Source organism: Vicinamibacteria bacterium, assembly GCA_035570235.1.
Lineage (GTDB): Bacteria > Acidobacteriota > Vicinamibacteria > Fen-336 > Fen-336 > DATMML01.
In genome coordinates this window covers 1-115,343 of sequence record DATMML010000064.1, presented here as the reverse complement: position 1 = coordinate 115,343, position 115,343 = coordinate 1, and the positions used below count along the sequence as shown (strand labels likewise).

Here is a 115,343-nt window from a genome sequence, read left to right as displayed (position 1 = left end):
ACAGGGCCGCAACGCTCTGCCTGCGGCGTCGGCGGCGCTGATCGCGTTTCCCCTGTCCGTGGCTGTCACCCTTCTTCTGCTGCCCGTCTGGTACCTGTGCCGCGCGCTGCCGGTCGACGAGACCTCCGCCTCCCGTCTCCTGCTCACCCATGCCGGTGGAGCGCTGCTCACGGGCCTGGCCGCCGCCTACCTCGGAGGAGCTCTAGCTCGCCTCGCCGGCTCCACGCGCCCTGGTGCGGGGATCGAAGGCTCTTACGCGACCCGCTCCACAGGGGTCATAGCCGCGGGGGTCCTGGTCTACGTCCTGGCCGTGTCCTTCCACTACGTGCTCCTGGGCGTGGATGCCACTCGGCGCGCCGAGCAGCACTCCATGGAGCTCTCGATCCTGGCCCGCGAGGCGGAGCTCAGAGCGCTGCGGGCCCAGGTCCACCCGCACTTCCTTTTCAATAGCCTGAATTCCATCAGCGCGCTCGTGTCCATCGATCCCCTGCGCGCCCGCGAGATGTGCATCCTGCTCGCGGAGTTCTTCCGGAGCACGCTCGCCCTCGGAGAGAAATCCACGGTGACTCTGGAGGAGGAGGTCGCGGTCGCCCGGACCTACCTGGCGATCGAGGGAATGCGGCTCGGCACGCGGCTGTCCGTCGACGAGTGCGTCGACGAGGCGGCGCGGGGCTGTCGGCTGCTGCCCCTCCTCCTGCAACCGCTCGTCGAGAACGCCATCCGGCACGGCATCGCCACCTGCCCGGAGGGCGGTGTGCTGCGCATCGAGGCCCGCACCGACGGGCAGCGCATGCGCATCAGTGTGGAGAACCCGTTCGATCCCGATGCGCCGCGCCGGCCCGGGGTGGGCGTCGGGCTCGCCAACGTCCGACGCCGGCTGCTGGCGGCCTACGGGGATCGCGCGCTGGTCGAAGCTGTGCGCGGCGCCGATCGTTTCCGGGTGGCGATCTCCATGCCCGCGGAGGTTGTGGAGTGATTCGCGTGCTGATCGTCGACGACGAGGCCCCCGCGCGGGCCCTCCTCCGCGAGATGCTTGCCGGGGAGCCGGACGTGGAAATCCTGGGCGAGGCCGCCACCGGGCTGGAAGCGGTCAAGGCGGCGACGGATCTCGAGCCGGAGGTGGTTTTTCTGGACATCGAGATGCCGAAGCTTGACGGCTTCGAGGTCCTGGAGCTCCTAGATCCCTCGATCGCGGTCGTCTTTGTCACCGCCTACGATAGCCATGCCCTGCGCGCCTTCGAAGTGCACGCGGTCGATTACGTGCTGAAGCCCTACCGGGCGGCGCGCCTTCGCGAGGCCTTGGCGCGCGCCCGCGCTCGGGTGGGGGAGCGGCCCGACGCCACTCTCCTTGCCAACGCCGCCCGTCGGCCCGGAGAGTACGCGCAGCGGGTCGTGGTGAAGGACGGCGCGCACATCCAGGTGATCCCCATCGAGCGGCTGGACTACGCCCAGGCCCAGGACGACTATGTCGCCCTGCGCACGGACGGGAAGACGTTCCTCAAGACGCAGACCCTGGCAGGCCTCGAGGCGAGCCTTGACCCGTCGCAGTTCGTCCGCGTCCATCGCTCGTTCCTCGTGCGTCTCGATCGCATCCGGGCTCTCGAGCCCTACGGCAAGAACGACCACGTGGCCATCCTGGCCGACGGCACGCGCGTGCCGGTGAGCCGGGAGGGATACACCCGCCTCCGGGAGCTGCTGGAGTAGCCTTCATCTGCCCGTGGCCGCTGCGGGTGCTCGTGGGCCTCGCTGCCGTGGACCCTCAGGAGCGGGACGGCCGGGCGGTACTTGTCAATATGTCCGGCAAGGGTGATCCGCCCGTACCCGTCCTAGACGGGTTCAGAGCGCCCTTCATGAGTCGCTTCGGGCGGGCGGGACCGCCGATGACCGGATCTTCCGGCCGGTCTGCCGGTGTCGGTAGACTTCACGGCCGCTTCTGCCGCCCGCGAAATATGCTTCAATCGAAAAGGTCTTGACCGTGGGGACTTCCCTAGAGGCCCCAGATTGCGGGCAAACCATCGATGAGTCACATGAGCCCGATCGAGATCGCCGTCGCGCTCGCCGGGGACTTGCTGATCCTGGCGGCCGTGGTCGGGATTGTCATTCGGCGGCGCTACCGCAACTGCCCCACGTTCGTGCTGTACCTGGGGGCGGTGCTGACGTTCGACCTCCTGGTGATTTTCGGGCCAGCGTGGTTTTACACCCGGATGCCTGGGTCCTGAAGGAGGTCTTCGTCGCCGCCCTCCGCTTCGGGGTGGCTCTCGAGCTGTCCTTCCGGACCTTCCGCGCGTTCCCGGGAGCGCGGTCCACGGCGAGGGGCGTCGTGCTTCTACTCTTGGCCGTGACGTTTGCTACGGTGTTGGCCGTGACCGGGGATGGTAGCCAGAGCACGGCCTCCACTCCCCCTACGTTCGAGCTGACCGCGGGACGCATCCAGCCGCGCTTGGTGAACGGGACCATCTGGTTGTTCACGGCCATCGCGGCCACGATCCTCTGGTACCGGCTTCCCGTAGATCCCTTTCACAAAGCCATCCTGATCGGGTTCGTACCTTACCTGCTCTTCTTCACCATTGGCCTCAACGTTCTAGACAGCTATGGCTGGGACCTTCGGACCCTCGTGAACTACGCGGACGTGGGCGCCTATATTGCTCTCATGGCTTACTGGGCGCGCGCGGCTTGGCTGCCCGCTCACGAGAGCCAGGGGGGCCCTCCGCGAACATTCTACGAAAACCCTTTCGTGAAGGACCCTTTCCTAACAGTGATGCTGTGGCTGCTGCTGCTCACGATCGTCGTGGTCTGGCACTTTGCCCAGACCCAGAGGAAGACGCGGACGAGGTTCAGCGAGTTCATAGTCCAGGAATGCGGCCAGATGACGGATGTCTGAAGTCCGCGATGAGCTGCCCGGGACGCGCCGATTCATAGCTGACGCCAGCAGAAGCTGCCCTCAGGTGAGCATCCGCCGAGGGCTCTACTTAGCAGGAGGCGGTCAGAGTGCTCGAGCTCAGCATGTTGGGACCAACGCCATTCTGTCAACCGAAACGGCAAGCGGCACCTGCTCCTTAGCCCGCGGCTGGCGGCGGGGTCGGCGTGCCCACAGCCGTCGACCGGGCGGGGAGGAACAAACGGACGCCCAGCGCCATCAGACCTCCGACGAAGAGGTAGACCACCGAGGTGGCGCTCAGGCACGCGCTCATGCCCCAGCGCTGCGAGACGGCCGCCATGGCCACTGGAGCGGTGCCGCCGCCCAGCCAGCCGATCGCGTTCATCGCCCCCACCGCTGTTGCGCGACGGTTCAGCGGCACCACGTCGTAGAGAGCGGCCCAGATGTTGGCGTCATAGACCCCCTTGAAGCAGCCGAAGCCGACCATCGCCAGGACCAGCACCGGCACCGAGAGCGTCCAGCCAGTGACGAAAAGAAAGGGTACTCCGGCCAATAGGCCGAGAGCCTGCGTCATCATCCGGCCACCGTGGTGGCGCCGGACCCAGCGGTCCGCGAGCCACCCTCCGGCCAGGACGCCGGCTATAGACGCGATCTGGATCCACGCTGTCGCGTTCAATCCGGCCATTGACAGGCTCATCCCGAACTTGCGGCCCAGGAACGACGGCATCCAGGTGAGGAAGATCGCGGCCACGAAGTTCGCGCCCAGGAAGACGGCGACGAGCACCCAGACGATCGGCAGGCCGAAGACGTCGTGGATCGCCCCCCGTAGGGTCGATGTCTCCACCCCGACGTCGGCCGGTGCGAGATCCGCCCGCCCCCGCTGCGGCTCGCGCAGGAATCCAAGTAGGGCGATCCCGAGGACGACGCCTGCGGCGCCGAAGACGTAGAAACCCGAGCGCCAGCCGTAGTGCTGCCCGAAGAAGCCGGCCGCGGTGCCACCCAGCACCGTGCCCGCGTAGACGCTCGATTGGTGAAGCGCCATCGCGCGCGAGCGCGTCTGTGGCCCGTGGTAGTCGGCGATGAGCGACATCGAGGCGGGGAAGTAGAAGGCCTCGCCGAAGCCCTCCAGCGCGCGGAAGATCACGAGGTGCCAGTACCTCGTCGAGAGGGCGGTGGCCAAGGTGACGAGGGACCAGAACACGAGGCCCCCGATGACGAGCCCTCGCCGGCTGAACCGGTCGCCCACGAAGCCGGCGAGTGGGAGGGCGAGGGCGTAGATCCACATGAAGAACCCGCCCACAATTGCGAGCTCGACATCACCCAGGCCCATCTCTGCCTGGAGCAGCGGGAACACGGAGAAGATGGCCTGCCGGTCTGCGTAGTTCAGCAAGCAGACCCCCCACAGCATCACCACGACCCACCAGCGATAGGATAGGAGGACGCCGCCGCGCATGCCGCCGCGCATTCTAGCCGGAGTTGGGGCCCGCGCCCGAAGCAACGGGAACTTCCGCTAGGCCGCGAAGAGGCGGTGGCATTCCGGAAACGACGTGCCCACCGTCAGATCGTCGCGGGTCAATTGCCCGGATCCGTCGCAGCTGCGAGAGCGTCGCGGAGAGGTCCTCGCGAGACTCAGTGGCCTCGCTAGTTGTCAAGAGCATGATTCGAGGGTCTAATGCGTGTCGACGGAAACGGGGTCAGTGTTGGTTGTTCCAGCGAACCGCGGTCACGGAGCGCCTGAAGCGCTGCTTCGCAGCGTGTTTTGAGGGCGCGCCGGCTCGGGGAGTAGATTGTGGTTGATGCAGGACCTGGGGGCCCCAGGCGGGGCCTCGCCATAACGTCTCTCGTTCTCGGAATCCTCAGCATACCGACCATAGGCCTCGTTGGCGTCGGTGCCATGCTCGGCATCGTGCTCGGCGTCGTTGCCCTGGTGAAGGCGAGGAATGCGCCCGCCGAGTACGGGGGGAAGGGCCTGGCGGTGACGGGGATCGCGCTCTCCGCGCTCTCCGTCCTCGTGATGCCCTTCGTGCTGGGCATCATCGCGGCGATCGTCATACCGAGCGTCCTGCGGGCGCGGGTAACGGCGAACGAGTCCGCTGCCATCGCCGACGTGTGCACGGTGGCGGCGGCCGAAACCGCCTACGCTTCCGCCAACGGAGGCTATTACGACACGCTCGAGTGCCTGGCCAAGCCGACCGCCTGCCTCCCCGGGCACTCCGGTACGGCGATGCTCGACGGCCAGCTGGCGACGGCGACGGTCAAAGGTGGGTATCGGCGCGTTTTCCAAGGTGTGCCGGCGACATCGGGCGCCCGCCCGGCTGCGGGGTCGCAATCCAGCCTGGCACACTATGCCTACGTGGCCATCCCCGTCGCACCGGGACAGACCGGTGTCCGCTCGTTCTGCGTCGATGACAGCGGCCGAATCTGCTACCTGGCCGACGGCTCTGAGCCTCCGGTCGTTGACGGCGCCTGCCCAACGAGGTGCACGGACCTGCGCTGAGCCAGGGGCGGGGGCCGCGAGCCCCACCGGGAGAGGCCGAAATAAGTCTCAAGGGTCCTCCAGGCGAGCTGGTCGGCGGCGGCCATGCCCACCGCAATCCCCGCCCTCTGGAGCCGCCGGCCCAGCCTTCGATTGCCGAGGAGCATCTCGAGAGCTGAGGTCTTGGCGAAGGCCTCCTCGGGAATAGCCGGTACGCCAAAGGCGAGACGGGTGAGGTCCGGGTCCTCGAGGTTGATGAGAGCGGGGCGGTGCTTGCGGCTGAGATGGACGAGGGCAGACCGCAGCAGCTCGCTCGCAACCAGGTCCACGACGGAGGTCAGCAGCACGACCAGCGCCCGACGCGACTCGAGCTTGGAAACCGTCTCCACGGCCAGGTCATAGGCGGGCTCGGTGAGGCGGGCCGCGAGGTCATAGAGCGCTCCATAGGCCAGGGCAACGCCCCGGCTGCCGGAGCGGACACGAATGACGCGCTCGATCCGGTCGGAGAATCCGATCACGGTGACGCGGTCGCCCCGGCTCACGGCGATCCGGGTCAGAGCCAGCGCCGCCGCTAGAGCGTGGTCGAGCTTGCTGCGTGCGCCATCGAGGGAGGTCATGGCGCGCGCGCAGTCGAGGAGGATCACGAGACGCGTCCCCCGCTCCCAGGTGTCCTCTCGCGACAAGAGCCGCTGGTGACGGGCCGAGGCCTTCCACTGGATGCGCGTCGGGGGGTCACCCGGCCGGTACTCCCGCAGCGCATAAGGCTCGGTCCCCGCGCTTTGTATTCGCAGCGGGGCCTGACCCAGTTCTCGACGGTCGGCGAGGGCGAGCAGCCGACCGACGCGTCCCTCCCAGCGGGTCTGGGGGTAGACGCGGCGCTCATCGGGAGAGAGCAGGTCCCGCTGCGACCAGGCCAGGCCCCAGGGTCCCAGCACGCGCACCGTGAGCGGCCCCACGGTGTGCTCACCACGCCAACGAGGAAGGATCTCGTACCGCCATGACGCCTCGTCGCCGGGTGCCACCGTGAGACGGTGTCTCAGGGGACCGGCCGCGAGGCCAGGATGAAGAGCCTCACGAGCAAGAAGGATGACGCGGGCGGGGGAGGAGACGCGGACCTCGACGGCAGCTCGAGCTCCCTGCACGAGGAGGGGTGGCCAAAGCCGTCTGGCGGAAAGGGGCACGGAGGCGGCGCGCCGTGCGTCGATCACCAGCGCGGCTACGAGGAGGGCATCGAGGACCACAGCGCACGCGGCCAGCCACGGTACCGCCACCGCGACCGCCACCGCGAGCGTGGCCAGGCCGACCACTATGAATGCGCGGGCCGCGGGCATCGTTCAGCGCGGGACCTCGACGGACGCGGCCGCCTGGTCTAGGACTTTGCCGATGGTGTGGCCCTCGAGCTCCGACTCCGCCCTGAGAATGAGCCGATGCCCCCAGCAGGGACGAAGAAACCGCTTGATGTCGTCGGGAAGGACGAAGTCTCGGCCAGCAAGGAGCGCGCCGGCGCGGGCGGTCTCGAGGAGCGACAGAGCGCCGCGGGGGCTCACGCCGAGGTCCACGTGCGGCGACTGGCGGACACTGGCGGCAAGCCGTGCGAGGTAGGGGAGCAGCTCGGGAGCCACGTGCGCCTCGTGCGAAGCGGCGCGGAGCGCGCGGGCTTCTTCGGGAGCGACGAGAGGGTCCGGTGGGGGGGCACTGTTCCATCCCCGTAGCTGGTTGCTCGCCGCCTGGCGATACAGGTCGATCTCGCCCGCCTGGTCGGGAAGCCCCATCTCGATCCTAAGGATGAAGCGATCGAGCTGCGCCTCCGGAAGCGGATAAGTCCCCTCGAACTCGACAGGGTTCTCGGTAGCCATGACGAAAAACTCAGCTTCCAGGGGATGCAAGACGCCATCGATCGTGACCTGGCGTTCCTGCATTGCCTCGAGGAGGGCCGACTGCGTCTTGGGCGGCGTGCGGTTTACCTCGTCAGCCATGAAGACCTGGGTGAAGACGGGGCCTCGAACAAGGCGGAAAGTGTGGGAAGAGGAGTCGAAGACGTTCATGCCGATGATGTCGGTCGGCATCAGATCGGGCGTGAACTGCACACGCGAAAAGCGGAGGCCCAGGCAAGCGGCGAAGGAGCGGGCCAGCAGTGTCTTTCCGATACCGGGGACACCCTCGAGCAGAGCATGTCCTCCCGCCATGTAGGCCACGATCAAGGCCTCGGCCGCGGCGTGCTGTCCGAGGACCAGGCGGTCCAGGGCCCCCACGACTCTGGCTGCGGCCTCGAGAATGCGCTCCTTCGCGACCGTACCGCTCATGCGCTCTTCCCCTTCCCGGATTGTGCCTCTCCCACGCACCGCGCGAGCTCCAAGAAGCCGCCCGCATCCGCCCGGGTGTCGTCTGGGAGGGCGAGGCGTCCATCCAGCTCCCGCGCCCGAGAGAGTAGAAGTCGGGCTGCGGCGTGCTGGTGCCCGAGCCGGTTATGGAGGGCGCCCAGCGCCACCAGGAACGTGGCCGCGGAGCCGCGAGCCACCAAGGGCTCACTCCAGACCGGGCCGAAGTGGCGCGCGACGGCGACGACGCCCAGCACGTATACGAAGGCGACCTGCAGGAGGTAGAGGAGAAAAATGCGCTGAGGTCCGGTCTCACCCGGCCCGAGCGACGCGCGCAGGCCGTGGTGGAACTCGTCAAAGACCCACCTGTCGCCCAGTCTCTGCAGCAGCGTCTCCAGGAGATCCGCGTTGCCGGGCTCACCGAGGCGGGCGTTGGAGAAGGCATCGGCGGGTAGAACCGTGACGTGGCCGCGCGAACGGGGAAAGGTGAATGCCGTGGGTCCGCCCCGTCCGTCGCGTAAAAGGACGGTCGCGCCTGTCGGCAGTCGGGGGACGCGCCTCGGCGCTTCAATCCGGACGGGCCGAAGGCCATCTCCCAGGAGCGGTTCGGGTGCGAGGCTCCACTCCTCGGAAGCATATTGCCGCCACCGGGACGGATTCAGGGGGGGCCGTCCTCGCCGGTCATCCCAGGCGAGGTCAAGAGCGTCCGCCACGGCCGACGCGGACGAGTCAAAGACATCGGCCGAGTAGGCAAACACGATGTCGCGACCCGTGCCGAGATGGCGACCGATCCCTCCGGACAGATCTTCGAAGCCCAGCTCCTGCCAGGGGAGAGCCAGGACGAGGACCCCTGCCACGACGGGTTCGTCGAGGGCGTGATCCAGGAGGGACACGCGGCAGCCTCTCTCCTCCAAATACCGACGCGCGGCAAGCCAGCCCCGGCTGCCCCGCGAGAGCACGCTCGCGTCCGCGCTCCCTTGTCCACCGAGTAGGAACACCGCGGACAACGTCATGGCTCCCGCGACGACTGCGGCCGCGATGACCGCGTGGGTGTCCCTCATGGGAGGGCCTCCTCCAGCCCCCTAAGGAAAAGCCGAAGGCGCTCGGAATCAGGGCGCTCCGCACCGTAGAGCAGCCGGTCCAGGGCCCAGGCCTGGGGTGCTAAGTCACCCCGGTCGCAGCGGACCAGCAGTTCGCGGCTCGTCCAGGACTGGTCCACAGGGATGGCGGAGACTGATCGCGCGAACCACCACCAGATCGCCTCTAGGGCGCCCGCCACGTCGCCCGCAGCGAGTCGGCGGTCGATCTCCAGTCTCCAGGCCGCGCGATCGCGCTCGGGTACGCTGGCGGCCCTAGCGGGCAACAACTCCGGCGCGGCCGGGACCATACGCCGGGCCCTCCGGGTCTGAACGACCATCCGCACCAGCGCGGCGACGATCAAGACGAGAACCAGCGCCAGGAGAACACTCACCAGAGGCCCGAGCTTTGTCGGGATGTCGGTCAGGCCCCGGAATCCAGGAAACGAGCGGCGAAGCCATTCCGCGAAGGCCTCGGCGAGCGCCCTCAGGTATCCGCCCCAGCCCGGCGGGGGGACCGTCCGGTCGACGCCGCTTTCCACGAGGACCCTCTCCACAAGGTCCATCGGCGCCCGCTCCGTCATGGTTCCGGCCTCTCCGTTGCCGGTGGGGAGGGTAGTGGCCCCGCCTCCGCGACCGAGATCCCCCGCGTCGCCATGACGTGAGCGATCGCCACCTCAAGGTCCAGCCCCTCTTTACGTCGCTTGACGTCGAAGAAGAGAAGGGCGATCCCGAAGGACATGTAGAGATAGACAGCAGCCTGAATGAGCATTCCGAGCATCGCGGAGGGCACCTGTACCCACGCGAGGCGCCTCATCATGGTGGCAGGATCCATCCGCTGCCCGCCTGCCAGGTCGCGGAACATCATGACTTGCTGGATGGCGACCAAGGGGAGCTGGATTACGAAGTTGGCGACCTGGCCGAGCAAGATCCCGACGAAATAGATCAAGAAGGCTTTGAGCCGTGGGTCGGCCTCCAGGTCACGAAGCGGGTTGTAGCGCGCCAGCTCGCCGCTCCGTCGCAACGCACCCGTTCCAAAACGAGCCTCCTCGACCATGACGGGGAGCGCGAGGCTCAAGAGAAGGCTCCAGTAGATGCCCGGCACCATACAGAAAATAAGCCCGAAGCCGATCACGATCGTTTTCAGGATTAGTGTGCCGAGCACCCTGGGTCGCAGGACGAAGAGCCACGCGCGGGCCATCGACACCTCTCGCTGGGCGAGAGCGTTCAGCGCCGCGACCACCAGCACGCTGTAGCCCAGCAAGTAGACCGTCATCACCACGAGCATGGCGACGGCGCTGGCAACGAAGCCCAGGAGGACAGCCCCCGGGGCCGGGCCCGTCCGGCCCGGAAGAATCATGTACCCAGAGAAGGACAACTGGATCAGCGGGAGCGCGCCCCCGGCCAGGGCCAGCGGGATCGCGACGGCCGGATAGATCCGTCGGAAATGTTGCCGCGCATGCCGCACGGCCTCATCCAGCAGAAGCCGGAACGACAGGGGCTGCGTTGGCGGTGGGACGCTCGTCACGGGTTGTGCTTATCCAGCCGAGGGTTCCAGGCGACCGTCAGGAAGAGGGTCTCGAGGCCCAGGCCCAGCCCCGCTTTGAGCGGCGCGGGGATCGCGGGCGCGGGGGAGACCACAGCCTCGACGAGACCGAGGAGGAGAAACCAGGGCAGGCAGCCGAGCAGCAGCACGAGAGCCTCGCGGCTGGCACCGCGCACGACCTCACGGCGCGGGCGATCCCCGGCGGCGACGAGGGCCTGGCCGAGGCGAAGCCCCCCCGCGGCGGTGGTGAGGACGAGCGTGATCTCGAGCGGCCCGTGGGCCGCGACGAACGCCAAGAGGTTGCCGGCGAGGCTGTAGTGGGCTGTGGTGGCGAGGATCACGCCGAGGAGGAAGCCGTTGAGGAGGACGACGTAAAGGGAGCCGAGGCCGAACAGAGCGCCGCCAGCCCAGCCGGTGATGGCCACGGTCATATTGTTGGTGGCGATGCCCGAGGACGAGACGACCGGCGGCACGGCGCTCACCAGCGACTCCGTCCAGAGGTGGCCCCGACGCAGGCCCTCGACAGCTTGCGGCCCCAGGAGCGCCGTGCCCGCGCCGGGCTGCACGGTCGCGAGAGTGGCTCCGAAGACAAGTGCCGTGGCGAAGAGGGCAGCCGCCACGGCAAGATGCGGAAGGTGGCTGCGGTAGGCCAGCGGGAACGTTCGACTGAAAAACTGGCGCAGCGGGGGCAAGCGGTCACTGCGGTCCCAGTGCAGCCAATGGGTGCCTTGGAGCGCTAGAGCGAGGAGGCGGCGGGCCGCCCCGCTATCGGAGAAGCGGGAAGCGGCGAGAGCGTGATCGTGAAGCACTTGGCGGTACTGAAGCGCGGCCGCTTCAAGGTCGCTGTAGCGGACCTTCTCCCGCTCCTTCTCGGCCGCACGCAGCCGGGCCTCGAATTCGTCCCAGAGAGGAGACCGGAGCCGAACGAACTGCTCATAGTCCATCTCACATCCTCTCGGCCTGCAGAACCCGCCGCAACGCCTCGACCGGGTCCTTGCTTCGGTCGATCTCCGAAGCCATGGTGGGGTCGTCCCGCTCGATACAGGTGAGGAGCTGGCGAGCAAGGCGTTCAGCGCGCCAAGGCTCCAAGTCCGAGACCCGGCGCAGGAAGTTCTCAAGCAGCGCGGACTCCTGCGCGTTCCATCCCCGCGGCGTGCGGTGGACGACGGTCTCGCGAGTGGGCGCCTGCGTATGTACCACGAGGGTTCCCGCGAGGCGGTCCCCCAGCCGTCGCGCCAGGGGGTCCATTACGATGAGCGGTACCCCGACGACGAGGTCCACACTGCGCACGGCATTTCGGATGAGGAAAGCTGCCGTTCCTGGCCGTCCTCCCTCCCGCGTCACGACGCGGAGGCTGAGCGCCCATTTGCCCAGCGTCTGCCCCGCCCGCGCGACCTCCACTCCGGCGAAGTAGCCATACTCGATGATGAAGAAGCCGACGAGGAACAGCGCGAGCATCCACCATCGGGCCCGTCCTCCAACCGTCGAGCCGACGATACACGCGATGCCCCAGATGACGACAGCGATTCCAATCACGAGATAGTCGAGAAAGCCCGCCAGAGCGCGACTCCCCGCCCCGGCGATAGGGAGGTCCAGGGGCACGTTGTCTAGGCCAAGGACTGTCGTTTCCGATGGGCCACCAGAGCCCTGGCGCTCCAATGCCTACCCCCTCAAGTGAGATTCCAAGTCTCCGTCGACGCTTGGAGCGAAGGATAGCACCGAGTGACCCTCCTCCAGGGACCCGGGGACGGACAGCGCTTACTCTGGGGTCAACGTGCGCTTGAGAGCCTGCCTTTGACAGGAGCGTTGCGAGAACAGGGGGCCCAATTCAGCCCCTCGTGCCACGCCACGCACATGAGGAGGGAGGTCCTGGCCTGGCAGGACCGCTACTCAGGCCCCGATCCGACCGCCAAAGCATGCTTCATAAACATCGCAGGACTCGGTTGGGATCCGCCAGCTGGCCGGGAGCCCCAAGCAGGATCCGGCTCGCGAGGCCAAGCTCGCGGAACTCTACATCTTGATGGCTGGGCCAAGCAGTTGTCTTAGTGCCTGGACGTATTCGGTGAGGGCATGGCGGCCGGCTTCGGTCATTCGATAGAGGGTCTGCGGCTTGCGCAACACGAACTTCTTTTCGACGGCCACGTAGCCGGCTTCTTCGAGCTTGAGCAGCTGCGCGCCCAGGTTGCCGTCTGTGGATTCAGTCTTGGCGCGCAGCCACTTGAACTCGGCCTTTTCCACCCCGCTGAGCAGCGATAGCAAGGCTAGGCGCAGCCTGCCGTGAACCACGGGATTGAGGTCGGGCACGTCAGGCATTGATTGGCCGGCGCCGCTTGCGCTCTTGCGCGTCGGCGATCATGCCGTAGATACCGAACAGGATCTGGCAGAGAAAAATGGCGACGAGAAACACGAACATGCTCTGCGCGTCGGTGCCGAAGCAGGCCGCCACCGCCGTAACCCACCACACGACTGCGCACGCCGCCTGAGCCTTCCAGCGAAGGATCAGGGCGGAGGCTCCGTTCGCCATGCCAAGGATAGCCGATATGACGGCCACGAAAACATGCAGATCGGTCAGTCTTCCACTGAAGCCGAGGGCTGGAAACAGCAGGAACAGGGAGATTGCCAAGGCAATCCAGATAGAGCCGATTGCCCGGCCCAGAGTGGTCTCCGGGTGATCGCCCCCCTTCGAGGAGGCACCGACAAAGGTAACAATGGCCGCGATCAAGGTAGTCACTGGCCAAGCCCAGACGCCGTGACCCAGCGTGGACCAGGCGATGGCGAGATAGTAAGCAGCACCCCACAGGACGAACGTCCACCCCCAGCTCTCTGTGCTCCGGCGTCCCTCGGCGATCATGCTCTCGATGAGGCTCAGCCTCTCCTTCAGCTCCTGCTCGGTGGCGTGGTCTTGCATGGCTACTTCTCCTTGAGGAAGCGCGAACCGCCGCGCACTGCCTCCGCGTCGCTCCCACGGCTGCGCGGGAGCGTGCTCTTCGTTTACGGCAGATGTTGAAGCAGCATGTCCACGCTGCGATGAGGGGGATTGCCGCCAACGGTCGCCTCTGTGACTTCGTGCCATTCGCCCTTGCTGGTTAGCTCCATCGTGTTGACGACGTGAGCTGGCCCGGCCGTAAAGCTCCAGGAAAAACCGTTGGCGGGCACCAGGAGCTCCGTGTCGAGATAGTGGCCGTCGTGGTACGCGCGGAAGCGATAACTATGGGAGGCGTCGTCGTACGCGATCGTGGCGAGCGCGCTGAAGACAACCTTGCCGTCAGCGCTTGTGCTCGTGCCTTCGATGAGCAGGACGAGGCCGTCCAGCTTGTACTCCACAACCTCCGTCTGGGTGAGATGAAGCCCTTCGCCCGGTCCGCGAAAGACGGTCGCAGGCCCCGACCAGTGGCCGGCCAGAAACGAGAGCTTGCGCATAGCCTCGTGTTGAGCGTCGACGCTGTTTGAAACCGGCGGCTGCGCGGCAAGCGGATGACTCAACGAAAGAACGAATGTCGCTGCGAGCACCGCTGTGGAGAGGAAAAGCGGAAGAGCAAGGGTGGGAATCGCGGTCTTCATTCGCGCTCCTATGGGCAGAAACCAAACTGCAGGAAGCTTCATAGGGGGACAGAGTACTCTATAAAATAGAGTAAGTCAAACACTTTGTGAGGTGGCTTAGTCGGAGGAAATGAAGGTTAGACGCTCACAGGCACGACGCGAAGGAGCTCCTCGAGCTCCTCGGGCGAAAGGAGTGTGTAGCCCTCGCCCTGCACGTGGTAGACGCCGGCCCCGTTGGGGGCAAGCCGAATTTCTCCAATAACGGTCGAACGGTCGGCGGCGAAGACGAGAGCGTTGGGAGCGTCGCCGAGGAGCCTCCAAAGGACCTCCGGAAGGCGTACCGTCCCATCTTCATCGAGGCCCCCGGCAGCCGCGAGAAGGTCATTGACGTTCATCAGCGCGCTCGTCGGAAGCTCACCCGCGGGCTGGCCCGGGGCCGGAGCAGGGTTGGCCAATGGCCGCCGTTGCGGAAGCGCTCGAGCGTCTTCAACTCCATGAAATAGAAGGCGTTACTCCTGAAGGCCAAGGCGGTGTGGGCTTCGGTGGCAAGTGGGGCCGAGTTGTACTGCGCGCAGGGCCTTCAAGGCGTCGGTAGGGGGTGAGGGCAGTTTGAGCACACAGACAAGGCCCTACCCCTGCTCCTTCATGGCACTACCGCTCCTTCGACGGCCAAGAGGAGGACGTAGCCCCCTCGGCGGAGCTCAGCAAGCTCGGCTGCGGTCGCTTCCGCAAGGAAATAGCCGGCTGCCTCCGCGGGAGGAAATGGCTGGCCGTCTATGAGGAGGATCGGAAGCGAGGCCTCCCCTCCGGTGACCTCAGCCTGGAAGACGACATGGTCCCGACGACGAATGAGCCGCATGCAGCGAGCAAACCTCGGCCAAGGGTCTCACACAGACCCTTCAGGACAGGTCCGATCTCAAGACCGCAAACGCACGCTACTTGGGCTTTGGCGGGCCGCCTATTGCCCGGGGCGCGCTCCCCACGGGGCCTCAGGCCTTAGCCTGAGCCGCCTTTGCCCTCTTCTCCATCTCCCCCGGAGGCACATCTTCCACGTGCGTCCCGATCCACCAGATGTTGCCTTGCGCGTCCTCGACCCCGGCGCCCCGATCGCCGTAAAAATGCGTGGTCGGCTCCTGCGTCGACCGGGCTCCCGCGGCCAGGGCCTTTCGGTACGTGGCGTCGACGTCGGGGACGTAGAGGTAGACGGCGTTCGGGTTCGGTTTCCATTGGTCGCGCGCTTGGCCGATCATCACCATCGAGTCGCCGATGCGTGCCTCCGCGTGGCGGATCGAGCCATCAGGGTCTGCCATCCGGAAGGTCTCCTCCGCCCCGAAGGCCTGCTTCACGAACTCGAGCAGCTTGGCGGCGTTTGCGACTGTGTAGTACGGCGTGACCGTGTGGTAACCCTCAGGGATCGGCTTCACTTTTCCTGCCATATTCGTTCGCCTCCTTGACACACCTACACTGCCCGAAGACTGGGCCCCGAGGATTGTAAAAAACTGACGCCTAGTCGGGTAGCGGGACGTGGTTTTGGTGGTCGCTCTTCCAGGCGAGGTAGGTCGTGGGACTGAGCCCCGAGAAGGCACGGAAATCGTGGATGAAGTGAGCCTGGTCGAAGTAGCCGCAGGAGAGCGCGACGTCCGTCCAGTCGACCTCCCGCGCCCGATGAACGAGGCGCACCACCTCCTGGAATCGGCGCACCCGGCAGAAGAGCTTGGGCGTAAGACCCACCTCGTCGCGGAAATGGTCGATGAAGCGTCTCTGCGACAGGCCCACGGCGTTCGTGACGTCGGCAATCCTCCGTGCCTGGGGTACGGCTTCGAACTCGCGGAGAGCAAAAGCCACCGCCGGGTGCCGCGCGAAAGACCGTGCGGTGGCCAGAAGCGCCTGCTCCAGGACCCGGAGCTTCGCCTGGGGGGTGGGAGCGGTGAGGATCCGCTCGCGCATCTCCGCAGCCCTCGCTCCCCACAGGGTGTCAAGGTCCACCTCGAGATTGTGGAGCTCTCCCGCGGGAACGCCGAGGAACGGGAAGGCTCCGCCCGGCTTGAAATGGACGCCGATCACCGACGCTTGCTGGGAGGTGTCGAGGACCGAATACTCCGAATGGGGCCCGGCAACCACGGGGCGGCGGAAGGCGGGCTGGTCTTCCCGCAGGTTCACCACGAGCTCCACGGTGCCCATGGGAAGCAGCCGCTCCTTAGCGTGCGACGGAGCGTAGCCGTCGTACAGCCAAAGCAGGTCTACGAAGTCGGAGAGCGGCGCGGACGGAGTGTGGTGAAGGCGGATCACGATCGGAACCCCCGACATCGTAGCTCAGCGACGCCAACTAGGGGAGTCGCACCCGGGCGAGTCCGCCAGCAAGCGTGTCGTGGAGTAGTACCGCCAGCCTCGGGCTCTAGGAGAGAGGAGCTTAGGGTGGGATGGGCGTTCTTTCAGACGCTCAGGTGTTGGCGCACGACGCTGTCGGTCAACGCGGCTATGGAGCCGCCGGCGACGCACCGGCCCTTTTCAAGAATGCAGAATTCACTCGCCACGCGCCGGGCGAAGCGGAGTTGCTGCTCCACGACCAAGACCGTGACCCCCGCTTCCCGGTTGAGCCTGAGGATGACGTCGCCGATCTCGTGCACGAGATTGGGCTGAATCCCTTCCGTGGGCTCGTCGAGGATGAGCAGCGTCGGCTCCAGGACGAGCGCGCGGCCGATGGCCAGCTGCTGCTGCTGTCCACCGGAGAGGTCGCCGCCGCGCCGATGCAGCATCTGCTTCAGCATGGGAAACAGCTCGAAGACGTAGGCCGGAATCGAACGCACGCCGGCTCTGTGCGCGCCAAGGCCGACGCGCAGATTCTCCTCGACCGTGAGATGCGAAAATATTTCCCGGCCTTGGGGCACGTAGCCGATGCCGAGGCGGGCGCGCCCCTCCGCGGGAAGCCTGCGCAGATCGGTGCCGCGGAAGCGGATCTCCCCGGACGACGCCGGCAGGAGGCCCATGATGCATTTCAGGAGCGTGGTCTTTCCCATGCCGTTGCGGCCCATGAGACACGTGCACGCTCCCATGGGCACGGCAACGTCGACGTCCCAGAGCGTGTGGCTGCCGCCGTAGGACTGGTTCAGTCTATTGACCGCGAGCACGCTCACGCTCCGAGATACACCTCGATGACGCGCGGGTCGCTCTGCACCTGGTTCATGTCACCGTCGGCCAGGACGCGCCCCTCGTGGAGGACGGTCACCCGCCTCGCTATCGAGCGCACAAAGTCCATGTCGTGCTCCACCACGATGAGCGTGTGCTCGGCTCGAAGCGAGAGGAGCAGCTCCGCCGTGCGCTCGGTTTCCTGAGGTGTCATGCCCGCCACGGGCTCGTCCACCAGCAGCAGCTCCGGCTCCTGCATGAGGAGCATGCCGATCTCGAGCCACTGCTTTTGCCCGTGGGAGAGGGTGCCCGCCATCGCCGCGTGATAAGGGGTGAGCCCGATTGTCTCGAGTACGGAGTCGATGCGCTCGCGGTCGGGCGGATTCAGGCGAGCGAGGAGCGTCCGGCAGAACGACTTGTCGCCCGAAAGAGCGAGCTCCAGGTTCTCGAACACGGAGAGCTGCTCGAACACGGTTGGCTTCTGGAACTTGCGCCCGATCCCCGATTCGGCGATCTCGGGCTCGGAGAGGATCAGGAGATTGACATCCGGCCCGAACCAAGCAGAGCCGTGGTCCGGACGCGTCTTGCCCGTCACCACGTCCATCATCGTGGTCTTGCCGGCGCCGTTGGGACCGATGATGCAACGCAGCTCTCCTGGCTCCACGGTCAGGGAGAGGCCGTCCAGGGCCTTGAAGCCGTCGAAGCTGACGGTCAGGTCCTCGAGGCGGAGCATCTTGCGTGAGGCTTCAGACGGGGGCGCCGTCATTTCGCCTTGATCACGGCCGACACGCCCAACTGGGGTTGATGGGTCCACGCGGCCGGAGTAGCCTCTCCGGCCGGACGCGACCGCCAGGGGCGCGACAGGAGGCCCATCAGCCCACGGGGCAGGAAGACCGTCACCAACACGAAGAGGGCGCCCAGCGCGTAGAGCCACACCTCCGGGAGGGCGCCCGTCAAGAATGTCTTGGCGTAGTTCACTAGAAAGGCGCCCGCCGCGGCTCCTACGAGCGTTCCTCGCCCTCCGACCGCCACCCAGATGACCACCTCGATCGAGTTGATGGGCGCGAACTCGCTGGGATTAATGATGCCGACCTGGGGCACGTAAAGCGCGCCCGCGATGCCCGCCACCACGGAGGAGAACACGAACACCCAGAGCTTGTAGGACTCGACCCGGTAGCCGAGGAACCGGGTGCGGCTCTCCGCGTCGCGGATGGCGCGGATGACGCGCCCGGCCCGGGACCGCACGATCATCCGGGAGGCGAGGTAGCTAGCCGCCAGGGCCGCCGTCGTGACCACCAGCAGGACGACCCGGGTGCTGTCCTGGTGGAGATCGAAGCCCAGAATGTCCTTGAAGTCCGTGAAGCCGTTGTTGCCGCCAAAGCCCATGTCGTTTCGGAAGAACGCGAGCATGAGGGCGTAGGTGAGCGCCTGCGTCATGATGGAGAGATAGACGCCCGTCACCCGCGAGCGAAAGGCGAGCCAGCCGAACACGACCGCCAGGGCCGCCGGCACCAGCGCCATCATCACGACCGCGAACCAGAAGCGGTCGAATCCCAGCCAGAACCACGGCAGCTTCTGCCAGTTGAGGAAGACCATGAAGTCGGGAAGCAGCGGGTTGCCGTAGACGCCGCGGGGGCCGATCTGGCGCATGAGGTACATGCCCATGGCGTATCCGCCGAGCGCGAAGAAAGCGGCGTGACCCAGGCTCAGGATGCCGCAGTACCCCCAGACCAGATCGACCGCCAGTGCCAGCATCGCGTAGCACAGGTACTTGCCGGCGAGGGTAAGGGTGTAGGTCGATAGGTGCAGCGGCGAGGACGCGGGAGCCACCTGGTTCAGGACCGGGACGCCAATCGCCACCGCCGCCAACAGCAGCAGGAACACCGCGCCGCCCGGGTCCTCCCGCGGCGGGATCCATAGCCGCGGAGCGCGCATCATTGGGCCTCCGCCGCCCGGCCGACTTGGGGAAACAGCCCCCGCGGCCGGCGCTGGATGAAGAGGATCAGCGCCACCAGGACGAGGATCTTTCCGAGCACCGCGCCCGCGTACGGCTCCAGCAGCTTGTTGACGATGCCCATGGCCATGCCGCCGATCAGCGTGCCCCAGAGATTGCCGACGCCGCCAAACACGACCACCATGAACGAGTCGATGATGTAGGACTGGCCGAGGTTGGGGCCGACATTGGTGAGCTGGCTCAACGCCACCCCGGCCACGCCCGCGATGCCGGACCCGAGACCAAAGGTCATGGCGTCCACCCATTGGCTGCGAACCCCCATGGCCCGCGCCATCGCGCGATTCTGGGCTACGGCCCGGATGTCGAGGCCCAGGCGGGTCCGCTTCAGAACCATCACGAGTATCGCAAACACCAACATCGTGAAGACGATGATGTACAAGCGGTTATAGGTGATCGACAGCGCTTCGTTGAGCTGCAGGGTGCCGCTCATCCAGGCGGGCGTCTCGACCGCCCGGTTGTTCGCCGAGAAAATGGACCGCACCAGCTGCTGCAGGACAAGGCTCACGCCGAAGGTCGCGAGCAATGTCTCCAAGGGCCGGCCGTAGAGAAAGCGGATGATCGTGCGCTCGAGGACCACCCCCGCCGCCCCGGCAACGAGAAACGCGGCCGGGATGGCGATGAGGACCGAGGCTTCGACGTGATTCGGCATCGACTGCTGCACGACGTACGTGGTGTAGGCTCCCAGCATCATCAGCTCGCCGTGGGCCATGTTGATCACGCCCATGACGCCGAAGGTGATCGCGAGCCCGATGGCCACCAGCACGAGCACCGACCCCAGGCTCAGGCCGAAGAACAGCGTTTCAACCCCCGAGTACACGGCACGCTTCTGATCAATCGTGCGAACGGCCGCGGCGGCCGCCTTTCTGACCGCGGCATCGCTTTCGGCGGACGTGCCGTCCGCTGACTTCTCGAGCAGGCTCGCGAGCCGATTGCGGACGTCGGGCCTGAGCCTGTGGGCGAGGGCCGCGATCGCCTCCAGCCGGGCCTTGGGATCGCTGCCGTCCAGCGCCGCGAGCGCCAAGCCGGTCTCGATCTCTCCTTTCACGGCGGCATCCTTCTCGAGGCCGACCCTCTTTCGCATGAGGGCGATGCTCGGCTCGTCCAGCGCGCGCAGCATCTCCCGAACGGCCCCGAGCCGCACGGCCGGATCCGTGCTCGACAGGTCGAACCGCGCGAGCGCGATCTTGAGCTGCCGGCGCAGATGATTGTTCGTTCCGATCTTGGCCAGATCGTCCCGGGTCGCGGAGCCGGCGTCCTTCTGCGAGCCGGGATCGACGAGCTCGAGCGACGCCAGGCTCTCGTCCGTCGACTTGACGATGAGGATCTTCTGGTCCGACTGGCGAACGCAGAGCCGATCCTCGAGCCAGGCGGCGAGGACCGGCCGCGCGCTCGGATGGCCGCCCTCGCCCAGACGCTCGACGATCCGTTCCTTGTCCGGAAAGCTGGCCTCGCGCAGCTCTCCGAGCGTGGCCAGGAAGCTGTCGTCCTGGGGTTGGGCGAGCGCGGGAAACAGGAGCGCGAGACCCGCCAGCAGCCAGAGCGGCCTCGGCGGGTTGGCCATGCCCGCTCCTCGACCGGACCGACGCCCACGCACATGTCGCCGATCGAGGAGGGGCATGAAAGGTTACTTGTAGTTCTGTCCCGAACAAACCTTCGTTATCGTGTTGAAATTACCGCATTTGAGCGTTACCCAATCGGCGGCGATGTCCTTGCTGCCTGTCAGGTAAGGCGACCAGGCATCGCCGGGAACCAGGGCCGTGGTCTTCCAGACCACGTCGAACTGACCGTCGGCCCGCACTTCCCCAATGTAGACAGGCTTGGTGATGTGGTGGTTGGGAAGGACCCTGGCCACGCCACCCGTGAGGTTGGGCACCTCGAGGCCGGGGAGGGCGGCAAGCACCTTCTCAACGTCGGTCGAGCCCGCCTTCTGGACCGCCTTCACCCACAGGTTGAACCCGATATAGTGTGCCTCCATCGGATCGTTCGTCGTCCGCTTGGGGTTCTTGATGAACGCATGCCACCGCTCGATGAACGCCTTGTTGGCGGGTGAGCTGTTGCTCATGAAGTAGTTCCAGGCCGCAAGGTGGCCGACGAGCGGCTTGGTATCGAGACCGGAGAGCTCCTCCTCACCCACCGAGAACGCCACGACTGGAATGTCTTCCGCCGAGATCTTCTGGTTGCCGAGCTCCTTGTAGAAGGGCACGTTGGCGTCGCCGTTGATCGTCGACACCACCGCGGTCTTCTTACCGGCGGAACCGAACGTCTTGATGGCGGCTACTCGCGTCTGCCAGTCCGAGTGACCAAAGGGGGTGTAGTTGATCGAGATGTCGGCAGGCGCCACACCCTTGGCCTTGAGATAGGCCTCCAGAATCTTGTTGGTGGTGCGCGGGTACACGTAATCGGTCCCTTCGAGCACCCAGCGCTTCACCCCGACTTCCTTCATCAGGTAATCGACCGCGGGAATAGCCTGCTGATTGGGCGCCGCTCCCGTGTAGATCACGTTCTTCGACGACTCCTCGCCCTCGTACTGGACGGGGTAGAAGAGCAATCCGTCATCCTTCTCGAACACGGGCAGCACGGACTTTCTGGACACCGAGGTCCAGCATCCGAAGACCACCGCGACCTTGTCCTTCTCGAGGAGTTGACGGGCTTTCTCCGCAAAGAGCGGCCAGTTCGATGCGGGATCGACCACGACGGCTTCGAGCTTCTTGCCGAGCAGTCCCCCCTTCTTGTTCTGCTCGTCGATCATCATGAGAACCGTGTCTTTGAGGGTGGTCTCGCTGATCGCCATCGTTCCCGAGAGGGAATGGAGAACGCCGACCTTGATGGTGTCCTGGGCCGATCCGGCGCTCGGGAGAGCCAGCGCCAGACCAAGCGACAGGGCGGCCAGGAACAAGTGTCTACGACTCATGGCTTAACTCCTTTATGAATCGGGATCGAGGACTCAAGACCGTGCCTCCGCGGGACATCCTTGTCATTTAGATCTGCACCTGGAAACCGACGCCGAACTGCTGGTCGTTCGGTTGTACCGCGCTGAAGTCCTTGTGGAGGTAGAACAGCATCACGCGCGCGTTGAATTCCTTGACCAGGTAATTCACGTTGACTTCGATGGTCTTCTGGTCGTAGTCACGGTCCTTCGCCGTGATGCCATTGCTGAAAGTCGCCTTGGCGAACTTGCCGAGGATCTCGAACCTCCGTGTCGTGCCCTTCGCGGGGGGGAAGAGATAGCTCGCCAGCACGTAGCCACCCTTGTCCGTGGCGTAGCGCGCCTGGTAGCCGCCGAGCCCGTCGTACTTCGCGTATTCGGCCTCGATCGAGAAGGCACTGCCGCCGCTTAGCTTCTTCTCAACCAGGAAGTCGCCGCTGTAAGCCTTGTTGCTTCCCTGGGCCTTGTCGCTGCCCTGCACCTGCCCGGCCGCCCCGAAGGCGAGAACGTTCTTCTCGCCGTAGTACGTGCCGTTCATGTAGTAGCCGGGCTCCGGATCCCAGAGATCGACCTGGACCCGGCCGGCTCCGATCAGCTTGCTGACCCCGGTGGCGGAGGTGCCGTCGTAGGCGCCGGCCGCGACCTTCACCTTGCCGAACTGGCCCCAGTACAGGGCGCCGTTGTCGCGACCGGTGGCGACGAACGGATAGCCATCTTGGACGCCGTCGGTGTACACGTCCCAGTGGTTTGCGTAGTACGGGCCATAGAGGTTCGCGCGGTCGCTCGGTGGCAGCATCCGACCGACCCAGAAATTGACCTGGTCGGAACACTCCAGACGCGCGACCGCGTCGAGGACCGTCACGTGATTGCCCGATCCGTCGTACTCGGTGTTGAACATGAGCTTGATCTTGCGGGTGACCGAGCCGTTCACGTAGAGACGAACGCTGTTGAGAAGAAAGGAGTCTGTGGAGCTCCCGCCGTCGGGTGAGTCGTGCTGGAAGCTGGTTCGTACACCACCTCCCACCGAGACGCTGGGGAGTGGGGCGTCCTCCGCTCGCAGCGGCGCGGACGCCAGCACCAGGGCACACGCGAGAAGAGCAGTTGCTCCATAGCGCGCAGAAGCCGCGGAGTGTTTCCCGATGTAGATATCGATCACTGTCCATCCTTTCGCGTGGGCGCGGGAAGGGCGAACTGACAAACCTCGTGTCTTTTGGGCAGCACCACGATCGAATCCTTGCCCGGTCCACCGAAGGTCAAGATGAGCTCGCACGTGGCCGTCTCCCAAGATGGCGCGCCTGTCACGGACTTCAGGACCGCCAGAACCCCACCTGCCAAATCGCCGAGGAGCTGGCCGAGACACGCGCGCACGAAACGAAGAGTTGGACGTCGGGTGCCTAAGAATGCAAGCTTGAGACCGGGTCCCCACCGGCCTAGAATGCGGGCGCTAACACCAATGTGAAGCGTTAGTTAGCGAGGCTATCGGGCAGCACCAAGATGTTAAGACGAGCTGACAGAATTGTAGTATCGTGAATTCAATGTGACCTTAATGTCCCAGTCAGATGGAGAGACCACTCACCTAGGGGAACCCCAATGAGTCGGCCGTCGAGAGTCGCGAGCCCCTTGAGGAGCACCCACCATCGCTCGTGACGCAAATGTGCGATGAGCCCAAATAGGTAACACAAATGTCACGGGTGGCGTTTCAACCGGAGTGCCCAAGGCGGTCGGACCCGGCTCGACGTACGGTCGCTCGGGCACGCCACCCTGACTTGCGTCCAGCGGCTCAGCGACCGTGCACGAAGGCTCTGAACGCCAACCTCGGAACGCCGGCACCAACGCCAAGAGGGCCCCTTCGGGCATTCGGAAGGTCGCGAGGCACGCCTATTGCTGATCAATTCGACATTGGGTAGTGCACCTCCCGTGTGTTAACGTCTAGCCAACCTTCCACGAGGCGCTTGCGTGCATCTAACACCGCGCGAAATCGACAAACTGCTCATCTTCAGCGCGGGCGAGCTCGCTCGAAAGCGTCGCGCGCGCGGCCTGAAGCTGAATCATCCGGAAGCGGTGGCCCTCATTACGTCGGAGATCCTGGAGCTCATCCGCGACGGCAAGTCCGTGGCCGAGATCATGAGCGTCGGCCCGACCATCCTTCCCCAGGATGCGGTCATGGAGGGCGTCGCCGAGATGATCGGGGAGATTCAGGTGGAAGGGACGTTTCCCGATGGCACCAAGCTCGTGACGATCCATCAGCCCATTAGGTGAGGTCATGATCCCCGGAGAATATTTTTTTGCCCCTGACCCGATCGAGCTGAACGCCGGCCGAGCGACGAGGCGCCTCGAGGTGGCGAACACCGGTGATCGCCCGGTTCAGGTGGGCTCGCACTTCCATTTCTTCGAAGTGAATCGTTGCCTGTCGTTCGACCGCCCAGCAGCATATGGCATGCGCTTGAACGTCGCCTCGGGCACGGCCGTTCGCTTCGAGCCCGGCGACACGCGCGAAGTGGAGCTGGTGGCCATCGGCGGGTCCCGTGAGGTGATCGGCCTCAATCGCCTCGTCGAAGGCGCGCTCGATGACGCCGCCGTGCGCGCCGCCGCCCTGGAGGCCGTAGGCCGCTTCCTCAAGCCGTCACCATGAAGATCGATCGCCTGACCTACGCGAACCACTACGGCCCGACAACGGGCGACCGCATGCGGCTGGCCGACACGGAGCTCGTCATCCGGATCGAGGCCGACGCCACGGTCTACGGCGACGAGGCAAAATTCGGGGGCGGCAAGGTCATTCGCGACGGCATGGGGCAGTCGGCGACGGCCAGCCGCGGGGCGGGCTCGCCCGACCTCGTTATCACGAACGTGGTCATCGTCGACAGCTCCGGGATCCGAAAGGCGGACGTGGGCATACGCGACGGCCGCATCTCCGGCATCGGAAAGGCCGGCAATCCAGGCGTGATGGAGGGCGTATCGCCCGAGCTGATCATCAGCGGCTCGACCGAGGTGCTGGCGGGGGAGGGCCACATCCTGACCGCAGGCGCCATCGACACCCACGTCCATTTCATCTCGCCGAACCAGATTCCGGAAGCCTTTTACGCTGGCATCACGACCCTCATTGGCGGCGGGAGCGGACCCGCCACAGGAACGAAGGCCACGACCTGCACGCCCGGCGCGTGGAACATCCGCCGCATGTACGAGGCGGTGGAGGCGTTTCCGCTCAATTTCGGGTTTCTTGGCAAGGGCAACGCGTCCGGTCCGGAGTCGTTGCGGGAGCAGATCCGCGCGGGCGCGCTCGGCCTCAAGCTCCACGAAGACTGGGGCACTACGCCCGCCGCCATTGACCAATGCTTGTGCGTGGCCGACGAGTTCGACGTTCAGGTGGCGATTCACACCGACACGCTGAACGAGGCGGGGTTCGTCGAGGACACCATCCGCGCCATCAAGGGGCGGACGATCCACACGTATCACACCGAGGGTGCAGGTGGTGGCCACGCTCCGGACATCATCCGCCTCTGCGGAGAGCCGAACGTGCTGCCCTCGTCCACGAACCCAACCATGCCCTTCACGCGCAACACGCTCGACGAGCATCTGGACATGCTCATGGTCTGCCATCACCTGTCGCCGCACGTCCCCGAGGACGTTGCGTTCGCCGACTCGCGCATCCGCCCGGAGACGATCGCCGCCGAGGACGTGCTGCACGATCTGGGCGCCATCAGCATGATGTCCTCTGATTCGCAGGCGATGGGGCGGATCGGCGAGGTGATCTGCCGCACGTGGCAGACGGCGGACAAGATGAAGCGTCAGCGGGGCCCGTTGAGCGGGGAGACGCCGGGAAGCGACAACCTGCGCGTTCGGCGCTACATCGCGAAGTACACCATCAACCCGGCGATCGCGCACGGCATCGCGCACGAGGTCGGGTCGATCGAGGTCGGCAAACTGGCGGACCTCGTACTGTGGAAGCCGGCGTTCTTTGGCGTCAAGCCAGAGTTGATCCTCAAGGGTGGGTTCATCGCAGGGGCGATGATGGGCGATGGCAACGCGTCGATTCCGACGCCGCAGCCGGTCGTGGGGCGGCCGATGTTCGGGTTCTACGGCGGGGCGCTGAACGCGTGCAGCCTGAATTTCGTCAGCCAGGCCGGCGTCGCCTCGGGCGCCCTCGCCGGGCTGGGGCGCCGGGCAGCCGCGGTCCGCGGCTGCCGGACGCTCGGAAAACGCGACCTCGTGCTCAACGACGCACTGCCCAAAGTAGAGGTGAATCCGGACACCTATGAGGTTCGCGCGGACGGGCAGCTGTTGACGAGCGAACCGGCCGACGTTCTACCTCTCGCGCAGCGGTATTTTCTTTTCTAGGGGGACCGCGTTGGCAGGCATCAACTCAGGCGCCACGACACCAACCGTGACGGTCATTGAAGGGACACACCACGAGGACTCACTGCCCGAAGCCGCCCGGGGCTACGCGCTGGACACCATAACTCTTGGCTGGGAGGACCGTGTGCACGTGCACGGCCGGCGGCGGTCAGATGGCGGGGTTGAGTTTGGCACGGCGCTGCCGCGGGGGACGATTCTTCGCCAGGGCGACTGCCTCGTGGTCGACGCTGCCCGCACGGTGGTGACCGTCGTCGAGCGGCCGGAACCCGTGTTCGTGATCGAGCCGCGGACCCAGCAGGAGTGGGGCTTGTTTGCGTACCACATCGGCAACCGGCATCAGCCGCTGATGATTGCCGAGCGTGCGATCGTGTGTCCGGACGTCGCGGGCGTCGAGCAGCTGCTGGAGCAGCAGCACATCCCCTATACGCGCGCGACGTTGCCGTTCACGCCTGCGACGGCCGTCGCCCCCCATCAACATTGACGATGACGCTGGTCGCCCTGCTGCACCTCTGCGACAGCCTGTTTCCGATCGGGGCTTTCGGCTACTCGGACGGCCTTGAAGCGGCGACTTCCGCGGGGCGTGTCCGAACCCCCGGCGACCTGCGCGCATGGCTCGACGTGTGTCTCGATGAGACCCTCGGCCGCGCCGACGGTCCGACCATGCTCCAGGCATGGGCGGCCTTCACCAATCGTGAGTGGTCGGCGCTCGGCAGGCTGGATGACGAGATCCACGCTTTGCGACCGGCGGCGTCAGCGCGTCATTCGAGTCATGCGATGGGCCTGCGGCTGGTGACCACTTGGCACGCGCTCTATCCCGATCCACGCCTGGAGGAGGCACTCGAGCTCGCCAATCGCAGGATCATTCGGCCGACGCTGCCGGTCGGGTTTGGCTGCGTGTCGGCGGCGGCGGGAGTGGCGAAACTTGATGCGGCCGCGGCGTTTGCGTACACGCGGCTCGCGTCAACGATCTCGGCGGCGATGCGCTTGATGTCGATCGGACAAACGGATGCGCACACCCAGCTGGCCGCCGTCCTCAAACGGGTCCCGGCCGTGGTGGAGGCCATGGCGGGCCGAGCCCGGGCCGAGTCGTTTACGCCGGCCATGGACATCGCCCTCATGGCCCAGCGGCACCTCCATTCACGGCTATTCCGATCGTGAGCCGCACCCCCCTACGGATCGGGATCGGCGGACCAGTGGGATCCGGCAAGACCGCGCTCGTCGATTCTCTCTGCAAGGCCATGCGCGAGCGGTACCGCCTGGGCGTCATCACGAACGACATCTTCACGCGCGAGGACATGGAGTTTCTGGTTCGGAGCGAAGCCCTGCCCGCCGACCGCATCATCGGCGTGCAGACCGGAGGATGCCCCCACACGGCCATTCGGGAGGATGCGTCGATGAACTTCGACGCTCTCGACGAGCTCTGCCACCGGCATCCTGATCTGGCCATCGTGTTCCTGGAGAGCGGGGGGGACAATCTGGCGGCGAGCTTCAGTCCGGAGCTCGTGGACGCGTCGATCTACGTCATCGACGTATCGGGCGGCGACAAGATCCCACGCAAAGGCGGACCGGGGGTGACACGGTCCGACCTCCTGGTGATCAACAAGATCGATCTCGCACCGCACGTGGGCGCCAGCCTCGACGTCATGGCACGGGACGCGAAGCTGATGCGACGCGATCGGCCGTTCGTGTTCACCAACCTCAAGAACGGTGCGGGCCTCGAGAATGTGGTGACGTGGATTCGGCGTGATCTGCTTTACGAAGATGTCGCCGGCTAGTCTAGTGATGCGCGGGTCGGCCGAACCGCTTGTCGAGAGTCGCGATCGCCGTTCCCTGTCGACGATCGGCCGGCATGCCAGGCTCGAGCTGCGGTTTGCCTGTCGGAACGGTCGAACCGTGCTGGCAGACGCGTACGCGGAGCCGCCGCTCCGCGTCGGCCGGTGCTTCCGAGAGGGCGAGGGACTTCACGTGATTCTCGCCTCGTCCGCCCCGGGCGTCTTCGGCGGCGACTGCTTCGAGCAAAGGATCCGTGTGGAGCGGGGCGCGTCGGTGCGGCTGACGTCCCAATCGGCCTTGCAGGTGCATCCCAGCCCTGAAGGGAGCGTGGCGCGGCTCCTGAGCACGTATTACATCGGGCATGACGCCCGGCTGCAATGCCAGTGGAAGCCGCTGATCCCATTCGCAGGGGCCCGGATCGACCAACGGATCGAGATAGACCTCTCCGACAGCGGCTATCTCTACTGGAGCGATGCATTGATGAGCGGGCGGAAGGCGCGGGGCGAGCAATGGATGTTCGCCACCCTGGCCCACGAGCTGGCGGTGTCACGCGCTGGTTCGCTCGAATACCTGGAACGCTACCGGGTCGAGCCCAGCGAGGAAGACGTGTCCCGGCCGTGGGTCGCCAGCGATGCCTCGTATCTGGGAACGACGCTGATAACCGGACGCCAAATCGACGCAGCCGTTGTGGAGGGTCTCCACGAGGAGCTCGAGGCTTTCGGGGGGATGCGGGCTGCGGTCGACGAGCTCGACCGGCGTTTCCTGCTCGTGCGTTTGCTGGCCCCATCCGGCCCCCGCTTCCACGAAGCACGGGCTCGAGTAGGGCGGGCGCTGAATCCATGATGAGAAGGAACAAGGTTCCGCGCTTGGCGCAGACTCAGTAATCTCCGATAATCAGCCGCGCATGGGAACAGAGGCTTCATCCCCGCGGCCCGAAGGGAACCTGGGAGAACAGGACCTGCCCGATCTGGTCCTGGACCTGAGTCGGCGCCTTTGGACGGGCGTGCTGATCCTGGGTCGGACAGCTGTGGAAGTGCGTGTGAGCTTGAAGGACGGCAGGATGGTCTTTGCCTCCTCCTCCGATCCCGACAGCCGGCTGGGAACGCTCCTGCTGCGGCGGGGCGCCCTCACCCTGCGGCAGCTCGTCGACGGGTCCAAGGCCATCACACCCGGCAAGCGGCTGGGGACCATCCTGGTGGAGCAGGGCACACTTGCCCCCAAAGACCTCGTGCGGGCGGTCGTCGACCAGACCCAGGAGATCATCTACGGGGCGTTCCAGTGGACTGAAGGGCGCTATCGGCTCGACGAGGGAGCGGAATCCCACGAGTCCATCACCCTGAACATCAACACACCGAGCGTGATCCTCGAGGGCATAAGGAGGATCGAGTCCTGGACCCGAATAGAGCGCGCGGTTGGGGGGTTGGAGGCGCGCTACGTGCGCTGCGGGGGCCAGGAGGCCACGATCCAGCAGATGAGTCTCTCGCCTCAGGCTATGGAGCTCGTGGCTTCCCTGGGGGAGGCCCGCGACGTCGAGTTCCTCTGTGCGCAGTCCCGCCTTTCCAGCTTTGAGGTCTGCCGCACGCTATGGGCTTTCCGGGTCATCGGTGTCGTCAGGCGCGTAGCGGTGACGACAGAACGGCCCCTCGATGATGACGGCTTGGAGTTCGTTCTCGATTCGTGATGATTCCTCCCCTTCAGTCGAGAGCAACCCAGGAGGCCGCGAATCGTCAATGACCTCAACTTACGCCATACTTCCGATCCTGCTAACACTCTCTGGCGGTTCGTCACCCCCCAGCGTATGCCGCAGCCTAGGGGCCGACGAGCAACTCTTGAAGCGCTTAGGGAGCTCGCCAGGAGAGACGCTGACTCTGAAAGACATCCTGCAAGTCGTGCCGGGACCAATGAGCCCCAGTGACTCCGATACACCCCATCGCATGTTCACGTGGTCTGGGCGAGTGATTGACGGCGAGTGTGAGTGCTGTACGACATTCGTATTCGACACTGGAAGTGCCGACGACGCGCGCGGTCTGACGGCGGTGATTGTGAAGCGAACTTCGCACAGAGCGATCGACGCCATCGACGAACTGGATCGACTAGTCCGCGCGACAGGCGCTCCTCCGAAAATCCGGTCTGAAGTCCTGGCGAGTACCAGACCTGGCGCCCCGCCTGACTCCTTTTCTTGGAACTCGGTTGACGAAACGCTGAACGTGGATGCCCAGGTTTACAAGTCCTCTGTTGGCTGGACCGCAGCGCTCCATTTGACGCGAACACCGAGGGGACGACGATCACGTAGTCCACCGCTCCCGTGAGGTGCCGCCGAAGCGCGGAGGGTGCGTTTTATCTACTACAACGCACGACCCCAAGTAGGACGCTTCGTCTCCCGAGATCCGATCGGACCAAGAGTTCGTCACCGCTATGATCGGCGGCTGGAGGAACGCCAACAAACCACTCGTTGACCGTCTCACAATCATTGACACATTCCGCCCCCTAGACCGGGCTTGTCCTCGGCGCCCCCAATTCTCTCCGCCTAACCGCGCCCGACCCCGGGCGGGGCGACCTCACGACCACGAGGACCTGCTCAGGGGAAGTACTTGGTCAGGTTATCCCAGTAGTGTTCCTTCCAGCCTTGGGCGAGATGATCCTTCAACCCCTCCGGAAAACCCCTGTGATCCAGGATCACCCGGGTCCCGGAGCCCTGTGCCTTCAACTCAAACTTGGCGATGGAATAGGCGCCCTCGGGCCAGCCGACGGCGCGCCAGGCCTGAACAATCCGCTGGTTGGGCACGAGCTCGACGTTTCGTCCCACGATGTGGCCGCCGAAGCACGAGAAGTCCCCGCCGGCTTCGCGATGGATCTCGGCCGGAAGGCCCGAGAACGTGTTGAACTGCTTGGCGTCCAAGAGCGCCTCGTAGACGCGCTGCGGACTCGCGTTTAGGTCGATCTCCTGGTGGATTGAGATTGACGCCGAGGCCGCCTCGACCGCTTTGTCTTCAGCTGAGGGCTTTGGGCGAGGCCCGGGGCCGAGGCCAACCGTGGCCAGACCACCAAGTAGGATGGCTCCGGAGATCACGAGCCCTCGTGACCTTGCGCTCACGAGGGTCACCACCCTCGGCTTCACATTTTCATTCATCACCACTTGCCCCCTCAGTTCTGGCCGCAAATCCTGACAACTTGTTTACTGTGCGCTAGATAGACGACGCGATCGGTCATTGACTAAGTAAACCATATGGTTTAATATTGAGTTTAGTGAGGTCTCCCCATGCTGTCAAGTGCTTCCTACAGGAGATCTAAAGCCGAGGATCGGCTCAACCTGGTCTTCCGGGCCCTTGCCGACCCCACTCGGCGGGCCCTTCTCGGTAGCCTCGCTCAGGGGCCGACCAAGGTGACCGATCTCGCCGAGCCCTTCAAAATGTCCCTCCCCGCGGTGTCCAAGCACCTGAAAGTCCTGGAGCGCGCCCGGCTGCTCGTCCGGGACGTCGATGGCCGCGTCCACCGGTGCTCGCTCGGCGCGGAGCCCTTGCGGGAGGCGGACCAGTGGCTGAGTCGCTACCGACCCTTCTGGGAAGAAACCCTCGACGCACTCGCCCGCTATGTCGAGCAGGACAAGAATAAGCAAGACGGCGGTCGTTGAGTCACGGAGAAGTGATGGGCAACGAGAATTCCAAGAACGCTCCTCCGCTCCGGCCCCTGAGCCTGGAGGTTCGCAGGGTGATTCGTGCCACGGCCGACACCGTCTTCGAGGCCTGGACCCAGCCCGCCCACCTCAGGGAGTGGTGGGGTCCCCGTGACGTCACCTGTGTGGATGCGCAGATCGATCTGCGGGTCGGCGGCCGCTACCGCATCGGCAACCAACACCCCGACGGGAGGATCGTGTGGATCGTGGGGGAATTCGAGGTCATCAAACCAGCCCACGAGCTCGTCTACACGTGGCGCCTGGAGTCAGCTTCGCAACCGCCAGAGCGGGTTCACGTTCGCTTCGAGCCACATGCCAACGGGACCGAGGTCATTGTCGTGCACCAACGCATCCTTGACCCAAGCGTCCGCGATCGGCACCGGGAGGGGTGGCACGGCTGTCTCGAGGGGTTGGCGGAACACCTCGAACGGCCATTTGTCCAGTAAGTCTTGCCGGAGGTGATCAGCAAGCGCCCGGTCCTGCCGGCCCAACGTGCAAGGGCTTCAGACGAGCGGGCAGACACAAGGGGGGTTGGCGAGAGTGGCCGCCAACCCTCTAGTGCCTCGGCAACCACCTCACAACGGCGTCCTGGGTCGAGCCTTCCTCGTGGCCCTTCTCTTCGCGGGGAGTCCCGATACGAAATCGACGCCCCGCTGAACCCATCTTGCGAGTGCCGTCTCGGTCCGAAAGCCTGCAGGATCGACGCACACGAAGCCAGCCAAGGGCCGCCCAGCGAATTTCATCGCCCGCACGTGCGGCTGAGCCAACGCCCACTCGCGCGCTTCAGGTCCCACGCGAACCATTAGCGCTGTGCTGGTGACGCCGCAACACATGCCGCCGCTCACAATGAAGGACAGTCCTCCGACCATCCTCTTCTCGACGACGTCCCGCCGACGGGAGAGTATCCGCCGCACTCGATCAGCCGTCTTATTGTCGTAGCCCATCGCCCGGACTCCCTCCCATTGCTGCCTCAGGCCGCTCACATCTCTCGTCCGCGACTCGGGGGGCAGCCTTGTAGAGAGGAATTCCACCTGGCTCTGTTCCACAGGGCAGCTAAGATGAGCCTCTCGGTCTGCGGCAGCCGCTGCGGGGCCGATGCCTCATCCTTTCCATCCTCGTGAACACGCCAGGCTTCCCGCCTGGTAGCGGGTCAAGCGCTATTGTCCTATGAGCCTGGCGATCGCGCGGGTGATGTCGACTCGCCCCGCTAGGCTACCGCCACTCTCTCTTTCTGCACTAAAAGACAGAGGGCGGACGAAGCCAGCGCCAGCGACCGCCGAGGAGCGACGGCCCTTCTGGCCACAGCAGAGTGTCCCAACGTCGAGGGGAAGCGTGACGCTCACGGCCCAGTGGTCGGCCGGGCTGCACCCGGTTCGTGCTCGATCTTGAGCGTGTAGGTGAATACCACAGCGTTCCGCGTCGAAGTGAGGGCGCAGTGCCTTTTATATTTATACTCGCTCTCAGCCAGCAAGATGGCCGCTTCCGTCAGCAATTGCTTCGCATCTTTCCAGGAGGGTCCGTCGGCCGTCGGCCCTGGACGCGGTTCAGACTCGCCCTTAACGCAGCTGTTGACATAGTGGATCCACTCTCTAAATTGCGGCTCAAGCGGCGATATGCCAGCGTCAACTCCACCAGCCTCTCGGAACTCAAGTGGGATCCCGGCACCTTGAGCGCGCGGTCGCATTTCCCACACATGCGCTCGGCTCACCTCCTTTGCCGACTCGAGAGCTACGTCCACCTCGGCTTCTCCGCTGTCTTCAGGCGCTGTCCCTAGGTACTTGCGAGTGTGGATTTGAATAAAGTCCGTATAGGGCAAGTCAGACTCGCAATACTTCGTAACCACGAAGGCTTCTACGAGATCGGGTAGTTCAAGCCAGCGAGCATGCCTCACAATGGCAAATTCGTGATCACCCGAAGCCACTCTCGTCAAGAGAACGGAACCTGCTGTTCCATCTGCGAAGCTGGGTGTCCCGGTTACAAACAGGCATACGAACCGTTGGCTCTCCGGACGGTCCCGGATTCTCTGGAGCTTGATGGCCAGCTTCCCGGGGTGGCCAGGAGAGGATTCGCACACTTGATTTGGAATGTAGAACACCGTCTGGATTTCAGGTCTGCCAAACCCTCTTTTGCTCGTGCTCGTCCCGGAGTTCCAAGCGCCAGAAAGCAAGCCGCGAATATTTCCTTCTTGTTGGTCTAGGTCGAACTGGCGCCGGGCAGCCCCCTCGTGGCCGAGCCAGGACTCAAAGTCAATCCATTCGTCACGGCGGTGCGTGACGAGGAAACCAAAGGGCACCACCGCAAGAAGAATGCATGCAACAGTGGAAATCTTGAGCAGAGTCAGGAAGCTGCCGGCCGATCCGGCCTGAGCCCTGCTCACGAGGCCCCCTTGGATCAGAACGAATACGACGTTCGCTGCCAGAAATTGTAAGGAGATGGCCCCCCCTAGGAAGGCCTCCAGGCTCTCGCCACAAAGGTGAAAATGATGGAACGTGTTAAACGCAATGAGGATAACCAAAGCGAACGTTGCGGGGAGATCGGCAAAGAGGGCGCTCTGCAGAAAGGCTGCCTTTTCAACTGGATCGTCGTGGCGTCCATAAAAGAGCACGTCGGAGAGGAGCAGCATTGCCGAGATGAATCCGGCAAACCACAAATGCGCGTCAAGAAGCTGGTGCAGCGAGGGATGGAGATGCCACAACACAAGACAAACTGCTGCTAGTGCGGCTGAGAGGCCTACGCCCACAAGGCACAACAGTGTCATCCATCTATGGAAGCCGAAGTCACCAACAAACGGAGAATTGAAATGGTAGTAAAGCGCGAACAGCCCCGTCCATGAGATCGCAGCGAGTTCCCATCCTTCCCAATGCTGAATCGGAGGCGAGGCCGGCAACCAATGGGCGCCAAAACCCACGAGGCTCAACAGGGCGCCGCTGACGATCATGAACCATAACGATGAGGAAACACGTAACCAGCTCACTACTAACCCCCTAGCTAAACGCAGCCCCTTCCCTGATCGTAGAAAGGGGGCACTGGGCGCGCAGGTCTACTTGATCCGGGAGTATCAGCAGGGCATCGAGCGACGCGAGTAGGGCAAGGTCGCACGGATCCGGCAGATATTGAACCCAACCCATTCCCCGTGGCCGGCCAGGTTGATCATTTCGCCTGGATCCAGTCTGCTTCCCGCGCCGGGTCGCAGTCGTTCGAAGGCACGGCGCACTCAAAGATCGCGCTGATGGGATGGACTTCCCAGAGGGTGAACCTCTTGGGTTGCCCGCCCTGTGTATGGCTCGGGTCGTCGTTCACGGTGTGTATGTTGTCGTACATGAGCTGTCCGCGGACCAAGAGCTTGGTCCCATCAGTCTGGATGTTTTTCCAAAGGGTGAGGTTCCAATTGGGGGGCCGGCCTTGAGGGATGGGTTCTACCACCAGGGACTCGAACTCGGTGCCTTCAGCCGTCTCCACAATGGGGAGGTGCACGTCGGTTTCGTCGGCGCTGGTGAGACGGCAATTGACGGACTCAGCGCTCCCCTTGACGAGGTTTCTTTCTGGGCTGATGAAGCCGGCCACCTGCACGAGGGTGCCTTCACTGATCTTGCGGCCCCCACCCAGGTCGAGGTCCACGAGAACGCCCCGATCGGTTATGTCGGCGCCCTGCGCAATGCCCTTCTGATCCGTACTACCTTGCAGCGCCCGCAGGTCAGCGAAGGTGAGGGTGACCACAGGACCGTCCGGGAGTACCGTTCGCTTGCGGTTGTTGAGGAGTGCGTGTGGGGTGCCTGGAGAGTCACAGCCGTCGGGTGTGCAATCGCTCAGCGAGGCGGCACAAGGTCCGGAGCTGCGCGAACGCGCCTTGGCGGCCCGAGCCGCAAAGGGAGTGGGGTGGTGAGCAGGCTGCCTTTCCGCTCCGGCATTGACGTTCCCTGCAAGAACCCAACCTTCATCGCCCTCGGCCGTCCGAACGTGGAGGTAGCCATTCTGGGGGTTCGTATCCAGGACGGTCAACGGCGTCGAAGCAGGAAGGTGCTTCACCAAGGCCGCCGAGACGTCGTGATCCTTGCGCAGATTCGATGACCGAGCGACTGTGGCCACTGAATCGGCGATAAGCACCGAGCTGAAGAGGAGCAACGGGGCGCCTGCTAGCAAGACGGCGCGCCACAAAAGGGGCCTGAGGATCTGTTTCATGGACGCCTCCAAGCGTTAAGAACCGGTGTGAGAGCTATCAACGGGTCAACCACAGTTTCGTTCCTCCCCCCAAGACACGCCGCCAAGTCGTTGTCCTGCTTCATCTTGGAAATGCCTCGTCGGATTGTGCGCCCGGGCGGGGTATCCATTCGAGGCTATAGTACTCACCTCGATCTCTTGCCCACGGATCAAAGACGTTGACTACCGGCTGCAACTCGCGCTTCAACTCCGGAATCGTCCTCATGAGGACGCGCTTCAATGGAGACACCGGCTGTTTGTGACCATTCGGGGTGCCCTTTTCGATCACCTCCGGTCCTGGGCCATTGTGGTTCACCCAGTCCAGACCGAGCGTCGTGTAGAACTCGGGCCGAAAGCTGGACGTGAAGAAGCGATCGCTGAACAGGCGCCTGGATGCGTTCAGTACGAAAACGATAAACTGAGTTTCGGAGATCGCGAACCCATGCGGCCGCGTTGACTCCGCGAGCCACCCGACGACGGTATCCACATCTTCGATGTTGTCGATCAGTGTTCCGTTCGGGCTTCCCAAACAATCGTTGATGGGGGAGCGGTCCTCGTTTCGTTGCGCGTCCGTGATCACCTTCGATGAATCACACACGTGTTGGCCGTAGAGCTCGCGGAGTGACTTGACCATCTCCTCCTGCCCGGGTCGTTCGGGCGAGTCAGGCGGCAAGCGACGATCCATGAAGTCGTCGTAGCTTGTAAGCTGCCGAAGCCCATACTGTCGCCGAAACTCGTTGAAGCGAGGCACCCCACGCTCCCGGTCACGAATCAAATCCAACGCTGCCACGTCGATCTGATGCGTGTCACTCTCGAGTCTCGACATCCGGAGGTTCTGTAGGAATAGCGGATGATTGTGGAGGGTCAGCAAACCCAGTCGCTGACGGCCCATGCTGAGTGCAGAGTTGGCAAGGCCGATCGAGTGCATGACGTCAGTGGCCTTGCCGCGAAAGGTCGCTGCCAGGGGGATTTTGGCTACGATCGTGTTTGGATCCTTTTCCAGCCGACGGTACTCAATTAAGTCCGGAAGTAATGGATGCAGCCGATACACCGTCACGAATTCCTCTGGAAAGTTGAAGGGAGATCCGAAATGGTTGACTCCGCCGTTCGTGTATGCGGGGTCTGTGATGTCATAGTGGGGCACTCTGCTGCCCAGACCAACAATACCCGGCCCGGAGGCGAGCACCGAATACCACTTCAACGCGCCTTGCGCGTCCTTAGATTCCCCAAGGGCACTCACCAAGAGGCTTAGCGCCCTTGAGACCTGTTCGTCACCGGGGCCTAGCAGGCCATTCCAGTTTGCGTTCATTCCTTTGTAGAGGGGTTCGTTGTAAAGCAGTTGGGGTGTCCATTCGGTGGTGTGGATCTTGGCGATCTCGGCCGATACCACTAACCGGGCTACGTCGAAGAGTTCGGCAGGTGATACATCCTTATAGCGAATGATCCGCGAGGGGTCCGAGGGGTTCCGCAAACCGCAGTCCGCCAGCGGCGTTTGCGCTGCCACCTTCCGGTACTCATCGACAAACGCGTTGTGCTCTCTGGCGAACACGTTATGAAAGAAGCTGAGTCCGATCGTCCAGTTGTCCGGGAATCCGGTGGCCTCCTGTCCTGTCCATTCGGGATTGATGGGATCGCCAGGTTCGAAGAGAGGGAGGTAACCCGGGCCGGCCGAGCCCGGGAGGGGATCGAGACGTAGTTTGGCGGGATCGTTTCGATCGAGCTTGACGCGGTTTCGCGAAACGTCATCGTATCCATAGAGCTGTGATGCGTCCCACCAAGCCGTATTGTTGTTGCGCATGGTCTTCGGCGCCCGCGCGAGATAGTCCTTGCCGCCGCTCACGAAGTGCTCCGGCTCCGCAGCCTCCTCAACGTACGCTTTGTCGATACGGTCCCCTGGTCGGCACCCAAGCCGCTGGATCTCATCCGCGGTCAAGGGCGTCTCGACATTGTTGTAAAGCCGGGCCTGGCATCCCACCGGCATGAATTCAGCGTGGTTGTGCCCCTCCACCAAATGAGAAAACCAATCGTGGGTCATGAACTGAATCCAAAACGCTGCGAGCACGTTCAGAAATGCTGCCTTCTTGTATTCGCAGTTTGCGGATGGAGGGTTGTTAGGAAGGCCAAGTCCTTCGTTACAAGCCTCCGGGTGTGATTGCGATCGAGTAAATAGCTTCCTACTCACGACTTGCGGATCAGGCATGAGGAGGCTCAGTCGGTTGCCGTGGCGGTTCTTGGTCAGCTCGTTCCGACCCAGGTCCGGGAACGTGGTGTCAAACTCCACGTTGCGCGCGAAAAGCTGCCCGGAGGAGCCCATGAGAGGATTCAAGATGTCGTTACAGATCCCTGTCGGAGTCCGGCTGCGGATCAGATCCCCCTTGCAGACCTGAATTCCATCACCCCCAACGCTCTGATAGTCGGGATGACCGCTGGGCAGCCTCATCTCAGGCCAGACCTTGATAGTGGGACCAGCAACAGCAGTTCGTCCGGTAACGTACTCTTTATAGGTCTTGTTGTTGTCGAAAAGATTGAACCTGAGCAGCTCGATGCGCTCATACTCCAAGTCGAACAAGGCTCCTGTTAGGCCACGAAAGGACGGCCCGCTGCTCGTGATCAGTCCGGTTGGTCTCGATCTGAGGTCGCCGGTGCCCCAGTATTGCGACCAGTCCACCCAGGGCGTGAGACGCAATTGCAGGGCCTTCTCACCCCCGCGGCACAGCGCAGTTGCCACCGGGACCTTGCCCTCAAACCGACGGTCGCGCGTCTCCGCCATGTCTGGAAGTCCGTCGCGGGCCATGCTGGCGCAGGCCTTCAGTGACTCGAATTCCTCCTTTGGATTACCTTCAGTCGCTCCAAGGCAAGGCTGAAGCACCAAAAGTCCAATAGGGAACAGGAGAAGACGGAGTATTGTCATGCCAGCCTCCGGCGTAGGAATGCGAACAGCCACTGTGGTTCTCGAGCGGCAAACAATCCAGTGTTGGCCCACGATAATCTCCTGCCCGTCTTCTTCCCTACAACCGCCGCCGTCATCGCTTCAACCCGCGGCAAGTGCAGCAAGGTCAAGCGTAGGCGAGGTGGCGCGAGGGAAGGCCCTCCGACCTTCACGACGAGGCCCTGAATCGGGCCGCGAGGCAGCTGACACAAGAGGTCTAAAGCCGTGCCAGAAGCAGCCGGTAAGACATTGGCGAGAGCGAAGGCGACGACAGGGATTCCCCTCGACAGGTCGCTCACGGAATGCTCTTTTGAACCGGCTGCAAAGCCGTCAGGACGACCGTTCCGATCTCAGGGAACTGCGTTGCGAAGAGCGTCGCCAGCGGCAGCAACCCGTAGGTCAGGAGGCTCGAGACGAAGGTCCAATCCCAGCTCACTCTCCCCGGGGGCGTGCCCGAAATCCGGCTGATCACCTCGTCCCGATCGATCTGGACGAAGACCATCACAAGCGCACCGATCACGCCAAGCATGACTACCCAAGGAAACCCGAGCAGGTGCCGCTGCGGCTGGAACGGGAACGAGGAAACAACACCCAGGATGAGGAAGAGGCCGATCATCACAAAGAGCAGGCAGTTCCTGAGATGTGCGAGCACCTCGCGGACGCAGAGGGCCACGAGAGTCGCCAGGAACTCCTCGCCTCGAGAGAGCCACTCAAGGGGCGGATCCGGTTTGTCGGAATCTCTCGTCGCCAGCATGACGTTCGGATGGCCAGTCCAGAACGTATCGAGGAAGTCAATCATGGGGGCCGTCAATCCGACCAAGAACTGCCAAGTGCCACTGCCAGACCATGTCGTGGCCGCTTTTGGTTCGCCGACCTCGTTCTCGAACATCACCTCCGTCGCCGCGGACCCACCGAGCGCAGTCACTAGGACTAGGAGCGGGCCCTTGCAGTACGGGTAGCGGGTCTCAAGGTCGTTCTTGACGGCGCCCAATCCATCGTCGAGCCGCCTAGCGAGGCCAAGCGGCTCACCCAGCTCGAGCATCTCAGGAACCGCGGGCGAGTACCTCGCCTCGAAGGTGCGGGCAAGCCTCGGCGAGAGACGGCTGTAGGCCGCAACGATCGGGTGGGCACTTAGACGCCGCAGCAAATCCTTGAGGGACGACCAGAGGCAGACAAAACGAAGCAGCGACAGTGCGACCAGGCCATGGAGCAACAGGAACGAGAGCTCGCAGCCCGCGTCGAAGACAGGACCCTCGATCGTCGAAAGGCGCTGGCGCAAATTGAGGCAGAAAGCACCAAAGATCAGGCCAAGGACGGGTACCGCGAGCCGCCACGGTGGCAGCAACAGAGTGCCCGGCCCAACAAGCCACCCGAGGGCTGCGCGCTCGCCGTCGATGGCACCCTTGGCGAGTCGCTTGATCTCTGGAAGGCCGTCCGCTCCCAAGACCGGATGAGGAAGACTGAGCCGGCGCAGCTGAAGGAAAGCCGCAGCGTAAAAGGCAGCGCCGAGCAGAAGAAGCGGCACCAAGGGGGACACGCCGTTCCCGGGATTTGTGGCCCGCTCGACGTAGAACAAGAGCGCCGCGCGAGTCTGGAGGTCCACTGAAAACAGCCCTTGCAGAACGGCCCATGAGTACCAGAGAAACCAGGCGGCAGCGCTGCAACCGACGAGCAGAGCGCCAAGGAGCAGCCCTGACGCGATGCCTTTTTGCCTGTTGTCCTCCTCGCTGACATTCACGTGGCCCCCCTTCTTGGACCACGTGAGGGCGGCTGCGCTCAAGCCCGACCAGACCGTGCATGAGGCGAGTCCGATGGCGCAGAACGCGACAGCCACGAGCCCGGCCTTACCCCAGCCCAGACCTGCGGGCCACAGCTTTCCAGGTCGAATCAGGCCCAACGCAATGAGGAGGACGGGAGCGCAGACGGCATAGAGCGAGCTCAGTACGCCGAAGCAGACAAACAGATACGGCTGCCGCTCAGCATGGCCCCGGCAACCTAATGAGCTGAGGAGGGGCCAGGGCTTCTCCTGGCGCTGAAAGCAGTAGGCTAGCCCATGAGCCAGGCCGATGAAGGTTAGAACACCGAAGGCGGCCAGTGCGAATTCGGAGGGGTGGAGCGCGACGGGGACTTCAGACAGGTTGCCATGGCTCGGGGGTTTCCAAGGCTGAACATAGGCCAACACGTCAGAACTCGGCTTTGCGGTCGCAAGTGGCCATATCGAGCCTCGCCCCACGACGCTGAACCAAAGCGGAGGACGGCAGCCGTCTGGACAATCGAGAGCCTGGGGGACCGCGTAGTCCACGAGATTCGGGGGCGCGGGGGAATAGCTGAGCGGATTGCCCTCCTCGTCGTACCCCAGCAGGGCGAGAGTGGCGTTGTAGACACCTTGTGTGTTCGTCGTCGGAAGCTGTAGACGCATACGAGCGCCTTCGAACGGCAGCGTCCAAGACTGCGTACCGTTGAAGACGGGGTAACTCGAGACCACGATCGCGCCGCGCATGTAGCGGGCGTAGTCCGGGTGAGCATAAAACAAGTCACTCTCGAGCGTGAAGAGCACCACGTCGGGGCAATGTCTCGCGATCTGCTGCGCGAGGAACAGCTTGTCGCGGGAGTCGGTTGCCAAGAGCCCGACGTAGGAGACGCGCTCACGACCAAGGACGTCAAGGATGTTTGACAAGGCGAGATCCACCTCGCGGGACGTCGGCAATGGATCAAACGTCGGGAGGAGGTCCGCCGCGTCGAGAGGCTCGTCGAAGGAAAGGCGGAGCGACAAGCTTGTGGCGGAAGTGCTTGTTTCTGGCGGTGCTTCGACCCGATCGCTCGCGTAGGCACTTCTTAGGTGGGCGATGTGGAGCGGAAAGCGAAGGACAAGCGCGTCTGCTTGCTGGGTTGACAGGTAGTCACTGAGAGCACGACCGTAGTCGGTGTTGGACTCGACAAGTAGGGCAGCTAGCCGTTTTCCGAGGGGGCCGCGCTCCTCGAACAGGCCATAGGTGTCACTCATATAAGAGTGCATCTTCTCAAGCACCCAGGTATCAGGTGCGACCGTTGCTCGAAAGGTCACGCGGTTCGGTAGAACCTCTTCGATTCGTTTGCGCACAATGCTGGTGGCGCTCCCCGAGACGATGCGTAGGCACTTTGCATTGTGGTTGGCGCGGCCCCAGGATCGGATGGCACTAACCAGCGACGCGGTTGACCCTGAAAATGACGGCCCCAGGATCGGGATAGTCCTGGCTCCATCAGGATTCCAGTCCCCGATTACCTTTAACGCCGCCAGGAGCGCTCTGGTATGGATCCCAGAGGTGGGTGTTTCTCCCACGAGGAAGAGCACTAGAAGCTCTTGTTTGTAGCTTGGTTGTGGACCGGTGCGGCGGAGCAGGACGACCGCGGGCGCTTCCTCATGATTAAAGAGCCCTATTCGATGAAGCCTTCCTCCGGAGACCTCGGTTGTGGGCCTCCAAGGTACCGAGTATCGATCGAGTACGTAGCCGCTAGCCGCAGTCGCGCTCTGGATGGCGTCAAGGAGCGGATCGAACAGCCAGCCGGCATGCGAATCGATCGGATCCGGCAGGGTGGCGATCAAGAAGCGCACGTCAATCGATTGTTTCTCGGCCTCTTTCCGCAGGGCGGGCAGCGTGGCCGCCGCAGAGTCGAGATCCGGTGTCAAGAAGCGGGCAAGAACCGAGACGAACTCCGCTTTGACAGGTGAAGTCGGCAGGATCGGGCTGGGAGCCTTAGGGATGTCGGTCTTCCCCTTCGTGGGGGTGGCCCGCGAGCCTAGGAACTGGGGTGAGACCACGCCCCCGAGCAACGCAACAATGAGGAGCCACAACAGGGGCTGGTCACGCTTCATTGGTCTCCATCCTTGGACTCCAGAGGGCTCCGACGAACCAAGCAGCAGCTAAGGCCACATCCAGGAGAGCCTAGTCGTAAGGGACCTGCCTCGCCCGCCAACTCGAACCACAACGCTGACGCAAGAGTGCAGCCCCTGGGGCTCAGTCGATGCGCGGGCCTGGAAGAGACTAGACCCTGCCGACCGCCTGAGCCGGTCGTTTCCTCTCGCCGTTAGCGAGGGCTCCCCAGGAGCGGGTCCGCCCGCTCTGTTTGCTGAAAAGGCTCCTTCACGGAGCAAACGGCACCGTTGGATTGGCGTCACCCGGCGGCGGTACGGCCCCTGCCTGCCTGGCTGCCTCGTCGAGCTGCCGTGAAACAGTGGCGAACAGGTCCGTCAAGCTGGCCGGAATGCGATTGCCACCGAGCCGCTCAGCCAACTGAAAGCCCAGCGCCCGATAACTCTCGAATTGCGCTTCGGTGAAGAACTGGTCGGCCGTAGTCTCGTGGGGGAAGGTCTTCGAGGTACGAGAATAGGCCAGGACGTCGATGGGCACGGCCGTTGCCAGGAGCGTTGGCTTCAGATAGAGAAGGTAGCCGGGCGGCGTGCCGAGGTCGACTAGGTCATAGCGGATCCTGGCCAGCGCGCAGGCAAGCCCGTGCTGGCCTTCCGCGCTGCGAGCCAGGATTCGGATCGGCTGGTCGAACTCGATCGGAATTCCGAAGTCGATGCGCACCTTGCGGATCAGGTTGCCAAGGTCCTCGAAGTCATGCCCCGGGTCCTGCCCGGCGTCACTGGCCACAATGAGCCGGCAGCGCCGCAGCACCATCTCGTAGATCGCCAAGTTCTCGAAGTGACCGCCGTCGGAAAGGCTCACGTATGCGTGCTGAGCGTCCGTTTCGCTGAAAAGGTCGGCAAAGAGCGGCTTCCAAGCGTGCCGCGGCCCACTGAAGCGGTAGACACGCTCACCATTGCGGTTTGGGTTGCCGAGCCACGCGCCCAAGCGGACGTTGAAAAGCGTCATCAGAAACGCTACGAGTGGGGACGAGTGGTAGCCCGAGCTCGGGTTCGCAGCGGCACCGGAGATTGTGACGGCTGTGCCGAGCGAAATGCCGTTCGGGCCCCCGTACTCGGACGTCGGGCGATAGCCGTCGTGGAAATTGCCACAGTAGAGGGGCGTCATCGAGAAGGACTCGGCTTTGCGCTGCTGCCAGGCGAGGTTTTCACCGCTTCTCACCAGGTTGAGCGTGACGTTGATCACGGAGAAGGGCCGGGGCGAGATGTCGTGGGCCAGCTGAGGCAAGGGCACGTCGTCGTTCGCGTCGAAGCCGGTAAACGGATTCGGCCGGCGGTGTGTGTTCGAGGCGCCCAGGTAGGCGCGCACGAGCCGGTTGCGGTAGAAGCCATGGAGGGAGAAACGGTTGACGTTCACGACCCAGCCGAGTAGCCAGGACAGAAGGGTGCAGCTGGCGGGCACGATCAAGAAGCGTCCAACGAGGGTGACTACCTCTGGGAAGGAATAGCAGACAAGCGGGACGTGGGGCACTAGGAGGGCGTCGCGACCAGTTGCCAGCCGGCCAGCCCAGGCGCTCAGCTCGGCGAGGACCAATACAATGCCAGCCAGCGTGGCCGGAGCCAGGAGGCGCAGCCCCCAAGCCGCCACGGGCGACGGCGTCTGATGCCGTGGCTCGCTGCCCCCGGGGGTACGAGAACTCGCCCCTAAGAGAGCCGTGATCAGGCCCGTCAGGCCTCCCGCGGCAGCCACCAATTGGCCCGTGATGGCCGTCAGCATATGACCGCCCAGCACAAGCGCGCTGATGCCGATCCAGCCCACGGAGAGGAGAAGTACCCATCCGGAAAGACGTGCCCACCACTCGCGGTCAGCGTTGCCGAGCTCAGGTGTCCAGGTGCTTGGAGTGGGGTCGCGCGGGTCGCGCTCACCCAGGCTGGCAAAGGCCACGAACAACGTCCGTGCCAGCAGGTAGAGCCCCAGCAAAATCGGGACAGCGAAGAGCACGAATCGGCGCGGGTGCTGCTGCACACCTGGGAGCCAGGCGCGCGCGACTAACCCTAGCAGCAACGCCGCGACGCCATTAGACAGCACGAGGGCGACGATCTCCGCGCGGGCAGGCGGCTGAGCCTCGTGTGCCCCCGTCGAGAGGCGCGCTGCGAGCCAACCTCCCAACGGGATGACGATGTACCAGAGTGCGCAAAAGATCCACAGCTCGGGCCCCTCAAAGCCCCCGCCCATCCACCGAGCCGCCAGCGACAGGAGGAGGGCCGAGAGCCAGAGGGGGAGCACGCCGAAGAGCAGTATCAGGGGAGGTTGGCCTCCATCACGGCGAAGCCGGTAAATCGCCAAGCTGGCCATGAGCGCCGAGAGCAGTGCGAACCCAAAGGCCACCGCACCCCAGGTGAAGTCGGAATAGGCCTGCGCGGCCACGATGAGTGCCACTTGAGGAACCGCCACGACGGCCGTCAGGGCCGGCACGAGCACCAGCCAGTTAAGGAGCAAGTTGCGGACGATCATGGCGGCGGCGCTCCAGGTGTCGGCTGAGAAGAAGCCAAGGCGCGGTGTGAGGTAGTTGCTGTACTCGCGCAGGTGGTCGATGGGCCGGGGCTCGGGGGCGAGGGGACGGAATCCGGCCATGCGTGCGGGCCTCGCTAACTGCTCGACGACCTGCGGCAGTGGCTCCCGATGCATCCAAGCCTTCAGCCACCCCGCGATGTAGCCGCCTCCAGACACGCTCGACAGGTAGTCGAAGTGCTTCAACACTCCGAGGTTGGCTAGCGCCTGAAGCACGCCCAGGTTGAAGGTGGCGCTGCGAATGCCGCCTCCGGAGAAGCAGAGGGCCGATAGCTCCCGCCCCTCGGGCAGAGTGCCGATGTGTGTGTAGAGCTCCTTGAGGTCCCTCTTGGCAGCTTCTTTCAGGCCGTCCTGCTTCCCGAGGTGCTCCAGCTCTTTCTCCAGCACCTCAGCGATCTTCACGGGCTCAGCCATTCATCCTCCTGCTCCTCACCTAGCGCAACGCGGCAGCGAGATACACGCTACCCGCAACAGCGATCAGCACCGACCCATAGCGGCTCAGGACTGCGTCGGGTCCATTCGACAGCCCGGTACGCCGCAACAAGCGGAGACCGGCAAAAGCCGGCAGCACTACCGCCTGATGCCCAATCTCAACCCCCGCGCTGAAGGCCGCGATCGCCAGCAAAGCGCTCACGGTCGGAAGGCCGGCCATGGCCTCAAGCAAACCACCGGCGAAGCCAAGGCCGTGAAAGAGTCCGAACAGGAACGCGACTACTAGGCGGCTGCGGCCGCGGCTGCGCTCGGGCCAGAGCACGTTCTGCAGGGCGACGCAGACGATACTCGCCGCGATCATGGGCTCGACGAATGCGCCGGGCAGGCGCAGCAGGCCGAATGCGGCTAGAGCGAGAGTTAACGTGTGCGCCAGCGTGAACGCCGCAACGACCTTCACCAAGTCCCAGAGCGACGCCACCGCCAGGACCAGTGCCGCGACAAAGAGCAGGTGGTCGTAGCCGGCCAGAATGTGCGTCATTCCGTGGCGCACGAACGCAGCCAGAAGCCCCACCTCCGTGGCGTGCGACGAGTCCTGCCAATTGAGCGGCCCCCGCGACGTGAGCAGCGAGCCCTGCTCCGGCCGCTCCCCCGCCCGGCCGATGCTCACGATGTAGCTGGCCTCCCATGGGTTGCCCGGCGCGAACTGGAACTCGCGGAGAACGTTCTGCTGTAGCTCGATGTGTGTCGGCTGAGCGCGGGTCGGTCCATACTCGAGCAGGTAGCTCGGCCACCCGCCTGTGTACCGCTCGGGCCCCTCTAGGACGCGCCCCGTCAGGGCGCAACCATCGGCCACGACGTGCAGGTGTGAAGCCAAGTAGTCGCCGTGCGTACGTAGTCTCAGCGGCAGCGCCGCCTCGTCGGGCGAGGCCTGGGCGGAGGCGACGAGCACTTCCTCGAGCGGGACGGTTGCGCGCACTAGCAGCCGGTCCTGAAGGATCTCGACTGCCATGCGGCCCTGCGCGACGGGGTGCCCTTCGGCGAGCTGGGCAGCCGCCAGCAGGGCGGTCAAGACACAGAAGCCCAGCCAGGGCTGGCGGGGGGCCGACTCAGCGGTGCTCATGGAAGGCGTCGTAGTGCGGGTTGAGGTCGGCGGCGAGCGCCAGCCAATGACGCCCTTCCGCGGCGCGGCCAGCGGCCAGGTGGATCATGCCGGCGCGGAAGCAGAGGTGCGCGTCCCGGATGCCGCCCTGGAGCGCCGTACGCATCGCATCCAGCGCCTCGCTGAAGCGACCAGCGCGGTAGAGCGCCCAGGCCAGCGCGTCCTGCGTGGGAACGCCGCCGCGCAATGCCGCGTCCCGACGCGCCCAGCGCAGAGCCTCGTCCGCGTCCGGGCGTGCGTCCGCGAAGAAGCCCGCCAGGTGGTGGAAGTAGTGCACTTCACCGCGCCCCACGGACGCAAGGTAGCCCCGCAAGGCTCGGTCGTGCCAGCCGCGTGCGGCCTCAGGACGGCCGATGAAGGCCAGCAGATCGCCGAGCGCCTGCTCGATCTCGGGCCGCGCCACACGCGCCACCACCCGCTCGTAAAGCGCCACCGCCTCTTCGAAGCGCCGTTCTGCGGCGCACAGCTCGGCCAAGTGCTCCGCAACCCGCCAATCCCCGGAGTAGCCGCGCTCGGCGCGCGCGTAGTGCTGCTCCGCCTCGGCGTGACGGCCACGGCTGAGCGCGAGCTGGCCACGCTGCAGTTCGACCCAGGCGTAGGCGCGCATCTCCTTGGCGGTGAGCTCGTCCTCGGCCTGGGCGTACAGGGCGTCGGCGCTCTCGCTAGCGCCCCTGAGGGACTCGAGGTGTGCCAGCCGTTCGAGCACGTCCCAATCGCGGCGAACGCGCAAGGCTTCCTCGCAGTGCAGCCGTGCTCGGGCGTAGTCGCCTTCTTGCAGGGCCAGGTCGGACCGCAAGGCCTCGGCGCTCGGGCCCGCGATGCGCGCCGGCAGCCGCTCAAGGTCGGCGCGCGCTTCTGCGAGTCGGTGGAAGCGAAGGGCGAAGTCAGCGGCGAGAAGAAGCAGGTCGGGCGCCGGGCCGAGGCCCTGGAGGTTCTCGGCGGCCGCTGCGCGGGCGCGGGCCTCGTCGGCCGTGCTCCCCGTGAGCGCCGCCCGGCGTTGGAGCAGCGCCACTTGGCGAGTGGCGCGCTCTAGAGGGGAAGGTGCGATCAGCCTCGGACCGAGGGCGAGGAGCTGGGCGTCGAGACGCTGCAGGTCGGTCGCATAGTCGGTCAGCCGTGCCTGCGATTCGTCGGTGCGCAGGACTAACGCAGCGCATGCGCCGAGGACGACAAGGACGAAGGCCCCCCCGCGACGGACGCGGGGGGCCGTGGTCACCATGGCTCGGCCAAATAGGGAAACGCCGTGAGGAACGGTTTGTCGTTCTTGAGCGGGTTCGGCGGCGTCTTTGGTTCGATGGGCGCGTGTGCCCACAGTTCCGGGTCGTTGAGCGTCTCCACGTTGTACTTCTTACCGTTTAGCTCCGCCTCCATATCGAGGAAGAGCGAGAGAAAGCGCGTGGCGACCTGGTCTTCTGGCCTCCGTCCGAAGGGCCAGGTGCCGGTCGTGTCCATGTCGATCGCGCAGACGTTGGGGATGAAGACCTCGAACGTGCGGCGCAACGGGATCTTCAGGTGGTGCTTATTCCAAGTGTCGTCGGGCATGTTCAGGCGCTGGAAGATCATCTTCTTGACACGCGGAAAGGCCTCTGCAGCCAACGCGTAGGTCTTGTGCACCGAAATAGGTGAGTTACCGTGGTCGAAGGCCGTCTTGAGACCCAACGCGCTGACGGAGGGCCCGAACCCCCAGCCCAGGTGCGCGAGGCGCGTCACGAAGTGCTCCGCGAGCCAGAAGTTGTCCGCGCCCACCTGGCGGTCGTCCTCGCGCTCGTTGAGCGCCGCGTCGGCGAACGCTTGGCCATCGGTGTCCACGAGCTTGTATTTCTCGAGTTGGGCGTCGGGCGGGCCGTGCAACGCGTCGCTGGACTGCTCGAGCCGCGAGATCAGGACGCCGGCGGCCAAGCCTCCAGCCATCAGCGCAAGACCCGCCAGCCGGATTACCTTGTGTCCGCCCCGCATCGCTGCTGGCGCCGGCCTTCCGACCAGAAAGAGCAAGAGCCCAAGCACGATTACAGCGCCCCCCGTGACCCACGGATGGCGTACCCAGGCCGGCCCGCGCGGGCGCTGGCGGTCGTCCGGAATCGCCATGATCCTGTGCGCTGCCTTGAGCACCCAGCTCTCGCCCCAGGTGTTCACGAGCCGGTCGATCTGCGGGGTCTTGGTGACGAAGGAGAGAGGGAGTTCCAAGATCATTGAGTTGACGTTGCGCCCGGCTTGGGCGTCCTTACCGCTGTAGACGAAGCGGTAGTTGCCGTTGGCGTCCTTGAGGTAGCCCTTGCCGTTCCAGGTGTACGGGCCCGGAGGCAGATCCTCCTTCACGCCACTGCCCAGGTTTGGTTTCTGGGGGTTGAAGTTGAAAAGCGTGTTGCCCTCCAGCTCGAGGAGCGTCTTGGGGATGGGCAGCTCCCTCAGCTCCTTCGGCGCCGAGACTGGCACGTGATAGAACTGGGGCGCGTAGTTGATAGAGCGGAAGAAGCCCGGTAGGTCGTTGAAGAATGCGTCGTCGCGCCCGCCGACATAGACCTTGAGCACCTGCCCGTCGGGGCTCTTGACGGTCGTGACCGTGTTCGTTTCAATGGCCTTTTCGAAACTGCCACTCGGGAAGCCCAGGAACACGAGCGATGCTTTGCCCGCGGCGTCGACGGTCAAGCGCACTTCGGCCGGCTTCGCGTGCAGGTACTTATCCTTGACCGTCTCGAAGTAGGCCAGCATGGCCTCAAGGCTCTGGTCATTCTCGAGCGGCGGGGCCGGGCGCGGGCCGGGATAGATCCGGACCCGGTAGAGCATATCGGTGTCGAAGGCGCCCGCCCTCGGGACCGAGGCAAAAGTCAGCGCGATGACCACTCGCTCACCGCCAGTCTCGTCGTCGGCGGGAAAGCCGAAGATGTCGTAGAGGTCGGCGGCGCTGACCTGCACGTCGGAGAAGATCGAGTTGATCGCGTTAGGGTCGTTGTGATCAGCGGCACGCGTGGCACCTGTCGCCAGCAGGCACAGCGTCACCGCCAGGGAAATCCAGGGCACCCGTCGATATCGCATGATCGCTCCTGCGGGCCTTCCTTCCGACACCCGCCGTCAACGTCACCAACTACGGCACGAAAAAAGGGCGCGTGGGACAATGCGGACCCCTTGAGCCGTTGGTTTCGTGGTCCCATGTCTGGGTCTCTCGGACGCCAAGGCTATGACGACGCCTGGTTCAGCATCACGTCGGCGGCCTTTTCACCGATCATGTAGACTGCGCTCACGATGAAGAAGCCCGGGATACGCGGGAAGACCGAAGCGTCCACGACGCGCAAGCCTTCGGTGCCGTGCACCTTGAAGTCGCCCGTCAACACGCCGCCCTCCGCACGCGAGCCGATCGGGCAGGTGCAGGAGGCGTGGTGGCCCCAGGCGTTGTCCTTCACGAACTGGGCGAGATCGTCTTCGGATTGAACCTCGTCCCCGGGCACCTCCTCCGCGGCGATCAGCTTCTGCTCCTTGAGCTTCTTCGTCATCGTGCGTACAAACTTGATGCCCGCGACGACGGAGGCGAGATCGTCGCCGCTCGCGTCGCTGCCTTCATCGAAATACTTGAAGTCGACGAGCGGCGTGTCGCGCGGATCACCTGAGCGGAGGGTCACTTGGCCCGCGCGGTTGTTCGTGTGGGCCTTAAGGATGGCCCAAGTGAGGTAGTTCAGATTCTTGGCGAAGACGGTGGAGTACCCAGGATAGTAGCCCTTGAATAGGCCCAGCAGCGCGAAGCAGAACAGGTCGGGCAGGGGCCGGTTGGCGGCGGCGCGCTTGATGACGGCCAGGACCGCGCCGTTTGTGCTGTAGACGCCCTTGCGCGAGCGGGCCCACTCTCGGTACTGCGGGTCGCCCTGGGCGAATGTCGCGTTCTTCAGCACCCACCAGGCGGGGAAGTTCATGCGGTTGACAACACCTACCTCGTAACGGTCCTGCAGGTTCCGGCCCACGCCCGGCAGGTCTACGCGCATGGTGATGCCATGCTTGGCGAGAACGTCCTTCGGCCCGACCCCCGAAAGCATCAGGAGCTGTGGTGTGTTGAAGGCCCCGCCGCTCAGCACGACCTCGCGTGAGGCGCGCAGCTCGCGGCGCTCGCCCGGCGCGCTGCTGGGCTTGCTATGGGCCTTGTAGAGCCGCGCGCCCTTCAGGTATTCGACTCCTAGGGCGCGGTTGCGCTCGTCGAAGACGACACGCGTGCAGAGTGCGTCCAACTCGATCCGCAGTCGATCGGGGTAGCGTCGGGCTACGTCCAGCACGCGCTCGCGGGCACCCATGCGCTGGTGGCCACAGGTGGAGAGGGGTGCGTAGCGAATGCCCTCGGCCCTCTGCTGCACCAGTTGCCAGTCGTTCGGGTCGGCCCAGCTCTCGAAGGTTTCGAAGAACGACTTGAGCCTCGTGACCGGGTTGCCCAGGTACTCGAAAGCGTCGTGGGCCGATTCGGTAATGACCTTGACGAGATCGTCATCGTCGAGCGCCGCGAGGGGGATGGCCTTCTCCGTGTGCAGCCAGCCCGTCCAGCCGTGCCGCGAGGGGTTCAGGCCCAAAAAGCGGAGGAAGCGGTCGACGGGGCGATGGTGGCAGTTCTCAAGCCGCTCGAAGTAGGTGCGCATGCGGTCCGCGCCCCACGATGCATCGTTCGCCACCCGGGCGAGCTCGTTCCAATCGGCATTGTGCGGGTAGACCGTGATCATCGCGTTGTGCGCCGTGCAGCCCCCCAGCGCGCCGGCACGCGGGTAGAAGACGCCGTCGCTCTCGGGCACGAACTTCGGGTCCCGCCGCTGCCGGGCGAGGTCGCCGTAGTGACGCACGAAAAAGGCCCACCCGATGGCCTCGTTCTCCGAGGCGAAGGCGTGGAATACAGGCACGTCGTAGTCGTCGGGCAAGCGGTGCCCGTCGGGGACATGGGGGTCGCCACCTTGCAGCTGGCGAGGGTCGCCCCCGGCCTCGAGGAGCACGACCGTGCGGCCCGCTTCGGCCAGCCTGGCGGCGAGCGTGCCGCCACCTGCGCCCGAGCCGACCACGATGTACTCGCAGTCGGCCTGCCGATCAGCCATGGCTCGCCCTCCTCAGAAGGTCTTCAGGAACTCGATCAGAGCGCGTTTGTCGTCGTCCCGGAGGCCGGGCTCCTCCGCGAAGCGGTCGGTGCCGAAGTAGTGGCCGCGGTTCACGACGAAGTCGGGGCATTTGCTGAGGGCGAGCAGCGTCCCCGGCTCAGGCTGGCCGTCTTTGAGCTTCCCGACCAGGTTGGCGAAGACCTGCCTGGCTTGTTCGTCAGTCGCGTTCGCGGGCAGTGCCTCTAGGTCGTGCTTGACCTTGCCCAGAAGATCAACCACCTGTTTGCCGTGCACCAAGCTCGTGCCGGCATCGTCCGAAGCCGACACTAGCTCTAGGTTGGCGAGCAAGTTCACTGGCGTGCCCTTGGGAATCGGCCCGATCTCGATGCCGCTCTCCCCGAAGACTGCCGGCAACCAGCGGCTTCCCCAACCGAGCAGAGGCTGTAGAGCGCTGGGCAGGAAGCCGGCCGGGACGCGCAGGTAGCTGGTGGCCGTGGTGCGGTCGATCCGGCCCGGTACCTTGTCCCCGAGCAGGTCGTCCTTGTCCCTTTTCTCGGGCCACAGCATCTTCTCGATTGAGTCCTGGAAAGAGCGCAGGCGGGCATCGACGGACGGGCTGGGGTCAAAGAGACCCACGCTGTTGTTGAGGAGGAAGGGTGCGGTGGACCAGAGGCTGACAAGCGAGGCCGGACGCGTGTAACCCCGGCCCCCCGCCGGCATCTTGTAGGTCCACGGCTCTCCGGTATATGGGTGGTGCACTGTGATCTCACCGACCGATGGCAGTTCCTTGTAGGACTGCGAGGAGAAGTTGTCCCAAATGCTGCCAGCAATGGCGTTCGTGGCCAGGGTGCTGCAAGCGTTGGTCTGCAGTAGTGTGACCGGCACGCGGAACTCGCTCGAGAGGAAGTTGTTCTCGAGGAAGTCCTTAGCCTGGACGATCTGCCCCATCTGCCGCTTGAAGTCGTCGGTCTTGGTCCAGTCCCAGTACCGGTTCCAGCAGCCCAGGTACTGCGCGCCGTTGCAGCCGTCGGGGTCGAGGCCTATGGCGGGCGAGGGCAGCTTGCTCGAGTGACAGCGCGCGCAGCGCTCGGCGAAAACCTGCTTGCCGCGGGCGAATCTTGGCATTTCAGTAGGAAGGTAGTCGAGCCCGCCAGGGATCTGCTTGAGTTGTTCGGGTGCATTGCTCTGCAGGAATCGCAGGCCATCCTTCAGCCTGTGGGGCTCCGTGCTATTCAGGAAGAAGAGGGCCAGGTTCGGGGTTTGGGCCTCGGTAGCGAGCCAGTAGGCCGAGTTCTTGCGCGCCACCGCGATTTCGATCCGCGTGGTAGGCTTGCCGCCCACTAGGGCGTTGAAGTGCAGCAGCCACTCTTCGCTGAACAGACCGATGTTGAGGTACACACGGTTAAGTGCCCCGAGCGCGCCGACAGAATCGCTGCCATCCTTGAGCACGCGCGGCGTCCAGACGGTGTCGGGTCTCTGGAAGAACTCCGTGAGGGGTCCGGTCTTGACGTAGTCGTTGAACTGCGCGTTGTGCAGGCCGCCACCCGCGAGCGTCTCCTTGCCCCAGCGTTTGGAGTGCTCGAGGCGTGCCTTCAATGAGTAGACGGCGTTCATGGTGCGGGGGTTATTGATGTAGTCGGTGGATACCAGCGAGGTGTCGAGGGCACCCGGCCTCGAGGTGTGGAACAGCTGGTAGGGGAAGCTGGACGGATCGGCTTCCCAGGAGAAGATGCGGTCGATCCAGAAGTACTGGGCGCCGACGTTCGAGCTGAGGTCCGCCCACTCCGGGCTCTCGGGGTTGCGCGGGGGGTGCACCGGGTTCGGACCCACGTGGCAAAAAGCGCAGGCCATGCCCACGCGGTACGGCTTCACGAGATTCTTCGACAGGTAGTAGCTGGGGTCCTCGTAGTAGCGGACGGGATCCCACTTCTGAGCGGCGGCCTGGTCGAAGGCGGGGTTTGGGAAGAGGCGCAGTCCGACGATGCCCGTGCCGTAGCCGTAGTACGAGCCAACGGGCAGGTTCTTGCCACGCGCGCCAAGCGCTACGCCCGGGTATTTCTTCTCGTTCTCGAACGGATCAGCTGGGCAAGGGTCGCTACGCTTGTCGAGCCACAGCCCGAAGCGCTGGGGGTCGGGGCCCTTCGCCTTCTCGAAGCAGGGCTCGTTCACTAGGCCGAGATAGTTCCACCGGTTATCACGGCTGAACTTGAGCTTGGGGTGGGAGGAGACCGTCTTGAGGAAGTCGAGCGTTCCCACGCTCTTCTTTGAGATCGCGTCCCAGAAGCGGTCGTTGCCCCCGGTCCAGACGAGCCAGGTGTTGCGCCCCTTGATCTCATCCGAGGTTAGCACCACATCGCCGTCCATGTGGCGGAAGTAGTCCTCATCGGCGGCCGGGAACGATTCCGCTGGACGGTTCGCCAGGCGCGCTTCGTCGAGCACCTGGCCAGGCTCGGGCGCGCGGTTGCAGCCAACAAAGTTTGCCAGAGCAATCAGCAGTAGCGCGGCCAGTGACCGGGCTCTACCGCCGCCGTTCATACCCATAGTCGTGCTCCTCGCGACTCCTGATCCGCGGGTGGACTTGGGGCAACCGGGCGAGCCGCGACACATTCTCTTTCGGTGTCCCACACCGTCGTCTAACGGAGAGTGATCCAGGCTTTGGATCGACGGGCGCAGGCTGGCGGGCCTGCTTGCGGTTCGGGCACAGGTGCCAACTTCGCCCAAAGATCGGCATACCTACGCGTAGGTGAAATGGTGAAGAGGGGTCCAGCGGACTAATCCCCTTCAACGAGGTGAAATCGGTCTTTTTTCGGAGGGAACCCGGCGGCATCTTACAATGCGTGTCAAGGGGAAACGAATCTTGGATATCCAGCAAACTCGGGCCTGGTTTGACGAATTCGGAGGCGGCTGGGCCAGCGGGTGTCTTGAGAGTTGGAGCGGCCGCGTCGCGGCCCCTTGGCTCGGCAAGCTCCCCTGAGAGCCCTAGCCGATGGTCCTCGGCCGGTTGCCCGAAAACTCCCTTTTCCCGGTCGGGCAACTCGACCGTCTCCGGAATCGCCATCAGCCCGAGGTTAAGCACCGGCGGCGAGCCCTCCCCGTGTCTAGAAACTTCCAGTATTTGCATTGGTGGAAGCCGACTCCACTGTCAATCAGCGCGTGGCCGTCCTGAAGAAGGCCAAAAGCGAAACCACGAGCAAAGCGTGAGTGACGAAGACCTTCTCGTAGAGCACGATCGCGGTAAGCCATCCCGGGTTGTAGGGCTGGGCCTGAATGGCGATCAACGCCACCGTCAGGCCGGTGCCAGCCACAAGGAAGCTCTGAACGTCGCTCAGCCCGACCTTCAGGAAGCCCACGACCAAACCGAGACCCGCCACGAACCAGGGGACGATGTTCCCCTGGATCAACAAAGCCACGATCACGGCCAGAACCAACCCTCCGAGGAAAGCCCACTTAGCCAGGGTTTTCATTCACTCTTCTCCTTGGACCACGTGACTCAGGGCCCGCATGGTCAGACGAATGCGCTAAGGGGTAGCCCAGTGCCAGGACCCTGACGAAGTACCAAAGCCGGATTGCCTCCGACATTCGGCTCTGGTGGTCCGCGGGGATCACTTTGGACCATAGCTTGAGGCGGCCAGCGGCCCGAGGAGTGTCGCTCCTCGGAGTCGTAGCGGAGTATGCACACGGGTTGGGCTCAAGACCGTTGCCCGTCGACGTCCGGAGGCACGTCCGGCCGCTTCACCCTTCCGTATCCTGGGCAACTCACTGCTCCTTCGGTGCGATCGGAGGGGTATTCACTAGTTCCGGAAACCCAGCAGTAAAGCCCGCTGGGTCCTTGTCTTGCAGCGCGAGTCGGAGGGCGTCCAAGTGCAGCGCGAAGTCGCTGGGGGGGGCCGACGGCTCCGCCGTCAAGGCTCGAGCCCTAGCAGGTTGAAGAACCGGAGGCGGCGGGGCACTGGGTCGATCGCTGCGTGCCGTGGCGCTCAGGGCGGCAGCGACACTGCTGATGTTCGCGGAGGCGATCCTGGACCCGAACATCGGCAATTTGAACCATTCCAAGATGAACTTCAGGATGGAACAGTGGTCGAACCGAGCTGACACGACAGCTCCCCGCTCGGCGAATGGAGAAACGATGATCGCCGGGACTCGCAGGCCGTAGGTCGTGAACCGGTCGGCTTGGACCTCCTCGGGGGCGAGATCCGGGGGTTGGACGTGATCGAAGAACCCTCCGTGCTCATCGTAGGTCACGATCAGCACGCTCTTGTTCCACACATCCGGATTGGAGATTAGGGCGCCGTAGACCTCGGCAATGAGCTTCTGCCCAAGCTCGATCCTGTCGGGCGGATGATCGTCGTTTGGTTCGCCAAAGGGCCGCGTTGGGATGTGTGCTGCATAGTCGTAAACGGGTTCGATCCAGGTCACTCTTGGTAGGTCGCCTCGCTGTGCGTCTCGCACGAAGTCCTGGAGTTTTCGGATGTGAAAAGCGTTTCCGATGTGTTTTGTAAGATTGCCGATCAAGAGGATGAGGGGCAGCGCACCGGCGTAGACGGCCCAATCGCCATCCAGAAAGTCGAAGATGGATGTCATGTCTAGGAAGTGATCCTTTGGCCCACCCCGCAGGCCGTTGGAGTGCCCGCAGACACTGTAGAGGCGGTTGGGAATCGTGTCGGTTGGAATCGCGGAAAACCAGCGGTCGCACACCGTGAACTCGTCAGCCAGGAAGTAGGTTATCGGCAGCTCCTTCCGGGTGTAATAGGCTAGGACGTCCTGAGGTGAGGTCGGCGCCGGGGCGACACGCTCATAGGCCTGAATGAAGCCCCCCATCTTGTCCATCTGGATGGCGACCGAGTCGGCGTCATGCGGAACGTCGGGCGCAAACGAGCTTGCCCGCGTCGTCTCACTGATTGGACGGACGGCATGCCTCACACCCTTGGAGTCGAGATTAGAGAAGAAAGGGTCGATGCCGTCGACGTTCTTGCCCTCAAGGCGCAACGACCCAAGGACATGATCGAACGAGCGGTTCTCGAGCATGAGCACAATCACCCGATCCAGGTTGCTGAAATCGAAGGCCGGCATTGTTACCTCCTTGCTAGAGCTCTGGCACGAGGTCTTCTGAGCGGTCTGTTGAGACCTGGCCGACGATGATGCGAGGGTCCGAATGTGTGATGGCCGATCGCGCGCCAACCTCAGCCGTTCGCTCGCCCGGCTTATTCGGAGCGGGATATCCTGGCTCGCCGCAGGCTGACCTGGAACAGCCGTGACCGCCGTCTGGGAGACCCTGGACGTGTGAGGCCAGCGTGAAACGCGCAGCTTGACGGTGGTGTCGGTGCGGGCTGCTTGGATCCGGCCGGCCGCGGCGAGCGGGGAAGGAACCTGCCCGGTCGTCCGCCTTTCGCCGCCGTCGGCCTTCTAGGCCGGCGGCACGCGAGGGGCGCCGCAGGCCCAGCGCGGCAGAATGGACCGGCTGCGGATCGCCGCGTCCGATCGCGATAGCGGCTAGCGCGAGAGGCAAGAGGCTAGCCCCCCGGCTAGGTGTGAAGAAGTGCTTTGGGGCCGTGGGGACCATCAGTCATGCCGTTCGTGGATTCGGTATCGCCACGATCGATCGCTAGCGTGGGAAGTTCCGGAGTAGCCCAGGCGTCAGGACGTGGACGCGCTCCGGGTGGCCAGCAAGCTGAGTAGCAACCCGACTCTGGTACCTGTCCACATTCAGTCCCGGGATCGTAGTGAGTGTGAGGTGCGTGGGGTCGAAGAAGTCTTCCCAATGATGAAGGATGACTTCACGGGCTTGAAGGCTGGAGACGATCCCTTCGGGTCGGTCGACAGCGTCATAGTTTCCCGTGCAGAGGAGAGCTAGGTCGACGGCCCGCTCAGCAATGACCGCCCCCGGCATCTGGGCCATCTGGCCTCCGACCGGAGCATCTTGGTAGTAGATCCGGAAGGCCGGTTGGCCCGACTGCATGAAGTCGATGAGGTAGGCGAGCACCTCCCCCTCCAAGTAGTCCTCAGCTCTCAAGGGCGGGGACACCAGGTCCGCGGGCAGGCACCCGGGCCAGAAATGAATGGCGTGCAGCACTTGGGGTGGGTGCTTGGAGCAGTACGCACGCACGCGGATGCGCCCCTGGGTACCCGGGATGTCATACGGACCGCCACGATCGCCCGGCCAAGTGACACACCCGGGGAGCACCGGTTCGCTGGCGCAGTTGGTGAAGTCGACGTAGTTGTGGCCTGCCTCATTGAGCGCTACAACGCGCGGCCCAAGCCCCGGGTAGCCGGCGAGCAGGCGCCTGGTCGTGACACTGCCGATGACGTAGGCCTGCGGAGCCTTCGCCATGAAATAAGGAACGTCCATGAGGTGGTCATAGTGAGCGTGGCCTACCAGGATAGCCCGCAGGTCCGTGGCGGCATCGTTGATGTGGTGAGCGGCATAGAAGTGATCCAGCGTGGGCGTCCGCGGAGTGATCTTCCCGGTGAGGCTTATCGGGTCGGGGCTCGAGTAAAGGGGGCCAAACATAAGAACGTCAGTGCCTCTCCTGATTAGAAATCCACCCACTCCGAGGAAGCGCACCTGGACCCTGTTGGGATCGGGAGTCTCGTCGTTCTTCTCGAGGGCATGCGGCAAACAGCCAAGCGTTAGGGAAGCGAGCGTGGTCACCACGCCCAGGAGATGCCTGCGAATCGTGCCTCTTTGCCTCTCTGTAAGATGCCCGGCCGCGACGTGAGTCTGAGTGGGCCCACGGGGGTCCGGCGGCCCCGCCCCTGGCGGTGCCGCCTCAAGCGCCCACATTGATGGGACCCCGCCAGTCGGCTGCCCAGCTTGAGGCAAAGAAGCATCGCTCGAATGGTTGGGCGCTCGCGGGAAAGGGGCGTTGCGCAGTCTCACTTGCCGAAACCCAGCTTCTTGAAGGGCTCGAATTCCGCGGCATCGAAGACGATGCCGGCTTGAAACCAGTGGATGTCCTGAATGAACAATAGGTTGTAGTAGTCCTGTCCTCGGTAGTATCGGACATCGAGCCCCCACCCGCGGAGCCAATCGGGGTTCCAAGCCGCCTCGAGGAAGATGGCCAGACGTGAGGATCCGTTGCCAGGCGAGTAGAGAGCATTGAGCGGGGCGTTGGGCTGCGACACAAACGTAGCGGGCGGACCAGAGGCAATCTTGTCGATGTAAGAAATCAATCCGGTCAGCCTGGCGGAGCCGGACACGATTTTGTGACCATCGAGGATTCTGCTTTCGTATTCGACGACGCCGGACACCCGATTGTCTCCGTACAGCGGCCGAAGCACTGGGTCGAGGGCGGAGATGCCGAAGGGGTGAAACCAACCGGGATGAAATTCTCCATAGGCTCCTACGGCAAACGTGTGCTTCACCGGGTCGACGGTTGGCTGGTCCGGGTCGGGGGTCTGGCTCAAGTAGTACCGTTTCGAGACCAAGCCCAGGCGAAAGTAGTTTGTAGAAAAGCTCCCGTTCGGATAATTGATCCTCACGTCTTGAATTCGGCTTGGTACTCGGCACAAATCCGCGCGGTCCAAAATCCCAGGTGAATAGATGCACTCGTCTTGGCCATTCGAATGGTGCCCAATGGTGCCGTGCAGCGTGAACATGCGACTGTGGAAAGGATCGACTCTCTTCGCCCAGACGACCTGGGCATCGAACTTTGGCATCCAGGAGAGCGTCTTGATGGGGTCGGAAGTGTCACTCCGATTGCGAAGGCGAATCATTGGAGTGAATGAGATCGCGGAGACGCGAGTGCTATGGCCGCACTTGAGGTCATAGATCTTCTTCACCGTGTCATAGAAGAAGAGGTGGGGAGCGATCTGGGCTTCGACGACCAGTCCGTGCCCGCCGAAAAACAAGGTCGAGCGTTCCAGCACGTTGGGGTTGGGGTGAGACACGGGCTGGGGCGGGAGGACCCGAGGTTCTTCGAGGGGACATGGGGGCGAACTAGAAGGAGTACCCCTAGTGTCGGGAAGGCTCCCGGCAGCCAGCGCCCGGGCAGCCTGCGCAGATGCACCGTCGTTGTTGATGGTGACGGCGGTCACGATCTCCTGGGCGCCAGCGGTAGGGAGCAGGGCAAGCGCGAAGCCCAATGCTCCAAGGAGCTGCGCCATGCGTGGCGGTGCGGCCGATCGAGGCGACACGCGCCTGTACCACGCGCCCGGTCTCTCGGGCTCGTCAGTCACTGAACATCGATTGTGTAGACCCATGACTCCTAAATGAGTCCCAACCCCGGGGACCGCAGCCAAGCCAAATTGAGACGCTACAAGGCGGCCGACAGGTTCGTGCCGTTTGGAGTGCCGAGCCCGGTACACGGATCCCACCCCGGGCCGGCCGGGTACTTGCCTCGAAGGGTCCCAAAGATGTCGTTGTTTCCATTCACAACATCTTGAAAGGCGTTTGCCGAACTGGGCAGCCCGTAGAGGATTGGGTTTAGGAAGCCCAGCGGCCCCTTGCCTTTACCAGCGCGCTGCTGACTAATGAGGGCCAGAAGGCCAGCCCAAAGGGGCGCTACGGCACTGGTTCCCCCAAGCACCTTCGAAGCGCCCTGAATGAGCACCTGATATCCCGATGCCGGATCGGCATTTCCCGAGACGTCGGGAAGTCCCCTGCCTCCCTTGCTCTGTTGGGGAACGTTGACTTTCAGTTGGTACGCCGGTCTGGCAAAAACGTTGCTTACGCCGCCACCGGTGGCGCCGCCCTGAGGGCCCCCGTTCCAAACGGTTTCGCTGCTCCCCGAGCCGGTCGCCTGCAGGGTCGTCCCCCCACACCCAAGAGCCCAGGGGCTGGAGGCAGGGAAGTCCGCGTGTGTCACCCCATCCCACTCGCTTTTGTCCATGTCTGCCGAGCCGTTGTCGCCCGCGGCAGCGCACACCGTCACACCGACAGCCGCTGCCTCCTGTAGCGCCTGATCGAGCCCGGTGAGCAACTGTTGCGTGGAAGACTCCTCCGGCCCACCCCAGCTGATTGAGATGAGCGAGGGCTTTCGAACATCGTCATGGATGGCCGAAGTGAGTGCCTGGATGAAACCGTCCGTCGTGTTGGTGCCGAAATACACGACGATGTTTGCTTTCGGTGCCACTGCACCCGCGACTTCAATGTCGAGCGTGACCTCACTGTCCGCGTTCAGGTCTGGCCCGGGAACGTTGGCACCCCCGTCCACCCCTACCGCGTTGACGTTGGGCGTTGCGAGGCCCAGTCCTGCAAAGTAGGAATCAAGGTCCGTCTTGCTGTAACCAGCACCCGTCGCGCTGCCCTTGTTGTTGACGTCGTTCAGCTCGATGAGCCCGATTGTTTGACCGGTCCCGTCGAGACCAGCGGGAAAGTTGTAGAGCTTTGCGACCTCAAGCGGCGAGAAGCTGCGCAGGGAGCCGTGCGCCGAGTCCTTCCTTTGCCCTCCCTTCTGTCGACCCTTGACACTGCGCAGGACTCGATAGTGAGGCGTGACCGCCGGCCGGTCGTCCAGCCCGAGAACCCGTTCGACCACGCCGGCAAGCTCCTTTGGCAGGTAGATGGGACCCCGGCGGCCTCGATAACTGACGGCGCCCGCCCGGTAGCGTTTCAGGGTTACGCCAAAGGCGGTGCTCAAGTCCGCCACCCTTCCCACGAGCTTTACGGTTCGCCTAGCGATACTGACTTCCGAGACACTTAGGTTGTGATCGTGAGCAAAGGCGTCAATGGCCGAAATGTCGGCTTGTTCCGCACCCCCAAGCCGTCCGAGCTCCTCGCGCGTCAGGTAGGTTCGTTCGTCGAGCCGCTGGGTCGCCATTTGGCTCACCCTCTGCTCCAGCTGGCTTCCGGTGCGCCGCCGCAGCTGGAGGGTGATCTCAACTCTCAGATCGGGGTCGACGCTGCCAACGACTTTCGCACTCCGCAGGGGGCTACGCTCGCTGCCGGGGAGCGGCACCCGAGACTTGGAACCGGCGTTACCAGTCCGATCCTTCTTTTGGGCCATGGTTCAAGCCTCCACTATCCCCTTAGCGCGAGCGGCGACTGCCCGCACAGGAACTGGCATGGTCGTTTCCCCACAGCAGCGGGTCCGCCCCTACGTATAGATGAACCAGTCCGGCGAGTCCTACCGAAGAGACAGCGTTTGATTGGCAGCGCTTGCGCACGCTCTGGGCCCGCTGGAGGGACCGGCGGGTGCGGGTTAGCGCGGAACCTACACTTGAGCGCAGTGAATGTCAAGATATTTCACCAAAAGCGACCGTTCAGAAGCAACGATGCACGTGAACCGTAATGGAAGAGCCGCGATTGTTGCATCCAAGATTAGAAAACGTATTGATGTCAGTCGTTACTACAACCCCCACCTCGATCGTCGTGTGATTGCACAAGAGCAACCCCGAAGCACGAAAGGGCTTGGGTTCTGCGCCACTTACGCTCGACAGCTCCGTCAGTCTTGGCGCCTCAGGCTTCCCGCCCGCTCCAAGAACATTGCGTGATCAGAACTCTTCGCGCCCTATCGAACCCTTGCCGCGTGAGTAGACGAGTTGCGACAATGAGGACGCCCGCTTCGGACGAGTGCATGATGATCGTCTTCCCGCTTCTCCCTGCCGACTGTGCAGGAGGCCGGTCTCTTCGACACGTCGACTTGCATCCCGAGATGTAAGGAAGGCGGGCGCGGCAGGCGAGTTCCATTCGGCATTTCACAGCGTCACCCCAAAGCAAGCCCCCAACCACCTCACAACTACTTCTCACGGCCCACCTGATGCACGCGTCCCTCGGCGTCGACGAGCAGATCCTGGCCGTCAATCGTCACGCGCCAGAAGGGCAGATAGGGAGACGAGCCCTCACGGTACGCGAGGACCGCGGCGGACTGCTTCGCTGTATCACGCCCGAGAAAGTGGAGCGCCCGGGCGATGGCGTCCTTGTCAGACAGCACCGGCCGTGCCTTGAAGCGCGCGGCCTCCATGAAGCCGCCGCTGTACGCGTTGATGAGCACGGCCAGCTCCGCCGGGGCCTCTCCGCGCGCGAACGGGACGATGTAGTAGCCACCGCGCTGCGGATTGACGAGCAGGGGCCTCTGCGGTTTCAGGTTCCTGAGGTCAGGAAACGAGGGGACCTTCGAGAGATCTGTCTGCACTGCACGCTCTGCCAAGGCCGTCACACGGTCGATGGGAATCAACGGGCCGACGACCGGCAGCAGCTTGGCGATCGCGACGCCTTTGATCTTCGGAGGCTCGATGACCGCCACGAAGTTTCCGTTGTACGCACTTCCACTCTTCGCGACGGCCCCGAATTCGGCATACCACTGCGAGCCCGAAAGAAACCGTTCGACTGGGGGATCGCCAAAGACCAGCGGCTGATCGACAATCAGCACGTACTGCAGCGTCACGGACGGGTTCGTGCGCGGATCGAGATCCGTGACAATGCCCTTGATCGCTATCCAGTGCTCATGGTGCGTGGCAATTGCATTGTGTGTGTTCGTGTTGAGCAACGCCGCCACCGGATAGTGGTTCGTATTCATCCAGAACGCCACCGAATGCATCAGACTCGGTGCGTTCGCATTGGAGAATACGACCCAATGGCCTCCCGCTGGCGGACAGAGGGTCATCATCGCATCTTTGAGACCGGCGGGATCCGTATCCCAGCTCCCTTCGACTTTGTGGGCCTGAATCCCGTCCCACACATCTGCTTGTAGGAGCGTGCAGGCCCCGGCCGGATAACCGCCGACCACCATCTGGCCCGTGGCCGCGCCGCACCAAGTCAAAGCCTCCTCGCCGTGATCGGGTACCGTGACAAACACACTGGTTTGGGCCGTCGCGGGCACCGCCGCCGCCAGTAATAGGACGAAGACGAAGGGCATGGACTGAAGTCGTGTTCTCATAGGTTCCTCCACCTATGGACAAGTCGATGGGGCGGTCATGATGGTGATCGACTGATGCGCGTTTTTGTAGATTAGGTATCCGTAGCCGTCGATCGTCCGCTTCCATACGTCTACGAAGAACGTGTGCGCGCAATTACATGTCGGCGTCCATCCGGCGGCCGGACCTCTGAAATGGTTGACGCCGTGCCAGAGGTGCGGGCCATCCGCGTTCACGTGGCTCGCGTAGCTTTCGGTCGCAATCACTGTTGATGCGGCGTTGTGGCCGAAGTAAGCCGTGACTCCGTAGCTGAGAAGCGCGCCATTCGGATCATTGGCCGTAATCTCGACGTCGTACGCCGTTCCCGAGGGTGAGCTCACCAGTGCGCAGACACCGAGTGGAGTGACTGCTCCGTGTAGGAAGATATTCACCAGATCGACATTGGGCGGGTCATTGTCGATCTTCACCGTCAACTGGTTCTTAGCGGGCGGGAGCAGCGGGGTGAGCGGAGTCCATGTCGAGGGCGGGACGAACGTGAAGATCTCGACTGTGAACGTGTACATCCCATTCACACCGCTCGGCCAGCGCATCATGAGGAACGGCGGTACCCAGCGCTCAGGATGAGCGGGATACTCGACCGGGATCTCGTACCGGCCCGACCCGTCCGGTGCAATCGCTGCTGTTTCGTACAGGCTCGTGACGGGATTCCATCGGGACGCGTTCCAGGTCTGCATGAGCGGTGTGGGAGGGGAACCGTCCTTTGACACGTTGACGCGATAGTGGGTAGCTCCCAGGCCTTTGAAGTTCGTGAAGTTCCCAAAGATGTTCAGCGTTCCACCGAAGGGCGAGTCCTTGACCTGCATGAAGTATCCGGGGGGCGTCGTAGCGTAACCATCGACAATGCTGGTCGACGGAACATTGCCGACGGAAAGGAATACAGGCTCGCCCATCGGCAGCGTGCCGAGATCGGCGCGCACGACGCTCGAGTTGCTGGTGACGTACGCTGCGCCGCCGATGGCGTTGAGTGAGATGCCCGAGGCTTGCGCCGGAAGTCCGCTGATAGCCACCGCGCTGATCGATGTGGGGAGGTCAACACGGAGCACGTTGTTGGCGGGCGCGCGTTGGACCAGAAAGAGCGCGATCTGGGCGGGGTCGGTCCAACTCAGGTAGAAAGGACCGGTCAGTCCGGTGACGACGTTGCGAATACGGGCGCGCAGCGCGACGTCGATCTCCGCGAGGCGCGCGGGTGTCTGCTCCGTCACGTAGGCGCGCGTTCGATCGGCGGTGAGGGCGAGACCGACAGGATGGCCGAGGCCCGACATGATGGTGGTCTTGGAGCCCGTCGCGAGCTCTATCTTCCACAGACGACCGGCGTCGAAGCCAATGACGTATGCGGTATCCGTGGCAATATCGAGAACAATCTGGTGTGGCGCACCCAGATTGAAAGTGATGAGCGTTCGAATGCCGGTGGTGAGATCCACGCGCCATAAGGCGCCGGTGGTACCCGGGTCATCGCGCGTGGTGACATATGCGACGCCGTGATCGGTGTCGAGCGCCACATCTTCGGGGTGGCTGAAGCCGCCCGCGACCGTAGTCACCGGACACGGCGTGGTGGCGTCGCAACCCGGGGTGAGAGTGATGCGTTTGAGCGCGCCGGTGTTCCACTCCGTGAAGTAGACGGCGTTGCCCGATGGATCAGCCGACACGCCAATGGCGGCGTTGAGCCCGGTGGCAATGGTGGTGAAGGCATATGTCGTTTGACACAGCAGGCTGAGGAAGAGCGCCGTCAGGACACTCCACGCTTTTTTGTGAATCGCTGGGGATGTCTCTCCGCATAGGGTCATGGCGTCCTCCTGCCGTACTGGGCGGCTCCAGGATCAGGGAGCCCCTTCGCTGACGGCGTCAATCGATGCTCACCCTGGCCAACCGCAAGGCATTCGGGGACCAGGCGGCCGATCAGAGCCGTGAAACCGTCGTTCGCTTCTGGAAAGGAATCTCTCAAATCAGGACACTGGCCTTGCTAGAAGCTTGGTGGGACCGGAGGTACAAACGTTTCAGTAAACCTTGGGCCGAAACGAACCAGGGGCCCGCACCAACTAGAAGTAGGAGGGCACAGTAAGCTTCGGTAGGGCTGCGCCAAGTGGTGGCGGATCAATGCCCTGGATAGGGGCCTCTTGCGCCCGGCCTTCGCTCTCCCTTCTTGGTCCGGGGTCCCGGTCTTGAGAAAGAACCACGCCCACTGCCCTTGGAGCACCGAACGATGGATGGCCCGGCACGCGAGGGCAGCGGTGAACGCGCGAGAAGGTGGCGCCCAGGGGCTGACTGTCGGACCGCACTCGGCGCCTCTCAAACTCCTTGCCGTCGTTGCCCTGCAACTGAGACTCCTTTGTGCAGGACTCGCTACCGGATAGCCGGGCCCTGTGAGGCCCTTCTTCTGGGAAGGGACTAGGGCAGCACGATGTCGTAGACCTCGTTTTCGGGCAGGCGGATCTGGGCCCGGTAAAGGGTGGCCCGCCCCCGCTTCACCAGGATCGTGTAGGGTCCAGGCTGCAGGCGAGAGAGATAGTAACGCCCATCGTCCGCAGTCAGAGCCCGCCCGCTCTCGTGGCCCTGTTGCTCCAGGACCACCCATAGCGATGCGGCGGGCCTTCGCGAGGGCGTGAGGACAGACCCCCGGACGCGGGATGCTGCATCTTGCCCTGTCGTGGTGGTGGGAGCGAGGCCGGCCAACAGGAGAACGACGGCACAGGCGGAGAGGAGAGCGTGTCTCACTGGAGTCCTCCGTTGTCGGTGTGGGCAAGAGCTGCCTGAGCCGCCACTGGTCCCGTGGGTTGCACCGTGCGAGCTTCTGTTGCTCGATCTGGCTCCTGAACCACGTCGTACTCAACAAACGCACCGTGGGACTCAAGACGACCGGTTCGATCGGACGGCGTGATGAGTCCGCGCGCGGTCTGGTTAGAGGGCGATGCGATGTCGCGGACAATCAGTGAGTACGAGCCCGGGAAGACTCCGTCGAAGGTGAACCTCCCGTCGTCGCCAGGGCTCGCCACGTTGCTGTTGCCAGCTACCAGGTACACCTCGTATTGGCCTGGGGCATCCGACGCCCCGGCGCGCCTCACTCTTCCGCTGATTGTCCAACGAAGGTGCGCCTCCGAGGTTCGATGCTCGACTCCGAACTTGTCTCTGAGGTCCTTTAGGTTCTTTTCTTGATCCTTGATCCGCGCGAGATACGGCTTCTCGATCTGGGGAAGGATGCCAATGTAGGCCACGACGACGGATCCGACCGCGCTGATGAGGGTGGCTAGCACCGCGAGCCTAACGTTGCCTTGTGATTCCGGCACGGCCACCTCCACGGCCGGGTTCTTGCGCTCCGGCCTTCCCTTTCCTGTTTGGTGCGGGGATCCCTCGGAGCGTTTCAGAAAGCGGCCCTCTCATCCTCGGGATGTTCCATGGACGCAAGATCTGAAGAGCACAGCAGTGAAGCGTTGCAGAAGCTAACGACCGGGGAAGGACGCGACTTACGGAACCCGGGAGACTTCGGGAGAGCGCTCAGGACTGCGTGTGTAGAGCACGAAGGGGGCCCAGTAAAAGGGCTTGCGGTAAGCGCCATCGGAGCGCAGCAGGCAGAGTTTAGCCTCGCGCAAAGCCTCCGCGGGCGACTCGCCCTTTCTGATTCCCCGGTAGAGGTCCACCATCAGCTCCGAAGTGGAGGCATCCTCGACGTTCCAAAGCCCGGCGATCACACTCCTCGCTCCGGCGCTAAGGAATGCCCAGGCCAGACCCACGAGCCCTTCCCCTCTATAGATGCGCGAGCCGGCGCTGCGGCAGGCGGATAGCGTTACCAACTCGGCTCGGAGGGGGATCTCCATGATCTCCCGACCGTAGAGTTTGTAGGCGTCGTCCTTCCTCGAGAGGATGACCGCCGAGTCGAGGGGGATGTCGGGGTTAGCCTTGGCGTGGGCGGCAAAGTGGATGAGCGAGAAGTGCCCGGGGTCCGCATTCCGGTAGACGAACGGATTGGCCTGTGCGCCGGAGTACACGACGCGCTCCAAGGGATCGAACTGGTCGGCGATGCCTCGGACCTCGCGGTCGGCCCACGCGAGGGGCGGGAACTCCTCGTCTGGCGCGAGGGGGTTACCTATGATGAGGACGGCCCTCCGGCCCACGCGCCGGCGGGAGGGCGTTGCGCCGGCGGCGAGCAGACCGAGCGAAGGAGCCACTCCGAGCGTCACGTCCTCGATCAAGTAATGAGGCTTTGGATCCGGGCGAACCAGCGTCTCGAAGCTCAGCGAGTGGAGCGGGCCGTCGGGGATTACGATCACCCGCGAGCCACGCGGGATCAGGGGCTGAACAGGACCGAACAGCGCATGGTACAGCCATTGTGCCTCGGGGGCCGCTTCGACGACTAGATCGCGCGAGCTCCGGATGCGCTGCTGGTGGCTGGCTACGTGCTCACGAAGGATCTCCTCATCTGGAAGCACGTGGAAATCCTGCCGGTTCGGCGTCACCAACCAAAGGAAAGAGCGCTTCGAGGCCGTCGAGTAGCACAAGAGCACGGCGTCGAGGGTTTGCGCCAGCTCTCTTAGGCGCTCTCCCTCGATCCTTAGGACGGAATTGTCGGTCCCGAGCCTTTCGCGCATCAAGCGTGCCCGGCCCTCGTCTGCGACCTGCAGAGCCTGCCACGGGAGTCCTGCTTGGACCAGCAGGTCCACGTAGCCTTCGTAGAAGTGCTTCACGCCCGAGAAGAACGAGATCTTGTCTTCCGCCTTCCGCAGCTCGGAACGGGACTGCTCCATGATGGCGAAGGCTTTCCGAAACTCGGTTTCCGCCTCGAGGGGCCGCCGAGCTCCTGCCAGGAGGTGGGCCAGAGCCGCCCGAGCTTCCCAGTGGAGCTCGGGGTCGTCCAGAGGAGCGTCGATGACCTGGCGGTAGATCGCCTCGGCCTCGGACCGGTGGCCACGTGCAAAAAGGATCTCGCCCTGCGTGAGCATCGAGCGCAGGGTTCCCAGGGCGTCTCCGATCTCGCTCGCCATACTAAGAGCCTCCCGCACGTGAGATTCCGCCTCGTCGTAGCGCCCTCGCTCGAGGGCGAGGATCCCAAGGTTTGCGAGAAGCGTGGACGTCTCGCCCCTGTCACCCAGCGTGCGCGCAATCGGCAGCGCCGAGTCATACACTTGAACGGCTTTCGTCAAGTCCCCCAGTCGATAGTAGGCGTTACCCGTCACCGTCAGGCCCGCCAAACGGTCTCCGGTATAGCCGCGGGCAAGGGCGAGCGAGTCCGCGCGTCGAAGAAAGTCAAGCGCTCGCTCGAAGTCGCCCAGTTTGTAGTGGCACCAGCCGAGGTTGACCAAAGTCTTGAGGGTAATGTTCTCGGCCTTCAGAGCGGAGGCAAGTTCCAAAGCCTTCTTCAGCCAGTCCGCCCCCTCGTCATACCGGCCGTTTCTTAGGCAAAGGTTTCCGAGGCTCCCGGCGGCCATGGCCTCGAGGAAGGGTCGCTTTTCGGTGCGAGCGATGGCGAGTGCCTCACGGAAGAGACGGTCGGCGACCGGGTAGTCGCGGCCAAGCGAGGCGCAAGTGCCGCTTCGCAGGAGGACATCGGCGACGAGCTCAGCAGCGGCCAGCTGGCGGGCAAGGCGGTCGGCGGCCGCGAGGTCAGCTGCGGCTTGGCTACGCTGCTCCGCTCTTTCCGCAGCCAGGCACTGCGCGTAGCCTCGCGTCATCAAGGCCCGGACGTGAGTTGACTCGAACGTGAGGCCCGCTGGTGGCTCCGCCACGACAGTAGACAGGGCCTCGGCGTTGCGTCGTTGGCTTACCAGGACCTCGGCTTTCAGGATCCGGAACCGCCATTGCCATGCCGCGTCCTGCGGGCGGCCAGTCCGGCGCAATCCCTCCTCGGCACGCCCCTGGGCGGCCTTAAGATCGCCATGTTGGAGGTCCTCGTATCCAGTCCGCTGGAGTGCCTCTAGCTCAACCTCGCTCCTACACGCTGCGAAGCCAAGGAGGAGTAGAACGACCGACCGCTTCACGGGTAGACGCTGCCATTGCCCCCCACGTCGCCGCAGACCATGACGCCGCCGACCGGCGATCCCATGTGAACGCGCACCATTGTGAGGTGCCGTGACGACGGAGTGATCAGGTATTCTCCCAGAAAGACATCCCCGAAGCCTGGGACCTTGATCGCACATCCACTGCTTCCATGGGCGTGTAGGGTCGTCCCACTCAGATCCGGAGTAGCGAACAACGATGAGAGGAGCGGGCGACCCTCGGTCGCGTTAGGGTCCTTGCTGTCGCCGTCCCGCGAGCCGACCTTCTGCCACTCCTTTTGTAGCCGGAGGAAGGTATCGCATTCCAGGAGGGGGGTTTCAGCCTTGAGTTCGATCGGGAAACCTTCAATGCGCAAGTTTACGAAGTAGCTCCCGCGCGGCAGGATGCCGATCTCGTTTGTGCCGTCGATGTCCTGCGATGACGTGAGCTGGGCAACGACTCGGTCTGCAGTAACCACGCCGCGGATGTTCAGGTCGTCGACGATGACGGTGGTGACCGTGTTGTGGATGGAGCCGTTGGCGCTCCCGATCACAACGCTGGAGGCGGCGCCGAAGGACATCAGGTTCGGGTATCTGAAACCGTCTACTCTCGCGGCGGCGCGCCCGCCGATGGATGGAAGCGAAATGCTGGCCTGGGCCTCGAGGACCGCACTGTCCGGCCGGGTGATCGTGCCGGCGAAGGCTAGCGCGTTCGCCCGATAAATGAACCGCCGGGCACCTCCAGTCTTTGCGCTCATCTTTTCGTATCTCCTCTCTCTAGACGATCGAAGGTGAAGTGGTAACGGGCAAAGGCGGATGCTGGAGCCGAGCCGGCCGACGGATCGAGCCCAGCGACCGCGACAACATAGGCCCCTGGCCGAAGGCGTTCAGTAGGGACTAGGATTTGAAGCTCGTCTCCAGCAGGCGGAGCGGGAAGTACAGCCGATATAACCATTTGGCCGGCGGCGTTCCGGACCTCGCAGAGGTACGAGGGGAATGAACGGTCGGAACTCTTGCTTAGCGTCAGCCCGACCATTCGCTGCTGACCAGAAACGGTGACGATCGGCAGCTCGCTCCGGGAGATGGAGAGAAAGTACCAGGGGGCAGACTGGAGGGCCGTGCCCTCTCGGAGTCTGTCCTTCAAGGATGGCAGAACGATCAGGCTCTGGTAACCCACGACGCCGAGGAGAACGAGAAGAGCGGCGGCTGCTCCGAGTGGAAGGGGCCAGAACAGGGCACGCTTTCCCGTCCACCAGGGTCCACGGTTCGGCTCATTGCCCTCTTGCAGATTCACCGCGAGGACCGACTTCGCGTTTTCCAAGAAGATGGCCGCGGCTCGCACCTCCTCCGCGCATTCCGGGCAGCTGAAGAAGTGTTCCTCGTACTGGTCCCTCTCCTCAGGGGTCATCTCCCCCAGGACGTAGCTTTCGGCAGCTCTGGTGCTTGTCGCTTCCTCGTGATCCATGATCACCCCCCCACGGATCGCCGGGAAGGCCGGCGACCAGCTTCAGAGTGCGAAGCGGGCCCCTGTTCCTGCTGCAGGTAGAGGGCCCGAAATTGGTTCTTGGCCCGGTGGATCAAGACCCGGAGGTAGTCTCGGCTGACACCAAGTTGCTGACAGACTACGTCCTTTTCGTGCTCCGCCAAGAACACGGCGCGCAGCAGCTCACGGTCCTTGGGTGGCAACCCGTCGATCACGCGTCGCACCGCGTGCTTTCTCTCCTCGGTAATGAGCCGCATCTCCTGATTGGGCGTCGGGTCCGGAAGGGGAGCTGGTTCCACGAGAGGCGGTCGGTGGCGGCCCTCGGCGCGGCCAAACTCGAGCAGCACGTTGTTGCAGACGGAGCTGACGAAGGCGCCGAGCGACCCTGGATCCCGCAGTCCCTCCTGAGAGCGCACCACCCGGAGCACCCGAACGAGCGTCTCCTGAAGGACGTCCTCAGCGAAGGAGGAAGAGCGTTGCCGCGCCCTTACCTTGATAAGAATCAGCTCGGCGAAGTAGGCGTAGAAGTGCCTGCCGGTCTCGCGGTCCCCGCCGCGCAGCCGTTCGAGATAAACGGCGTCGAAGACCTGCCGCGCCAAAGCCACTCTCTTAGGTCGGAACCGGATTGTAACCATAAAGCGTGTTGTTCCGCCACAATATCCGGGAGCAGCCCAGCCGCCGGCCCGGCTACACCCCCCCGCTCATTGGTGAGCTTGCCCGTTGGTTCGTTACCCCTTTCTGCGGTGAAACGCTTGTGCCCCGAGCCCCACCAAACTCGTGCGTGAAGCTGCTTCTGTTTGATCGGCTCAAATTTCAAATTTCGACGAAAGGGAGGCGAACGTGAGTGTCCGAATCAATCACCAAGAGATCGTAAAGAAAGCGCTAGAGAGTAAAGCTGTGGACTTTGCGGCCATCGGAAAGCTGGTTGCCGAGCTAGGACCTTCAGTGTCGCTCGCCGACGAGCCTTGGGAGGGCTTCTGCGGGACCATGCGGTACTTTGTCCATGTCCTCATCGTCCACGGTAACACCGGAGGTCCGGTCGAGAACCTGGGGGCGCTTCGCGCTGCGACTGGCGAAATACAGTCGTAACCGACCGCCAATTGCGGGGGAGCGTGGCGATGGGGAGGCCCACGACGGAGTCCCGGCCCGGAACAACCGCGAGCTGGAGCACCGCGGACTTGGCAAGGCGCCTCAGCCATGCTCTCGACATAGCGAAGCAGGCGGTGGACCGGCTCGCGGCCAAGGGGTACACCGACCCCAGCGAGCCGGGACACAGCCTCCGTCCCGAAAAAGTGATAGCCGAGACGGCCCTTCTCCTGCTGAGCGCCTCAGCGGCGGGCGAGTATTCCGAAGTGAAGGAACGAATTCGCTGCCTCGCTCAGCGCCTCATCCCCCTTGCGCGCTGCGAGCGCATGCTCCTGGCATTATGCGTGGAGCCCGCCTTGGCCATTGACTATGCGCAGGCGCACATATGCCTGACAAGGCTTGGTTATCTGGATCCGGGCTTTGACGCCGTGCTGGGGCGGAGTCTTGAATCCCAGGTGCGCGCTGGGCGCGAACGTTTGCCTCACCGCGTTCTCGAACAGCGGTGGCTCGAAGTGATGTGGGGCGGTTCACGATCAAATTCTGGCGTGGAGCAGCGGGCAGCGGCCCGAGACTCGGTTCTAGGCCGGCGCATGGATTTGCTTAGCGGTAGCCGGGACGACGTTTACGCCTTCACACACGCCTTGATGTACGTGACCGACTTGAATCTCCTACCGCGCAGGTTGCCCCGCCCCATTTCGGCAATTCTTGCAGAAGCGGAAGCGGCGCTCGGCCGGTGCCTGGACGAGGAGGACTACGACTTGGGCGGGGAGGTCATTTTGGCTTGGCCCCTCACCGGAGGACCGTGGAGTGCCGCCGCAGCTTTTGGTTTCCGCGTGCTTGCTCGCGTTGAGGACCGGGCGGGCTTCTTGCCTTCGCAAAGCACGAAGTTGCAACGCCTTGATGAGCTGAAGGGCGATGAGCGGTCGGACTACCTGCTCGCGACCGCGTATCACACGGCCTACGTGATGGGTCTGCTGTGCGCGGCCGCGCTGCAGCCCGGAAGAACGCCGCCCGTAGAAATCCCGCCCGGTAAGCTCACAGCGGATGGCACCACCAAAATCCTTCAGTGTCTGGATGCTGATGGACACAGGACGCATTGGCGGGAAGAATTTGATCGACTCGCGACCCCCGAGCGGAACGCCATTGCGGGGCTCCTGCTCGCTATCGCCCTGCGCCGGAGGGCGAGCCAACGTGACTTTGCTGGGCTCCGCGAAATGCTGGCGATGGGGTACAGCCTGGGACTCGCAGACTCCCCGGCCGCTAGCCAGGCCGCAGAGCTGCTAGATCGTCTGGCGATCGCCGCGCCTATGCTTGCGAGTCATCCGCGCCGTCTCCATTACACTTGCGCACCGTCGGGTCCTCGACTTGCGCCGCCGGCAGAACCCACAGTTCCACAGGCGATGAGGTCCTGATCGGGAGTGGACTCTTCGGCCTCGCTCGCCGCCAACGAGCGCGCTCAGGGTATGGAGTCTTTGGCCGGTTGGAGGACGGAAACCAGCTCGGGATGACGCGATTGGAATGGAAACGCTTTTTGTGTTGACAGAGTACGCGGGAAGTGATAAATAGCCGCTCATCCGGTAGACCCATCGGGCCCTTTGTAGCCGTCGGATCCCTCCCAGTTGTTCCAATAGACGCGTACTGAATTGAAGGGGGAGGCTCACTTATGAGCTCTATGAACGGCCGCAAGGGTCCAATCACGCGGGGCGTTGTCCTGGGCCTGGTCTTGGCCGTCCTAGCTGTGCCCGCACTGGCGCAGGTGGTGAAAAAGGCCCCCTCACCCCTGGACAAGCTTGTCATGGCAAAGCGGGAGCTGCGCGTCTCGCGGACGCTGACCTACGCGGAGGCGGTCAAAGAGCCTCTCGCGTACCGCGCTGATATCAAGCGCTTCCAGTCTGAGTACGGCTCGTCTTGGCGCTTCCTGATTGACGAGCGGACCGGTCGGGCGAACCTCGTCGAGGGCGGTGCCATCCCGTTCATCCCCGGCCCAGCGAACAAGCTGCGGTGGCAGGATTTCGGGGCGGACTGCGATCGTCCCTCCTGCATACCTAGAGCCAAGATGGAATCCTTGGCCAGGGAGTTCCTGGTGCGCAATCGGGTTGCTTTGCAGGTGAACCCGGAGGAGCTTGTTCTGGACCCTGTAGGTACGGTGCCGGTCGGCAACTCCGTCTACTTCGTGCGCTTCCAGTGGGCCCACGGCGGGGTGCCCGTGGAAGGGGGGTCGGTCTTCCTCGCGATCAACAACGGCAACCTCATTCAGGTGGGAGTGACGAACATTGGGGACATCAAACTGGACCCAAAGCCCACTCTTCCCCTCGATCGAGCGAAGGCGAGGTTGGAGTCCTATGTCGGCGGCATGGACAGGGACAAATGGCTCGACCAAGGTTCCCTAGGGATTATTCCCATTACGCCCCCGGGGCTCGACCCGGACGCGCCCAAGGTGCCCTTCGGTAAGATGATCGGGTACATGCTCGTCTACAAGTTCGCGTTTCAGCGGCCGGGAGTATTAGGAAGCTGGGAGGCGCTCGTGAATGCGAACACGGGCGACCTCGTCCGTTTCATCGACACCAACGCGTACGGGCACATTCAGGGAGGAGTCTACAAAACCGACAAGCCTCAGACCGAGGTCACCGAGCCCTTCGCCGACACCGACTACGGTGCAGCGATCTGCACCGACACATCGGGCAATTTCCCCGGAGTCGGCGGAACGTCCACCATGACCGGCTGCCCCGGGGTTGGGGTTGCTGGCGGCGTGAAGATTACCGACAACTGCGGAGCCATCTCGCGCGCGGGGAACCCAATCGGTCTCATTGATTTTGCCAACCAGGCGGGTGTTGGGACGGACTGCACGACGCCCGGCGTGGGCGGGGCTGGAAACACCCACTCCGCGCGCACTCAAGACTGGAACGTCACTCAGATCAAGATGAAGGGCTTCAGCTACCTACCGACCAACGCATGGCTTCAGGCCCAACTTACGGATGTCGTGAACTTAACCGGCACGTGCAACGCCTTCTGGGATGGCACCAAGCTCAACTTCTACCAGGCCTTTGGTGGCTGCAACAACACAGGTGAACTCCCGGGCGTCTCGATGCACGAGTGGGGACACGGCATGGATTCGAACGATGGTTCCGGAGCGGGGACAGACAACAAGCCCATTGAGTCGCGCGCCGACTGGACGGCCATTTTGCAGACCCACCAGTCTTGCACTGGCAGCGGCTTCCTTGGGGGCAGCAACTGCGGGGGCTACGGAGATGCATGCACAGCTTGCACGGGCGTCAGGGATGCCGACTGGGCTCAGCACACCCATCCGACGGCGTGGACACCCCAGAACAACGGGCAAGTGAACCCCGGGTATACCTGCGCACCTGGGCCGTACAACGGCCCCTGCGGTTGGGAAGACCACTGTGAATCGGGCATCCCCACCCAAGCCCTCTGGGACCTCGTGAACCGGGACCTGGTAGCCGCCCCAACCAACCTGGACATCGTCAGCGCATGGCAGCTCGAGGACCGGCTTTTCTATACTGGCATGCCCCAGTCCACGAATATGTACACGTGCACGGGTACCACGACCAAGACCTCCAACGGATGTGGCGCTGGCAGCCTGTACACGGTCCTGCGCGCGATCGACGATGACGGTGACGGTCCGGCGAACGGCACACCGCACGCGGCAGCGATTTTCGCGGCCCTCAACCGCCACGGCATCGCGTGCGGTCTGGCTGGTGACCCCGCTAACCAGAACCAGACCTCGTGCCCCTCCCTGACTACTCCAACCCTCACGGCCGCCGCTAACAACCAGCAGGTCACGTTGAACTGGACCACGGGCGGCCTCAATGCCACGCGTTATTTCGTCTTCCGTAACGAGACGAGCTGCAGCGCGGGCTTCACGAGAATCGCCACCGTGACTGCGCCGACGCTGACCTATACCGACAACGGGGTGGTCCACGGGGCGACCTACTACTACCGCATCCAGGCGGCGACGGCCAACGATTCCTGCGTGAGCCCCATGAGCGGCTGCGCCACCGCCGTCACTCAGCTGCCCGGCGACAAGGACTTCTATGTGCGGGACTGGACCGACACGGCCCTCAGTCACGACCTCGGGCAAGAACCATCCACAAACTACACCACCAACTGGGCTTACAGCAGTGACGTGTGGAACCGCGGTAGCAACACCCCCGGCACTCCAGTGAACGACTGGTACCCCACGGACAACATGTTTGCGGGCGCCGGAACGTTGGGTGACAACTACGGCTTCGTCCGCGTCAGCCGCAACGCAACCGGATCGACCGCAACCGTCACCGCGGAGTTCCTGGTGTCGCCTTTCGGCGCGGGCAGCAACTTCGCGTCGGTGGGCACGGCCACGCTGAATTTCGCGGCGGCCGACCAAAGCCTGGTGCAGAGTTCCTACTGGAATCAGCCTGCCACCGCCTCTACCCACGCCTGCATCGCGGTCCAGATCTCGACACCCGACGACCCCTACAAGTCGCCGAGCCTGAACGGGCAAAGCCCGGGCGCCTCGGACGGGCAGTCCCTCATTATCTTGGACAACAACAAGGCGCAACGGAACCTGAACGTCAGCCACAACGTGGCGCACTTCACCGGCATCCACTTCGCGCTCCTTCACAACGCCGCCTTCTTCCCACGGAACATCGTTCTGAACTATGACTCGCCCGCGAAGGACCAGTTGCAGGGGGCGCAGATCGAGATCGTGGGGGGCAAGACAGTGGAATTCCGGCCCGGCGGCACAATTACGCTCGAGAACGTGCAGCCCGGAGAAAACCGCTGGATCGCCGTCAAATACCAGGTATCAACCGCCGACGCGGTCCCAATCCACTTCCTCGAGCTGGAACATGGGCATCCGATGAACGCCTTCACCATCTTGGCGCAGCCGGTTTCCGTCAGCGTGGCCATCCAGGATGTCCTGAGCAACCACGTCCAGGTCTTCAACCGGCTGGCCGCGGCCTTCGGTGCCAACGCTGCAAAGACCGAGGCCGAGGTGGCCGAGAAGCTCTTGCATCAGAAGGAAATCTCACCGGCCCAGTACGTCGGTTTCATGAAGCAGCACGTGAAGCCGATCATCGCCATCCTCGAGCCGTTCGTGGCAAAGGGCGGGGGAGATGCCTTCGGCGCCTTGAAGACGCTCAAGGATCTCTCCGACGCTGTCGCCAAGAACCAGCCAGAACAGGCCTTGTCCGAGCATGCCATCCTGCTCCAGCGGCTGGACTCCTTTTCGACCATGCTTCAGAAGGGTGAAGGCGACCCCGGCGACATCCTCCAGATGGTCCGCTGGCAGGAAGCACTGTACCGGACCCGTCCCGGGCTTCACGGGTTGAAGTGCTCCGACCGCGTCGTTCAGGCGTCGCGCGAGTTCATCAGCGGTTACGCCCAGCGCAAAGGAGATGGCTACTTAGGTCTGCTCCGTGAGCTGGGAGGCTGCTTCAAGGAGACCGCGGCGTCCCTGGACAAGGACCGTGGGCAGTTGCTGAAGGCCGCGGAGGCGATCGAGCGCAATATGGCGTCCATCCCAGGGCTCGAGAAGGCTCACCGGGAGTTTCTGCTCGCTCTCCAGGCTGTCGTAGGGACAGTGCAGAACTAGCCCCTGCTGACCTGGGGAAAGAGGGAAGCATCAAGGGGCGCTGACTGGAGTGATGGACTACCTGGCTGGCGCAACATGAGCCGGCTCTGGTCACAGGGTCTTGCCACGTCTCCGCTCGAGAGGAAGTGGAGGTTGGTTAGCATCGACAACTGACAAACGGTCAGAATTGAGACGGGTTCAGAGCATATGGTGAAGGGGGCGGATACCGCACTGCCCACACGCACCAGGATGTCACGAGCGAATTGCCCGCTGTCCGCCCTGCTTTTCCTGGCCGCAGTCGCTGGGTGGGCCATGCCGTCGCCAGCGGCTGGTCGCAGCCTGGTGTTGATCACACTCGACACGACCCGCGCCGATCACCTTGGCTGCTACGGCTGGCCGTACGCCCGCACCCCCAACCTCGACGCACTCGCCCGCCGCGGAGTTCGCTTCTCGCATTGCGACACTGCGGCACCGATAACCCTACCCAGCCACGCTACCATCTTGACGGGTCTATACCCGCCCCGCCATGGTGTGCGCGACAACGGTACGTTTGCGCTGCCCGCCCGAGTGGAGACCGTGGCCTCACGGCTGCGCGCCGCGGGCTACGACACCGCGGCAGTTGTCTCAGCGATAGTCCTCGCCCGTCGCCACGGTCTCGACCGTGGGTTCCGCATCTACGACGACGACCTCGGCACCGGTTACGCCGCATCTACGGACGTGAGCGAACGCCAGGCCGAGGCCACCACGGCGGCCGCGCTTGCTGTGCTCGCCCAGCTACGGCCTCCGTTCTTCGTCTGGGTGCACTACTTTGACGCGCACGAGGAGTATCGCCCGCCTACTCGCTTCGCCGACTCGATCAGCGGTCCGCATCGGCTCTACGACGGTGAAATTGCTTATGTTGACGAGCAGCTTGGAGCTCTGCTGGGCAAGCTTTCGAGCGACGTCGATGTGGCGGTCGTGGGCGACCATGGCGAGATGCTCGGCGAGCACGGCGAATTGACCCACGGACTGTTGCCATATCGTGGCGCACGCGAGGTACCCCTCCTCCTCGCCGGACCGGATGTGCCAAGCGGGCGTGTGGTGGACTGCCTGGTTCGCACAGCGGACGTCACGCCGACGCTCCTTAGCTGGGCCGGTCTCGCTTTGCCCACGGACCTCGACGGTGCCACGTTGTCACCCCTGCCGGCAGGATCGGGGTGCGATAGGCCGAGCTACACGGAGAGTTTCCTGCCCTTCTTCGCTTACAAATGGTATCCGCTTCGGGCGCTCTCTGACGGTCGCTTCTTCTACATTCGTGGCCCACACGACAGCCTGTACCGGCGCGCGGAGGATCCAGGCGAGGCGTTTGATGTCGTAAACGCACTGCCGGTGGAAGCAGCGCGGTGGAAGCAGCGCCTGGACCTTATGCTCGCCGGAATGGGCGAAAGCCTCGAGCCCGACGTGCGGCCAGATATGGTGCTTTCTGCCGAGCAGCGCGAGCATCTCGCGAGTCTCGGTTACTTGGAGGCTGGGGGTGGCAGCCGGGTCAGAGAGAAGCTACCCGACCCGCGCTCCATGACGGCAGTTGCACAGGAGCTCCACCGGGCGGTTCAACGGGTGCAGGAGGGTAAGTGTCCGGAGGTATTGCCCCAGCTGGAAGCCATCGTGCAAGGCGACCCGCACAATTTTCCTGCCCTTTCGCTCGCCGGCGAATGCTTGCGCGATGCCGGCCGGCACGAGGCCGCACTGGCCGCCTTTCGCCGCGCGGCGCAGGAGCACCAGTTGTCCGCGGTGCCGGTGGCGAACATCGCAGGCGCCCTGCTAAGGCTGGGGCGGAAGGACGAGGCGATGCAGGAGTACCGCCGCGCTCTGTCACTCGATCCGACGCAGCCGGTGGCCGCCTCGAATCTGGCGCGCCTGCTGCGCGACGGGGGCGACCGCGCCGGGGCCCTGCAAGTGCTGGATGAGGCGCTTGCGGCTGGTTGTCACGCGCCAGCGGTACTGCTAGAACGCGGCGTGGCACTCGCCGAGAGCGGCAGGGTTGCGGATGGCCTGGCGAGCTTTCGCGAGTCGGCACGACGCAACCCTGCGGACCCGTTGCCTCTTGAGAACGCCGCTCGAGCCGCCTACCAGCTGGGCCGTTACCGCGAGTCGGCGCAACTGTACGAGGTGCTCCTGCGCCTCTCCGCCGCTCGCGGCGATGTCTGGAAGACTCTCGGTGCCGTCTACCTCTTTCAGCTCGACGACCGCCCCAACGCTCTCCGCGCTTTCCGCGAGGCACTTCGCCTCGAGATCGACCCGAGAGAGCGCGCGAAGGTCGAGCAACTCGTGCGCGAGCTGAGCAGTTGAGGCCCCGTGAGGCCGACTCTCTTGGCGTCGACCGGTTCAGAGGGCAGGGACTAGCGGCTATGTCCGACTGATCCGACAGGCTCGACCGTCTTCCGTGAAAGGCGATCGGAACGGGATCTCTGCAGAAGCGATGGTACCGATCCAACGGGGGCCAGGCTCTCGGCGAACGCCACAGGATAGGGGGAAATGGCGATGTCAGTTACGCGGTCCCTTTTAGTAGCTACCGGCTTGCTGTTGACTGTCCTTCCGGCCCTGCCGGTTGTTGGTCAGGAAGCGACCGAGCGTTCAACGCCACCAGCAGTGGCTACGGACGAGATCGTCCGACAGCTCCAGGAGATCATCAAGGAGCTGAGGGCGCTTAGGGCTGATGTCAGGAGCCTCCGCACGCCCCCGGCGCCGCCAGCGCCCGCTCGAGTTTCGTTAGGGGACGCGCCCGTCCTGGGAAAGCCCGAAGCCAGACTCGGCATCGTTGAGTTCGCGGACTTTCAATGCCCCTACTGCAAGCGGTTCCACAACGACACGTTTTCCCGCATCAAGACCACTTTCATCGACAGTGGAAAGGCCAGATATTGGTTCCGGAACTTCCCCCTGGAGGGAGTGCATCCCGAGGCGCGGCAGGCGGCACTCGTCGCAGTGTGCGCCTGGAGGAAGGACCTGTTCTGGCCGGTTTATTCCGCCCTTTTCGATCACCAAACTGAGCTTGCGGCAGACGCGTACCGCGAAATCGCAAGATCCGTGGGCCTCGATTCGGCCGCACTCCTTGAGTGTATTGGGTCGCCGGAAGCAAGCTCGCGCCTGAAGGAGGACGTGACCGTGGCGGAAAGGGCTGGCGTCGCGGGCACCCCACACTTCCTCCTGGGCCGGGTTGAGGGCGATCAACTCACGAACATCGCAGTTCTCAGCGGGGCTCAGCCGTTTGATGCATTTGCCGCCGCGCTGGAGCGACTCGCGCCAAACCAGTGATGGGGTGACGAGAGCATAAAGAGAGGGAGCTGTCATGCGCAAGACGCTCGCCGCCTGTCTTTTGCTTGCGATCGGAAACGCTGCGGCCCAGCCGTTCAATCGAATCTACAATACCGTCGATCTCTGGGATTTCGCCATCTCGATCTGCCCGACAGAGGACGGCGGCTACGCCTTGCTTGGATTCTCAGGCTTTCAGCCCACCTCCACCACCATCCTCACCAGGCTCGCTCCCAACGGCAAGGTGCTGTGGGCGCACTCTTACGGTCGCAATATCTGGCGCGTGGTGCGCCAGACTCGCGATGGGGGATTCGTCCTCTTCGGTGACTCGCCGATGAGCACGGATCCTAGCCGGATTGTTCCCAAGATCATCAAGCTGGACGCCAAGGGGGTATTCCGTTGGGGGCAAGAGTTCCTGATTACAAATGCTGACGGGACACCCGGGACCTACGCGCAAGGAGTAGCGCTCGCGGTCGATCCGTTGGACGGCAGTTTCCTCGTCGGCGGGACGTTCTACAGCCAGCCCTTCATCGGCTACGAGCCATGGCTGGGCAAGGTTGGCGCGGAGGGTAACAAGCAGTGGGTGGTCGCGTATCACAACCTGCCGCCGACCGCGAATGCCTCAATCCGGGCTGTCGTCCGCACGCAGCAGGGAGGGGTCATCGGCGTCGGCGAGTTCTCGATTCCAGCGGCGGGCGTACAACAGTTGTTCGTGGCACAGGTCGAGCCGGATGGAACGCCCGGGGGCTACCAGTCGTACCAAATCGTCGGGCAGAACGGTTGGGCTGCGATCACCGACGTCGCTACGATCGTCGGTGACGGTCATTCGCGAATCGTGGGCACGGTTCGCAACTTCAAGTTCTGCATCACTGCGAACTGCCTTGCGCAATTGAACGCGGTGGTGCTGTCGGCGGTGCTCGACGAGGCCACATTGAACTTGTCCAGCGGAGTCGTCCTATGGGACACCACCGCGCAGTTCACCACCGCAGCTTCGCTGATCGTGGGGATGCCCCGCGAGGCATTTTTCGTTGGCGGCCAAGTGATGTGGACAAAGAACAACGTATTCATGCCGGGCTTTCGCGAGGCGCTCTGGATCCAGGTGGCCCAGGGCGCAAACGGGATCGTCGGGAAACGCTACGGCGACGGCGACGGTCCCTTCGAGACGAACCTGCTCGACCTGGACCGGGCGGTAGCCGGGCCCAACCCCGCAGGATTCGTGTCGGCGGTTGAGATCTATAAAGGTGGTGGCACGTACTCCGGCGAGAACGTGGTGCGCACCGATGTCCAGGGGGATTCGGGCTCCTGCCAATCCACACCGCCGATGTTTCAGACCACGTTCACGACCTGGGAGATCGGCCGGCGGTCCGAAGTCCGGACGTGGGACTTACAGCGGTTCAAGCTGGAGGCTTCCACTCGGCGGCTCACGAGCGTGCCCTGCACGCAGACCGAAGGCGCGCGCCGAGGCTCCAGGAACGCCGCTACCAGCGTGGCTGCCGGCGGCCCCTCCAAGTGCCTGCACGATCCTTGCGTGCCGGGCTTCGCCCTAGGCGCCGATTGTGGCCCCGAGGTGGCGGCCGTGTGCGCAGCCGATCCCCGCTGCTGCCTCGTCGGGTGGGACGACGCGTGCGTCCTCGAGGTTTCATCTGCGTCACCGGCCAGTGCCGCTCCGCCTGGAGGGCAACTCTGTGCAGAACTCCCGCATGCCACCCCGACAGCGACAGGGCCCTTCTGGATACCATGCTCGGCTGGTTTCTGCCCGTCGATCTCCGCGTCAGGCGAGAAGTGATGCAGGTGCAAGGCTGTCAATCGGCCTATCCGTAGCGCTGAAGGCGTCACAGAATGAGCGCTTGGCGTCAGGCAAGGGGTGGTGCCTCGAGAGACGAAGCCCCCGCCGCTCAGCATGTCGACGGCGTGAGGGGTGCGGCATCGTATGCTCCTTGCATCTAACGGGGTAACCGTCGGTGAGCCGGACGTCGGATCTCTAGAACAGACGCTCGGATCGAGTTACCGATAGCGACAACCATGTTGGCCCTGTCGATACAACTCGGTCGTAGCCCATCGTTCGGACCCCCTCTTACTCGTGGAAGTCCTGTTCGACAGAGCTCCGCCCGAGTCGCAGACGCGAGCTGACTGCCCGCAGGGAGAAAGCATTCGACGCTCGTCCGGCCTAAGGCTCGTGACTGCACTCGGACTTTCGATCGACCCATCTGACGGCCCGACCGTCCAGCTGAACAATGTCGATCGGGAGCCCGACTGTCTCCGGGTGGGCGGTAGCCGCTCGATCCAGCACCGCCCGGGCGCCCTCGATGGGGTTCATCCGGTCGACTATCGGATTCGCCTCCAAAAAGTTCCGCATCTCTCGAGCTTCGCCCATCAAGGCATATCCTGGGCTCGGGAGTTCTGCGCCGCCAACCTCGATCGATAGTCCTTTCTGCTCCGATTCCCTCGCCTTGAAGTCCCTTACCAGGAACCTCGGCTTACCGGCTTCATTTGCGAAGAAGGCGACCTCCACGAAGGCTGCGTGTCTCCGCTCGCGACCACGGTAGTAGTCAGGAGCGGTATCACGAATCTGTACAAGCGCTGCCTTGAGAGGCCCTTGCATGGCTTCCTCGAAGCTCGCAACCTTATCGTCTAGATTACCCGACGCCCGGCAAGCGCGGGCGGCCAGGGACGGAACGTCAAAGTCGCCGTCCGTGCTTCTACGCAGCCCGGCGACAGCGAAAAACACGCCTGCCGCCTCCTGGATCTTGCAGGTGTTGGTGGATACGTCGGGTGCATCGAGGCGCGTAGTCTTGCTGTCCGCAGCCACCACCAGCAGATCCTCCGTCCGAATGGCTACGATGGCCGTCCCTAACTGCAGAGGGGCCGCTGGAAGAAACTCTTCGTGACGTACGGTGAACAGCAATAGGGCTTTAAGGAGGATCTGCCCCCACACTTCGGTCATGGCAAGCCCCGCATGAAGGGGTCACCTAGCGTACGGCATGAGCGGCGGCGCGCCCCTCTTTGTGACGTTAGCCTACCGCCACTCTCTATCCGCACTCAACACATCGGAGTCGGCGTCCTGAATGTGCCGTTCACGCTTCCCGCGGCGTCCGCCTAGCGTCGGCGGGGGTCTCGACGCTCCACGTGCCTTACTTCCGGCCCTCCTGGCCGTAGCGCCCGTCATGAGGGCGAGTCAGGATGCCACGGTACCACGAACCCACGCCGAGGCAGGTCCGACAGCCTTGGGCAGCCTCTGCTGGTCGCAACGTCGATCGTCCCACCAGGGGGAACTGATTTTCTCGCCGAGTGTCCCGGGCGAGCACTATTCTTGATGCGTGGCCTTTGCGTCTGTTTCTAGCTCATGAGCGATTCTTCGATGTTCCCATCAGTCGACGCCCCTCAGTCGCCGGCGTCGCCTCCCGCCCCCCACCTTCATGGCGGACTAGCTGACTCTCGCCCTGGGCCTGAGCCATAGCCACGGCCGCAATGAGAGCGGCGACTGTGATCGCCAGGAACATGGCAGTCGGGCCGGCATACAGCTCTTGAAGGAGTCCCGTCAGCCACGGCCCCAGGATTGCTCCAATGCGCCCAACGCTAAGCTCCATCCCGACCGCAGTCGCTCTGACCCTGGTTTCATAGGCGCTGGCAGTGAAGTTATTCAGAACGAACTGCCCCCCGATGATGAAGAAGCCCGCGGCTGAGACGAAAGAGAGATTTGTAAGGTGATTGTTAGAAAACAGGAGGGCAAACACCGACCCGGCTCCTAGAACCCACCAGAGGACAATTATGGCCCGCCTTGATCCGTGTCGATCGGAAATGTAACCGCACGCAAGACCCCCAAGGAAGCCCGCGATCTGCATGAGCGCGCCGAAGCCAAAACTCGCCGCAAACGTTTCGCCCCGCTGGAGCATGACAGTCGGGATCCAACCTGAGAGGCCGAAAATGCAAAACAGGCAAAAGAATGCGGAGGTCCAAATGAAAAGCGTAGTCCCGCGATAGCGTTCAGAGAGCAGCGTTACGATCGCGCCTTCCGTGGTGGCCCGACAATCCATCGGTATCCGCGCGTCACGATACCGGGCCGCGTGTTCAGGCCGCAAGCGCGACAGAATCGCCTTGATCTCCTCTGTCCGGCCACCCAGAGCGAGGAACTTCACAGACTCTGGCAACGTAAGATGGAGAATTGGAATCAGGCCAAATGAGAAACAGCCGATCCAGTAAAGGCTCTTCCAGCCATAGTGCGGCGTCACCAAGACACCCACCACACCGGCCAAGCTCCCGCCCGCGGCCCACCCCAGGCCGACTCCCCAAATCGTGTAGGTATTCGCGGCGTGCCGCGGCGTGAGTTCATTGATGTAGGTGGTCGCGAGGGGCAAAAGCACACCGAGACCCAGACCGGTCAGGAAACGTATCGTGCAGAACGGCCAAAAGGACGTCCCGAGAATTGGAGTGACCAGACTGAAGACGCTGGCAATCCAAAGCCCACCGACCAACGTCACGCGCCGGCCGACGCGGTCGGCTATCAAGCCGTGCACGGCCGCGCCGATCAAGAATCCGACGAGTCCGCTCGAGACGAGGAGTCCGGCTTGGCCCGCCTTGAGGTTCCATGGCTGCATGACGTAGTGGATGACGTAGGCCGGACTGAACGTGTCGTAGCCATCGAACAGGGTGAGTGCCCCCATTGTGGCAGCAAGTCCCCAATGGAATCGTGTGATTCGCGCGTTCGCCAGCTCCTCATGAACGTCTATGAGTTCGTCGGCCACAGTATGGTCGTTGTCTACCGTTTCTCCTGTCACTTGCAAGCACATTTCTCGACTGGGCAATTTGTCCCGTAGCCCAACTTCGATGATGCGGCCCTACCCAGAAAGCAGACGTTCTCCAGGAGTCTCGCGTTAAGGGCCATTGGGGAAGCGGTTTCATGGGCTAAAATCGTCGCCGCCAATCACACCCTCCATGGGCAATCGAATCAATACGCACGTGCTGATCGTCGGTGGTGGACCAGTTGGTCTGACCCTGGCAATCGATCTTGCGCAGCGCGGCATCCAGGTAACGGTCGCTGAGACGCGCGCAGGGGGCGAGCTGCCCAGTGTGAAATGCAATCATGTCGCGGCACGGACGATGGAGACATTTCGTCGGCTCGGACTAGTCCGGGCCGTGCGCGACGCCGGCCTCCCGGCCGAATATCCCAACGACGTTGCGTTCCGAACCACCGCGATAGGGATGGAGCTCTCGCGCATCCTGATTCCGTGTCGTGCCAAGCGTTACACGGCCCAGGCCGGCCCCGACACGTGGTGGCCGACCCCCGAGCCGCCGCATCGAATCAACCAAATCTACCTGGAACCCGTGTTGTTTGCACACGCTGTAGCGACGCCCCGACTTTCCATCTTGAACCGCACGCGGGTTGTTGACTTCGTGCAGGGCGATGGCGGCGTGCGGGCGACCGTCGAGAACCTCGACGGCGGTGGCGTCAGTGAGATCTTTGCGACCTACCTAGTCGGCTGTGATGGCGCCCACTCCATCGTTCGTCAAATCATGGGCGCGAAATTCACTGGCGACGCCGTGGTGATGCAAACGCAGTCAACGTATATCCGTACGTCGCGACTGCTCGGCATGATGGCAAGACCGGCGTGGCTCAGCGTTTCCATCAACCCGCGTTGCAGCGGCTACCTATTTGCCATCGACGGCCGAGAGCGATGGCTGGTCCACAACTGGCGTCCTCCGAGCGAGGACTTGGCGACACTCGACCGCCATCGGTGCATCCGCGAAATCCTGGGTGTGGAATCCACTTTCGAGTTCGAGATTCTTGGACAGGAGGACTGGACCGGCCGCCGCATGATCGCCGATCGGTTTCGCGACCGCCGCGTGTTCTTGTGCGGGGACGCAGCACACATATGGGTACCGTTTGCCGGCTACGGGATGAACGCGGGAATCGCCGATGCCGTGAACCTTTCATGGAAGTTGGCGGGCGTAATCAACGGCTGGGCTGAGCCCGCAATCTTAGACGCCTATGAGCTAGAGCGCCAACCGGTCAGCGAGCAGGTTTCGCGTTACGCGATGGATACGTCACTCGCACGAGAATCACACGGAAACGCGCTCCCCGACAACTTAGAGGAGCCCGGACCTGAGGGCGACGCGGTACGAGCACGCGTCGGCAGGGAGGCTTACGAACTCAACCTTGGCCAGTTCTGCTGCGGCGGCCTGAACTTCGGCTATTTCTATGATGCCTCCCCAACAATTGCCTACGACGGCGAGGAGGCACCCAGATACAACCTGTATGACTTCCGCCAGTCTACTGTTCCTGGATGCCGCACGCCCCATCTGTGGTTACGCGACGGGAGATCACTGTACGACGCGCTGGGACCGGAGTTTACTCTGCTGCGTCTCGATCCTGCCGTCGAAACTGGCCGCCTTGAGGCGGCGGCTGCACAGCGTGGGCTACCCCTCGTTGTGCTCGATGTGGACGTGGACGATAGCGCCTCGCTCTATCCACGTAGACTGGTCCTCTCCCGCCCAGATCAGCACGTGGCCTGGCGTGGCGATGAGCCGCCACAAGACCCTGCAGGCCTGATCGACCGTCTCCGGGGTGCATCCTCGACTCCGTAGGTGCCGCAGTCGGGACCTGAGCGCCCCTCGCACCCAGCCCGAACATGCGCACTGGTGCTCGAGTAGCTCTCGTACGAAGCCGTCGGCCTCCTATCGGGCGTTTGCGAGGGAGCCGTCGATTGAGTCCTCGGCGATCGGCCGACGTGTCCTATGCCCCAAGCGGTAGAGCGTGATGTCGAAATAATCCGCTGTTCCTTCGAGAACAATGGCTAAGACGCCATCGTGCTTCCGCCACGACAAACGCGCCGGCAGGTTCGCGGCCACAATCGCCTCCCCGCAGCGGACACTAGGGACGCAACTCCCCTGGGTTGCGGCCTTTGTCACAAGGTCCAATCCCCTCGCCGGCGCCGAATGGTTGCCAAAACCGGCCACCACAGGAGGGGTGTCCATGCTGGCGTCATCAGCAGCAGGCGGAGCTCCTCACGAAAGGGCTGCCGTAGACCTCGCCTTTGTCCAAAGGTGAGATTCTATGAGCTAAATCCTCCTGTTTCCACGCACATACTTTCGGGGAAGCTTACCTGAAGGTGAAAGTCTGGGCCGAGGTGACTTAAAGGTGCTGCGAAATGGAGTCCGAGCCCCACAAGGGCTGAGAGGCATCGAAGCGGGGGGAACCAGCGGCTGCCCATCGCGCTGTTGTCGTTGACCGGGCGGGGGTGAATGAAAGCGGGATCCTGCTTCTCGAACTTGGAGTCGCAACGAATCTCTTCAACCAGGTTCGGCGAGAGCAGGCGGAGCTGTCTCTGCCAACAGCTACCTCGGGCAGCTCTCTTGGAAAGCAGGGTTTGGCCTTTGCTTTGCTCAGCGAGAACGCCTGTAGTCGATACAAGACGGTGCCGGAGGATCTCAGGTCCTTGGGGAGGAGTCAATGGTGAACCTTGATCGTGCGCTATGTGTTATCTGCATGTTCGCTGGGCTGGTGACGCTGGATGCCGGGGCCGCGGATGTCGAGGGAAGCAAGGATCACCCGCTGATCACGCGGTACCCGGGATCGCAGATCACCGAGTACAGCCAGATACAGTACGGCGAGTACACGCTGCCGCTCGGCATTCCGCAGGACGGTCATTTTGCGAAGAGCCAGCATCTTGAAGGCAAGGTGACGCGAATCCGCTACGAGATCCCGGAAGGGCGCTCCTCCCTTGAGGTGTTTCGCAACTACCAGGGAGCGCTCCAGCGCGGCGGCTTCGCGTCTCTGTTTACCTGTTCCGGCGAAGGGCAATGCGGCAATGGACAAGGGCTCGCGGAGTGGAGTGCCGGCTGGTGTGGGGGCTGCTCGCCGCGCCACGTGTCGGCAAGGCTGCCCCGCCCGGAGGGTGATGTCTACGTGAGCGTCCATATCGAGCAGGATAACCCCAGCACCCGGGCCCAGACGCAAATGGACATGATCGAGTTGAAGCCCATGGACGCAGGCCTGGTCAGTGTAAATGCCGAGTCGCTGGCGCGGGACATTAGTCGCACCGGCCACGTCTCGGTCTATGGCATCTACTTCGACACCGGCAAGGCGGACGTGAAGCCCGAATCCGACGCCACACTCAAGGAAATCTCCAAGCTACTGCAGCAGGACCCCAAGCTCAGTCTCTACGTGGTGGGTCACACGGACAATGTGGGGGCGTTGGCAAGCAACATGGACCTTTCGCGCCGCCGCGCCATTGCCGTGGCTCAGGTGTTGACAACGAAGTATGGGATCGCCGAGGCACGGCTCAACGCTCAGGGAGACGGCCCGCTTGCGCCGGTTGCGTCGAATGACGGTGAAGCCGGCCGCGCCAAGAACCGGCGGGTGGAGCTGGTGAAACAATGATCGGTCTTCGCGTCCTCTGAGTCTCGGCCCGGTTTAGTCAGCTTTAGCCCGGGCCGCGCACTCTTGCGCTCCTTCCAAGACTCGGTGCTCGGGGTAGTGTTGTCGAGGCATGGGTTTGCCAGCGGGTGGTCAACTGGTACTCTCTTGCACCGGAGATCACGCCGCCTAACGCCAGTAGGCGAGCGATAGTGTGGCCCTAGTGTACTTGCGAGCCGGACGCCCGGTGATAACGGGCACGCCCGAAAGGAGTTGGGACTTGGAAGACGTGGCCTTCTTGCGCAACATTGCGCACGAATTTGAGGAAGGGTTCAACAATGGTGACGTGGACCGGATCATGCGGTTTTACGGCGAGACGTATGTCGATGTGAACCTGAGACACCCAGTCCAGAACAAGGCCGAGCGCCGAGAATACTACTCCCAGGTCATGCGTCGTCCAGGCCTTCGCGTCCGGGTGCAACCGGATGACATTCTCGTCAGAGGCGACCTCGCCTTCGTACGGGGAACGATTCTCCTGACGCAGGCGCCCACTACCGGCGCAGCGCCGACCCGAACCGAGCTACGCTATTTGGAGGTCGCGGAACGCACACCGGACGGAGGCTGGCAAGTGTTATGGGGGATGGACGGCCCCGTTCAGGAATATGAAGCTGGGTCGTCATGAGAGGATCCATGTATCGGACACTGATGTGAAGGAGAGATCCGCGATGAGTGAGCGAGTGAAAGTGGCGAACCTAAGCGAGCTCCCGCCCGGCTCGGGCCGCCAGGTGAATGCTGGGGGAAAAGCGCTTGCCGTCTTCAATGTCGATGGCACGATCCACGCAATCGACGGGACCTGCACGCACCGTGGGGGCCCTTTGGGAGAAGGGGAGCTGAACGGGACGATCGTCACCTGCCCCTGGCACGGCGGCAAGTTCGATGTAACGACAGGAGCAGTCCTTGGGCCGCCTCCTCCCCACGGGGTGCACGCCTATAAGGTAACCCTCGAGGGCGACGCGATCGTCGTTGAGGTCGGCTAACAAGGGCTGCGGCTCGTGCTCGCCCCCGTTTCATTGCGGAGCCCTTCCGTGTTCACCAAGATCTGGGACTGAGCGGCCTGGCTGTGAAAACCGCGTTCACCGCGGTGTTGCCCTGGCCGTCAGAGACGTAGCAGCGGCCATAGCTCGGAGTGGAGCTATCCTCCGGTTTCGAGATCCTCCCTCCCTACGGTGGCCGGTCGCGTTTCTCAGCGCATTTGCTATGGACAACATTCCGGAGAAGTCGGCGTAGACCAAGGAGGTGAGCGATGGGCAGCGGACAGGCGCTGTTGTCGTTTACAGCCGCGGCGGGGCTGCTGACGGTCACCCCGGGGCTCGACACGGCGCTGGTTCTCCGGACGGCCGCTGTCGAAGGCCCGCGCCGTGCGATGCTGGCTGGAGCCGGGATCTGTGTCGGCTGCCTGGCTTGGGGACTCGGAGCCTCGGTGGGGCTGGGCGCCCTTCTGGCCGCTTCGGAGCTGGCCTACGACATTCTGCGCATCGTCGGGGCGTCCTACCTGATCTTCCTGGGCAGCAAACTTCTTCTGCGCCCACGCTCTTCCGCCTCAGGAATCGGGGAGTCCGAGGCGAGACCCGGAGTGCAGTCCGACGCTCCGGCTCGGTGCTGGTTTGTTCGCGGATTTTTCACGAACATCCTCAACCCCAAGGTGGGGGTGTTCTACGCTACATTCCTGCCGCTGTTCATCCCGGCCGGCGTCAACGTGACAGCCTTCAGCATGTTCCTTGCGTCGATTCACGCGGCGCAAGGCATCCTATGGTTTGCCGTGTTGACGAGTGCAACCCGGCCGCTTGCCCGCTGGCTTGGGCGCCCCGGTGTCGTGGCGACTCTTGACCGAACCACTGGTGGAGTTCTCGTCGGGTTCGGGCTCCGCCTCGCCCTCGAGCACCACCGGTAGGGCCCTGAGGTCCGAGCCGCAACCGACTGGTTTCCACTGATTTCGGAAGATCGTTGTTTCTTGTCCGTACGCCTTCTTGGTCGTTCAGGATAGCCAGGCATGCCTGTTGACAACAGGTCAGGTGAGTGATTCTTGCCGCGATTCGCGCGTTACCTAGTAAGAAGCGTCCCTTCAGCCGGAAAAGAGAGAGGGAGCCGTGCATGGGAAACGCCGGGGATTTGTTACCACCGAGAGCGTCCCGGATCCTCGCATAGGGCTCCGCCCAGACCCAGACCGTGGGTAGCGAGGTTCCACGGGCGCCGGAATTTGGACCTAACCCTTCGTCGAGAGCCAGCGCCAGGGCCAGACCAGGGGGATTATGATCAAAGCAGCGACAGCGTTAGGGAAAGGTATCTTGGCAAAGGCTGTGGGGGGTGTGAACGGGGCAAGGGTAAAAGAGTCACTCAGAAGACTGCCTCCCTGATCCCCGCCGAACGAAGCCGACGGAAATACGATCACGACAATCCATGTATTCTCCCTGTTGCGGCACGTTGTCGGCATCATCGCCCTCAAAGCATCTAGCGCTCGCCTGTGAGTTGAAGCCGATCGACCTGCGCCCAGCCTAGCGACGTACGCGCGAGACTCTCGCGGAGACTACCGCGCGGTGAAGCTGGTGATCGAGCCACCGTGGAGCAACGGCCCGATCGAAGGCCAGGATCAACCGCCTGAAGGCGATCAAGCGCCAGATGTGCGGCGGGGCCGGCGGTCCAGATCGCAGGGGCGGTCGAGGTTCTCAAGGGGGGCCAGTAGTGCCAACGGTCTTTTCGCGCGGCGCAGGGCGCGTCGCAGGCTCTGCCGCGTTCCCCAGCCGCACCAGTTGACGGATTCTAGGTCCTCGATGGGCCGGGCCGCGGCGACCAGATAGACGCCTCCATCCCGAGCGGGCCCGAGGACCACCTGGTCCTCGTCTTGGGCCAGCAGCTCCAGGGCTTTTCGAACTACTGAAGGCACTCGTGATGCCTTTGGAGCCCCTCGCTAGCGCATGGAAGAATTCGTTCGCGATAGGGGTGAGTAGGGCGAGAGTCGCTGTGCCCTCGTGGAGGAGTACTGCAATCGCGAGTCCCGAACGCCGAGACACGCCAAGGGGTGTCAGGCGATGCTGCTGGAGCCACACCGAGAATACGGAAGAACCCGGCACACAAGGGGAGGCCAACAGCTGGTCAATGACCCACCTGGCAGGCCGTTGTCTTGAAGAGACTGCACCGTGCTGTCGACGTGATCCACGTCACGCGTCTCTATCGTATTCTCATCGCGGGGTTCAGCATGGAGAGAATCCAGTCCCCGAGCTCGGGGAATTGCGTCGCTAGCAGAGTGAGCAGAGGCACTAGGCCATAGACTAGAAGGTTCGTTGCGAATTCAAGATTGAAGTTGATTCGCCCCGGGCTCGTTTTAGCGATGTAGCTCAGGATTAGGTCACGATCCATATCTACAAAGGTCCAGACGACACCCGCGATGCCTATTAGTCCTACTATCCATGCGAGGCCGATGACGGGGTGCCGTGGCTGAAAAGGATAGGACCCGATTAGAGCCATTAGCAAGACAAAGCCGGCTAGCGCGAACGTGAGCACGTTCCGCATGTGTGAAAAGGCATAGTGAATGAACGACACAAACCGCACGGCGACGTACTCCTCTGCGATCCGAATGTAGACGTCGGGGGGCGACGGCACCTGCCGTCGAAGCCAGACTATGGTATTTAGCGCTTCCTGCTCCTTGTCTGACTTGTCCGCGATTTCAGCTCTGGATGGCCAGAGAATCCAGGCTCTTTCCAACATGCGGCAGACGCCCATGGTGGCTAAGGCAAGCTCGGTGCGGAGACTCTTGCGGTCAAGTTGCGTGGAGGCGTAACCTTCGTGGGCGCCGCGAAGCACCGCTGTGAACATCCCATCGGCGTTCATCTGTGCAGTCTGCACTTCCTTGGAAAGCAGGAGCTGCCCATCGAGCCCTTGGATTCTCTTACCAAGGTTGACAAGTGTTTTCAAGTGTGAGACTGCCACATGGAGAGAAGTAAGTGTTGGGGCCGTCCGCCACATTCTCCATTGCGACCTGGCAAGCCCGTCGGGCATGCGGTTGAAGGCGTCGGCGAGCGGGCTCCACGCGAGAATTCGCAGTAACGCGGAGAGGCGGAGCCAGATGGCACGGAATTCCAGTACGCTCCAAGCGACACACCAGCCGCACAAGAGGAGGAGTAGATTCAAGAGAACACCCCAACAACGGCCATCAAACGAGCGGTACCAGCCGTCACGTACGAAGAGCAGTTGGAACATTAGCAATCCGCCAAGGGGGAGGATGCACGCGAGGATTGACGTGGAGGGATTGCGGATTATTAGAGTAAACGTGCTGTAGGGTTCGAGTAAGGCGAGAAGGCTCTGGGGCGGATCGTCTTTCGGGGGCTGGATGCGCTGCTCTTCATAGAGGAGAGACCGTCGGACCTGGCACACCGCAAAGAGCGCGAGAACCACGCTACCGAGGCAGAGTGGAAGCAGGGGTCCGGAACGGCTCAGGAGAGCGAAGCTACGGTTCAAGAATAAGAATTCCTGCAATAGGAAGTTCTGCCCCGCTTCCGCGTCTGCAGCGGAAAAGGTAACGGCGGCGACGGCGATCCCGATAGCGGCGAATGGCAGAAGCATCGCTAGGTTGAAGGCAAACGCGCGCCCGACTTGTGTGATCGATCTCTCTGGGGAAGATGTGTCTGTACCTATCTTGATCAAGCGCCGAGCGCCAAATAGCTGGTGTACCTCAAGGAGGGAGATACGGGCCGTGAAGAATGTCAAGACGAATGCCGAAGCAAGGATGAGGCCGGCAAGGACTTGGATGGGCCCATCGCGCCGAGCGATGAGCTCCCAGAGCGCCAGCTGCGTCGCGAGGAAGCCCTGGATGACTGCGAGGACAAAGGCAAGGCCAGCCATTGCTGCGTGGTTCATGAACACATGCGATTCATCGTGACACCTGCAAAAGAACACTCGCAGCCTGTCGCGGGCCATGCCAGCGCCCCGCGACTGTCCGCTTGAGGCGGAACTCTGGTCGCCGTTTGACGCTGCAGGGCGGTAGTGGTGGTACCCGAAGGCGAAGACAAAGGCCGCAATGGACCAGGCCGTGAACAAGACGAGTACCGCAGCGGGAATGGGAAGGCGAGGCAACGAATGAATGTCACTAGCGTCTGGAACGCCTGCGTCTGGCAGCAGAGGCGTCCCGCCATTTACCGCTGATGCGGGCAATAGCCACACCGGCCAAAAACCATGACGGCCGTTTACCACAATCCAAATCGGAGGAAGGTGTGACTGGGTGGGGCCCGCGACCTCGATCGGTGCATAGTCCACCGCCCTGTTGCCCTGGCGCATCAGGAACAGCAGCGCGTTGTAAATGCCCTCCTCACTTGAGCCCGGAAAAGTGCGTCGATGGCTCCCGGTAGCATGCCACGCCTGGTCTGCGGCAAGGAGGGGGTAGGTGGTGACTACGAGAAGGCCGTCGAGGGACGGCTGAAGCTCAGGATGCTGATACAACACGTCCGCGCCGAACGTGAAAAGCTGGGCGTCGGTGCCGTATTCACGTGCCTTGCGGGCCAGGAAGAGCACATCGCGAGTGTCGGATGCGACGAGGCCAAGATACCGGATCCGCTGGCGCCGAACCGTGTCGAAGACGTTAGCAAGCACGAGGTCCGCGGCGTTTGCGGTCATCCGTGGCTCAAAAGGCGAAAGCGCATCCTTTGGCCTCTCGGGTCCCTCAAGAGAGATCTCCAGCGCCCGCTGCACTGGTGGACCCGCCAAGGTCGCCCGCCGTGACGATTCGCGCTTCTCGTACGCGCTCCGAATCTGAGAGATCTGGAGCGGGAACCGCATGATGAGTTTTAGGTCAGGCAGGGCCGACCCCTGACTGTTAGGAGAGGCGACAGGGGAGGCAAACTTCCTTGCGAAATCCTGGCCGAATGCTGTTCCGTCCTCCACCAACAGTGCGACGTGGGCTGCGGGATAGACGCCGATGCTCTTGAAATACCTGTGGAGGGCCTGAAGCATCGCACCATCTGTGTGGGTGACCGTCTCGTACCAACTCTTGCCCTTAAGACTGAGAGTGCTGCTGTTGGTGTCTGCCGTTGCTGAGCCGGACATGACGTGGACTCCCCTAAGCAGTACCTGTGAGTTCAGGACGATGTGGAGGGACTCGGAGCTTCCCGAGAAATAGGGAGCCAGGATCGGAAGGGGCAACCCTGCGTCGAGCAAAGAAGCTGCATTAGCTTTTTCAAATTCGCTGATTGCGTTCAATGACTGGACAAACGCGTCCTTCTGAAGGCCGTGCGTCGGTGTTTCGCCGATGAGGAAGAGCACGACCAGCTCTCGTTTCTTTCGAAAGAGTACAGCTCCGGGGTGACTGCGGTGTGCATCCAGCATCGGTGGCCGGGCATTCAGTGTTGGCTTCCCAGAGGAGTTGGTGGCCCAAACGGCCTCTACCTCAGTAGGTGCAGGTATGCGCCACGGCAGCGACCACCTGTCGAGGTCGTACCCGCTGTCGACCATCGCCGAGACCATTGCCTCAAGACCGCGGTCGAACAAGCTCGCGAAGTGTGAGTCGACCGGATCCGGCAGGGTTGCAACGACGAATTGGACTTTGTACGGCCCCGCCTCGACGCTATCGACCGTCCGCGCCTTACCGTTAGCATCCTGTCCGAGGAAATCATCCAGCACGAACAAGGGGGCCAAGTAAGAATCCTCCGCCTTAGGGTTGGACGCGGTTGGGATTGTTGGCGGGGGGACGGAAGCAGACTGCGGAATCAGCGAATAGAACGCAAGCACTATTGCGCCAAGGCCCAGCGTGGCACCGACGTTTCGGTCAATCACAGCTCTGCTCCTCGCGGTAGGCATCACGCCAGAAGGCAAAGGCGCGTCCGGTCCCCTCCCTCCGAGGTCCTTCCGTGTGGATGGCCCGCAATCCGTAGAGTCGTCCCCGTGGCCTCATGCACCTTCTCCTTGCGCAGCGAAACGGTCAGGCTTGCTGTCAAGTGTCTTGTCGAACGGCCCTTCGCTTTTCCCCGCCTGGATACTCCTCGGCGGGGAAATCTTCGTTAGAGTTATGGCGAAACTGCTGGGCATCGGCCGGGTCGGGGAGGGAAGGTCGCCCGGCCACCATCAAGCGCTGCCTCTTACGTTCTATTGAATGTGATAGATGCTATTCGCCCAGAGAAGTTGTGTCGTAAGCGTATTCAGTGGGATCCGGAACTGTCCGACTTGCAACTGCCGACCTCCACGCGAGAGGTACGGATGCGGGTATTGGTTGTAGGGGTAGATCTCGAATGGGAAGGGGTCGTTCACCACGACATATTGGCCGGATGCGCTCAAGTCGTAACCGACCAGCACGGCTATGTGCTGTGAAGCGTTTGGTAGAGCAAACCCGCCTCCCGGGGCGATCCCGACGACGATGGGGCGCCGGGCGTCTACTTCGGCCTTGATCTCGTCAGCGCTCAGCGCCCGGAAGACCAAGGACGCCGAGAGGACACGCGACGGTACTCCCAGACTCCGTAGGAAGACGCCGTACAGCGTGATCACTTGATATTCATTCGACATCGGGCCAATAGTAAATTGGCACAGGGCACAGTTGTAAGAGCATTCCGGGTAGGCGCTGACAAACCACGAAGCAACGATTCCACACTGGTAGTCACCGCCCGGATTGACATTGGGCAACCCGTAGTATCTCAGCACCATCTCGCCCGCGGCGGCCCAGCACCAGACGGGCGTCTCTTGGATGGTGGGCTGGATTGGCAGAATTACAAGGCTGGAAGTCGGCACCGGACCGGGTCCGACGGGGTTGATGGGGCTGGGGGTTGGACTAGGAGTCGGAGTGGGACAAGCTGGTAGAAACGTTACCACGGCAGCTAGAAGCGCGATTCTTTGGGAGTAGAGCCCCACGCGGCCTCGGTTACTCAGTGGAAGAGGCACGTTCGCGAGTTGGCCGCGGTGTTGGCAGTGGAGTTGGAGAAGGAGAGGGCCCATGCGGGACTGACCCCCCATCGCAGCCCGAGAGGAGACAGGCAAGCGGGAATCCCGCGACTACGCTGGCCAAGACCGTGCGCATGCCTCAGGCTCCATTTGTAGGCGGAGCGGCCTACTGTCGCGGAGGGGAAGAATGACAATATCTCATACGCCTTTCGCGCAGCTCCGTCAAGCATTTTGTGGCTCTTCCGCACTTCCGTGTGCTCCTCAGAGCGCTGCGAAAGGCTCGACGGGAAGACGCGAGGCTTCAGCAACTCGAACCCCGCACGACCGTACATCTGGCACTTGTTGTGATCGCCAGCTCCACGGCACAAAATCTCAGCGGAAGAGTCCCCACTAGGAGCCACGTTCAATCCAAAGACGGAACCTCTATTGCCTACTGGCAGAGCGGCCGCGGTTCAGCACTGGTGCTCGTCCATGGCACGACCGCCGATCACCAGCGTTGGGCGCCGATCTTGCCCGCGCTCGAGAAGCGTTTCACCGTATATGTCGTCGACGGTCGTGGGCGCGGCGGCAGCGGCGATGCGCCCAACTACGCGCTGGAGCGCGAGTCCGAGGACATCGCAGCGGTCGTCGATGCAATCGGCGAGGCAGTGTTCCTGCTCGGGCACTCTCACGGGGCCATCTGCTCGCTCGAGGCCACCTTGCGCACGTCGAACGTTAGCAAGCTCATTCTGTACGAGCCATCACGGATGGGACGATTTATCCGGCAGGGATCCTAGAGCGCCGACAAGCGTTGCTCGATGCCGGCGATCGCGCGGGCGTCGTGACTACGTTCTTCAGAGAGGTCGTACGCATGCCGCAAAGCGAGGTCGACATCATGCGCTCGGTGCCAGCCTGGCCCGCGCGCGTTGCCGCAGCCCACACGATCGTCCGTGAGATTCGCCTCGACGACCTCTACCGCCTGGATCCAGCGCGGTTGGCCAGGATGCGATCCCCCACGCTCCTCTTGCTCGGCGGTGACAGCCCGATGTTCTTCAAGAGGGCCATCGAAGCCGTCCACGCATCCCTGCCTAACAATCGCATCGAGGTCATACCCGGACAGCAGCACACGGCAATCAACACCGCACCCGAGCTATTCCTTCGCTGGTCCTCGAATTCCTCGTAGGGTAGCTTCTACCAGCGTCTTCCATCGCCTTAGACGGCCTATCACCCCGAGGGTGTGAACCGTCCCTGCCTAGCGAAGGATTTAACGCAGCCTTCCTCTCGGTCCTCTGGGGCGCCGTGCGCTCAGATCAGGCGGATTTGACGGCTCCTGAAGGGTCGGAGGAGTTGGCGCTGCGCCGAGGTCGGGGTTCGATCCGCTGTGATCTGACGCAGTGCTTGTAAGGTCAACGAGACCAAGCCTGGAAGACCTTGGTTTCCCAAGTCAACCGAGCCGGGTCTTCTCCGATGAGTGACGGCCCTCACACCCAGCCTGAACACGTGCTGCACTGGTGCTCGAGTAGCTCTCGAACGAGGCCGTCCGCCTCCTGTCGGGCGTTTGCTAGGGAGCCCTCGATTGAGTCCTCGGCGATCGGCCGACATGTCCTATGCCCCAAGCGGTAGAGCGTGATGTCGAAATAGCCCGCTGTTCCTTCGAGAACAATGGCTAAGACGCCATCGTGCTTCCGCCATGACAAGAGCGCCGACAGATTTGCGGCCATGATCGCCTCCCCGCAGCGGACACTACGGAGACGCAACCCCCCTGGGCGTGGCCTATGTCACAAGGGTCCGGTCCCCTCGCATGGTGCCGGATGGCGACACTTGGCTTTCGAGAATGTCGGCCGGTGGCGTCCCCATAAGTGGCGCTCCTTAAATGAGTTAAGTCACTGACATTGGAGCGCTTGACCAAACGCGACCCCCGGCAGCCGGTTGCGACCGAGCAGAGGCTGCCCAATGCGATTGGACCTGACTCGGTGTCGGTTCGTGGTACCGCGCCATGCTGACTCGCCCAAATGACGGGCCCTACGGCCAGGCGGGGCGGAAAACCGTACAAGACGGAAGCGCTACTCTAGGGTCGGGTCTGCCTTCGGAGGCGCAGCCGGCTGACGCTTGAAATCGAAGCAGTCCGACATGCTATCGGCCGCCGCCACGCGCTTGTGAGGCGCAGCCACCCCGAACTGCTGCACGCAGAACTTTAGCAGGCTCACGTGCGAGTGTCTCACTTTGGAGATGTATCCGCTCCGGGCAAAAGGGCTCAGAACCAAGCAGCCCACGCGTGAGCCGTACCGAAACTGGGTGCCGTCGGTCCACTGCTCTACGTTCTCGGGGGCCACGTGATCGAGCCAGCCTCCCCAATCATCCCAGGTGATGAAGATGGCGGTCTTTGGCCACAGGCCGCTCTGTACGACGGCGTTGACCTGAGCGACCGTCCACTGCATGCCCAGCGTGACGTTGTCGAGGGGATGCTCGCTCTCATTGTGCGGCGCGTACACCCAGGACACGGTTGGAATCCTTCCCCCGTTTGCGTCCGTCACGAACTGCCGGCTGGGAAACTTGTTTCGTCCCCTGAGGGCCGCGATGAAGTCGAACGCGTAACCCCCGTAGTTTCCCCAGGTGAGACCGTTCGCCTCTAAGTTCTCCGGCAGGGACGGAATATTGAAGGGCTGCATGCCGGGACCAAGGCGATAGTTGTGGGGGTTCACAATGACCGGAGAGTCACCCGCGATGAGCATCAAGTGGTTCGGTGACGATGGCCCCGTCACGTCGGTGAAGTAGTTGTCGCACAGCGTGTACTGGCGTGCGTACGCGAAGTATGCCGGGATGTCCTGTTCGACGAACTGGGCGCGAACCGCTGTCGTCTTCCGCGTGAGCCAAGCTGCGTGCTCATGGTTCGGATCGTGGGGTGGGGGATTGGGGGACCGGGGAAGCCGGGCCCCGTTCGCCCCCGGGAACGTACCGAAATAGTTGTCGAAGCAGTGATTCTCCTTGACGATGATCACCACATGCTCGATCGGCCCCTCGACCGGCTTGGGCTGCCCCAGTGGGCCAGGCGCTGGCTGTGGTCTTGGGGGTAGACCGGGCTTTCGTCTGGACGGCTTAGCAGTGGACGCGCCAGGCCGCTTACGCTTCGTTCTCCCCTTGGTGGGGCGCTTGCTCTTTGCAGTCTGTCTTTTCGTCGGCATGCTGCCCTGGAGCTGAGTCGCGTCACCACCGAGGCATTGGCGCCAACGCTCGTGAAGAACCTGCGGCCGCGGCTGCTCTTTCTGGGTGATCGAGTCTAACACCGGGAGCAGCGCTGTCCAACCGATTCTTCTTCGCTCCTCTCAACACCGCTAGGGAGCCTCTTCGTAGTACCTTGAGGTCGTGCGTCTTGGATGAGGGGGATTCGAACAAGTGCCCCAAGCCCAGGTGCGACTTCCGCCAGGCCGAAGCCCTCGAAGAGAGTCCGGGAACGCTCATTGGCCTCGCGGTGATTGCCAAGGGCAACAGCTGAAGTTGACGTGCAGGCAGGCCTTGAGAACCTGGCGCTGTAGGGATACCTCCGGTCTGAAGAAAGCCTTAAGAGAGGGGGGGCAGGAACATCCCTGTGTGGCGGCGGTGCTCAGCAAAGCGGTCTCCGAACTCCTGCCCGAGGAACGACTCTTCCCGACGGGCCTTGAGATAAAAGGAGAGCCAGGCGATGGCCACAGCGAGCAGACCACGCACCTCGCCAATGGCGACCGCGGTGCCCAGGATTGCCACAAGAATGCCTGTATAAATCGGATGACGAATGCTGTGGTAAGGGCCGCTGCGAATCAGTTCATGTCCTTCCTTGATAGTGACGACACCGCTCCAGTTCGCGCCAAGATGCCAGCGTGCCCAAAATGCGATGGCCACGCCGGCGGCAGTCAGCAAGACACCGATCCACGCCGTGGTATTACTGGCAGGGACGAAGCGCGCGCCAAACCATCGGTAGTGCGCACCAGGCGGAGACAGCAAGGCAGAGGCGACCGCCAGCATTAGCAGGTATCTGAACCTCTCGCTCCACGATTCGCGCTTGGTCGTCTTCTTTGACTTGAAGGCGGAAACGCTCCAGTACAAACCGAATAAAATCCACAGCGCGTTGATCCACTGTCGTTGGGATGCGAAGTCCATTGGCGCCCCTCTGGGTCCACTAGTCGCCAAGCAGGTCTTCGCTCGGAACTAGGGAACCAGCACGACCTTACCGACCGCCTTACGGTCATGGATGTAATGATGCGCCGCAGCCGCCTCCTCGAACCGGAAGCTCCGGTCCACGTGTGGCCGGATCTGGCCAGCCTCATAGAAGGCTATGAGAGCCTGAAGCTGCGGGCCCAGAATTTCGGGATGGCCGAAAAGGTGGCCCAGGTTCACTCCCGTGAGAGTCTTGTTGTCGTTCATGAGGGTCAGGGGACTCCACTTCTTGATTCTCAGCACCTGGCCTAGAGCGTGCAGCAAGTTGCGACTCTTTCCGCTCGAAGCGGCGGAGAGGCCAAACGCGACCAGTCGACCGCAAGGGGCCAAGAGATCGTAGCCCTTTGTCCAGGACGACCCTCCTACGGCATCCAGGATGAGGTCGAGGCCCGCGTTGCCCACCGCGGCACGCACGCCGGGGACGAAATCGCCCCCGGAATCGATCGGGTAGCGACAGCCTTGCGCCCGCAGGAACTCATGCTTGGCCGGAGAGGCGGTCCCAAGGATGATGCACTGACGGGTCTTCGCCAGCTGGATGGCCGCAAGGCCCACGCCGCCTGCCGCGGAGTGGATCAGCACGCGGGAACCCGGACGCAGCGCGCCGGTGTAGAACATCATGTGATGGGCAGTGAGGTAGACGACAGGCAGGGCAGCCCCTTCCTCAAAGGTCATGGCCGGAGGCATGGGCAGGACCTGGGGGGCTGAGATCACCAGGACGTCGGTGTATCCGCCGAAGCGCGGCATCGCCAGGACGCGGTCCCCCTCCCGAAAGCCGGTCACCCCGGTGCCGACCTGATCTACGACGCCCGCCACTTCATAGCCGACGACGCAAGGGAGCTTGGGGGCGTCGGGATAAAGGCCCACTCGGGCCAGAAGGTCCGAGAAGTTGATTCCGGCGGCGCGGACGCGGATTCGTACCTTGCCCGCACCGGCCACAGGGTCGGGGGCCTCGCGGACCTCTAGGACTTCCGGAGGGCCCGCTTTTGTGATCCACACCTGGCGCATGAGCAAGACCCCCTTTGGATGTCACATCGAGACGACAACATGCGCCGGTGGGAATTCCTCGCGGCCCGCAAACGACCGGTGTGAATCGCTCGGACAAGGGCAATTTAGTCGCCCGACCGTCATCAGATCCCCCAGCCGCCGCTCAGGTGGAGGTTGGCGCCGTTCACGTAGCGCGCCTCCTCCGAGAGCAGGAAGAGGACGGCCGAGACGGCGTCCGACAATTCGCCCACGTATCCGGCGGGGATGTTCTTCACCATCTTCTGCAGCTCTTCGTCGGGAGCGCTTCCCGAGGCGATGAAGCCGGGCGATATCGCGTTGACGGTAATGTTGAATGGGCCGAGGATGCGCGCGAGCGAGCGCGTCAGGACCAGGATGCCAACCTTGGCGATGTAGTGGGCCGTCAGCTGGGGTTGGCCGATCATCTGGTCGGCATTGGCCATGCTGAAGCTGACGATCCGTCCCCACTTTCGCTCCTTCATGGGGCCGGCGACCAGTCGACTCATGTAGAAGACAGGGTCGAGGTTATTGTCGAACATCTCGTGCCAGCTCTCGGGGCTCGTCTCCAGCAGGGGAGCGCGATGGTAGGGTCCCGCGCCATTGATGAGGGCGTCTATTCGCCCCCACTCGGATAGGACGCGGGATACGAAGGCTTCGCAGGCGCGGGGGTCGGAGACGTCGTAGCGACCCTCGATCACGGGCGCTCCCTTTCCGCGCATCACCTCGGCGGCAGCGCGCGCCTCCTCGGAACTCGTCCGATAGCAGAAGGCGACAGACCAGCCCTCTTCTGCGAGACGAAGAGCAACCGCCCGCCCAATCCCCTTGGCGCCCCCGGTCACGACCACGACTCGATTGGCCATTGGCCCCCCTCCCGGGGAAAAGCACTCCGGCATGTTGCGCGAGCGCCATTGCAACTCCAACCGGCGGGCTTTGCAACACCAATTAGGGGGTGCGGGTGCTGCTACGCGGGCTGGATGGGGATCCTCGGAGCCCGACGGTGCCTGGCACCTGCCATGTCCCTAGGGTGCCCCCCACATAGTATGCTCAGCATCGCCCTCGGTGAAGATTACCTGCCCCTCCTGTCAGACCGCGAACGGGGAAGGCGCGCGGCAGTGTCGTAGCTGCGGTCGTCCTCTCGAGCCCACCCTACCCGGTGGGACCCTCGTTGCTTCACGGTACGAGATCCGGCATGCACTGGGGACGGGGGGCATGGGAACGGTCTACAAGGCCTACGATCGCGTCCTTGAGGAGACGATCGCCCTCAAGGTGCTCCGACCGGAGATTGCCCGCGACGCGGAAGTCGCCTGGCGGTTCCAGGCCGAGGTCCGACTCGCGCGCAAGGTCACCCACCGCAACGTCTGCCGGATGTACGACTATGGGCAGGACGGGGACATCCACTTCATCTCCATGGAGTTCATTTCGGGCACAGACCTGAGCAAGGTGGTGCAGGCTCAGGGGGGCTTGATGCCGGACGGGGCGTTCGACGTGGCCCTGGAGATCGCGGCTGGGCTGCAGGCCATCCACGAGGTTGGAATCGTCCACCGCGACCTCAAGGCATCGAACATCATGCTGGACTCGAGGGCCGTGGTGCGGATCATGGATTTTGGCATCTCGAAGGAGTCGGGAAGCAGCGTGACCGGTACCGGAATCATCATCGGAACTCCCGAATATATGAGCCCCGAGCAGGCGCGGGGCGACCGGGTCGGCTTCGCAAGCGATGTCTACGCCCTGGGCATCGTCGTCTTTGAGATCTTCACAGGACAAGTCCCCTTCCGGGGGGCGAACTCGATGGCGACGCTTTACAAGCAGGTCCATGAGCCGCCGCCCCTCGACGGTTCGGCCGCGGCCGTCATCCCGGCATCTTTGATTCCTGTGCTGAGGACCGCGCTCGACAAGGTCCCCGCCTCCCGACACTCCTCGGCGAGGGCGTTCACAGAGGCGCTCCAACAGGCCCGAGGGCAGGCGCAGGCCGCGTTTTTTCTTCCTTCCCCAGGCCTTGCCGTCCCCGTCCCTGCCGTTCCGCCACCTGCCCCCCCGGCCCCGAAGACAGCGGAGGCAGCAGCGGGCCAGCCGCGGCTCGCCACGGCATTCGACAAAATCACGACCCTCCTTCAGGAGAGCCCTGGCCTCCTGCGGCTCCTGGAGGTGATCCTGAACGCCGCTCAGGCCATCGGCTCCGCAGAGGCCGGTCGGCTGGCGCTGCTCGATGTCGAGCCAGCAGGGGGAGCACTCGTCGAAGCCGTTGCCGGCGACGGCTCGGAAGCGCTTCGGGGCACACACCTTGCGCCCGGGGAGAGCCTGCTCCTCAGGGCGGCGGTGCGCGGGAAGGCCCTGCGCTCGAACAACCTCTCAAAAGAGGAGGGCTACTCCCCTAAGGTGGATGAGCTGGCAGCGTCAAAGCCCGGCTTCCTCGTTCTGCCTCTTGTCTCCGGAAATCTGCGGGGTGGGCTCTTGCTCGCGGGCCGGGAAGGAGGTTTCGGCCCGGGCGAGGAAGCTGACCTTGTCCGCCTAATGCGCTTTGGTGCCGTCGTCCTCGAGAACGCCCAGGCCCGGGAACGCGTCCTCGACTCCTTCACCCACACCGCCGAGCTCCTCGTCTCGTTCCTGGAAAAGGCGGACCCCAGCTACCCAATGCACGCCCGGTCGGTCGCCGCCGGTGCGGACATGATCACGGCAGGCCTTGGCCGGCCAGCGGAAGAGCAGCTGCAGATCCACTTCGCCGCTCTCCTTCACGACATCGGGAAGCTGGGCCTCGACCCAGCCCTGCTGCGCACGGAGGGCGAGCTAAACGAGGACCAGCGCCGGCAGATCCAGCAGCACGTGGGCCTCGGCGTCCAGCTCGTCTCACCCATAAGCCCCTGGAAGGAGCTGCCCCGCATCATCGAAGCTCACCACGAACGCTGGGACGGAAGCGGCTACCCCAAGGGCCTCAAGGGCAACGAGATCCCCTTTGGGGCCCGAGTCGTGGCCGTGGCCGACGCCTTCGACGCCATGACCGTCAAGAGTCCGGGGCGTGCGCCGGAAGATGTTCTCGCCGAGCTACAGACGGCTGCTTTCTCACAGTTCGACCCTGTGGTCATCCGAGTCCTGGAGGGGGAGTACCGCCGCCGCGCCGCCCTCCTCAAGCGGTGAAAAGAGCGCCACTCGGGGCGGGGAGGCCGAAGTGGACACGAGCCGATACCTCGAGAGGATTTCGACGGCTCAAGTCTTGACGCATACGTGTCCGAAGGCTCGCATGTGCCTGTGAGCAAGACCTGCATGAAACCCGTACGGTACAGGCGCAAGTCCTTTTTCGTCGACGCTTATGGGAACCCGCGGAAGCCTCAAGCCGGGCAGCATCGAGGTGCCTTGACGTGGGGGCCGTCATGGACGCGAGCGTCTACATTGGACACTGGGAGCGTGGCCTCTACGAGGACACCTTGGCGGAGATCCGGAAGACCTTCGTGATCCGATACTCCGCAGTCCAGCTCTCCGAGCTCAGGCGGGAGCGCGAACGCGTGAGACGGAGCGGACCGTCAACCGGTTGCATTATCTGGCGTGGGGCATCTGGGAACCCACGCCGGTGAGTGAGGCTCCTCAGACCCAGCCAGAACACGCGCCGCACTGGTGCTCGAGTAGGTCTCGAACGAGGCCGTCTGCCTCCTGTCGGGCGTTTGCCAAGGAGCCCTCGATTGAGTCCTCGACGATCGGCCGGCATGTCTTATGCCCCAAGCGGTAGAGTGTGATGTCGAAATGACCCGCTATTCCTTCAAGAACAATGGCTAGGACGCCGTCGTGCTTCCGCCATGACAAGCGCGCCGGCTGGCTGGCGGCGATGATCGCCTCTCCGCAGCGGACACTACGGGGACGCAACACTCCACTGAGACATGAAAGGTCGGGGTGAGGTCGGTCGGGGCTCCCCAAATCGAGCGCAGTCGTGGCGTCGTCGGGCCGCTCACCGAGGAAGCTCAGAACCTTCATGCTATGCATCCTTCCACAAGCAGAAGGTAAGGCTGTGAGGCCACGAATAGTCTAGGAAAATCATAGGTTTTCCCAGCTTCGAACGACGTGGCGACGGGCGATCTCGCGTTGCCAGAAGGCAAGGGCACCGTCCTGGAAAAATGGGGACCGCCACGCTATTCACCGATCTAAGAGTCTGCTCGCCGCTGCAAGTGGTTGCGCGTACGCTGGATACGCGGCTCACTGACCACTGACTGCGAATCAGTTTCTGTTCAGTATGTCTCGCGAGGTGCCAGGAGGTTCCAAGCCGATACGTCCCGTCCTCTGGGTCGGTCGCCGGCGCGCGGCATTAGACTTAGGCTGACCATCCGGCCGGCGAGTCGGTCCTGGCTGATCGCTCCTTGTCCACGGAACGCGGTATCCTCTTCAACACTCCGATGGAGATACCAGCGAAGCACGAAGCGCCGAGTCTGTGGCGACCGTTGCGCACGCCAATCTTCCGCCAGCTGCTAGTCGCCGACGTGGTGTCTGACGTCGGTACATTCATGCAGGGCGTCGGCGCGGCATGGCTCATGGTCTCGCTCGGCGCCGGCCCCATGTACGTAGCGCTGACCCAGACGGCCTCCGCGCTGCCGTTCTTCATCCTCGCGCTGCCCGCCGGAGCGATAGGGGACATTGTCGACCGTCGCAGGCTGATTCTCTATACAGAAGCATGGATGGTCTGTGCCGCGTTCACGCTCGCAGTGGTGACCCTGACGGGTGTCATCACCCCGTGGATCCTGCTTGCGCTGACGTTCGCGCTGTCTGCGGGAGATGCGTTCGAAACGCCCACTTGGCGGGCGGTACTTCCGGAGCTTGTGCCGAAGGACGATCTGCCCGCGGCCTCGGCGCTCAACGGCATTGAATTCAACATCGCACGGGCAGTAGGCCCGGCGCTCGCCGGCGTACTGATCGCGACGGCTGGCGTCGGCGCCGCCTTCCTTCTAAACGTGGCGTCGTTCGCCGGCGTCATTCTCGTGGTTGCGCGTTGGAAGCGTCCAGTTCATAAACGAACGTCGCCGCCGGAAACGGTCGGTGGAGCGACGATAGCCGCCATCCGCTACGTTCGACACGCTCCCGCGATCCGTGCGCTTATGCTGCGGTCCGGCGTGGTGATGTTCTTTGCCAGCGCGTCGTTCGCACTTTTGCCGACGGTGGCGCACAACATCAGTAACAACGCGATTGGGTACGGGATTCTTCTAGGGTGCTTCGGAGCCGGTGCAGTCGGAGGTGCGCTGCTGATGCAGCCCGCCCGCGCCCGTTGGTCGACGGAAGGCATCGCCTCGATGGCCGTCGCGTTGCTCGGCGCGATGATTGTCGCGACCGGCCTGGTCCACAGCCTCGGCGGTCTCATCTTCATCATGCTCGTGAGCGGTGCCGGTTGGATCCTCTTCATCTCCCTCGTGAGTGCGCTTGTGCAGACTTCCGCTCCTGACTGGGTCCGAGCTCGCGTGCTCGCGGTCTTCATGCTGATCTCTCAAGGAGGGATGGCCGCGGGGAGTGCGGTGTGGGGAAGCGTTAGTGCGCACGCGAGCGTCGAAACAGCACTCCTGTGGGCGGGCGTGGGCACGGTCGCGACGACAGCGCTGGGACTGATGGCGAGACTGCCGGCCATGGCCGCCGACGTAAGCCCCTGGAACCACTGGCGCATGCCGGCGATCGTGAAAGACGTCGCGCCGAGTCTTGAGCGGGGTCCCGTGCTCGTGACTGTCGAGTACGTTGTTGATGCGCAGAACGCAAAGCAGTTCCTGCAGACGCTACACAGGTATGGGCGCGTCAGGCGACGAGACGGTGCATCTCGTTGGGGAGTCTTCCGGGACGTCGAACACGCTGATCTGTACGTCGAGACTTTCTTGGTGAGCTCCTGGGCGGAGCATCTGCGCCAACATGAGCGCTCGACACGCGAGGATCGGGATTTGGAGGATCGACTACACAGCTACACGCGTAGTGAGCCGAAGGTGCGGCATCTCATTCATGTCGAAGCCGAGAGTTAGTGGGTCGTGACCCGCGTCCGGGTCCCTACTACGGGCCTTTAAGGACAAGGCCTTGGGAGTGTCCGATAGACGAAGGAAGATGCTCAGCGACCTGTCGCGGACACGGCGGTCTCTGACGACCGTCTGACGAAGTCCGCGACTCCCTCGACGCTGAGACGTCCCACTTTCCCATCTGGACCGATCACAAACCTCGCGAACCGCGGGTAAGCCATTGGACCGCGTAAGCTCATGCGGAACAAGTCGTAGTGCCAGTGTGTGAGATCGGCCTCCTGAGCGCCCGGGAAGCCGAGAAGTAGCCCGCCTGGCTGCTCGGTGACGTGTACCTCACCGTAGGCGGGATCGAAGTAGGTTCCGGCAAACGCCGAGAGGGGAAGCTGCGGGCTGGTGCCGACGCGCCGCCCATCCCTAAGGCGCTTCTCAGCTTCTTGGGTCTCGCGCTCCTGCGCCTCGTACCCGGTCAGGACGCGGTGACTCCAGTCAACCTCCGGTGCGCCCAGATGGAGATCGAAGGCCGTAAGGACCAGGGCCGGCGCCAGGCCCGTGCGATCGGCGTTCGCGATCACCACGACGCCGATGCCATCGTCGGGGAGCAGACCGACGGTGGAGTGGAAGCCATAGACGTTGCCGGTGTGCGAGGACATGCGCCGGCCTCGGTAGTCGTTGAGACGCCACCCGAGGCCGTAGGCCATGAAGTGTACGGCCGGCTCTTCCCGGAGAAACGGCGACCAGTTCTCGCGGGGGATCGGAATCTGTGGCTCATGCATCTCCGCGAACTGCTTCTCGCTCAGCAAACGCTTGCCCTCGAACACCCCCTTGCCTACCAGGAACCTGACCCAACGCGCCATGTCCCTGACGCTCATGGACAGCTCTCCGCCCGCGGGGCCGATGTTGGCGTAACGCCGCCAGGGAATGACTTGCATGCGTCCGTTCTTCTTGAGATGGGGCATGGTGAGGTTGGTCCCGGCTCGCGCGTCCCCGATTCCGACGGAGCGTCCGACCAGGTCACAACAGAAGCAGGGCGCCACACTCTCGGGCGACCAGAGCGAGTCGAGAGTGAGGTGGGCGCCGGTAATTCCGAGCGGAGCCAGCAGCCGCGACTGGAGCACGTCCTCCCAGCGCTTACCAGAGACCTCGGCCACGATCTCTCCGGCGGTCGTGTACATCAGGTTGCTGTAGTCGTAATGGGCGCGGAAGGGCGCGTAAGGCTCGATGAAGCGCAGCCGCCGGAGCACCTCCCGGCGGTCGAGCGTTGTGGCAGCCGGAAGCAGAGCCCCCCCAACCCCGACGCGATGGGTCAGGAGGTCCCGCAGCGTCACTTCACGAGTGACCCAGGGGTCGAAGAGCTGGAACCATGGGAGGTGCTTAGTGACCCGATCATCCCAGGCGAGCTTACCTTCGTCGACCAGCATGGCGACCAGAGTGGCCGTCATGGCCTTGGTGGTAGAGCCGATCGCCATGACTGTGTCAAGGTCGACCGGCTCCGGTTTCCCCAGCTCCTTGACACCGTACGCGCGAATGAAGGCGACCCGATCGCCCTCGACCACCGCGATGGCTAGTCCGGGGACCTCCCATTCCGCCATGCCCCGCCGCACCGCCGCATCGAGCCTTAGCCAGCGCGGGTCCTTTTGCGCGGTCGGCTGCGCGCCGACCGTCGCCGCCGACAGAACGAGGGCTAGGAGCGAGAAGAGACTCGACCTGGACATCGCGGGCAGACGGGGCTCAAGCCTTCCAAACCGCCTTGAAGACTCGAATGAAGTTCTCACCGAGGATCTTCCGTACGTCCGCATCGGAGTAGCCTCGTGCCTTTAGGCCCTTGGTGAAGCTCGCAAGCTTCGAGACTTCGTCGATGCCCGTCGGGTAGTGCCAAGGGGGCATCGGGTAGGTGTCGGGCTCGTACCCCCACCGCTTGTAGTCCTCAGGATTCGACTGCGAATAGTCGAGCCCGAGCCCGATATAGTCGGTACCGACGAGCTTGGCGATGTAGTCGACGTGATCGAGCAGTTGCTCGAGCGATGGCCCGCGGTTCTTGTCGACGAAGCTGTCCTTGCTCACGAACCCGGGAAAGCCGTTCATCCCGATGACGCCACCGCTCTTTGCCAGCGCCTTGATCTGGTCGTCCTTGATGTTGCGCTTGCTGGGGTAGACGCCGTACGCGTTGGAATGGCTGAACATGACGGGCAGCTTGGAGACTTCCATCGCCTCCATCGTGGTCCGGTAGCCCACGTGGCTGCAATCCACGACGATCCCCAGGCGGTTCATCTCCTCGACCATCTTGCGACCGTACTTGGACAACCCGGAGTCGGTGCGCTCCGTCGAGCCATCGCCGACGGGGTTCTTTTCGTTGTACGTGAGCTGGATGACCCGTACGCCCAGTCGGTGGAAAACGCGGAGCAGGCGCAGGTCATACTCGACGGGCCGCGAGTTCTGGAAGTGGAAGCCCACGCCGAGCTTTCCCTCGCGCTTCGCCCGATAGATGTCCTCGACCGTCGTCACGTGGATGAGCGACGGGTCGCGGTCGAAGCGCTCGAGCCAGCCCGTGATCTGGTCGATCGCCGCACGGAAGTCATGGTTGCTGGCCACGGTCGCCATGGCCACGGTCTCCCCCCCCGCGCGTGTCTTCGCAATGTATTCGTCCGCTTCCGGGGTCAGGAGCGGGCATGCGTGGTCGATGACGATGGCGGACGAATGGAGATCGCCCCCGACGGGAGTGGGCTGCGCAGCCGCAGGGGAGGGGCGCAGCGCCGCGGCCGGGGCTGCGAGAAGCATCGGTGCTGCGGCTAGGGATTTGAGAAAACCGCGCCGCCCTGGCTGGGGGCCACTGCTCATGGTTGCCTCCTTCGCTTCTGCGGTCGAGGACGAGGCTTCAGAACGCGAATCTCGCAGACACCTGCAGCTGGCGCGGCGGGAACGCCCCCGTCGCGATCTGGTATGTGTTGGTGCCAACGATGTTGCCATAGGTATTCTTGTTGAGCGTGTCGAAGACGTTGAAGGCTTCGAGCCGCACGATAAGTTGGTAGCGGTCCTTGAACTTAAAGGCCTTGTTGAGGAAAAGGTCGAGCTCCCGGAACCAGTCTCCCGTCAGGGTGTCCTTGCCCACGCCCGGTGGGCGGTCGTTAGTGACGCCGTCGCCGTTGTAGTCATAGCCGAGCTGGGCGGTGTAGGGCCGGCCAGAATAGGCGAGGAAGATTCCTCCAGCCGAAAAGCCCCAGGGCAGCTGAACCGTGCCGTTGGCGGCAACGGTGTGGCGGAGGTCGTTCAGGGAAGGGCCCCATTCGGCCGCCATGTTGGTGCTGTCATTGGGCCGGCTGACGTAGTCGCCGCCGAAGCCAAGATTGTCCCTCGACTTGGCGAGGGTGTAGGACAGCTGGAACGTGTGCCCGCCGCGCACACGGCGAGTGATGTTGAAATAAAGCCCTTCGTACTCGCTGCTGCCCGAGGACTCAAGCTGGTCGACCCGGCGAAAGCCGTTGGGGACGGGAGGTGTCGGCCGCAGTGCGTTGGCGAACGTGGTTTCCTGGCCCTTGGGATAGGGACCTTCAAAGGGCGGGGCGTTCAGATCACGAATGCGGAACAGGTTGTGACCCCTCACGTAGACCGCATCGACGCTAATGGCGAGGTCCCTGGCGATCTCGCGTTGAATCCCGATCGAGCTCTGCCAGCTACGGGCGGTCTTCATATTGGGGTCGAGCTCGTAGATATCGCGCGCCGGGATCGGACGTCCCGCCGGAAGCGAGGGAATGCTGGCGAAGTTGCTCGGATACAAAGGGTCGGAAGGACGGAAAGTCAGGGTGTACGCGCCGTTGGGGCCGCCCCAGGCCGACACTTGCAAGAGCTGTGTGAACGCCATGTCGTAGAACAACCCGGTGCCGCCCCGGACGCTGGTCTTGCCGTCCTTCCAGGGGTCGTAGGCGAAGCCCACCCGTGGCGCAATGTCGCCATGGTCTGAGGGAGCGAACTGGTTGTACTCGTAGCGGAGTCCAAGGTTGAGCATCAGGTTGTCGCGAACACGCCAGTCGTCCTGCGCATAGACCCCGTCGACGTTCTCATCGAAGACGAAGTGGGTCGGACCGAACGCCTGGCGCAAGTACAGCGGGGACCCGTAATACACGACGTAATAGCCGGTGGCGGTGTAGCGGGTGTCGGAATCGCCTCTCAGGACCTGGAAGTCGCCCCCGAACTTCAGGCTGTGTTGGCTCAGGTGGAGAGTGAGGTCGTCTTTGAACTCCAGGCGGCGGGTATGGTTGGTCTGATCAACGCTGGGATGGCTGCCACAGCACGTGATGACGCCGAAGTCCGTGTACTCATAAACGGACGGATGGCGGGAATTGGGATTCCAATCGTTCTGCCGCGTCCCGACCTGGAAGCGGAACTCGTTCAGGGTCCGGTTCGACAGGGCCAGCCTGTCGCTCAGCATGAAGAGTTTTTCGTCGTACACGGTCTGGGCCCCGAAAGCCTGGGTCGAGAAGCCGCCCACGTAGACGTTGGTGTCGGTCTCCGTCTTGCGCGTGAACGACGCTTCTAGAGAGTGCTTGGTCGAGAGCTGATGGTCGAGCTTGGCGAAGAAATGGTCGCCGTCGTTGTTCTGGGGGAAGTTGCCCACTTCCTTCGAGATGTCGAGCGCGGGGATTGACCAGGCCGGGTCCGCGCTGACAATCGTCGTCGTGTGGTAGTTGTCGCGCTCGTAGTTGACAAAGAAGTGAGTCTTGTCCTTGACGATGGGACCTCCGAGGCTGGCTCCATACTGCTTCTGGCTGAACGGGCTCTTGTCCTTCTCCTTGTCCAAGCCGAGCGTGTCGGAGTTGAAGACCCACTGCCGCGCGTTCAGCCTCTGATCCCGCCCGTAGATGTACGCAGTTCCGTGGAAGTCGTTGGTCCCAGACTTCGTCACCACGTTGATCACGCCGCTCATCGACCGGCCATACTCGGCGGTGAAGCGGTTGGTGATGACCTGGAACTCCTGCACCGGCTCCGAAGTGTAGTAGCCGTAGGCCCCTCGGTCCACGACGTCCGTTACCTCCAGGCCATCGAAATGAATGGTCACGTTTCGGAAGGAGAGGCCGTTGATGCTGGTCAAGCCTCCGCCGAAACCCGTGGACGGAGCAACTCCGGGCGCCAATTCAGCCAGCTCGAGGAAGTCTCGTCCATTGAGAGGCAGCTCCTGGATCCTCTCAGACTCGACAATCTGGCCGATTTCCGACTTCGTGGCGTTGACTAGGGGTGCTTCCCCGGTGACGCTGAGAGCCTCCTGGAATTGTCCCACCTTCAGCACGTGGTTGATCGCCACCGCCTGACCCACGTGGACGGTGATGCCGTCACGGGTGAGGCGGGGGAAGCCTGAAGCGTCCACCGTGATTCGGTACACCCCGGGCGGGAGGGCGTCGAGCCTGTAGGTACCCACGGGGCTCGTGGTCGCCTCAGTCGCCCAGCCGGTAGCCACGTTCGTCGATCGCACCGTGGCCCCCTTGATCACGGCGCCGCTCTCATCCTTTACCGTTCCTTCTATGGCCGCCGTGCCCTGGGCCAACCCCGGGACGGCAAGAGCGAGAACCAGGCAGGCTCCCACAAGGACGCGGCCAACGATGCCACCGCCACTCTGCTTCTTCATGGGAAGCCTCCGGGTAATGCGGCTGATATTTGATATGAAGTATATCTAGAAGGCAACGGGTGTCAACTGCTTTTTTAGTCCTGTTCAACGCTAGTTAGCAAGCGAGGGACTCTAACTACTATGCGCGTGACAGGGACGAGACGTGTTGTTCAGCTGGTTTGGCGACCCGCAGCCCCCAGCCCAGCGGGTCGCGAGGATTGAGAACGAATTGCTGGATTCCGATCAGGAACGCCTGTCCTGAAATGACGGGTTCGACCGCGACGAAATCGCCGACCCGGGTTTCCCGGAGGAGCTTCCCCTTGAAGCGGCTCCCGATGATGCTCTCGCTCGTGAACTCCTGCCCCAAAGACAGTTCGCCTCGGCTGTAGAGTGTCGCCATCGTAGCTGCCGTACCCGTGCCGCAGGGCGAGCGGTCCACCTGCCCTTCACCGAAGATGGCGACACCTTTGGAGTACGGCTTAGAAGGATCGGGCCTCTCGTAAATCTCGGTGAGCTCGACACGAGCGATGTGCTGCTGTAGGGGATGCCGGACAGATACCTGCTCGTTGACCGCGCGCTTGATGAGAATGCCGATCTGCACGAGCTTGTGGAGGTTCTCGGGGCGGACCGACGTACCGACGGCGCTGGCGGGAACCATGGCGACGAAGTTTCCGCCGAAGGACACGTCTACGACGATGCGCCCGAGACCGGGAACGTCCAGCGCGACGTCCCTGGAGTGAGCGAACGAAGAGACGTTGAACAGCGACACCTCGACCACGCGCCCGTCTTGGATTCGGGCGCGCGTCTCTACGAGCCCGCTCGGCGTGTCGAAGGCGATCCTCGTTTCCGGCTCGATCGGTGGGACCCAACCGGTCTCGATCAGAGCAGTGGCGGCGCCGATCGTGCCGTGGCCGCACATGTCGAGGTAGCCATCGTGGTCCATGAAGATGAGGCCGCACTGAGCTTCCTCTGTCACGGGCGTGGTGAGTACCGCACCAAACATGTCACGGTGCCCACGCGGCTCCTGCATCAGGAGGGTGCGGAAGCGATCCAGGCGCTCGCGCATGTCGTTCCGCTTCTCTGCCATCGTGCGGCCGATGAGCTGGGGGAGGCCCCTCAGGACGATCCGGGTGGGCTCCCCTGCGGTGTGTGTGTCGATGGCCGAGATGAGGTGACTGAACTCAACCATAGAATGGCACCCCTCGAAGCTTGCGTCG

92 protein-coding genes (1 of these 92 running past the window's edge) are annotated in these 115,343 nt (G+C 63.5%); 31 read left to right on the top strand and 61 right to left on the bottom strand.

All coding sequences use genetic code 11. The features are described 5' to 3' along the window. The 4 genes from VN461_11770 to VN461_11755 form a co-directional block, all read left to right on the top strand. Positions 1-976, top strand: the 3' portion of a protein-coding gene (locus tag VN461_11770) for a histidine kinase (GenBank protein HXB55456.1). Its footprint begins 89 nt before the window's first position; the window shows 976 of its 1,065 coding nt (coding positions 90-1,065); its start codon lies beyond the left edge, outside the window; its stop codon occupies positions 974-976. After that, positions 973-1,704 (top strand): LytTR family transcriptional regulator DNA-binding domain-containing protein, encoded by a 732-nt coding sequence (locus VN461_11765; protein HXB55455.1) that lies wholly within the window; start codon positions 973-975, stop codon positions 1,702-1,704. Before VN461_11770 ends, VN461_11765 begins: the two co-directional genes overlap by 4 nt. A gap of 323 nt (positions 1,705-2,027) precedes the next feature. Beyond that, entirely contained in the window at positions 2,028-2,219 is a 192-nt protein-coding gene (locus tag VN461_11760) for a hypothetical protein (GenBank protein ID HXB55454.1), read from the top strand. Continuing rightward, positions 2,189-2,881 carry a hypothetical protein gene (locus tag VN461_11755; protein ID HXB55453.1) on the top strand — a complete coding sequence of 231 codons (693 nt, stop codon included), beginning with the start codon at positions 2,189-2,191 and terminating at the stop codon, positions 2,879-2,881. The genes VN461_11760 and VN461_11755 overlap by 31 nt, the downstream gene beginning before the upstream one ends. A 175-nt stretch (positions 2,882-3,056) precedes the next feature. On the opposite strand, the gene VN461_11750 is transcribed toward VN461_11755, so the two are convergent. Beyond that, positions 3,057-4,331, bottom strand: coding sequence for an MFS transporter (locus VN461_11750; GenBank protein ID HXB55452.1), 1,275 nt, complete (start codon positions 4,329-4,331; stop codon positions 3,057-3,059). A gap of 336 nt (positions 4,332-4,667) precedes the next feature. Between VN461_11750 and VN461_11745 the strand changes: the two genes are divergently transcribed. Then, complete coding sequence (locus VN461_11745) at positions 4,668-5,375, top strand: DUF4190 domain-containing protein (GenBank protein HXB55451.1); 708 nt, start codon at positions 4,668-4,670, stop codon at positions 5,373-5,375. Here VN461_11745 and VN461_11740 read toward each other — a convergent pair. From VN461_11740 to VN461_11640, 21 genes are all read right to left on the bottom strand, one after another. Beyond that, positions 5,303-6,685: a DUF58 domain-containing protein gene (locus VN461_11740; protein HXB55450.1), complete on the bottom strand. Its 1,383-nt coding sequence runs from the start codon at positions 6,683-6,685 to the stop codon at positions 5,303-5,305. The two genes, VN461_11745 and VN461_11740, sit on opposite strands and share 73 nt — an antisense overlap. A gap of 3 nt (positions 6,686-6,688) precedes the next feature. Then, entirely contained in the window at positions 6,689-7,657 is a 969-nt protein-coding gene (locus VN461_11735) for a MoxR family ATPase (GenBank protein HXB55449.1), read from the bottom strand. Continuing rightward, positions 7,654-8,733: a hypothetical protein gene (locus VN461_11730; GenBank protein HXB55448.1), complete on the bottom strand. Its 1,080-nt coding sequence runs from the start codon at positions 8,731-8,733 to the stop codon at positions 7,654-7,656. The genes VN461_11735 and VN461_11730 overlap by 4 nt, the downstream gene beginning before the upstream one ends. Continuing rightward, the gene (locus VN461_11725; protein ID HXB55447.1) at positions 8,730-9,332 is read right to left on the bottom strand and encodes a hypothetical protein; all 603 of its coding nucleotides are present in this window, start codon (positions 9,330-9,332) and stop codon (positions 8,730-8,732) included. Before VN461_11725 ends, VN461_11730 begins: the two co-directional genes overlap by 4 nt. Next, a complete protein-coding gene (locus VN461_11720; GenBank protein ID HXB55446.1) occupies positions 9,329-10,276 on the bottom strand; it encodes a hypothetical protein in 948 nt (315 codons plus the stop codon). The genes VN461_11725 and VN461_11720 overlap by 4 nt, the downstream gene beginning before the upstream one ends. Next, entirely contained in the window at positions 10,273-11,238 is a 966-nt protein-coding gene (locus tag VN461_11715; protein ID HXB55445.1) for a stage II sporulation protein M, read from the bottom strand. The genes VN461_11720 and VN461_11715 overlap by 4 nt, the downstream gene beginning before the upstream one ends. 1 nt (position 11,239) lies before the next feature. Continuing rightward, the gene (locus VN461_11710) at positions 11,240-11,896 is read right to left on the bottom strand and encodes an RDD family protein (GenBank protein ID HXB55444.1); all 657 of its coding nucleotides are present in this window, start codon (positions 11,894-11,896) and stop codon (positions 11,240-11,242) included. A gap of 408 nt (positions 11,897-12,304) precedes the next feature. Next, positions 12,305-12,607: a transcriptional regulator gene (locus VN461_11705; GenBank protein ID HXB55443.1), complete on the bottom strand. Its 303-nt coding sequence runs from the start codon at positions 12,605-12,607 to the stop codon at positions 12,305-12,307. After that, on the bottom strand, positions 12,600-13,202 hold the full coding sequence (locus tag VN461_11700; protein HXB55442.1) for a hypothetical protein: 603 nt from the start codon (positions 13,200-13,202) through the stop codon (positions 12,600-12,602). The genes VN461_11705 and VN461_11700 overlap by 8 nt, the downstream gene beginning before the upstream one ends. An 83-nt stretch (positions 13,203-13,285) precedes the next feature. Then, on the bottom strand, positions 13,286-13,855 hold the full coding sequence (locus VN461_11695) for a hypothetical protein (protein HXB55441.1): 570 nt from the start codon (positions 13,853-13,855) through the stop codon (positions 13,286-13,288). Positions 13,856-13,971: 116 nt separating this feature from the next. Further along, positions 13,972-14,229 (bottom strand): hypothetical protein, encoded by a 258-nt coding sequence (locus VN461_11690; GenBank protein HXB55440.1) that lies wholly within the window; start codon positions 14,227-14,229, stop codon positions 13,972-13,974. Next, entirely contained in the window at positions 14,229-14,360 is a 132-nt protein-coding gene (locus tag VN461_11685; protein ID HXB55439.1) for a hypothetical protein, read from the bottom strand. Before VN461_11685 ends, VN461_11690 begins: the two co-directional genes overlap by 1 nt. Before the next feature lie 117 nt (positions 14,361-14,477). Then, on the bottom strand, positions 14,478-14,693 hold the full coding sequence (locus VN461_11680; protein ID HXB55438.1) for a hypothetical protein: 216 nt from the start codon (positions 14,691-14,693) through the stop codon (positions 14,478-14,480). A 130-nt stretch (positions 14,694-14,823) separates the two neighbouring features. Continuing rightward, a complete protein-coding gene (locus VN461_11675) occupies positions 14,824-15,270 on the bottom strand; it encodes a VOC family protein (protein HXB55437.1) in 447 nt (148 codons plus the stop codon). 70 nt (positions 15,271-15,340) lie between these two features. Beyond that, positions 15,341-16,141, bottom strand: a complete 801-nt coding sequence (locus VN461_11670) for a helix-turn-helix domain-containing protein (protein ID HXB55436.1) — start codon at positions 16,139-16,141, stop codon at positions 15,341-15,343. A gap of 125 nt (positions 16,142-16,266) precedes the next feature. Beyond that, positions 16,267-16,962 carry an urea ABC transporter ATP-binding subunit UrtE gene (urtE, locus tag VN461_11665; GenBank protein HXB55435.1) on the bottom strand — a complete coding sequence of 232 codons (696 nt, stop codon included), beginning with the start codon at positions 16,960-16,962 and terminating at the stop codon, positions 16,267-16,269. Between the two features lie 2 nt (positions 16,963-16,964). Then, positions 16,965-17,693, bottom strand: a complete 729-nt coding sequence (gene urtD, locus VN461_11660; protein HXB55434.1) for an urea ABC transporter ATP-binding protein UrtD — start codon at positions 17,691-17,693, stop codon at positions 16,965-16,967. A gap of 29 nt (positions 17,694-17,722) precedes the next feature. After that, positions 17,723-18,895 (bottom strand): urea ABC transporter permease subunit UrtC, encoded by a 1,173-nt coding sequence (gene urtC, locus VN461_11655; protein HXB55433.1) that lies wholly within the window; start codon positions 18,893-18,895, stop codon positions 17,723-17,725. Then, positions 18,895-20,535 carry an urea ABC transporter permease subunit UrtB gene (urtB, locus tag VN461_11650; protein ID HXB55432.1) on the bottom strand — a complete coding sequence of 547 codons (1,641 nt, stop codon included), beginning with the start codon at positions 20,533-20,535 and terminating at the stop codon, positions 18,895-18,897. The genes urtC and urtB overlap by 1 nt, the downstream gene beginning before the upstream one ends. Positions 20,536-20,598: 63 nt before the next feature. Next, on the bottom strand, positions 20,599-21,885 hold the full coding sequence (gene urtA / locus VN461_11645; GenBank protein HXB55431.1) for an urea ABC transporter substrate-binding protein: 1,287 nt from the start codon (positions 21,883-21,885) through the stop codon (positions 20,599-20,601). A 67-nt stretch (positions 21,886-21,952) separates the two neighbouring features. Then, the gene (locus tag VN461_11640; GenBank protein ID HXB55430.1) at positions 21,953-23,056 is read right to left on the bottom strand and encodes a hypothetical protein; all 1,104 of its coding nucleotides are present in this window, start codon (positions 23,054-23,056) and stop codon (positions 21,953-21,955) included. 800 nt (positions 23,057-23,856) lie between these two features. On the opposite strand from VN461_11640, the gene ureA reads away from it, so the two are divergent. From ureA to VN461_11600, 8 genes are all read left to right on the top strand, one after another. Further along, positions 23,857-24,159, top strand: a complete 303-nt coding sequence (ureA, locus tag VN461_11635; protein HXB55429.1) for an urease subunit gamma — start codon at positions 23,857-23,859, stop codon at positions 24,157-24,159. A gap of 4 nt (positions 24,160-24,163) precedes the next feature. Further along, positions 24,164-24,532, top strand: a complete 369-nt coding sequence (locus tag VN461_11630; protein HXB55428.1) for an urease subunit beta — start codon at positions 24,164-24,166, stop codon at positions 24,530-24,532. Then, entirely contained in the window at positions 24,529-26,235 is a 1,707-nt protein-coding gene (gene ureC / locus VN461_11625) for an urease subunit alpha (GenBank protein ID HXB55427.1), read from the top strand. Before VN461_11630 ends, ureC begins: the two co-directional genes overlap by 4 nt. Before the next feature lie 10 nt (positions 26,236-26,245). Further along, positions 26,246-26,734 carry an urease accessory protein UreE gene (locus VN461_11620; GenBank protein ID HXB55426.1) on the top strand — a complete coding sequence of 163 codons (489 nt, stop codon included), beginning with the start codon at positions 26,246-26,248 and terminating at the stop codon, positions 26,732-26,734. 2 nt (positions 26,735-26,736) lie between these two features. Beyond that, positions 26,737-27,411: an urease accessory UreF family protein gene (locus VN461_11615; protein ID HXB55425.1), complete on the top strand. Its 675-nt coding sequence runs from the start codon at positions 26,737-26,739 to the stop codon at positions 27,409-27,411. Next, a complete protein-coding gene (gene ureG / locus VN461_11610; protein HXB55424.1) occupies positions 27,405-28,028 on the top strand; it encodes an urease accessory protein UreG in 624 nt (207 codons plus the stop codon). The genes VN461_11615 and ureG overlap by 7 nt, the downstream gene beginning before the upstream one ends. Positions 28,029-28,218: 190 nt before the next feature. After that, positions 28,219-28,869, top strand: coding sequence for an urease accessory protein UreD (locus VN461_11605; GenBank protein ID HXB55423.1), 651 nt, complete (start codon positions 28,219-28,221; stop codon positions 28,867-28,869). 61 nt (positions 28,870-28,930) lie between these two features. Continuing rightward, on the top strand, positions 28,931-29,707 hold the full coding sequence (locus tag VN461_11600) for a DUF4388 domain-containing protein (GenBank protein ID HXB55422.1): 777 nt from the start codon (positions 28,931-28,933) through the stop codon (positions 29,705-29,707). An 897-nt stretch (positions 29,708-30,604) separates the two neighbouring features. On the opposite strand, the gene VN461_11595 is transcribed toward VN461_11600, so the two are convergent. Beyond that, a complete protein-coding gene (locus VN461_11595) occupies positions 30,605-31,156 on the bottom strand; it encodes an SRPBCC family protein (protein ID HXB55421.1) in 552 nt (183 codons plus the stop codon). Positions 31,157-31,285: 129 nt separating this feature from the next. Here VN461_11595 and VN461_11590 point away from each other — a divergent pair, with 129 nt between their 5' ends. Further along, positions 31,286-31,657, top strand: coding sequence for a metalloregulator ArsR/SmtB family transcription factor (locus VN461_11590; GenBank protein HXB55420.1), 372 nt, complete (start codon positions 31,286-31,288; stop codon positions 31,655-31,657). 14 nt (positions 31,658-31,671) lie between these two features. Beyond that, positions 31,672-32,145, top strand: coding sequence for an SRPBCC domain-containing protein (locus tag VN461_11585; GenBank protein HXB55419.1), 474 nt, complete (start codon positions 31,672-31,674; stop codon positions 32,143-32,145). An 893-nt stretch (positions 32,146-33,038) separates the two neighbouring features. Here the strand turns inward: VN461_11585 and VN461_11580 are convergent. The 23 genes from VN461_11580 to VN461_11470 form a co-directional block, all read right to left on the bottom strand. Next, positions 33,039-34,637: a hypothetical protein gene (locus VN461_11580; protein HXB55418.1), complete on the bottom strand. Its 1,599-nt coding sequence runs from the start codon at positions 34,635-34,637 to the stop codon at positions 33,039-33,041. Between the two features lie 212 nt (positions 34,638-34,849). Continuing rightward, positions 34,850-35,416, bottom strand: a complete 567-nt coding sequence (locus VN461_11575) for a hypothetical protein (GenBank protein HXB55417.1) — start codon at positions 35,414-35,416, stop codon at positions 34,850-34,852. A gap of 562 nt (positions 35,417-35,978) precedes the next feature. After that, positions 35,979-38,807, bottom strand: coding sequence for a peroxidase family protein (locus tag VN461_11570; protein HXB55416.1), 2,829 nt, complete (start codon positions 38,805-38,807; stop codon positions 35,979-35,981). 313 nt (positions 38,808-39,120) lie between these two features. Continuing rightward, positions 39,121-42,636 (bottom strand): hypothetical protein, encoded by a 3,516-nt coding sequence (locus VN461_11565; GenBank protein HXB55415.1) that lies wholly within the window; start codon positions 42,634-42,636, stop codon positions 39,121-39,123. A 310-nt stretch (positions 42,637-42,946) separates the two neighbouring features. Then, on the bottom strand, positions 42,947-45,658 hold the full coding sequence (locus VN461_11560; protein HXB55414.1) for a patatin-like phospholipase family protein: 2,712 nt from the start codon (positions 45,656-45,658) through the stop codon (positions 42,947-42,949). A 19-nt stretch (positions 45,659-45,677) separates the two neighbouring features. Then, complete coding sequence (locus VN461_11555) at positions 45,678-46,745, bottom strand: HupE/UreJ family protein (protein HXB55413.1); 1,068 nt, start codon at positions 46,743-46,745, stop codon at positions 45,678-45,680. A 37-nt stretch (positions 46,746-46,782) separates the two neighbouring features. Next, the gene (locus VN461_11550) at positions 46,783-48,054 is read right to left on the bottom strand and encodes a hypothetical protein (protein ID HXB55412.1); all 1,272 of its coding nucleotides are present in this window, start codon (positions 48,052-48,054) and stop codon (positions 46,783-46,785) included. Further along, positions 48,048-49,868 (bottom strand): DUF4331 family protein, encoded by a 1,821-nt coding sequence (locus VN461_11545; GenBank protein ID HXB55411.1) that lies wholly within the window; start codon positions 49,866-49,868, stop codon positions 48,048-48,050. Before VN461_11545 ends, VN461_11550 begins: the two co-directional genes overlap by 7 nt. A 140-nt stretch (positions 49,869-50,008) precedes the next feature. Then, positions 50,009-51,889 carry a GMC family oxidoreductase gene (locus tag VN461_11540; protein ID HXB55410.1) on the bottom strand — a complete coding sequence of 627 codons (1,881 nt, stop codon included), beginning with the start codon at positions 51,887-51,889 and terminating at the stop codon, positions 50,009-50,011. A 12-nt stretch (positions 51,890-51,901) separates the two neighbouring features. After that, positions 51,902-54,424 carry a hypothetical protein gene (locus VN461_11535; protein HXB55409.1) on the bottom strand — a complete coding sequence of 841 codons (2,523 nt, stop codon included), beginning with the start codon at positions 54,422-54,424 and terminating at the stop codon, positions 51,902-51,904. Positions 54,425-55,035: 611 nt separating this feature from the next. Then, positions 55,036-55,353, bottom strand: a complete 318-nt coding sequence (locus VN461_11530; GenBank protein ID HXB55408.1) for a hypothetical protein — start codon at positions 55,351-55,353, stop codon at positions 55,036-55,038. A gap of 292 nt (positions 55,354-55,645) precedes the next feature. After that, on the bottom strand, positions 55,646-56,959 hold the full coding sequence (locus VN461_11525) for an alkaline phosphatase family protein (GenBank protein HXB55407.1): 1,314 nt from the start codon (positions 56,957-56,959) through the stop codon (positions 55,646-55,648). Between the two features lie 532 nt (positions 56,960-57,491). Further along, positions 57,492-58,397 (bottom strand): hypothetical protein, encoded by a 906-nt coding sequence (locus VN461_11520; GenBank protein ID HXB55406.1) that lies wholly within the window; start codon positions 58,395-58,397, stop codon positions 57,492-57,494. A 365-nt stretch (positions 58,398-58,762) separates the two neighbouring features. After that, entirely contained in the window at positions 58,763-59,971 is a 1,209-nt protein-coding gene (locus tag VN461_11515; protein ID HXB55405.1) for a hypothetical protein, read from the bottom strand. Positions 59,972-60,141: 170 nt separating this feature from the next. After that, on the bottom strand, positions 60,142-61,833 hold the full coding sequence (locus tag VN461_11510; protein HXB55404.1) for a S53 family peptidase: 1,692 nt from the start codon (positions 61,831-61,833) through the stop codon (positions 60,142-60,144). Between the two features lie 732 nt (positions 61,834-62,565). Continuing rightward, on the bottom strand, positions 62,566-63,684 hold the full coding sequence (locus VN461_11505; protein ID HXB55403.1) for a hypothetical protein: 1,119 nt from the start codon (positions 63,682-63,684) through the stop codon (positions 62,566-62,568). 33 nt (positions 63,685-63,717) lie between these two features. Further along, entirely contained in the window at positions 63,718-65,526 is a 1,809-nt protein-coding gene (locus VN461_11500) for a hypothetical protein (protein ID HXB55402.1), read from the bottom strand. Between the two features lie 601 nt (positions 65,527-66,127). After that, on the bottom strand, positions 66,128-66,454 hold the full coding sequence (locus VN461_11495; protein ID HXB55401.1) for a carboxypeptidase-like regulatory domain-containing protein: 327 nt from the start codon (positions 66,452-66,454) through the stop codon (positions 66,128-66,130). Next, positions 66,451-67,035 (bottom strand): carboxypeptidase-like regulatory domain-containing protein, encoded by a 585-nt coding sequence (locus VN461_11490; GenBank protein HXB55400.1) that lies wholly within the window; start codon positions 67,033-67,035, stop codon positions 66,451-66,453. The genes VN461_11495 and VN461_11490 overlap by 4 nt, the downstream gene beginning before the upstream one ends. Before the next feature lie 165 nt (positions 67,036-67,200). Beyond that, on the bottom strand, positions 67,201-69,402 hold the full coding sequence (locus VN461_11485; protein HXB55399.1) for a CHAT domain-containing protein: 2,202 nt from the start codon (positions 69,400-69,402) through the stop codon (positions 67,201-67,203). Positions 69,403-69,704: 302 nt separating this feature from the next. Further along, entirely contained in the window at positions 69,705-70,463 is a 759-nt protein-coding gene (locus VN461_11480) for a choice-of-anchor P family protein (protein ID HXB55398.1), read from the bottom strand. Continuing rightward, entirely contained in the window at positions 70,460-71,170 is a 711-nt protein-coding gene (locus tag VN461_11475) for a zf-HC2 domain-containing protein (GenBank protein HXB55397.1), read from the bottom strand. Before VN461_11475 ends, VN461_11480 begins: the two co-directional genes overlap by 4 nt. Before the next feature lie 2 nt (positions 71,171-71,172). After that, entirely contained in the window at positions 71,173-71,793 is a 621-nt protein-coding gene (locus VN461_11470) for a sigma-70 family RNA polymerase sigma factor (GenBank protein HXB55396.1), read from the bottom strand. A 235-nt stretch (positions 71,794-72,028) separates the two neighbouring features. Between VN461_11470 and VN461_11465 the strand changes: the two genes are divergently transcribed. The 6 genes from VN461_11465 (at position 72,029) to VN461_11440 (ending at position 82,917) form a co-directional block, all read left to right on the top strand. Further along, the gene (locus tag VN461_11465) at positions 72,029-72,277 is read left to right on the top strand and encodes a hypothetical protein (protein ID HXB55395.1); all 249 of its coding nucleotides are present in this window, start codon (positions 72,029-72,031) and stop codon (positions 72,275-72,277) included. Between the two features lie 353 nt (positions 72,278-72,630). Next, complete coding sequence (locus VN461_11460) at positions 72,631-73,686, top strand: hypothetical protein (protein HXB55394.1); 1,056 nt, start codon at positions 72,631-72,633, stop codon at positions 73,684-73,686. A gap of 251 nt (positions 73,687-73,937) precedes the next feature. After that, a complete protein-coding gene (locus VN461_11455; protein HXB55393.1) occupies positions 73,938-77,864 on the top strand; it encodes a hypothetical protein in 3,927 nt (1,308 codons plus the stop codon). Between the two features lie 186 nt (positions 77,865-78,050). Then, positions 78,051-80,171, top strand: coding sequence for a sulfatase-like hydrolase/transferase (locus VN461_11450; protein HXB55392.1), 2,121 nt, complete (start codon positions 78,051-78,053; stop codon positions 80,169-80,171). A 228-nt stretch (positions 80,172-80,399) separates the two neighbouring features. After that, complete coding sequence (locus VN461_11445; protein HXB55391.1) at positions 80,400-81,134, top strand: thioredoxin domain-containing protein; 735 nt, start codon at positions 80,400-80,402, stop codon at positions 81,132-81,134. A 34-nt stretch (positions 81,135-81,168) separates the two neighbouring features. Further along, a complete protein-coding gene (locus tag VN461_11440) occupies positions 81,169-82,917 on the top strand; it encodes a hypothetical protein (protein ID HXB55390.1) in 1,749 nt (582 codons plus the stop codon). A gap of 381 nt (positions 82,918-83,298) precedes the next feature. Here VN461_11440 and VN461_11435 read toward each other — a convergent pair whose 3' ends face one another. Together VN461_11435 and VN461_11430 are read right to left on the bottom strand one after the other, a co-directional pair. After that, positions 83,299-84,075 (bottom strand): hypothetical protein, encoded by a 777-nt coding sequence (locus VN461_11435; GenBank protein HXB55389.1) that lies wholly within the window; start codon positions 84,073-84,075, stop codon positions 83,299-83,301. 397 nt (positions 84,076-84,472) lie between these two features. Next, the gene (locus VN461_11430) at positions 84,473-85,873 is read right to left on the bottom strand and encodes an MFS transporter (GenBank protein ID HXB55388.1); all 1,401 of its coding nucleotides are present in this window, start codon (positions 85,871-85,873) and stop codon (positions 84,473-84,475) included. 190 nt (positions 85,874-86,063) lie between these two features. Between VN461_11430 and VN461_11425 the strand changes: the two genes are divergently transcribed. The 5 genes from VN461_11425 to VN461_11405 all read left to right on the top strand — a co-directional run bounded on the left by VN461_11425 (position 86,064) and on the right by VN461_11405 (position 91,435). Continuing rightward, a complete protein-coding gene (locus tag VN461_11425) occupies positions 86,064-87,713 on the top strand; it encodes an FAD-dependent oxidoreductase (protein ID HXB55387.1) in 1,650 nt (549 codons plus the stop codon). 865 nt (positions 87,714-88,578) lie between these two features. Further along, complete coding sequence (locus VN461_11420; protein ID HXB55386.1) at positions 88,579-89,508, top strand: DUF4892 domain-containing protein; 930 nt, start codon at positions 88,579-88,581, stop codon at positions 89,506-89,508. Between the two features lie 265 nt (positions 89,509-89,773). Next, a complete protein-coding gene (locus tag VN461_11415) occupies positions 89,774-90,166 on the top strand; it encodes a nuclear transport factor 2 family protein (protein HXB55385.1) in 393 nt (130 codons plus the stop codon). Positions 90,167-90,209: 43 nt separating this feature from the next. Beyond that, positions 90,210-90,521, top strand: coding sequence for a non-heme iron oxygenase ferredoxin subunit (locus tag VN461_11410; protein HXB55384.1), 312 nt, complete (start codon positions 90,210-90,212; stop codon positions 90,519-90,521). A gap of 266 nt (positions 90,522-90,787) precedes the next feature. Beyond that, a complete protein-coding gene (locus VN461_11405) occupies positions 90,788-91,435 on the top strand; it encodes a LysE family translocator (protein HXB55383.1) in 648 nt (215 codons plus the stop codon). Positions 91,436-92,149: 714 nt separating this feature from the next. On the opposite strand, the gene VN461_11400 is transcribed toward VN461_11405, so the two are convergent. The 3 genes from VN461_11400 to VN461_11390 all read right to left on the bottom strand — a co-directional run bounded on the left by VN461_11400 (position 92,150) and on the right by VN461_11390 (position 97,452). Next, positions 92,150-92,425: a DUF2064 domain-containing protein gene (locus VN461_11400; GenBank protein HXB55382.1), complete on the bottom strand. Its 276-nt coding sequence runs from the start codon at positions 92,423-92,425 to the stop codon at positions 92,150-92,152. 284 nt (positions 92,426-92,709) lie between these two features. Next, complete coding sequence (locus tag VN461_11395) at positions 92,710-96,165, bottom strand: hypothetical protein (protein HXB55381.1); 3,456 nt, start codon at positions 96,163-96,165, stop codon at positions 92,710-92,712. Positions 96,166-96,612: 447 nt separating this feature from the next. After that, a complete protein-coding gene (locus VN461_11390; GenBank protein ID HXB55380.1) occupies positions 96,613-97,452 on the bottom strand; it encodes a C39 family peptidase in 840 nt (279 codons plus the stop codon). Positions 97,453-97,631: 179 nt separating this feature from the next. Between VN461_11390 and VN461_11385 the strand changes: the two genes are divergently transcribed. After that, complete coding sequence (locus VN461_11385) at positions 97,632-98,174, top strand: alpha/beta fold hydrolase (protein HXB55379.1); 543 nt, start codon at positions 97,632-97,634, stop codon at positions 98,172-98,174. Positions 98,175-98,248: 74 nt separating this feature from the next. After that, positions 98,249-98,560: an alpha/beta hydrolase gene (locus VN461_11380; GenBank protein HXB55378.1), complete on the top strand. Its 312-nt coding sequence runs from the start codon at positions 98,249-98,251 to the stop codon at positions 98,558-98,560. A gap of 298 nt (positions 98,561-98,858) precedes the next feature. On the opposite strand, the gene VN461_11375 is transcribed toward VN461_11380, so the two are convergent. From VN461_11375 to VN461_11355, 5 genes are all read right to left on the bottom strand, one after another. Next, the gene (locus VN461_11375) at positions 98,859-99,098 is read right to left on the bottom strand and encodes a hypothetical protein (GenBank protein HXB55377.1); all 240 of its coding nucleotides are present in this window, start codon (positions 99,096-99,098) and stop codon (positions 98,859-98,861) included. A gap of 342 nt (positions 99,099-99,440) precedes the next feature. After that, a complete protein-coding gene (locus VN461_11370) occupies positions 99,441-100,376 on the bottom strand; it encodes an alkaline phosphatase family protein (protein ID HXB55376.1) in 936 nt (311 codons plus the stop codon). 559 nt (positions 100,377-100,935) lie between these two features. Beyond that, positions 100,936-101,511 carry an isoprenylcysteine carboxylmethyltransferase family protein gene (locus VN461_11365; GenBank protein ID HXB55375.1) on the bottom strand — a complete coding sequence of 192 codons (576 nt, stop codon included), beginning with the start codon at positions 101,509-101,511 and terminating at the stop codon, positions 100,936-100,938. A gap of 48 nt (positions 101,512-101,559) precedes the next feature. Continuing rightward, positions 101,560-102,573: a medium chain dehydrogenase/reductase family protein gene (locus tag VN461_11360; GenBank protein ID HXB55374.1), complete on the bottom strand. Its 1,014-nt coding sequence runs from the start codon at positions 102,571-102,573 to the stop codon at positions 101,560-101,562. A 122-nt stretch (positions 102,574-102,695) separates the two neighbouring features. Continuing rightward, on the bottom strand, positions 102,696-103,430 hold the full coding sequence (locus VN461_11355; protein ID HXB55373.1) for an SDR family oxidoreductase: 735 nt from the start codon (positions 103,428-103,430) through the stop codon (positions 102,696-102,698). Between the two features lie 199 nt (positions 103,431-103,629). Here VN461_11355 and VN461_11350 point away from each other — a divergent pair, with 199 nt between their 5' ends. Beyond that, a complete protein-coding gene (locus VN461_11350; protein HXB55372.1) occupies positions 103,630-105,702 on the top strand; it encodes an HD domain-containing phosphohydrolase in 2,073 nt (690 codons plus the stop codon). A gap of 233 nt (positions 105,703-105,935) precedes the next feature. Then, entirely contained in the window at positions 105,936-106,136 is a 201-nt protein-coding gene (locus tag VN461_11345) for a hypothetical protein (GenBank protein HXB55371.1), read from the top strand. A gap of 10 nt (positions 106,137-106,146) precedes the next feature. Here the strand turns inward: VN461_11345 and VN461_11340 are convergent, their stop codons facing one another. Beyond that, on the bottom strand, positions 106,147-106,530 hold the full coding sequence (locus tag VN461_11340; protein ID HXB55370.1) for a hypothetical protein: 384 nt from the start codon (positions 106,528-106,530) through the stop codon (positions 106,147-106,149). 380 nt (positions 106,531-106,910) lie between these two features. Between VN461_11340 and VN461_11335 the strand changes: the two genes are divergently transcribed. After that, complete coding sequence (locus VN461_11335; protein HXB55369.1) at positions 106,911-108,542, top strand: MFS transporter; 1,632 nt, start codon at positions 106,911-106,913, stop codon at positions 108,540-108,542. 83 nt (positions 108,543-108,625) lie between these two features. On the opposite strand, the gene VN461_11330 is transcribed toward VN461_11335, so the two are convergent. The 4 genes from VN461_11330 to VN461_11315 form a co-directional block, all read right to left on the bottom strand. Beyond that, the gene (locus VN461_11330; GenBank protein HXB55368.1) at positions 108,626-110,245 is read right to left on the bottom strand and encodes a serine hydrolase; all 1,620 of its coding nucleotides are present in this window, start codon (positions 110,243-110,245) and stop codon (positions 108,626-108,628) included. Between the two features lie 16 nt (positions 110,246-110,261). Beyond that, on the bottom strand, positions 110,262-111,308 hold the full coding sequence (locus VN461_11325; GenBank protein ID HXB55367.1) for a dipeptidase: 1,047 nt from the start codon (positions 111,306-111,308) through the stop codon (positions 110,262-110,264). A gap of 97 nt (positions 111,309-111,405) precedes the next feature. After that, entirely contained in the window at positions 111,406-114,147 is a 2,742-nt protein-coding gene (locus VN461_11320) for a TonB-dependent receptor (protein ID HXB55366.1), read from the bottom strand. A 118-nt stretch (positions 114,148-114,265) separates the two neighbouring features. Continuing rightward, the gene (locus tag VN461_11315; protein HXB55365.1) at positions 114,266-115,315 is read right to left on the bottom strand and encodes a proline racemase family protein; all 1,050 of its coding nucleotides are present in this window, start codon (positions 115,313-115,315) and stop codon (positions 114,266-114,268) included. Positions 115,316-115,343: the final 28 nt, after the last annotated feature.

Bases quoted from the DNA above. Each gene is read 5' to 3' on its own strand.
- VN461_11760 (HXB55454.1), top strand. From the start codon at position 2,028: ATGAGCCCGATCGAGATCGCCGTCGCGCTCGCCGGGGACTTGCTGATC.
- VN461_11750 (HXB55452.1), bottom strand. From the start codon at position 4,331: ATGCGCGGCGGCGTCCTCCTATCCTATCGCTGGTGGGTCGTGGTGATG.
- VN461_11740 (HXB55450.1), bottom strand. From the start codon at position 6,685: ATGCCCGCGGCCCGCGCATTCATAGTGGTCGGCCTGGCCACGCTCGCG.
- VN461_11735 (HXB55449.1), bottom strand. From the start codon at position 7,657: ATGAGCGGTACGGTCGCGAAGGAGCGCATTCTCGAGGCCGCAGCCAGA.
- VN461_11730 (HXB55448.1), bottom strand. From the start codon at position 8,733: ATGAGGGACACCCACGCGGTCATCGCGGCCGCAGTCGTCGCGGGAGCC.
- VN461_11725 (HXB55447.1), bottom strand. From the start codon at position 9,332: ATGACGGAGCGGGCGCCGATGGACCTTGTGGAGAGGGTCCTCGTGGAA.
- VN461_11715 (HXB55445.1), bottom strand. From the start codon at position 11,238: ATGGACTATGAGCAGTTCGTTCGGCTCCGGTCTCCTCTCTGGGACGAA.
- VN461_11705 (HXB55443.1), bottom strand. From the start codon at position 12,607: ATGCCTGACGTGCCCGACCTCAATCCCGTGGTTCACGGCAGGCTGCGC.
- VN461_11700 (HXB55442.1), bottom strand. From the start codon at position 13,202: ATGCAAGACCACGCCACCGAGCAGGAGCTGAAGGAGAGGCTGAGCCTC.
- VN461_11695 (HXB55441.1), bottom strand. From the start codon at position 13,855: ATGAAGACCGCGATTCCCACCCTTGCTCTTCCGCTTTTCCTCTCCACA.
- VN461_11690 (HXB55440.1), bottom strand. From the start codon at position 14,229: ATGAACGTCAATGACCTTCTCGCGGCTGCCGGGGGCCTCGATGAAGAT.
- VN461_11680 (HXB55438.1), bottom strand. From the start codon at position 14,693: ATGCGGCTCATTCGTCGTCGGGACCATGTCGTCTTCCAGGCTGAGGTC.
- VN461_11675 (HXB55437.1), bottom strand. From the start codon at position 15,270: ATGGCAGGAAAAGTGAAGCCGATCCCTGAGGGTTACCACACGGTCACG.
- VN461_11670 (HXB55436.1), bottom strand. From the start codon at position 16,141: ATGTCGGGGGTTCCGATCGTGATCCGCCTTCACCACACTCCGTCCGCG.
- urtD (HXB55434.1), bottom strand. From the start codon at position 17,693: ATGCTCCGCCTCGAGGACCTGACCGTCAGCTTCGACGGCTTCAAGGCC.
- urtC (HXB55433.1), bottom strand. From the start codon at position 18,895: ATGCGCGCTCCGCGGCTATGGATCCCGCCGCGGGAGGACCCGGGCGGC.
- urtB (HXB55432.1), bottom strand. From the start codon at position 20,535: ATGGCCAACCCGCCGAGGCCGCTCTGGCTGCTGGCGGGTCTCGCGCTC.
- urtA (HXB55431.1), bottom strand. From the start codon at position 21,885: ATGAGTCGTAGACACTTGTTCCTGGCCGCCCTGTCGCTTGGTCTGGCG.
- VN461_11630 (HXB55428.1), top strand. From the start codon at position 24,164: ATGATCCCCGGAGAATATTTTTTTGCCCCTGACCCGATCGAGCTGAAC.
- ureC (HXB55427.1), top strand. From the start codon at position 24,529: ATGAAGATCGATCGCCTGACCTACGCGAACCACTACGGCCCGACAACG.
- VN461_11615 (HXB55425.1), top strand. From the start codon at position 26,737: ATGACGCTGGTCGCCCTGCTGCACCTCTGCGACAGCCTGTTTCCGATC.
- VN461_11600 (HXB55422.1), top strand. From the start codon at position 28,931: ATGGGAACAGAGGCTTCATCCCCGCGGCCCGAAGGGAACCTGGGAGAA.
- VN461_11595 (HXB55421.1), bottom strand. From the start codon at position 31,156: ATGAATGAAAATGTGAAGCCGAGGGTGGTGACCCTCGTGAGCGCAAGG.
- VN461_11590 (HXB55420.1), top strand. From the start codon at position 31,286: ATGCTGTCAAGTGCTTCCTACAGGAGATCTAAAGCCGAGGATCGGCTC.
- VN461_11585 (HXB55419.1), top strand. From the start codon at position 31,672: ATGGGCAACGAGAATTCCAAGAACGCTCCTCCGCTCCGGCCCCTGAGC.
- VN461_11580 (HXB55418.1), bottom strand. From the start codon at position 34,637: ATGATCGTCAGCGGCGCCCTGTTGAGCCTCGTGGGTTTTGGCGCCCAT.
- VN461_11570 (HXB55416.1), bottom strand. From the start codon at position 38,807: ATGACAATACTCCGTCTTCTCCTGTTCCCTATTGGACTTTTGGTGCTT.
- VN461_11560 (HXB55414.1), bottom strand. From the start codon at position 45,658: ATGGCTGAGCCCGTGAAGATCGCTGAGGTGCTGGAGAAAGAGCTGGAG.
- VN461_11550 (HXB55412.1), bottom strand. From the start codon at position 48,054: ATGGTGACCACGGCCCCCCGCGTCCGTCGCGGGGGGGCCTTCGTCCTT.
- VN461_11545 (HXB55411.1), bottom strand. From the start codon at position 49,868: ATGCGATATCGACGGGTGCCCTGGATTTCCCTGGCGGTGACGCTGTGC.
- VN461_11540 (HXB55410.1), bottom strand. From the start codon at position 51,889: ATGGCTGATCGGCAGGCCGACTGCGAGTACATCGTGGTCGGCTCGGGC.
- VN461_11535 (HXB55409.1), bottom strand. From the start codon at position 54,424: ATGAACGGCGGCGGTAGAGCCCGGTCACTGGCCGCGCTACTGCTGATT.
- VN461_11530 (HXB55408.1), bottom strand. From the start codon at position 55,353: ATGAAAACCCTGGCTAAGTGGGCTTTCCTCGGAGGGTTGGTTCTGGCC.
- VN461_11525 (HXB55407.1), bottom strand. From the start codon at position 56,959: ATGCCGGCCTTCGATTTCAGCAACCTGGATCGGGTGATTGTGCTCATG.
- VN461_11520 (HXB55406.1), bottom strand. From the start codon at position 58,397: ATGTTTGGCCCCCTTTACTCGAGCCCCGACCCGATAAGCCTCACCGGG.
- VN461_11510 (HXB55404.1), bottom strand. From the start codon at position 61,833: ATGGCCCAAAAGAAGGATCGGACTGGTAACGCCGGTTCCAAGTCTCGG.
- VN461_11505 (HXB55403.1), bottom strand. From the start codon at position 63,684: ATGCCCTTCGTCTTCGTCCTATTACTGGCGGCGGCGGTGCCCGCGACG.
- VN461_11500 (HXB55402.1), bottom strand. From the start codon at position 65,526: ATGACCCTATGCGGAGAGACATCCCCAGCGATTCACAAAAAAGCGTGG.
- VN461_11485 (HXB55399.1), bottom strand. From the start codon at position 69,402: ATGACGCGAGGCTACGCGCAGTGCCTGGCTGCGGAAAGAGCGGAGCAG.
- VN461_11480 (HXB55398.1), bottom strand. From the start codon at position 70,463: ATGAGCGCAAAGACTGGAGGTGCCCGGCGGTTCATTTATCGGGCGAAC.
- VN461_11475 (HXB55397.1), bottom strand. From the start codon at position 71,170: ATGGATCACGAGGAAGCGACAAGCACCAGAGCTGCCGAAAGCTACGTC.
- VN461_11455 (HXB55393.1), top strand. From the start codon at position 73,938: ATGAGCTCTATGAACGGCCGCAAGGGTCCAATCACGCGGGGCGTTGTC.
- VN461_11450 (HXB55392.1), top strand. From the start codon at position 78,051: ATGGTGAAGGGGGCGGATACCGCACTGCCCACACGCACCAGGATGTCA.
- VN461_11440 (HXB55390.1), top strand. From the start codon at position 81,169: ATGCGCAAGACGCTCGCCGCCTGTCTTTTGCTTGCGATCGGAAACGCT.
- VN461_11435 (HXB55389.1), bottom strand. From the start codon at position 84,075: ATGACCGAAGTGTGGGGGCAGATCCTCCTTAAAGCCCTATTGCTGTTC.
- VN461_11425 (HXB55387.1), top strand. From the start codon at position 86,064: ATGGGCAATCGAATCAATACGCACGTGCTGATCGTCGGTGGTGGACCA.
- VN461_11420 (HXB55386.1), top strand. From the start codon at position 88,579: ATGGTGAACCTTGATCGTGCGCTATGTGTTATCTGCATGTTCGCTGGG.
- VN461_11410 (HXB55384.1), top strand. From the start codon at position 90,210: ATGAGTGAGCGAGTGAAAGTGGCGAACCTAAGCGAGCTCCCGCCCGGC.
- VN461_11405 (HXB55383.1), top strand. From the start codon at position 90,788: ATGGGCAGCGGACAGGCGCTGTTGTCGTTTACAGCCGCGGCGGGGCTG.
- VN461_11390 (HXB55380.1), bottom strand. From the start codon at position 97,452: ATGGGCCCTCTCCTTCTCCAACTCCACTGCCAACACCGCGGCCAACTC.
- VN461_11380 (HXB55378.1), top strand. From the start codon at position 98,249: ATGCCGCAAAGCGAGGTCGACATCATGCGCTCGGTGCCAGCCTGGCCC.
- VN461_11375 (HXB55377.1), bottom strand. From the start codon at position 99,098: ATGGCCGCAAATCTGTCGGCGCTCTTGTCATGGCGGAAGCACGATGGC.
- VN461_11365 (HXB55375.1), bottom strand. From the start codon at position 101,511: ATGGACTTCGCATCCCAACGACAGTGGATCAACGCGCTGTGGATTTTA.
- VN461_11360 (HXB55374.1), bottom strand. From the start codon at position 102,573: ATGCGCCAGGTGTGGATCACAAAAGCGGGCCCTCCGGAAGTCCTAGAG.
- VN461_11355 (HXB55373.1), bottom strand. From the start codon at position 103,430: ATGGCCAATCGAGTCGTGGTCGTGACCGGGGGCGCCAAGGGGATTGGG.
- VN461_11345 (HXB55371.1), top strand. From the start codon at position 105,936: ATGGACGCGAGCGTCTACATTGGACACTGGGAGCGTGGCCTCTACGAG.
- VN461_11340 (HXB55370.1), bottom strand. From the start codon at position 106,530: ATGAAGGTTCTGAGCTTCCTCGGTGAGCGGCCCGACGACGCCACGACT.
- VN461_11330 (HXB55368.1), bottom strand. From the start codon at position 110,245: ATGTCCAGGTCGAGTCTCTTCTCGCTCCTAGCCCTCGTTCTGTCGGCG.
- VN461_11325 (HXB55367.1), bottom strand. From the start codon at position 111,308: ATGCTTCTCGCAGCCCCGGCCGCGGCGCTGCGCCCCTCCCCTGCGGCT.
- VN461_11320 (HXB55366.1), bottom strand. From the start codon at position 114,147: ATGAAGAAGCAGAGTGGCGGTGGCATCGTTGGCCGCGTCCTTGTGGGA.
- VN461_11315 (HXB55365.1), bottom strand. From the start codon at position 115,315: ATGGTTGAGTTCAGTCACCTCATCTCGGCCATCGACACACACACCGCA.